Here is a 115,343-nt window from a genome sequence, read left to right as displayed (position 1 = left end):
GCCGGCAAAGGTACCCTGAAAAACGAAAAATCAGGGGTGTTTTTGCAGGCTATACATTACGATGAGCCCGTCACGTAGCGCGCAACGAAGCATCCCGCCCGCACAACGCAAGCCAATCACCGGAATTAGCGGTGGCGGGCAAGATGCTGCGCCGCGCGCTGCATGACGGGCTGGGAAATCCGGGCATGAAAAAACTTAAAGTAATTTCGGGGAGCCGGCGTCTGCTTGTTCAGAATGAAAACCATGGCACTTTCGCTCCCCTCCCCCCTTGCTCCGATGACGGCTGCCCAGCAAGACCGCCAGATTGCTGACGCCGTGCGCCAGCAGCGCCCGCGGCTCCTGCAGTTCATCCGCCGTCGCATCCCCGACGAAGCCGAGGCCGAAGACCTCCTGCAGGACGTATTCGCCGAGCTCGTGGAAAGCTACCGGCTGCTCAAGCCCGTGGAGCAGGCGGCGGCCTGGCTCTTCCGGGTGGCCCGCAACCGCATCACCGACCTTTACCGCCGCAAGCGGCCGGTGAGCCTCGAAGAAGCTTTCGGCGCGGCTGAGGCCAACGAGGATGGCGAAGGCCTGCTGCTGGCCGACCTGCTGCCGGCCGCCGACGACTCGCCCGAAAACCGCCTGCTGCGCGAAACGCTGATGGATGCCCTCAGCGACGCGCTGGCCGAACTGCCGGCCGCCCAGCGCGAGGTGTTTGTGTGGCACGAGCTAGAAGACAAAACCTTCCGCGAAATGGAAGAAGAAACCGGCGTGCCGCTCAAAACCCTCATTTCGCGCAAGCACTACGCCGTGCTGCACCTGCGCAAGCGCCTGCAAACCCTGTACACCGAATTATTCACCGATTAGGTTTTAAGTTGTTAGTTGCTCGTTGTCAGTTGTTAGGCCTAATGCCTTTCTCAACACCGGTGACTAACAACTGACAACCCGCAACTAACAACTACAATACCATGGACCGTAAATTCTGGCTGCTTCGCGGCCTTCGTTTCTTTTTCTTTGCAGCGCTGTTTGTGGCCGTCGTCACGCTCGCCACGCAGGCGCTATGGAACTGGCTGATGCCGTCGCTATTCCATTTGCCGGTCATCTCGCTGGCCCAAACCCTCGGCTTGCTGGCGCTGAGCCGCATTCTGTTTGGGTTCCGGGGCGGGCGGCCCGGCGGCTGGGCCGCCAAGCGCCGCGCCTGGAAGCAGCGCATGGCCGGCCGCATGGAACACCTTAGCCCCGACGCCCGCGAAAAATTCCGCCAGGAGATGCGCGCCCGCTGCACCATGGGCTGGATGGGCCGCTCCGAAACGGCCACCGCCGACACCGCGGCGCGGCAGCCGGCCTAACGGCCGCCCATTCCCATTTCTTCGATTAACACAGTTGGCGCGGCCTTCCACAGGGAGGCTGCGCCTTTTTTATTCGGCTCTTATTCCCGCACGTTCTGCAGCTTTCATACCAGAACTCATTGCCTGAAGCTGCGGTGACAACTGTCCGAACTTGGCTTTATCAGAGAAATATTTAAGGAATATGATGAAAATAATTTGCAGGATTACTTGAAATAGTAGTACATTTGCATTACACAATTAATACTTGTATTAATGCAACGCACTTTCTACTCCCGCTTCGCTTTTGCTGTTTTTTTCGCAATCAGCCTACTTGGGGCCACGCCGGGCCACGCTCAGTTGGCTTACACGCCCGTAGCCAGGAATACGGAAGCATCTTCTACTGCCGACCCGGAAGACGAAAAACCTGCGGCCAAGCCGACTTACAAGCTTATTCACGGCGTTATTCAAGGCGAGCAGGGCGTGCTGCCCGGGGCCACCGTGTGGCTGCAGGGCAGCAAAACCATCGCCGTGACCAATGCCGAAGGAGAATTTGAACTGCGCGTGCCCAGCGATGCCAAAGTGGTGCGGCTGGCCTGCGGCTACGGCGGCCTGCAGGAAGAAGTCGTGACGCTGGCCCCGGTCCAGGCCATGGGCTCGTTGTACTTGCTGCGCGTAAAAGGTTCTGCTAAACGATAAAAACCATCTCATTCCCTCGGCTGACGCGGGGACTGGCTGCTACTCACCTTTGCTCTGCAAACAACTGTCTCAAAATGGGAGCCCCGTCCTTTCAGGACGGGGTTTTTCATGATAGCCCCATCCATTTCTATAGCCAATTATCATCTGTTAGGGGAATCCCGACGCTCACCGGCGAATTCCCACCGTTGGACGAAGCAGGATGCTCCCCGCCCTGGTGCAAGTCTACATTTGTATCGTTCAACAATGGCAGCCCTCCGCTGTCGATTTTTAAGTACATCATGCGCCCCTCCTTTTTCCTCCTCGCCTCTTTGCTGACGTTCGCCGCAGGCCTTGTTTCTCCCCGTACCCAAGCCCAGGCTTATGCCAGCAACATGGAGCTGACCTCGGCCAAAACGGACAGCAACGACCCCACCACCGGCGCTGGTGCTGCTTCGGAGAAAGTGGTGCTGGTGGGCAAAATCACAAACCCAGCCGGCCCCCTGCCCGGCGCCGTGGTTATCCTGACCGCCAGCAAGCAGATGGCCGTGACCAATGCCGACGGCGAGTTTGAGTTTACGGTGCCTGCCAACGCTGGCGCGCTGCAGGCCGTGGTGACGTACGCCGGCTACGCCGACGAAAAAATGACCCTCAACGCCTCGGCCGAGGAGTCGACGGTGAACCTGGCCGATGCCAAGGTGATTGTGGTGTCGCGCAAGCAGCAGCTCAAAAAATACCTCAAAACCGCCCGCAAACAGATTAACCGCGACCTCAAGCAGGTTCGCGTGAAGTAGTTCGGCACCGTTTTTACAGCAAGCAAAAAGCCCCGGCCTGACGGCCGGGGCTTTTTGTTTTTTCTGAACGAACCGGGATTACAGCGCCACATCCTTGGTATTGTCCTGCACCACGCGGTCGACAAATTCGTGGTAGGGGTCGACGGCCACTTTGGCGGGTTCTTTGGCCACCACAAACCCCAGCTTGTTAGTGCCGGCGTGGAAGCGGCGCTTGGTGAGCAGCAGCGGCGGCACGGGCTGTTTGTTCTTGCCCTGGGCCGGAAAAATGGCCACGGGCAGGTAGTCGTTTTCGGGACCGGGCCGCTCGGCGCCGAGGCTGTCGGCCACCAGCTTCTTGCTTTCCACGGTCATGGTTACCTGGAATTTACCGTTGGCCAGCTTCTTCACGGAGGCGTCGGTGACGCGGTTTTCGTAGAGCGTGATGCGGTCGAATAGGTCCGTGACCATGTTCTGCAGCGAGTCGGGGGCCACTTTGCGGAACTCGGCCACCAGCGCGGGGGCGGTGGTGTAGGGCGGCGTCTCAAACTTGTGCTGGTCGAGGAAGCGGCGCAGGGCCGTGTTCACGTTGGCCTCGCCGAGGTAGTCCTGCAGGGCATACATCACCACCGAGCCCTTGCGGTAGTGGATGTAGCCCTGGTTTTCGACCTTGGCCAGCGGCACTTCTTTCTTGCGCTCGAAAGCCCGGCCGTTGAGGTAGCTGTTCAGCTCATAATCAAGAAATTTTCCCATGGTGTACGGGCCATAGTGGTGCTTCATCACCATCAGGGCCGAGTATTGGGCCATGGTTTCGATGAGCATGGTTTCGCCCTGCACGTTGCCGCCCACCACTTGGTGGCCCCACCACTGGTGCGCTATCTCGTGGGCCGTCACGTAGAACGGGTAGTCCACGTCCTCGGGGTCGTTGGGGTCGACTTTGGCAATGAAGCCGATGCCTTCTGAGAACGGAATGGTGCCCGCAAAGCTTTGGGCAAACTGCTGATACTTTGGAAACTCCAAAATGCGCACCTGCGTGTGCTGGTAGGGCCCGAAGTTCTTGGTGTAGTAAGCAAACGACTCCTTCACGGCCTGCGCCATGCGCTTGAGGTTGTACTCGTGGCCGGGCTGGTAGTAGATTTCGATGGGTACCACGCGCTGGCCGGCCGAGTCCTGCCACGCATCCTTATACACCTTGTAGCGGGCCGAGAGGAAGGTGTAGAAGTTGAGCATGGGCTGCTCCATCTTGTAGTGGAAGTAGCGGCGGTTGCCCTGGGTCCAGTCCTTGAGCAGGCGGCCGGGGGCCACGGCCAGCTGGTCGGCGCTGGTGCTGAGCACGGTTTCGAAGCGAATCCAGTCGGCGTCTGACGAAAGGCCGTTGCTGAGGCGGGCTTTCAGGTCGGTGGCCGGGGCCTGGCGGTCTTTGGGCTTGAGGCCGTGCCGCTTACGCACGTCGTCTTCGCTCAGCTCGCCATCTTCGCTGTAGCCGATGCCGGGCAGGTAGGCCTGGCTGTTCATGAAGATGCCGTTCTGCACGATGTCGGTGTTGGAACCGGAATTGGGAAAGCCGTTTTCACCGTAGTCGAGCACAGTGGTCATTTCCACCGAGTCGCCGGGGGCCAGGGGCTGCGCCAGGCGGTAGAAGCGCAGGCCCACCACCGTGTCATTCAGGACCAGCGTGGCAGGGCGGCTCAGCGCCAGCTGGCGCACCCGGGCCCGCTGCGGCACGTTGATGATGACGGTGTCCAGGGCCCGGGCGTGGCGGTTTTTCAGCCAGAAGCGGCCGTCGATGTGCACGGTGCGGGTGGCCGGGAAGAGGTCGGTTTTGAGGTTCACGGCCACCAGGCGGGGCTGCGCCAGGTCTTGGTAGCGGCGGTAGGTTTTTTCGTAGCCGGCCTGCAGGTTCTCGACTTCCTTGGGCGTGCGGTAGGTGTTTTCGATGTTGGTGTTGTAGAAGATGAAGCTGCCGGCGCCCAGCATCACGAGCAGGCCCAGGGCCAGGGCCGTCCAGGCGGGGCGGCCCCAGCGGCGGTTGGCCTCGGCGCGGCGGCGCACGGCGGCGGCTTCGGTGCCCCGCACCCAGAAAATGTTGGCCAGCAGCGCCAGCAGCAGCGCACCCGCCGCCCAATACACTTTAAACCAAGTGAAACCGGTCACGAAATGGCCGTAGCCGTTCATGTCGGAATAGGGCGTGGAGGGGTTGCCGGCGTAGTCGAGCAGGTGGTGGTTGATGCCCAACTGGCTTTGGAACAGCGTGGCCAGGTAATACAGCACCATCACGAAGTGGCCCAGGTACTTGTTGTTCACCACCACCTGCACCAGCATGGCCAGCACGCACAGCAGCAGGTAGTCAATCAGCTTGAAACCAAACAGCGTCTGGATGTAGAGGCCGGGCTCGTAGTTGAAATACCCTTTCACCGTTTGGAGCAGCATGCCGCAGGCCATTACCACGGCCAGCAGCACCACCTGCACCAGCCCCAAGGCCGTGAGCTTGCTCAGAAACGGCACCCAGTTGGGCACGGGCAGGGCGTCGGTAATCTGGGCCACGCCGGCGTCGCGCTCGCGCCACACCAGCTCGCCCGAGTAGTAGGTGATGATGATGAGGATGAACAGCGCAAACGTGCCGCTGAGCAGCTCCACCATCTCGTTGGTGACGGGGTAGGTGCTGGTGTCGAAGATTTTGCCCACCTGCCAGCCGCTCACAAACAGGAAGATGACGCCCGCCGCCACAATGGCCACGAAATACACGCTGCGCACAATGCCCCGAAACTCCAGCTTGGTGAGGCTCCAGTACTGGCGCAGGTTCATGCCGCTGGTGAAGAGCTGCGTGACGCGCGGCAGCACCAGCCGCCCGCCCATGGGCGCGGCCAGGCCGTCGGTGAGGGCCCCCGCAAGCCGGGCTTTTTTAGAAGGCGCTTTGTCGGAGGCAAAGGCCGAAAAGTGGAAGCGGGCGTAGCAGAACGCCAGCAGCCCCACGCCCACCGCCAGCCAGATGGCGCGGTTCACCAGCAGGTAGTGGCTGAAGGGCGTGAGCAGGGTGTTTTTTTCGGTGGCCGTCCAGTAGCGGGTGGTGTAGTAGGAAGCGCTGGCGCCAAAGGCGTCGAGCATGGAAGCGAGGTTGATGTTATCCAAATCGCGCAGAAACGACCGCGCAATGAGGTAAGCCACCAGCAGCAGCACCGAGCCGATGTAGGTGCTCAGGATGTTGCGCGTGAGCGTGGCTAGGGCGAAAAAGATGGCGCCCGTGAGCAGCATGTTGGGCAGCACAAACACCACGTAGGGCCACACATAATAGCTCAGGTGGCCAGGGCCGAACTTGTCGGCCTCCACGCCCGGCAGCAGGCTGCCCAGCCACGAGCCGATGCCGATGCCGCTGAACACCAGCGCGCACACCACAAACGAGCCCCAGAAACGCCCGCCCAGGTATCCGGCCTTGCTGATGGGCTTGGTGAAAAACAGAGAAAACGTGCGGTGCTCAAAATCCCGGTACACGGGGTTGCCCATGATGGCCGAGGTGATGAGCAGCCCAAAGTAGCTGAGCGACGCAATGACTCCGGCCACCGAATGGGGCGAGTTGACCTTGACCTGGCCGCCGTCGCCGCCAATGCTCACGTTGGCGCCCGAGCCGAAGATGCCGCCCGCGGCGGAGGTCAGCAGTGCGCCCATGATGAGCAGCAGGCCAAAATATATCCACGTGGCCGGCCGGCGCAGGCGGTATTTGATTTCAAAAAGAAAGATGGGGAGGAACATGATTGCAGAAGTGGTAATTGGTGAAGTAGAGACGCAACATGTTGCGTCTCGTCGTTGAATTCGCGTTGCACGATGCGGCACCAACGACACCCCAACGGCGCGGCCGATGAGACGCAAAATATTGCGTCTCTACATCGTACTGAAAGACAGCTAGGCAACCACGGCTACCTTCCGCTCCGCAATCTGCGCGAAGTACACGTCCTCCAAATCCGGATTCACTTCCTCGAAACTGCCGTCCGGCCGCGAGTCGCTCAGCACGTGCACGATGGTTTTGCCCGCAAACAGGCGCGTGCTGATGACGTGGTGCTCGGCCTGGGTGGCGGCCACCTCGTCTTTTTCCACCACTTTGCGCCATACCTGGCCGCGCAGCTGCTCCACCACAGTGAGGGGGTCGCCGGTGAGGCGCACCTGGCCCTGGCTGATGATGGCCATGCTGCGGCACAAATCGGTGACGTCGCTCACGATGTGCGTGCTCAGGATGATGATGATGTGCTCGCCAATCTCGCTCAGCAGGTTGTGGAAGCGGTTGCGCTCGGCCGGGTCGAGGCCGGCCGTGGGCTCGTCGACGATGATGAGGCGCGGGTTGCCGAGCAGGGCCTGCGCAATGCCGAAGCGCTGCTTCATGCCGCCCGAGTAGCCGCCCAGGTTCTTCTTGCGGGCGTTCCAGAGGTTGGTTTGCTGCAGCAAGGCTTCCACCGTTTCCTTGCGCTCCCGGGCGTTGCCGATGCCCTTGAGCACGGCCAGGTGGTCGAGCAGCTCCTCGGCGCTCACGCGCGGGTACACGCCAAACTCCTGGGGCAAGTAGCCCAGAATACGCCGCACGCCGTCCTTGTCCCGAAGCACGTCGAGTTCGTCGAGCATGATGGAGCCGGTGTCGGCGTCCTGCAGCGTGGCAATGGTGCGCATCAGGCTGGATTTGCCGGCGCCGTTGGGCCCGAGCAGGCCAAACATGCCCGTGGGAATGTCAAGACTGACGTTTTTGAGGGCCTGCACGCCGTTGGCGTACGTTTTGGAAAGGTTGGTAATGGTGAGGGCCATGCGGTTTTGCAGAAAGTAAAAGATGGTGCAAGGTACTGTTTGTCAGCAAATCGGCGCACACGCCTTTTCATTACAGCAGCCGCTGCCACAGATGCGCCTTGCGGCCCGCAGGTTGCCCGGGGCTTGCCCACCAAAAAGCCCGTCCTGCACTGGCCGGCAGGACGGGCAACTCTTTCGGGCGGGGCCTCCCTCCTACTGCCCGCCCTGCTTGCTGCCGCCGCCCTTCACGTCGTCGTTCGAAATGGACTTGCGCTGCTTGCCCTGCTGCTCGGTGCCGAAGCGGTAGGCAAAGCTGATGCGGAAGGAGCGCTGAAACGCCTTGTTCTCGTTCACTTCGCCGAAGGTGGGCGTGGTGGTGGTGCTGCGGTACACCCAGTAATTGTTGAAAGGCGAGCCGAAGTTCAGCACCAGGTCGGCCTTGTCGTGGAGGAACGTTTTTTTGGCGCCCAGCTGGTAGTAGAGGTTGGCCGCGCCACGGCCCTGCAGCTCCGGCGACGGCAGCGAGCTATACACAAAGCCCTGCAGCGTGTACTTTTTGGGCAGCTTGTACGAGGTATTGAAGTTCAGGCCCGCCGTGAAGCCGCTGCGCTCGATGCCCAGGGCCGGGCTGCGGCGCACGATGTACTGAAAATCGGGCCCGCCGCTGATGTCCCAGCCCTCCGCCGGCTTGGCCGAGCCGTAAAAGTTGAGCTGGTAGAACGTGTTGGCGGCCACGTTGCGGTAGGTCTGCTCCGTGACGGTGGGCCGGCTGGGGTCGGGCGTGAGGCGAATCGACTCGATGGCATTGCCCGTGCGGCGCACCGAGCCCGAAATGTTCAGCGAACCCGCCTTGCCGTTGGTGTTGTAGCTCAGCTCATAGGAATCCGTGAGCTCGGGGTCGAGGTCGGGGTTGCCGTACACGACGTTGTTCGGGTCGGAGCGGTCCACGAAGGGGTTGAGGTAGTCGATGTAGGGGCGGGTGATGCGCCGGCTGTAGGCCAGGCGCAGGCTGTTGCTTTCGCTGAGGGCGTACTGGGCGTTGCCGTTGGGCAGCAGCGTGAGGTAGCTGCGCTGGAAGTCGGTGTCGGTGGTGCGGAAGCGGGCCGACAGGGCCGTACGCTCCAGGCGGCTGCCGGCGCTGAGAGTGAGCTTCTTGCCCAGTTTGGCGGTGTAGGTGGCGTAGGCCGCCTGCACGTTCTGGTCGTAGCTGAAATCGGTGTCGCGGCCGGCCAGGGGCACGTAGTCGGGCGTGAGGCCGCGGGTGAGGCCGGTGACGCTGGCCACCGAGCCCGTGCGGCGCCAGATGCTTTTCAAGCCGGTTTCGAGGGTCTGGTTTTCGCCAAAGGGCTGCACCAGGTCGGTTTGCAGGGTGGTTTCGTTGCCGGGGTTGCGGCCGCGGCTGCGCTCGCGGTAGTCGGCCAGCCCGTGGCCGGTGTCGACGTAGGAATTCCGGAACTCATCGAAATCGTAGCCAAACGTGCCGCTGTTGTCGGCGTACTGGCCCAGCACGCTCCACTCCTTGCGGGGCAGCGCAAAGGTCTTGGTGTACGTGCCCGTCATTTCGCCGTTGAAGCCGCTGAACCGGCCGGTGGTGCTGCGGGTAAACAGGCGGTTGTTGGCCGGGTCGGCCGCCTGCTGATTGTAGAGCAGGCTGCTGTAGTCCTGCCCGCCGTAGCCGTTCAGCGAGGTGGCCAGCGACAGGCTTTGCTTCTCGCTCAAGTCGTAGTCGAGGCCCACCGAGCCGTAGTACCACCGGCCGCCGTAGTTGCCGGCGCCGGTCTGCGTCAGCCGGGAGCCGTCCTGGCCGGTGCGCTCGCGCGACGACTCGTTGGGGCCGTACCAGCCGCCCGTGCCGCCCGACGACGTGAAGCCCAGCTTCTTGGTCTTGAAATTGAGCGAGGCGTTCAGGTTAGAGTTGCGGTTGCCGCCCGAGGCGCTCACGCGGCCGTTCAGCTTTTGCGTCGAGCCCTTTTTCAGCACGATGTTGATAATGCCGGCCGTGCCTTCGCCGTCGTACTTGGCCGGCGGCGTCGTGATGATTTCCACGCTCTGAATCTGCTCGGCCGGGATGCCTTTCAGGGCTTCGGCCAGGTTGCTGGCCAGCGTGGGCGAAGGCTTGTTGTTGACGAGCACCTTGAAATTGCTGGAGCCCCGCATTTTCACGTTGCCGTCGCCGTCCACGGCCAGCAGCGGGGCCTTGCGCAGCACGTCGGAAGCGGTGCCGCCGGCGTTGGTCACGTCCTGGTCGGCGTTGTACACAATGCGGTCGGGCTTCACTTCCACCACCGGCTTCGTGCCGATGACCACGGCCTCGGCCAGCGCCGTGCCCGCCACCGGCAGCCGGAACGTGCCCGCATCGGTGGCGCCGGCCGTGATGGTCACGTCCTTGGTTTGGGTACCATAGCCCACGTAGCTCACCCGCAGGCGGGCCGGGCCGGGGGCCAGCTTGGTGAGGGCAAAGCGGCCGTTGTCGTCGGCGGCCACGCCCGTGATGGGCTTGTCGTTGGGCGCGGGCGGCAGCAGCACCACCGTGGCGTAGGGCACGGGCTCTTTCTTGAGCGAATCGAGCACGATACCGGTGAGGGAGCCGGTGCCCGTGGGCGCGGCCGGCGCCTGCGCCCGGGCCGTGGAGAACAGTGCTGAACAAGCCAGCAAGCAAAAAAGAAGGTAGCGCTGCATCAACGGGAAAGGAGCTAGGTGCGACAGCAAGGATGACGGCCGGGCCCACGAGGTTGCCTGCGGCGAGAGAAGTAACCGCGGCTTAACAGGCGGGAGTCGACGGGACATGGCGTAAACTGTGGCGGGGTGAAATAATTGCTCAAAGGTCCCGGGGGCCGGGGGCGGCGCGCTTTAACTCACGATGTGGGCCGCCCCAAATCATAAATCGGGACGGTTCCGGCGCTGGCTCGATTGGTTGGGCTTACCGTCCGGACCGCCGATTCATTACAGCGCCCCGGAAAAAATTGTCGGCCACTTCGTCTTTGCGCTCGCCCGGCGGGCTTTTTGGCCCCGTTAGGCTTGGTCGAACAAGGGCCCGCCGCAGTATCTTCGATTACAATAACCGCTTTTGCCTTCTGCCATGCAGCACCTCCACCGCACCCCGCTCGACCAACTCTTTGTCATCGACATCGAAACCGTGCCCTGCGTGGACTGCCACGACAACCTCGACGAGATGCTGCGCCACCTCTGGGAGCACAAGAGCGAGAGCCTGCGCCGCCAGCAGGGCTACACCGGCCGCCCCCAGGCCCCCGAGCCCCTGCCCGAGCACCTCACCGCCGCCAGCCTGTTTGAGCAGGCCGGCATCTACGCCGAGTTTGGCAAGGTGGTGTGCATTTCGGTGGGCTATTTCGTGCACGACAAGCAGGAGGAAATCACCCGCTTCCGCGTGAAAAGCTTCGCCGACCACGACGAGAAGCAGCTGCTGCGCGACTTCGCGGCCCTGCTGGCGCACCGGCCTAAATACACGCTCTGCGCCCACAACGGCAAGGAGTTCGACTTCCCCTACCTGGGCCGCCGCATTCTGGTGAACGGCCTGCCCCTGCCGCCCCAACTCGACCTGGCCGGCAAAAAGCCCTGGGAAGTGCCCCACCACGACACCATGGAACTGTGGAAGTTCGGCGACCGCAAGTCCTACACCTCCCTCAACCTGCTGGCCACCATTTTCGGCATTCCCACGCCCAAAGACGACATCACCGGCGCCGACGTGGCCCGCGTGTATTGGGAAGAAAACGACCTGCCGCGCATCGCCAAGTACTGCCAGAAGGACATCATCACCACGGCCCGCATCATCCAGAAATTTCGGGGCGAAGAGCCCTTCCGCGACGAGCACATCGTGTACGCCGACGAGGCCGCCGCGCCCGTGATGCGGCGCGTGGTGTAAGTAGTAGAACTAATTACGCTTCGACCATGCTTGCTCGTGCGCTATGTTGAAGCTGCTGGTCCGCCGACGGTGCCGGAATATCGCCGGAGGGCTCCTGTTGGCGCTGTTGCTCAGCGCTTGCCAATCCGGCCATCAGCGCCAAGCGGAGCAAGCCGCGCCTACGGTCCCGCCCCCGCTCGCGGCGCAGGCCGCTCCCTCCTTGGCTCGGCCTGATAGCAGCGTGGCCGCACCGGCGCGCCCCGAAAAACAAACGCTTTTTCCTGATTCGTTGCGGCCAATTGAGCTACCCGTCGATTACTGGACCGGGCCTCAGCTGGACAGCATCAGGGCGGCAGTGCTGCTGGAGGCCGATTCACTGGAGCCCGATGCAGCAATATCCGCGAGTTGGGTAGAGTTGTGGACCGACCGGTGCCGGGTGCTGAGCGCCGACGAATACAGCGGCAAGCGCCTCTTTTTCCGGCCGCTGGGCGTAGGCCGCTGGGCGGAGCTGGACCTGAATTCGTGGCTGGAAGGCTACAACTCTCTGCCCTACCTGAATGCCCGCGCCGTGGAGCTGGACCAACGCCCTCCCCAAGAGCTACTGATAGAATTGGGCGGGAGCATGGCCGGGCAAGGACAGCGTGAAATGGAAGACTACACGCTGCTCATTTCCTTCAAGGGCCCGCCGCACATCATCTGGCACAGCCTGGATGGAGCTACGGAGGAAATCTCGCCTACGCGTACCGCCGATAATGGCGAGATGGAAGGCGGCAACTACGCCGATGCCCGGCGAAAAATCACCGTGCGCCATGGCCGCGTGTACGTCGGCCGGGTGCGGCAGGAAGGGAAATTTGAGTCGGGCCCCGACTACGTGGTTACTCCCATCACGCCCGGCACCTATGCATACCGGGCGGGGCGTTTCCGGCGGGTGGCGCCATGAGCGGACCCCGTCTGCGCGCGTGGACTTAGCTTTGGCTTTGTTGCACTATTTATCCGTTTTTGGCTTTATGCGCTTTCCCTTTTTCCTGGCGGCCCTCGCGGCGGCCGCTTCTTTTTCGGCACCCGCCCAGGCCCAGGCGCCCGCCACCGGCAACGCCTTCGTGCGCGACAGCCTGGCCAGCTACGTGAAACGCGGCCTCAAGCTCTGGAACATCCCCGGCTTGGCCGTGGTGGTGGTGAAGGACGGGCAGGTGGTGGCCTCGCAGGGCTTCGGCGTGCGGGCGGTGGGCAAGCCCGAGCCCGTGGACGGCAACACGCTGTTTCTCATTGCGTCGAACTCCAAGCTCTTCACCGGCACGGCCATCTCGCAGCTGGTAGAAGAAAAGAAGCTCAAGCTCGACGACCCGGTGCGCCAGTACCTGCCCGATTTCCGGCTGTATGACTCCGCGAGCACGCGCCTCGTCACCATTCGCGACGTGCTGGGCCACCGCATGGGCACCAAGACCTTTCAGGGCGATTTCACTTTCTGGAACTCCAACCTGAGCCGGGCCGACATTCTGCAAAAAGTGCGCTACCTGAAGCCCACGGGCGTGTTTCGCCAAACCTATGGCTACAGCAACTACGGCTTCCTGACGGCCGGCGAAATCATTCCGGTGGCCACGGGCGGCACCACTTGGCAGGATTTTGTGCAGCAGCGCCTGCTCACGCCGCTGGGCATGACGAACACCTACCCCCTCTCGGCCGGTGCCGAGCAGCGGCCCAACGTGGCCCGGCCCTACACCACGGCCTTTGGCCCGCTCGCGCCGGTGCCTTTTGATGTGGTCGACAATTTTGGGCCGGCCGCCAGCCTGGTTTCCTGCACCAACGACCTGGCCCACTGGCTGCGCTTCCAGCTCGACAGCGGCAAATACAACGGCCAGCGGGTGCTGCCCTGGGCCACGCTGCGCCGCACCCGCGAGGGCAACACGCTGGTGGGCAGCAGCAAGTCGCCTATTCTCCCGATGCACTTCCGCACCTATGGCCTGGGCGTGTACTCAGCCGATTACAACGCCCGCCAGATTTACTGGCACACGGGCGGCGCCAACGGCTTCGTGACCAACGTGTGCTTCGTGCCCGAAGAAAACCTGGGCATCGCCGTGCTCACCAACCAAGATAACCAGAGCTTTTTCGAAGCCCTGCGCTACCAGCTGCTCGACGCCTACCTGGACGTGCCCTACGTGGACCGCAGCCGCCAGCTCTACGGCTTCGCCAAGCCCGGCAACGCCGAAACCGCCAAGAACGTGGCCGACCTGGCCGCCCGCGTGGCCAAGAAAAACAAGCCCGCCCGCAGCCTGAAAGACTACGCCGGCACCTACACGCACCCCGTCTACGGCAGCATCACCGTCGAGCCCAAAGGCAAACAATTGCTCGTGCGCTTCTCGCACCACCCCACTCTCACCACCACGCTGGATTACCTGGACGGCGACATTTTCCGCAGCACGTTCAACCACGCGGCTTACGGCATTTTCCCGGCTCCGTTCACGGTGGAAAACGGGAAGGTGAAGACCTTGGAAATCCGCGTGAACGACGGGCTGGAGCAGGACCCGTATGTGTTCACCAAGCAGTAGCCGCTAGCTGGCTGTCAATAAAAAAGAGGCTCTCGCTGCTAGCGGGAGCCTCTTTTTTATTGACCGAGGTAGTGACGCAATATGTTGCGTCTCGTCGTTGAACGACAACGTGAGAACGACTCCCGAACGGCGCGGGCGCCGAGACGCAACATATTGCGTCTCTACCTCGGTCAAGCCACCCTAGTTTTCCAGCGTGGCCAGGTCAATCACGAAGCGGTACTTCACGTCGCCTTTCAGCATGCGCTCGTAGGCTTCGTTGATGTCTTTGATGTTGATGAGCTCAATATCGGACATGATGTTGTGCTCGGCGCAGAAGTCCAGCATTTCCTGCGTCTCGGCAATGCCGCCGATGAGCGAACCGGCAATGCGGCGGCGCTTGGCAATGAGGTTGAAGGCGTGCACCTGCGGGGCTTCGGGCGGCACGCCCAGCAGAATCATGGTGCCGTCGCGGCGCAGCAGATTCAGGTAGGCGGCCAAGTCGAGCGGGGCCGACACGGTGTTGATGATGAAGTCGAAGTAGTTGGTTACTTCTTTTAGCTGGGCTTTGTCTTTGGTTACCACAAACTTGTGGGCGCCCAGCTCTTTGGCATCGGCTTCTTTGTTGGGCGAGGTGCTGAGCACCGTCACTTCGGCACCCATGGCGGCGGCCAGCTTCACGGCCATGTGGCCCAAGCCGCCCAGCCCCATCACGGCCACGCGGTGGCCGGGCTGCACGTTCCACTGGCGCAGGGGCGAGTAGGTGGTGATGCCGGCGCAGAGCAGCGGCGCCACGCGGGCCAGGTCCAGCTTCTCCGATACTTTGAGGGTGTACTTCTCGTCCACCACAATCTGCGAGGAGTAGCCGCCGTAGGTGGGGGCGCCGGTGCCGATTTCGCGGCCGTTGTAGGTGCCCACCATGCCGGTGGTTTCGCAGTATTGCTCCAGGCCTTCCTGGCAGCTGGGGCAGGTGCGGCAGGAATCGACCATGCAGCCCACGCCGGCCAGGTCGCCCACCTTGAAGTTCTTCACGTGGTCGCCCACCTGCGTGATGCGGCCCACGATTTCGTGGCCCGGCACCATGGGGAAGATGGAGCCGCCCCACTCGTCGCGCACCTGGTGCAGGTCGGAGTGGCACACGCCACAAAACTGAATGTCGATGAGCACGTCGTGCGGGCCCACTTCGCGGCGCTCGAAGTTGAAGGGTTCTAAAGGAATGTTGGCGGCGGGGGCCGCGTAGGCTTTCGTAGGAAGCATTAGGGGGAAGCTATTTGGTAAAAAGAGTAACAGAACGTCATGCTCATCTGGCGGCCGCGCGGCCGGAGCATGACGCGCAAAACACAAGACTTACCTAACCCGCCGGCGCGGGCAAGGTTTGGCGGGCCGGCGCCTTTTCCAGCTCAGCGGCCACCAGTTCCTTCATTCGCCGCAACGACTCGCGGGCAAACTTGCGCTGCAGCCCGCGCCCGAACAGCTTGAAACCCACCCAATAGAACGGGTTACGGATGCGGCCGGGCTGCGACACAGCGTGGATGCGAAACTGCACCGCGCCCGACGTCAGGTTTTTGTGGATGGTGAAGTCAATCTGGCCGCGCTCGAAGTGGCCCTCCAGGGTGCGGTAGCCGTAGCCCCACACCCGCTCGGGGCCGTGGGGCGTGGCGCGCTCTTCGTCGGTCACGCCGCTCACCCGCACGCCGAAGTAGAACTTGAAGAACAGAAACTGCGCCCGCAGCAGCATGATGCGGTTTTCCAAAGGCCCATCGGGGCGGAAGATGCCGGTGATGAGGTCGGGCGGCGGGAAGGCGTAGCGGCGCAGCACATCCTGCGCGGCGGCGAAGGAGCCGCGGGCCTCCGGTGGGCCGGGCGCTTCGGCGGGCAGGTCGGTTTCGTAGTCGTCGAGGCGCCAGCCGGTTTCGGTGGTGTACTCGCTTTGGCGCGAGAAGTCGTAATTGACTTTGGCGTTGGCGTAGGCTTCGAGGCGGGCGCGGTACTGCTCCCAGGGCGCGGGGCCAGCGGCGGCGGGCTTAGGTGTGGCGCTCGTGCTCATTGGGCTGGTCGTCTGCGGTTTGGGTGAGGGTTTCGACCACCACGTCGGCCAGGGCCTGGCCGCCGCTGGCGGCCGCGGCGCGCCGGCAAAACTCGACCCAGGTAGCCTCCTGCACGCGCTTGCCGATGCCCGTGGTGTTGTAGGCAAACGCCACGAGGCCGTCGCGGGAGCGGGCCCGCGAGCGGATTTCAAACCGCAGCACATCGGGCCGTTCGTCCAGGTAGTGGGTTTCGAAGCGAATGCGGCCGGCTTCGGGGTGGCCTTCGAGGGTGATGAACTCAAAGTGCGTGGCGCTGACTTCGGTCACGCGCACGCAGCCATTCCAGGGGCCCAGGATGCTGATTTCGAATTCGGAACCGACCCGCAGGCCGGCTTCGGGCTCGCCCTTTTTCTTGAAATCGGCCAGCAGCTCGGGCGCAAACCGGGGCACGTCGGCCTGCACCTGGGCCATGAGTTGGGCGGGCGACAGGCGCGGCCGGGCCACGTCGATGCTGTAGCGGCGCTCCAGCCACGGGCCGGAGCCGGTGGCCGCCGGCTGTTCAGACTGCGCCATGCTGGTTGAATGAGGAATTAAAAGTTAGAAGTTGAGAGTTGGGCACCAACTGCACAGCTCGCGTATACGCCATTTGTGGATTTCAAGGCGAATACGAAACCGAGCCCCAACTTTTAACTCTTCACTCCTACCTCAAAAAATGGCCTATTACCGCCCACCCGGCCCGCCGCCCGACCCCGTTCTCGTGCAAAGCCTCACCCAACAGCAGCACGAAATGCGCCAGCGCGTGCGCGCCGAGCCGCTGGCGCAGGAGCCGCGCCTCATCGCCGGCTGCGACTCCTCTTTCCCCACCCCCGACACCATCCTGTCGGTGTTCGTGGTGCTGAAATTTCCGTCGTTGGAGCTGGTGGAAAAGGTGTACAACTACGGCCCGGTCGACATGCCTTACGTGCCGGGCTTCCTGTCCTTTCGCGAGGCGCCCAACGTCATTCACACCTTCGCCAAGCTCGAAAACAAGCCCGACGTCATCATGGTCGACGGCCACGGCATTGCGCACCCGCGCCGGATGGGCATTGCCGCCCACCTGGGCGTGCTGCTCGATATGCCCACTTTCGGCGTGGCCAAGCAGAAGCTGACCGGCACGTTCCAAGAGCCCGGTCTGGAGCGCGGCAATATTTCCCCGCTTATCGACGCCAAAAGCGGCGACCTGATTGGCGAGGTCATTCGCAGCAAAGACAAGGTGCTGCCGCTGTTCGTAAGCCCCGGCCACCGCTGCGACCAGGCCACGGCCACCCGCCTCACGCTGGCGTGCCTGCGCGGCTACAAGCTGCCGGAGCCCACCCGCTTGGCCGACCATTGGGCCGAGGAGTTCAAGAAAGAGGTGCGGTAGCGCTACCCGTTTGCAAAGGCCTGCTGCAACATTGCCAATGTTTCGCTGGCGCTAGCTGGCAGGTAGAGCAGTTCGGCCACGGCTCGGAACACCGCCTGCTTTCCTCCTTTTTGGTCCAGCACACCTGCATCCAGAGGCCGCTGCTGCGACTTAGAGAGCTTCTGGCCAGCCTCGTCGGTCAGCAATTTGTGGTGATAAAACGCAATGCGCTGGGCATTAAAAGAAGGTGTCTCTGAAAGTTGCGAAGCCAACCACAACTGCGCGGTCGTGCTGGGCTGCAAGTCCAGCCCGCGCACAATCAAGTTGGTGCCAAGGCGCAAATCATCCACCACCGAAGCCACTTGGTACGCCGCTACGCCGTCTTTTTTGCGGACGACAAAATCCGGCATCAGCGCGCCGAGCGGGACGATGGTTTCGCCCTGCCAGGCGTCGTGAAACTTAACTTCTGTGCCGTTGGGCACGTGCACCCGCCAGGCCGCGCCGGGCGTGTCGAGCGGCACGGCAGCATCGGGGCCGCCGGTGCGGGTGCGCTGGCTGGCATGCACCAAGCCCGGCTGCTGCGCCAGGCGGCGGAGCACGCGGTTGTACTCGGGCAGGTGCAGGAGTTGCGAATGGTGGCGCAGGAAATCGTCGGGGCCGCTGGGGCCGTGGTCGTAATCAATGCCTAGCCAGTCGATGACGCGGAAGATATTGTCCAGATACGCCGGGCGCAGGCGGGCGCGGTCCAGGTCGTCGATGCGCAGGTGCAGCGTGCCGCCGGCTTGGCGCGTGAGCAGCCAGGTCAGCACAAAGTTCACGGCGTTGCCGAGGTGCAGGTAGCCGCTGGGCGTGGGCGCCAGGCGGGAAACCACGGGCGAAGTAGCAGACGCAGGGGCCAGCATCAGGCGAGGAGCAGCTCCATTTGCACATCGGCCCGGGCGTAGGGCGACGCCAGCGGCTGCGCCAGGTCGCGAAAGCCGAGCTTGCGGTACAGCGCCAGGGCCGGCGCCAGTTTCGCGTTGCTTTCGAGGTACACGCGGGCCCCGCCGAGGTCGCGCACCCGCTGAATGGCGGCCTGGCCCAGCAGGAAACCAATCTGCTGGCCCTGGGCGGCGGGCGCTACGGCCATCTTGGCCAGCTCGTAGCTGCGGCCGTCGGCCATTTTAATCAGGGCGCAGGTGCCCACCACGTTTTCTGCCAGCTCCGCAAACAGAATGGCGCCGCCCGACGCCAGGACGTATGCTTCGGGGTGGTCGAGCGCCTTCAAATCGGCGGGCTCGAGGGTGAAGTATTTCGAAATCCACTCCTCGTTGAGCTGCCGGAAAACGGGTTGGTCGCCCGGCCGGAAATCGCGCAAAACAACAACGGGCATGAGCAGTAGCGGCGAAATCGATGATTTACTGAAAGCGCCGCAAAGGTAAATCAGCCGCTGCGGCTGGCAGGATTAAACCGAAACCGCAGCACTAAGTCTAGCTACTTATTCAGCTGTTCAGACCTTTGCTCTGATGAAAAAACGTTTACCACTGCTCGGGTTTCTGTTCGCCCTCATGCTCTGCGTGAGCCCAGCCAGGGCCCAAACCACGCCCCTGTACTTTCCGCCCCTCACGGGCAGCACCTGGGCCAGCACCACGCCCGCCAGCCTGGGCTGGTGCCAAACGCCGCTCGACTCGCTCATCGCCTTTGCCGGACGCAAGGGCAGCAAGTCCTTGCTCATTCTGAAAGACGGGCGCCTGGTGGTAGAGCATTACTACGGCACCTACACTGCCGACTCGGCCTGGTACTGGGCCTCGGCGGGCAAGTCGCTCACGGCTACGCTCGTGGGCCTGGCCCAGCAGGACGGCCTCCTGAGCCTGAGCGACAGCACTTCCAAATACCTCGGCCGCTGGACCAGCGCCACGCGCCCGCAGCAGCGCCAAATCACCATCCGGCACCAGCTCACGATGACGACTGGGCTCGACGATACCCCGCCCGCGCCCTGCGACAACGAAAGCACCACGCCCGGCTGCCTGCTCTACCTGGCGCCGCCGGCCACCCGCTGGGCCTACCACACCGGCGCCTACCGCACCCTGCAAGACGTGCTGGTGCAGGCCAGCGGCGCCGCCACCATCACTCAATACACCAACCAGCGCCTCGCCACCCGCCTCGGCATGACGGGCCTGTGGGCCAACGACGTGTATTACAGCCGCGCCCGCAGCATGGCGCGCTTCGGCCTGTTCATCCTCGCCCGCGGCGCCTGGAACGGCACCCAGATTCTCGACACGGCTTATTTCCGGCGCATGACCACGCCCAGCCAGACGCTCAACCGCAGCTACGGCTACCTCTGGTGGCTCAACGGCCAGCCCAGCTACCGCCTGCCCGGCTCGCAACTCAATTTTCCGGGCCAGCTCACGCCGGCCGCGCCGCCCGACCTGATTGCCGCCCTGGGCAAAAACGACCAGAAAATCTACGTGGTGCCCAGCCTGGGCCTCGTGGTGGTGCGGCAGGGCAACTCGGCGGGCCCGCGCACGCTGGCCGTGTCGTCGTTTGACAACGAATTGTGGACGAGAATCATGGCCGTGTTCTGCCGCCCTACCGCCACAGCGGCCACGGCCGACGCCGCCGGCTTCCTGGCTTTCCCCAATCCGGCTACCGAAGTGCTTACCCTGCGCCAGCCCGCCCACGCCGCCGCCACCGTGCGGCTAACCGATGCCCTGGGCCGCGAAGTACTGCGCCAATCCGCTACTGCCGCCGAAACCTCTGTTTCCGTCGCGGGGCTGGCGCCGGGGCTGTATGCCGCGCAGTGGCTGGACGCCAGCGGGCGCGTGCTGATGAGCCGCAAAGTAGCCCGGCAGTAGAAGTTGCACGAAAACTGCGGAGCCTTGCGGGGCAATGCGTAAGTTTGCGGTCAATTTGCGGCCCGGTTTCCCGGCTCCGCTGCTGCCCTCCCGCTATTGCCGATGCTGACTGCTGTCCTGCTTTTCCTCCCTTTGGCCGCCGCGCTGCTGCTGCTGCTCACCAAGGGAGCCACCGCCCGTGCCCTCGCGCTGGGCGCCTCGCTCATCGAATTTGCGCTCGCGGCCTACGCCGCTTTCGCCTTCAAAACCACCGGTTCGGGCAGCTTCAACCTCGACTACGCCTGGATTCCGTCGGCCGGCATCAACTTCCACGTCGGCATGGACGGCCTGAGCTTGCTGCTGGTGCTGCTCACCACTTTCCTGGTGCCGCTCATTCTGCTGAGCGCGTTCAAGCACAAATACGACAACCCGGCCACCTTCTACGCCCTCGTGCTGTTCATGCAAACGGGCCTGATTGGGGTATTCACGTCGCTCGATGCCTTCCTCTTCTACTTCTTCTGGGAGGTGGCGCTGATTCCGATTTACTTCCTGGCCGGCGCCTGGGGCGGCGAGCGCCGCGTGGCCGTCACTCTCAAGTTTTTCCTCTACACGGTGGTGGGCTCGCTGCTGATGCTGGCCGGCTTCGTGTACCTGTACCTGCAAACCGGCCCCGCGGCCGGCTCGCTGGCCGCCCACTCATCGGAGCTGTCGGCCTTTTATAGCCTGAAGCTGAGCGCCTCGGAGCAGTCGTGGCTGTTCTGGCTGATTTTCGCGGCCTTCGCCGTGAAGATGCCCATCTTCCCCTTCCACACCTGGCAGCCCGATACTTACACTGAGTCACCGGCCCCGGCCACCATGCTGCTGTCGGGCATCATGCTGAAAATGGGCATCTACGGCACCATGCGCTGGCTGCTGCCGGTAGTGCCGCTGGGCGTGAGCCAGTGGCAGAAGCCGGTCATCATCCTCTCGGTCATCGGCATCATCTATGGCGCCATCATTGCCATCCGGCAGCGCGACGTTAAGCGCCTCATTGCCTATTCGTCCCTTAGCCACGTGGGCCTGATGGCAGCGGGCGTGTTCTCCCTCACCCAAATCGGCCTGCAAGGCGCTACCATCCAGATGCTGGCCCACGGCGTGAACGTGGTGGGCATGTTCTTCATCGCCGACGCCATTGAGCGCCGCACCGGCACCCGCCACATCCCGGATTTGGGCGGCCTCACGCGCCGCACGCCCATCTTGTCGGTGTGCTTCCTGGTGATGCTGCTCAGCACCGTGGCCCTCCCCCTCACGGGCGGCTTCGTGGGCGAGTTCCTCCTGCTGGCTGGCGTGTATCAGTACAACGCCTGGGTAGGCGCCATTGCCGGCCTCACCATCATTTTCTCGGCCGTGTACCTGCTGCGCATGTTCCAGCGCGTGATGCTGGGCCCCGATTCGTCTTTCTCCGAAACCATCACCGACCTCACCGGCGGCGAGTTGCTGATTCTGGTGCCGCTCATCGCGCTGGTGTTCTGGCTGGGCTTATTCCCGGGCTCGTTCCTGCACATTTCGGAGCCGGCCGTGACGGGTTTGCTCACGCAGGTCGGGCGATAGGCCCGTACCGCCAAGCTGTGCTTGGTATCAACCTTAGTCCCGGTGCTTCTTTAACTTATACTCGCCAAGCACAGCTTGGCGGTACAGCCCATGACCTCCATCATTCTCCTCTCCGTCTTCGGCATCCTCAACCTGTTCCTGGGCTTCCTGCGCTCGAACAAGGTGCTGCTGCCCGGCGCCATGCTGCTGCTGCTGGCCGTGTTCGGGGCCAATTACGCCGACTGGAACGCCGGGCACGCCCCCTACTTCAACAACATGCTGGTGGTCGACAACTACACGGTGGCCTTCACGGGCATCGTGCTGCTCACCACCATTGTGCTGCTGCCCTTTTCGCGCAGCTACGTGCTGGAGGGCGATGCCAATCTGGCCGAGTACTACGCCCTGCTGCTCTTTTCGCTGGTGGGCGCCATCATGATGGTGGGCTACGACCACCTGCTGATGCTGTTCGTGGGCATTGAAATCCTGAGCGTGTGCATGTACGTGCTGGCCGGCTCGCGCAAGCGCGACTCGCGCAGCAACGAGGCGGCCTTGAAGTACTTCCTGATGGGCGCGTTTGCTACCGGCATTCTGCTCTTCGGCATTGCGCTGCTCTACGGCGCTACCGGCACCTTCGCGCTTTCGCAATTGGGCACCGCCATTGCCACGCCGGCCAACGCCAGCCTGCAGCCCATGCTCTACATCGGCATCCTGATGATGATTATTGGCATCGGCTTCAAGGTATCGGCCGCGCCCTTCCACTTCTGGACGCCCGACGTGTACGAGGGCACCCCCACTTTCTTCACGGCCTTCATGAGCACCGTGGTGAAGACGGCCGGCTTCGGCGCCTTCCTCAAGCTGCTGGCCGTGGCCCTGCCCGCCGCCCAGGGCTTCTGGATGCCCACCATTCAGGCCATGTGCGCCCTCACGTTGCTGCTCGGCAACGTGGGAGCCGCCGCCCAAACCAGCACCAAGCGCATGCTGGCCTATTCCAGCGTGAGCCACGCCGGCTACCTGCTCATCGGCCTCGTGGCCAGCAAGGGCAACCTGACCGGCGATGCCGCCAACGGCATCTTCTTCTACTCGCTGGCTTACTCCATCGCCACCATCGCCGCCTTCGGCGTGGTGAAGCTGGTGGTCGACCATCGTCAGCGCGACGACTACGCCGGCCTCAACGGCCTGGGCAAAACCAACCCGCTGCTGGCTTTTGTGATGACGGTTTCGATGCTGTCGCTGGCGGGCATTCCGCTGACGGGCGGCTTCTTCGGCAAGTTTTTCCTGCTGGCTGCGGCCGCGGGCCAGGGCTACATCGGCCTGGTCGTATTCGCCGTCATCATGAGCATGGTGGGCCTGTACTACTACCTGCGCCCGCTCATCGCCATGTACCTGCGCCCGGCCGAAGCTGACGCCACGCCCGTGCCGGTTGACGGCATTCAGACCGCTACGCTGGCCTTTCTGGCCTTGCTCACCATCGTGCTGGGTGTGGCGCCGGGCTTGTTGAGCGGCATTCTATAAATGACGTTATTAGTTGTAAAAAAGCCTCTTCGGAGGCTTTTTCGTTTAGGCGCGGAGTAGAGACGCACTATGTTGCGTCTCGTCGTTGCTGATGTTGTTTAGCCTGAGCTAGACGGCGTGGTACCGGTCGTTCAACGACGAGACGCAACATAGTGCGTCTCTACTCCGCGCCTAAACGCGTTCAGGTAGTTCTCCCATGGAACTTGCTAAATAAAAAAGGTGGCCTCTCGCGAAGCCACCTTTTTATTTATCATCACAGCAACCGGAGCTGCTCAGCTGATATCAGTTTACGCCAGGTCGAAGCGGCCGAGGTTCATCACCTTGGTCCACACGGCCACGAAGTTGTTCACGAACTTCTCCTGAGCGTCAGAGCACGCGTACACTTCGGCCAGCGCGCGCAGCTCGGAGTTCGAGCCAAAAATCAGGTCGACGCGGGTGCCGGTCCACTTCACGGCGCCGGTCTTGCGGTCGCGGCCGTTGAAGGTGCTCTGGGCATCCGAAGTGGCGCTCCAGGTCGTGTTCAGGTCGAGCAGATTCACGAAGTAATCGTTGGTGAGCGCCCCCGGGCGGGTGGTGAACACGCCGTGCTGCGACTGGTCGAAGTTGATGTTGATGGCCCGCAGGCCGCCAAACAGCACCGTCAGCTCGGGCGCGGTCAGGGTCAGGAGCTGGGCTTTGTCGACCAGCAGTTCCTCGGCCGCCGCTTTGTGGTGGGGCTTCAGGTAGTTGCGGAAACCATCGGCGGCCGGCTCTAGGGCAGCGAAGGACAGCACGTCGGTTTGCTCCTGCGAAGCATCGGCGCGGCCCGGCGTGAACGGCACCGTGACCGAGTGGCCCGCATTCTGCGCGGCCTGCTCGATGCCGACGACGCCGGCCAGCACGATGAGGTCGGCCATCGAAACCTGCTTGCCGCCGGTCTGGGCCGTGTTGAACTCCTGCTGAATGCCGCCGAGCTTGTTCAGCACCGTCGACAGTTGCGACGGGTTGTTTACTTCCCAATAGCGCTGCGGGGCCAAGCGCAGACGGCCGCCGTTGGTGCCGCCGCGCTTGTCGGAGCCGCGGTAAGTAGAGGCGGCAGCCCAGGCCGTGGACACCAGTTGCTGCACCGTGAAACCGGCCTCGGCAATCTTGCCTTTCAGGGCGGCGACGTCCTCGCTGTCAATTACCTGGTAGGTGACGGCGGGAATGGGGTCTTGCCAGAGCAGCTCTTCGGTGGGCACTTCGGGGCCGAGGTACCGCTCTTTGGGGCCCATGTCGCGGTGCGTCAGCTTAAACCAGGCGCGGGCAAAAGCATCGGCAAACTCATCGGGGTTCTCGTGAAAGCGGCGCGAAATGGCTTCATACACCGGGTCGGCCCGCAGGGCGATGTCGGTGGTGAGCATGAAGGGCGCGTGCTTCTTCGAAGGGTCGTGGGCATCGGGCACGGTGCCGGCCCCGCCGCCGTTCACCGGGCGCCACTGGTGGGCACCGGCGGGGCTCTTGGTCAGCTCCCACTCGTAGCCAAACAGGTTGTTGAAGTAGCCGTTGCTCCACTGGGCGGGCGTGCTGGTCCAGGCGCCTTCCAAGCCGCTGGTGATGGTGTCGGCGCCGTGGCCTTTGCCGAAGCTGTTGCGCCAGCCCGTGCCCAGCTCTTCGAGGGTGGCGCCGGCGGGCTCCTTGCCCACGTACTGGCCGGGGTCGGCGGCGCCGTGGGTTTTGCCGAAGGTGTGGCCGCCGGCAATCAGGGCCACGGTTTCTTCGTCGTTCATGGCCATGCGGCCGAAGGTTTCGCGGATGTCGCGGGCCGAGCGAATGGGGTCGGGCTCGCCGTTGGGGCCCTCGGGGTTCACGTAGATGAGGCCCATCTGCACGGCGGCGAGGGGGTTGTCCAGCTCCCGGTCGCCGGTGTAGCGCTTGTCGCCCAGCCACTCGGTTTCGGGGCCCCAGTAGATGTCCTGCTCGGGCTCCCACACGTCTTCGCGCCCGCCGCCGAAGCCGAAGGTCTTGAAGTTCATCGATTCCAGGGCGCAGTTGCCGGCCAGAATCATCAAGTCGGCCCAGGAGATTTTCTGGCCGTACTTCTGCTTGATGGGCCACAGCAGCAGGCGGGCCTTGTCGAGATTGGCGTTGTCGGGCCAGCTGTTGAGGGGCGCGAAGCGCTGGGCGCCCGAGCCGGAGCCGCCGCGGCCGTCGCCGATGCGGTAGGTGCCGGCGCTGTGCCAGGCCATGCGAATGAAGAACGGGCCGTAGTGGCCGTAGTCGGCCGGCCACCAGTCCTGCGAATTGGTCATCAGCTCGAACAGGTCCTGCTTCACGGCGTTCAGGTCGAGCTTCTTAAACTCCTCGGCGTAATTGAAGCCGGGCTCCAAGGGGTTCGATTTGTTGTCGTGCTGGCGCAGAATACTCAGCCTGAGCATGTTGGGCCACCACTCGCGGTTGGTGCGGCCGCCACCGGCGCTTTGCTTCACGGCACCGCTGCTGAACGGGCATTGGGCCGCGGGCTCGTTCAGTTCGTACAGAATGGAATTTTCCGGGGGAAGGTTGTGCGGGTTTTGCATCTTAAACAGGTGTTTTTACTTAGTCTTTCTATAATGCGTAAAGCGCCCGAAAGTTTGCGCTTTTATTTGGAAAGCAAGTGGGTAATTCGGCCGATGGTTGGGGCAAGCGGGCAGAAGCTCGGCTTGCGTCGCTCAGTGCCGCGGCCGCGCGTGCGAAAGGCCGCCGCCACCGGCCGTTTCGCCGTAGCTGAGTGGCCGAATCCGCATTTCCCGACGGCTTCGCTTACCTTCAGGCCATGCCGCTTTTCCGCCACCACGTCTTCTCATTTCGCCGCCTGTGGGCGCCTCTGGCAGTGTTGCTCATCAGCAGCTGCGCGGCCCGGCCACCGCACGAACCCGGCACGTTCCGCGCCCCGGAGTTGGTGGAACTGCAGAAGCTCGACCCCACCATTCAATTAGACATTCGCTACGCCACCGCCCGCAATTTCGTGGGCCGGCCAGTGTACGCGCAGGCCCGCGCCTTCCTGCAACGCCCCGCCGCCGAAGCCCTCGTGCAGGTGAACCAGGAACTTGCGCCGCTGGGCTACCGCCTGTTGGTGTTCGACGGCTACCGCCCCTGGCGCGTCACCAAGCTGTTCTGGGACCTCACCCCGCCCGACAAAAAGGAATTTGTGGCCGACCCCAGTAAAGGCTCCCGCCACAACCGCGGCTGCGCCGTCGACCTCAGCCTCTGGGACGTGGCCGCCGGCCGCGAGGTGCCCATGACCGGCGAATACGACGAAATGAGCCCCCGCTCCTACGTGGCCTACGCCGGTGGCACGCCCGAGCAACGCGCCGCCCGCGACCTGCTGCGCCGCCACATGGAAGCGCACGGCTTCACGGTACTGCCAGCCGAGTGGTGGCATTTTGACTATAAAGAGTGGAAGGCGTATCCGATTCAGGATATGCCGTTTGAGAAGCTATGATGCAAAAAGCCCTCGCTGTTTCCACAACGAGGGCCTTTTCCTTCGGCAACAATGATTATGGATTGGTCGACCACATCCCCGCTTCCTTAATGAAAATGCGGCGGTTCAGTTTCAGCTGCGACACGATGAATTCGGCTAGGTCTTCGGGCTGCATCACCTTGTCGGGGTTGCCGTCGGTGAGGTTGTTGCCGATGGCCAGGGGCGTGGCCACGGTGCTGGGCGTGAGCGCCGACACGCGGATGTTGTGCTTGCGCACTTCCTGCATCAGCGCCTCAGTGAGGCCCATGACGGCAAACTTGGAGGCGCTGTAGGCGCTGCTGCCGGCCGCGGCCCGCAGGCCCGAGGTGGAGGAAATATTGATAATATCGCCGGTTTGGCGCGCTATCATGTCGGGCAGCACGGCGCGGGTCACGTAGTAGGTGCCAAACACGTTGACCTGGATGATGTGCTCCCACTGCTCGGGCTCCATCTCCAGAAACTTAGCGAAGCTGCCGATGCCGGCGTTGTTGATGAGGATGTCAATCGGGCCCAGTTCCTGGTGAATCTTGGCCACGGCCACGTTCACGGCGGTGCGGTCGGCCACGTCGGCCACGGCGGTGGCGCAGCTGCCGCCGCTGGCCAGGATTTCGGCGGCGAGTTCCTGCAGGTCGCTATCGGTGCGGGCCAGCAGGCCCACCTGCACGCCTTCGGCGGCCAGGGCGAGGGCCACGGCGCGGCCAATGCCTTTGCCGGCGCCCGTAACGAGGGCAATTTTTCCTTGTAGGGATTCCATGGGGTGTTCGGAGGTTGGTTTGGGAGGTGCTACAACCGGTCAGAACGGAGGATTGTTGGTATTGTTCTGCCGGGCGCCTCACCCCCCGGCCCCCTCTCCTTGGGAGAGGGGGAGCCAGACGATTACGCATTGCCGGTGCCCTCTCTCCTTGGGGGAGGGGTTCAGGGGGTGAGGCGCCCGGCAGAACAATACCCTGCCGGCTAGTGTAGGTGCTTGGTGAAGTCGCCGTACATCACCCAGTCTTCCCAGCGCTTGCGGTAGGGCGCCACTTTGCCCCGCAGGTATTTCTCTATCATGAGGCCGGCGGCGGGGGCGGCGCTGGTGCCGCCAAAACCGCTGTTTTCGATGAACACAGCGATGGCGATTTTAGGGTCATTCACCGGCGCGAAGGCGGCAAAGGTGGCGTGGTCGAAGCCGTGGGGGTTTTGCACGGTGCCGGTTTTGCCGGCCACCGAAATGCCGAATTCGGCCAGCGAGGCCAGGTTGCCGGTGCCGCCGTTGCCATCCACCACCTGCTGCATGCCGGGAATGATGTACTTGAACAGCGTGGTATCGACGGCCGTGAAGTGTTTCTGGCGGAACTGCGGCAGCGGGCCGCCGTTGCCCACGCTGCGCACGAAATGCGGCGTGTAGTACCAGCCGCGGTTGGCAATGGTGGCCAGCACGTTGGCCATCTGCACGCCCGTGATGCCGATTTCGCCCTGCCCGATGCTGAGCGAATACACGTTGCGGTAGCTCCAGCGGTGCTGCTTGTTGTGCTTTTTGTCGAAGAATTTCTTGTCGTAGAACTCAGGCGACGGAATCAGGCCGCGCTTCTCCTGCAGCATGTCCACGCCCAGCTTTTCGCCCAGCCCAAAGGTTTTCACCATTTTTTGCCACTGGCCCAGGCCGATGTGCGTGTCGTCGTACTTGTTGGGGGCCTGGCCGCGCAGCACGGCCGCCTGCAACACCTGGTAGAAGTAGGGGTTGCAGCTGTTTTTGATGGCAATGCTCACGTTGGAAGGCCGCTCGTGGCGGTGGGTGCAGCGCACCAGCCGCTGGTTGCACTCGAAACCGGTGCCGGGCTGCACCACGCCGAGCTGCAGGGCCACCAGTTCGTTCACGAGCTTAAACACCGAGCCCGGCGGGTAGGTTGCCATCAGCGGGCGGTCGAACAGGGGCCGGTCGGGGTTGTTGAGCAGGTCCATGTAGCGGTTGCCGGAGCCCTTGCCCGTGAGCAGGTTGGGGTCGTAGTGCGGGGCCGACACGAAGGCCAGAATCTCGCCCGTCTTCGGGTCGATGGCCACGATGGAGCCCCGCCGGCCGGCCAGCAGCTTTTCGCCGTAGGCCTGCAGCTCGGCATCAATGCTCAGGTGCAGGTCCTGCCCGGCTACCGACAGCGTGTCGAACTCGCCGTCGCGGAACTTGCCTTTCTCGATGCCGCGCACGTTCACCATCTTGTATTGCACGCCGCGGCGGCCCATCAAAATGGACTCGTAATAAGATTCCAGGCCCGAAATGCCGATGTTTTCGCCGGGCTGGTACTTGGCGTATTTGGGCTTTTCGAGCAGCGCCGGCGTGATGGAGCCCACGTAGCCCAGGGCGTGGGCCAGGTTGGGCGTGCGGTAGGCCCGCGCCATGCGCGCCTGAATGCGGAAGCCGGGGAAGTCCATCAGGTTGTCCTGAATGGCGGCCAGGTCGCGCGTGGTCAGGTTCTGCACCACCGGCGAAGGCTTGTTGCGCGAGTACTTTTTGGCCGATTTCAGGCTGGCGCGCAGGCCTTCGAGCGGAATCTGCAGCAGCTGGCAGAAGCGGGCCGAATCGAGCCGTTTCACTTCGCGGGGCACCACCATCAGGTCGTACACGGGCGCGTTTTGCACCAGCAGCTGGTCTTTGCGGTCGTAAATCAGGCCGCGGTAGGGTATCTGCACTAAGCGCTGCAGCGTGTTTTTGTCGGCGGCCAGCTTGTAGGTGCCGTCCAGCACCTGCATAAAAAACAACCGCGTAAGAAACACGAGCACCACCACCAGGAAGATGCCCTGCACGACGTATTTGCGGCCTTCTAAGTATTGCATATCTATATCAAATACGCCCAAGCGTCATGCCGAGCACAGCAAAGCCTCTCGCCCGGGTAACTTATTACTTATCACAAGCAAGATGCTGCGTTCGGCACGACGTGTTTTTTAAACAAACAACCACTAATTCCGCCCCCGGCGCACCGGGAAAAACAGCAGCTGCACTATCAACAACGACAGCCCGGTGAATAGTGCGCTCACCAAGAGCTTGCCCAGCGTGAGGCCAAAGTGCCGGAAGCTGCCCAGCTCCAGCACAAAAAACGCCGTGTGGTGCAGCAGCACCAGCAGCGTGAGGTACACGCCAAACCATTGCCAGCCCATCTGGTGCACGTTCACGGCGTCGGTGGAGTCGTAGCCGTCGCGCGGGGTGAGCAGGTGCAGCACCCACGGTCGCAGGAAGCCCAGCAGCACCGCCGCCGCCGCGTGCAGCCCGCCGGTGTCGTAGAAGATGTCCATCGTCAGGCCCATCGCAAACGACAGCAGCAGCTGCACCACAATGGGCGTGCGCAAAGGCAGAAACAGCAGAAAGCCCAGGTAGAAAAAGCACCAGCCCAGGTCGAACAGCACCAGCCGGCTGATGAGCATCACGTGCAGGCCCGCATACAGCGCAAAGCGCAGCACCTGAACCAGTAAGAACCGCAGGCCACTCATTTGCGCTTCCCTCCTTCCGGCAGCATGCCCGCGCGGGCCTCCACGGTGTCGCGCTCGGCTTTGGGCCGGCTCGTCACCACGTACACGTATTGCAGGTTCGCAAAATTGACGCCCAGCCGCACCCGAATGGTCCAGAAATTCTTGTCGGGCTCCTTCACAAACGAGTCGATGGTGCCGATGAAGATGCCTTCCGGAAACACCGCGTTGTAGCCCGACGTTACCACCGTGTCGCCGCGCACCAGCTTGGTTTCGCGCAGCACGTTGTCGAGCAAGGCGTGGGTGGGGTCGTCGCCCTGCCACTTGATGGTGCCAAACGTGCCGTCGCGCTTGATTTTGGAGGCAATGGTGGTTTTGGAGTGCAGCAGGCTGGCCACGGTGGCGTAGTGCTCCGTCACGGCCTGCACCCGGCCGGCCACGCCGTTGGCGGCCACCACGCCCAGGCCGCGCTGCACGCCGTTAGCCGTGCCCACGTTCAGGGTGAAAAAGTTGTCCACATTGCTGAGCCGGTTGTTGATAACCCGGGCCGGAATAAGTGGATAACTCGGGTCGCGGGCCGGCAGGCGCTGCAGGCCGATGAGCAGGGTATCGGGCTTGGCCGCTGGCCGCTGGTAGCGCACCCGCCGCAGCGAGTCGGTGCGGGCTGGGGGCACGGCCACCGAGTCGGCTTCGCGCCGCATCGTGTCGGGCGGGTACAGCTGCTGGCGCAGGGCCGCGTTTTCGGCGGCCAGCTGCTTGTTCAAATCCGCTAAATGGAAGTAGTCCGTTATCTGGGTGCGGCGCTCCAGCACCACGCCCGCGTAGGAATTGGCCGAGTTGAAGAAAGCCGCCCGCTGGTACGAGTTATTGGTGACAAACAAATACAGGCTGGCAACCTCCAACAAGCTAAACACCAGCACCCCGCGGAAGCGAAACAGAAAAAGAAATAGATTCCGCACGGGGATTTAATTAAAAATTAAGAATTAAGAATTGAGAATTAAAACCGAACTAAGATTGGGCACTACCCATCCAAGCTCATTTTTAATGCTGAATTCTTAATTCTTAATTAATCTTTAATTACGTCAGCAGCACGCCCTTAAAGGCCTGAATGTCCTTGATGGCCTTGCCGGTGCCGCGCACCACGGCGCGCAGCGGGTCTTCGGCAATGTGAATGGGCAGCTTGGTTTTGGCGGCCAAGCGCTTGTCGAGGCCGCGCAGCAGCGCGCCGCCGCCGGTGAGGTGAATGCCGTTTTCGTAAATGTCGGCCGAGAGTTCGGGCGGCGAGATTTCGAGGGCTTTCAGCACGGCTTCTTCGATTTTGGCCACCGATTTGTCGAGGGCAATGGCAATTTCGGAGAAGGTCACTTTGATAACTTTCGGAATACCCGTCATCAGGTCGCGGCCGCGCACTTCGTGGTCGGGCGGCGGCACGTCGAGCTCGGTAAGGGCGGCGCCCACTTCGATTTTGATGCGCTCGGCCGAACGCTCGCCGATGAGCAGGTTGTGCTGCCGGCGCATGTAGTCGAGAATGTCCTGGTTGAAGACGTCGCCGGCCGTCTTAATCGACTGGTCGCACACGATGCCCGACAGGGCGATAACGGCAATTTCCGTGGTGCCACCCCCGATGTCGATAATCATCGAGCCCACGGGCTGCTCCACGTCGATGCCGATGCCGATGGCGGCGGCCATGGGCTCCTGAATCATCCAGACCTCCTTGGCCCCGGCGTGCTCGGCGGAGTCGCGCACGGCGCGTTTCTCCACTTCCGTAATGCCCGACGGGATGCAGATGACCATGCGGTGCGAGGGCTGAAACAGCCGCGTGCGCGTGTCAATCATCTTAATCATGCCCTTAATCATTTCCTCGGCGGCGTGGAAATCGGCAATTACCCCGTCCTTGAGCGGGCGGATGGTGCGGATGTTGTCGTGCGTTTTCTCGTGCATCTGCTGGGCCTGGCGGCCCACGGCGATGACTTTGTTGGTGGTGCGGTCTTTGGCGATGATGCTCGGCTCGTCCACCACGATTTTGTCGTTGTGGATGATGAGCGTATTGGCCGTGCCCAGGTCGATGGCGATGTCGCTGGTCAGGAAATTAAAGAAACCCATTGAATTATATGCAATAAGGCGAAGCGTGGGTGGGGGCCAACGCAAAATAATGGGCAAAGGTACGGAAGGTTTGGGCGGGCATGATGAACGGAGTTATGGCATTTTGGAAAGACAGCCCCCTGTTGTTGGAAGCGGAGCGCAGCGCAACGCGCAACTCATCCTCTCATTGTAGCCGGCTTCGAAAGGTCATACCTTTTCTTCCCAGGTGCAAAAAGCCCCGGCTCTGGGTAGAGCCGGGGCTTTTCATGCAGTTGAGGCGATGCCCCCCTTTGTCACAGGTTGGGCAGAGTCTGCGCTTAGTGCTTGAAGTGGCGCACGCCAGTCAGCACCATGGCCATGCCCAGCTCGTCGGCGGCCCGGATGCTGTCGGCGTCCTTGATGGAGCCGCCGGGCTGGATCACAGCGCGGATACCCGCGGCGCCGGCAATTTCCACGCAGTCGGGGAAGGGGAAGAAGGCGTCGGAGGCCATCACGGCGCCGTGCAGGTCGAAGCCGAAGGCGCGGGCCTTTTCAATGGCCTGGCGCAGGGCATCAACGCGGCTGGTCTGGCCCACGCCCGAGGCCAGCAGCTGGCCGGCGCGGGCCAGCACGATGGTGTTGCTCTTGGTGTGCTTACAGATTTTAGCGGCGAAAACCAGCGCCTCCGTTTCCTCGGCCGTGGGGGCCGACTGCGTGACGGTGCGGAAGTCGGCGGCAGTTTCGGTCTGCCGGTCAGCGTCCTGCTCGATGATGCCGTTGAGCAGGGTCTTCACCTGCTTCTTCGGGAACTCAACCGGCTTTTGCCGCAGCAGAATCCGGTTTTTCTTGCTCTGGAGCACGGGCAGGGCCTCGGCGGCGTAGCCGGGCGCAATCAGCACCTCGAAGAACAACTGGTTGAGCTCGGCGGCGGTGGCCGCGTCAACTTCTTTGTTCACGATGATGACGCCGCCGAAAGCCGAAGTCGGGTCGCAGCTTAGCGCGTTCACGTAGGCCTCGCGCAGGGTGGCGGCCTGGGCCACGCCGCAGGCGTTGGTGTGCTTGAGGATGGCGCAGGCTGGCTCGCCGTCGGCAAACTCGGCCATCAGGGCCACGGCAGCGTCCACGTCTACCAGGTTGTTGTAGCTCAGCTGCTTGCCGTGCAGCTGGTCGAACAGCGCCGACAGGTCGCCGTAGAACGTACCGGCCTGGTGGGGATTTTCGCCGTAGCGCAGCGGCGTGGCAGGCTGGGCGCTCTGGCGCAGGGCGGTGCCGGCCACGGCCGTGCCCTGGCTCACGTATTTGAAAATCTCGGTGTCGTAGTGCGAGGTGGTGGCGAAGGCGGCGGCGGCGTAGTGGCGGCGGTCTTCGAGGTCGGTGGCGCCGTTTTTCTGGGTCAGCAGCTCGGTCACGGCCTCGTATTGGTCGCGGCTGCTCACCACCAGCACGTCGCGGAAGTTTTTGGCGGCGGCGCGCAGCAGCGAAATGCCGCCGATGTCGATTTTCTCGACGACGTCTTGCTCATCAGCCCCGCTGGCCACGGTTTCTTCAAACGGGTAGAGGTCGACCACCACCAAATCGATGGGCGGGATGCCGTGCTGCTCGGCCTGGGCCAGGTCGCCGGCCTCGTGGCGGCGGTGCAGGATGCCGCCAAACACCTTGGGGTGCAGCGTCTTCACGCGGCCGCCGAATACTTCGGGGAAGCCGGTCAGGTCTTCCACGGCGGTTACGGCGGCGCCTTCTTCTTCCAGGAATTTCTGGGTGCCGCCGGTGGAGTACAGCGTCACGCCGTGCTGCCGCAGCACCTGCACCAGGGGCGCCAGCCGGTCTTTGTGATACACGGAAAGCAACGCGGCGCGAACGGGACGAGACGACATAAAACGAGGGAAAAAGCTGGGCACAATTGCCGCCGCGAAGGTACGGAACCCGTCCGGTGGCCTCCTAGCACCAAGGTTACCGAATTGTTAGCTCCACCGTAGGCGCGGGCCCGGCAAGGGCCAACCTGAACCACGGAGGCATTTTCACGGTATAGTTTATTCCTTCCACCACGAACTGATAACCCCATGTCGGCCGATTTTTTACCCCGCCCCAGCGCCGAGTCTGCCCCCGACGCCGTGGACGCAACCGCCTCAGGCGCGGAACCAGCCGAGCCCCGCTCCCTGGCCACTCCCGCGCAGGCCGAAGCCGCCGCGGCCGCTCTGGCGCCCCGCCTCTTTGCCCAGGCCGCGGCCACCGACGAGGTGGGCGCGTTTCCGACGCAGGAATTTGGCTGGCTGCGGGCGGCGGGGCTGCTCACGGCTGCCCTGCCGCCGGCCCTGGGCGGCGCGGGCCTGCACGAGCCGGCCGCGACCCTGCCCCTGCTCCGGACGCTTCAGCACATCGGGCGGGGCAACCTGGCCGTGGGGCGTGTGTTCGAAGGCCATGTGAATGCCCTGATGCTGATTCAGCAGCTGGGCACGCCGGCGCAGGCGGCACGCTACGCCGCCGATGCCCACGCCGGGCGCCTGTTCGGGGTGTGGAACACCGAAGTACCGGCCGACGGCGTGCGCCTCGAAGCCCTGCCCAATGGGTGCTACCGCCTGCACGGGGCCAAAACCTTTGCCTCGGGCGCGGGCCACCTGGCGCGGCCGCTCATCACCGGGGCGCTGCCTGAGGGCCAAGGCTGGCAATTGTTTGTGCTGCCGGCCGACAAGCAGGCACCGGCGCTGGACCGCTCGTTCTGGCGGCCGCTGGGCATGCGGGCCACGGCCAGCTTTCGGGCCGATTTGACGGGGCTGAAAATTGGGCCCGACGACCTCATCGGCCCGCCCGACGCGTATTACCGGCAGCCGGCGTTCAGCGGCGGGGCCATTCGGTTTGCGGCGGTGCAGCTGGGCGGGGCCGAAGCCGTGTTTGAAGAAACCCGCGCCTTTTTGCGCGGCCTGGGCCGCATCGACGACCCCTACCAGCGCCAGCGGCTGGGCGAAATGGCCATTTCCCTGGAAAGTGGCCTCCAGTGGGTGCGCGGTGCCGCCGAGCACGCCGCCCGCCCCGGAGCCACCGAAGCAGCCGAGGCCACGGTTTCGTACGCCAACATGATGCGCACGGCCATCGAAACCATTTGCCTCGACATGCTGCGGCTGGCCGAGCGCTGCGTGGGCGCCCGCGGCCTGCTGGAGCCTCAACCGTTCGAGCGCCTGCACCGCGACCTGACCCACTACCTGCGCCAGCCCGCCCCCGACGGTGCCCTGGCCGATGTGGGCCGCTTCGTACTCGAAGGCAAAAACTTCGTAAGCTAGCCGGTGCTTGAACCGCCGTTCTCTTTGGTTGACCCTATTCTCCCCTTCGACACTTACCCGATGCGGCCGCCCGGCTTCGTGGCCGCGCTGGGCCCCACCGTGGTGGTGGCCCCCCACCCCGATGACGAAGCACTGGGCTGCGGCGGGCTGCTGGCGCTGCTGCGGCAGGCCAACGTGCCCGTAGCCGCCGTGCTGGTGAGCGACGGCAGCATGTCGCACCCCAACTCCGCGCTGTTTTCGGCCACCGCCCGGCGGGCCGTGCGCGAGGCCGAGTTCCGGCACGCCCTCACCCTGCTGGGGCTGGACGATGACGCGCCGCTGCTGCTGGGCTTGCCCGATGGCCGCGTGCCCAGCTCAGTGGCCGAACCTAGGTTTGCCGAGGCCGTGGCGCAGCTGCGGGCATTTTTGGAAAAGCACGCGGCCGCCACCGTGCTGGTGCCCTGGCGCCGCGACCCCCACCCCGACCACCGCGCCACCAGCCGGCTGGTGCAGGCTGCGCTAGCCGAAATGCCCCAGCCGCCCCGCCGCCTCGAATACCTGGTGTGGGCCTGGGAACGCGCCGCTCCCGAAGACCTCCCTACAGCGCAGGACGATGTGCAAGGCTTTCGCGTCAACATCGAAGCCGGACTGCGCCAGAAAGGGCGCGCCATTGCAGCGCACCGCTCGCAAGTAGCGCCGGGCGTTTTCACCGATGATGCCGACGGCTTTTTGTTGTCGGAAGCCATGCTGGCGCATTTCGCGGTGCCGGCGGAAGTCTATTTTGAAGCCGTAGCCCCATGAATCAGAACCAGCCCAATACCCTGCCGCCGGCATATTTTGACCACGTGTACGAGGCGAACCGCGACCCGTGGAATTTTGAAACCAGCCCCTACGAGCGGGAGAAGTACGCCGCCACGCTGGCCGCCCTGCCCCGCCCGCACTACGCCGAGGCCTTTGAACTGGGCTGCTCGCTGGGCGTGCTCACGGCGCAGCTGGCGGGCCGCTGCGGCCACCTGCTGGCCGTGGACGTGAGCGAGGCCGCACTGGCCCAAGCCCGCGCCCGCTGCGCGGCCCTGCCGCAGGTAGAGCTGCGCCGCATGAACGTGCCTGCAGAATTTCCCACCCAGCAATTCGACCTGATTCTGGTGTCGGAAGTGGGCTACTATTGGTCGGCGGCCGATTTGACGCGCTCGGCTGATTTGCTAATTGGTGCCCTGCAACCCGGCGCCCACCTGCTGCTGGTGCACTGGACGCCGCCGGTGCACGACTACCCGCTGACGGGCGACGACGTGCACGAATTCTTCCTGGCCAAAACCACTGAGGCCGGCCCCCTACGCCACCTGGGCGGCCAGCGCCATGAAACCTACCGGCTCGACCTGCTGGAAAAGCGCTGAATGGCCCCGGGCCTGCGCCAGGGTCCCGGCTTCGCGGATGAGCCGGGGCAACATGCGCAGCGCCTCCGCCAGCGGCACCGGGGCCAGCACCAGCGTGGGGCTGTGCGCGGTGGCCCACTCCCAGAGGGCGCCAAAAGTGTCCGCCCGCCGCACCTGCTGCAGCAAGGCGTCCTGCGGCAAGCCCATTCGCGTGAGCAGGGCATCGGTGTCGGCGCCCAGCCGGCCCTGCCAAAGGGCGCGTAGCTGGCGCCGCAGCTGCCAACAACGCGCTAGCTGCACGGGGTTATCCACGCGGGGCTCGCGCTGCTGCCGGCTCAGGTGCAGCCACTCGCGCAGCTGCCACGAAAGCCCTACCTCTACCCGGCCCTGGCGACGCGCCGAAGTGAGCACCTGCACGGCGGGGCTGTGGCGCAGCCGCAAATCGTGGCGGCGCAGGGCTTGGCACAGGGCTTCATCTTCCAGAAAGCGAACTTCGGGCAGCCCGCCCACCTGCCGATAGGCGCGTGCCGTGAGGGCCAAGCAGGCGCCAAAGTGCTGGTGATGACGCGGCCAGGGGTCGGCGGGTGTGGGGTCGATAAGATGTTCGAGGCGGGCGCAGAGCAGGCGGTAGGCCGTATCGGCCACCTGAATGCGGCGGAGCGGCTGCAGCGCCGGGCCGGTCATTTCGGTGAAGATGCGGCCCCCCACGGCATCGGCTCCGGCCCCGATTTCGGCCTGGATGGCGGCCAGCCAGGTGGGGGCCACGCGGGTGTCGGCGTCGGTGCTGGCAATGACGCCGTGCAGGCGGCCAACCTGCTCCAGGCGGGCGCAGGCGGCGTCCATGAGCAGGCGGCGGGCCCGGCCCACGTGGGCTTTGGCGGCGGGGAGGCAGAGCTCAGCCACGTGCAGCGCCAACTGCGGAAATCGCAGGGCTTGCCGGCGCACCACAGCCGCGGTTTTATCGGTGCAGTTATTGGCCAGGATAATGACTTCGAAGCTGTCTCGGGGCAAGGCATGGCCGAGTAAATCGACCTGGGCCGCTAGCGCCGCCAGGGTGGCGGGCAGGTTGGCGGCTTCGTCTTTGGCCGGAATGATGATGCTGGCCTGCAGGCCGGGTGCCGGTGGAGGCAGTTGCTGGTGCAGCAGGGTGGCGCTGCGACCTCGGCGTGGCGGGGGCAGCAGCCAGTTGGCCAGCGGCGCGGTAGCACTGGCCTCGCCAGAGGCCAGAAAACGGGAAGGGGTAGCGTGTTCCATCAACCCTCTGCTACGGCTGCCGCTACCAAAAGGTAGTGTTCAGCTTATCCGCTTTTTTGCAACAAATTATTTATACACAACCATGAAGCGAATGCTTTGTTCTGAAAACCAACCCAATTAAACTGACCCTAGCGAGCAGGCAAAAGCCCAAAAAATACCCGGCTTTTCGCCAGCATTGCCCACTAAGCCGCAGGCCGGGCTGCAGGCAGCGGCAAAGCTCGCCAGCTCCGTTTGCGCCGGCTTGCCATAAAGCACAACAGCCCCCCTAGTGACAGGGGAGCTGTTGTGTTTAGCAAAACAAGGCCGTGCGGCCGCGTTTTAGAAGGCTTCGCCGATGGCGAAGAGGATGCCCGGCTTGCTGCCGGTGCCGCCCGCGTAGTCGAGGCGCAGGTTCACCCGGTCGCGGCGGATGAAGTTGAAGCGAATGCCGGCGCCACCGGCCACTTTGGTGTCGTTGAGCGCAAACTTGTCGATGTAGTTGTTCACGTTGCCCACACCGCCAAACACGGCCCCATCGAACCGGCTTAGCACGCTGCCGCCGTTGGGAAACAGTTTGTGCCGGATTTCGGCCTGGAACATAATCATCTGCCGGTCGCGGAAGCGTTGCTCGTAGATGCCACGCATTAGGTTGGCGTTATTGTAGAGCGTGCCGCCGAGGTTGGCGCCCAGGCCGGCCAGCTCGCGGAAAGGAACGTCGCCGGTATGAAACTGCCCGAGGAACTGCGCCGCCAGAATGGTCCGGTTGGAACCAAGGGGCTGAAAGTGACGCGCATCGAGCTGGTAGCGCACAAACCGGTAGTCGGACCCCAGCCCGGTGCCGTTGAAAGTGGCGCCGAAGTCGAGCAAATCGCCTTTGAAAGCGGCCAGGGGCACGTCGCGCGTGTCGTAGGAAATCACCGGGCCGAGGCCCGAAATGCGGGTGGCCTGGCGTTCGCGCTCGGTCACACGCGGGTCGGTGTAAAACGAGCTGGGGCGGTTGTTGTCGGTGTTCGTGCCCGGCGACTCTACCTTGCCGATGTTGGTGAAGCGGTACTGCGCGCCGAAAAACAGCTTGGGCGCAATCTGCTTCTGCACGCGCTGGTTGATGATGAACAGCTTATAGGCCGTTTCCGACTCATCGATGCTGGCCGAAGCGGGGCCCTTGCCGTAGTAATAAAGCAGGATGTCATAAGCGCTGATTTCGCCATTCAGGTAAAATTTCTCGCCCGGCGTGTACACCGAGTGCACCAGCTGGATGAGCGACTGGCCCTCGGTGGTGGTCCAGTATTGCAGGCGGGCGTTGGAGGGGCGCGTGAGGGTGTCCTCCGAAAAACGGCCGCTGAGCAACGCACCCAGGCCATAGCCAAGGCCCGTTTCGGCCTGATAAAACAGCACCGGAATGGGCAGCAGCGTGAGGCGTTTGTTTTTGCCCAACTGCCCGAACGAGCTGGGCCCTTTTACCTGGCTGGCCAGCGGAGCCAGGCCGCTGCCGGGCGTGGTGTAAACGGAATCGGGGGGAGCGGCCGGTTGAGCGGCGGCGGTGAAGGCCAGCCCGGTTAGAAGCAGGGCTGCGAGAGAAAAGCGCATGGGAGCGGCGGATAAGAACAGATGATTTGCCCTATCAACGGATTACATCGCGCTACGGTTGGACCTTTCCCCGCGGCCGCCATCTCCACCGTCAAATTATTCGTCCCAGCGCAAGCGCTTTAGCACCTTGCCACGGCCGAGGTGCTCGGCCACGAGTTCGGCGGCGTCGGCGGGCCGCACGTTGCCGTATACCGTGCCCTCGGGGTACACGATGAGGGCCGCGCCAGGCCCTTTTTTGCAGCCTTTGCACAGGTCGAGGCAGTCGCAGGTTTGCACCTGGGTGCGCACTTTGTGGCCGTCAATCACCTGTTTTTTGAGGCCTTGGTGCTTGAGCTCCTTTTTCAGGGCTTTGGCTACGTCCTCCCCTACCCCAGATTTTTGGTTGGTGCACACAAACAGGCGGCGGTTTTCGCTCATGGGAAAGGAAAGCGGAGAAGAGTTAACAGAACGTCATGCTTCGGCTGCTCTCAGCATGACGTTCTTACCTAAAATGTACGCACAATTTAAGTCTACGCCGGGCCGTGCCAGTGCCGGTTCTGGAGCTTATACGCGGCTAGTTCGCGGTTCGACCACAGGGTTTGGTATATCTGCTGGTCGCGCACCAGTTGGGGGTCTTTTTCCATGAAGCCGAGCAACTCCTGGAGCAGTTCCACCGCCTCTTCCTTGAGGAAATAGTACATCCAGTTGTCGAGGCGGCGCACATTCACCAAACCTGCATTTTTCAAGTACGATAATTGCCGGCTGGTTTTGGTCTGCGTAAAGTCCAGCACCTGCTCCAAATCGGCCACCACCATTTCCTGGTTGCGCCACAGCAGGTGCAGGATGCGCACGCGGCTTTCGTCGCCCAACGATTTAAAAAGTTGCTGCCCAAAAGCAACCGTGAAATGTTTCAAGCGCATCTGCTGTCTGTGTGAAGGGGCGGGCGCCCTTGGTTCTTCCGCCCAAAGGTACCATGGGCCCCGCCCCGGGTGCCGTATATTTGTCTACTTGACTGCTGAACATGCCTGACTTCTTGCGCTTTCGTCGCTTCTCTTTGTTTTTCGCCCTCGTGCTGGTGGGCGGGCTGCTGCTGGCGGCGCCCTCGGCCCACGCCCAGGGCAAGCGCAAAATTATTCAGTTTACCGGCATCGTGGCCACCGGCGACAGCCTGCTCGGCGTGCCCGGCGCCACCATCTACGTGCCTAAAGCCGGCCGCGGCACCTCATCCAATGCCTACGGCTACTTCTCGTTGGCCGTGCTGGCCGGCGACAGCATCATCATCCGTTCACTGGGCTACGCCAACTACACCGTGGTGATTCCGCGCGACTACCAGCGCCAGAGCTACTCCGTGGTGGTGCAACTCACCGAAGACGCCACCGTGCTGCCCGAGGTGCGCGTGTTTCCCTACACCACCGAGCGCGATTTCAAGAAGGCCTTCCTAGCCCTGCGCCTGCCCACCGAGAAAGGCAGCGCCGCCGCCGACAACCTCAATCAGGAGCTCATGGACCGCATTTTCCGGACCCAGCCCATGGGCGCGGTGGCCAACTTCCGCCAAACCATGCAGAACCAGCAGTACAACCAGGACGTGCGCGCCGGCTTCGGGCCCAGCACCTACGCCAACAACCCACTGCTCAACCCCTTCAGCTGGCTGAAGCTGGTGCAGCAGGTGAAAAACGGCGAGTTCAAGAAGAAATACAACGACGACTAATACCTCGTCGGTAGCGCGCCCGCGGGTGCGTTCGGGCAACTTCCGGCCAACATTTGGGGTAAAGCACAGGTTTCTACTTCGCTTTATTTCAAGTTCATGGATACGAACCTTCCCGTTTCGGGCAATCCGCGCGTGGTCATCATCGGCTGCGGCTTTGGCGGCCTGCGCCTGGCCAAGGCCCTGCGCAAGGCGCCGGTGCAAGTGGTGGTGATTGACCGCAATAATTACCACAATTTCCAGCCGCTGCTGTACCAGGTGGCCACCGGCGCACTGGAGGCCGACAGCATTGCCTACCCCATCCGGAAGATTTTTGCGGGCCAGAAAAACTTCTTCTACCGCATGGCCGACGTGCACCGCGTGGAGCCCACCACCAACACGGTGGTGACCAGCGTGGGCGACATTCGCTACGACTACCTGGTGCTGGCCACGGGCTCGCTCACCAACTTCTTCGGGCTGGAAAGCATCGAGCGCAACGCCATGCAAATCAAGAGCATCCCGAATGCGTTGAACCTGCGCAGCTTCATCTTCCAGAATTTCGAGAAAGCCCTGCTCACCGAAAACCCCGAAGAAAAGCAGGCCCTGCTCAACATCGTGGTGGTGGGCGGCGGGCCCACGGGCGTCGAAATCAGCGGCTCCTTGGCCGAGATGCGCAAGCACGTGCTGCCCAAGGACTATCCGGAGCTGGACCTGCGCGCCATGCAGATTTTCCTGGTCGAGGCCGGCCCGGCCTTGCTGGGGCCCATGTCGCCGGCTTCGCAGGCCGACGCCAAGCGCTACTTGGATGAGCTGGGTGTAAAAATTATGCTGAACACGTCCATCAAGAATTTTGAGAACTGCCGGGCGTATTATTCTGATACCGAATACATCCCGACCGAAAACCTGGTGTGGGCCGCCGGCGTGAACGGCGCCGAGGTGCCCGGCTTGCCCGCCGAGGCGGTGGCCCGCAACAAGCGCATCAGCGTAAACCGCTGGAACCAAGTGCCGGGCCTGGCCAATGTCTTCGCCATCGGCGACGTGGCCAACATGGTGACCGACGACATGCCCCGCGGCTTGCCCATGCTGGCCCCCGTGGCCCAGCAGCAAGCCGACCACTTGGCCGACAACCTCCAGCGCCTGCTGCGTGGCGAAACCCCCAAAGATTTCGTGTACAACAACAAGGGCGCCATGGCCATTGTGAGCCGCAACAAGGCCGTGGTCGACCTACCCAAAAACATCCACTTCAACGGCTTTTTCGGCTGGTTTACGTGGCTGTTTGTGCACCTGATGACGCTGGTGGGCTTCCGCAACAAGGTGGTGGCCTTTGTGGACTGGGCCTTCAGCTACTTCAGCTCCGACCAGGCGCTGCGCCTCATCATTCGCCCCTTCAGCCGCCGCGACGTGAAGGACGACAAGGGCAAGAAAAGCGCCGAGCACCGCACGGCCACGGCCGAGTACAACCCCACGCCGCCTGCCATCCAGACGCCGGTAGGCAGCTAAGCATTTTTCATCCCTCCTTTGCCGAAGGCCTTCGGCACCCAAAAGTTTCGACTGATTGGGTGCCGAAGGCCTTTTTCATACTAAAACTCATCTATTCTTAATAAAAGGATAAAAATTTAATATAATCTTAATAAATAATTAAAATTAAATTTTTTATATAGAAAATTTAATTTATGTTTGTAACTGTAATTTTAAATAGATTTTGTTGTCCGTAAACATGCTCACAGACGTGAGCCTGGGATGCTTATGCCTTTTCAGTCTATTTTCTTCTAAACTTTTTTCAAACCCCATCGCATGGACAAGATTTACCTTTTTACAACGCGGGTAAAGCATTTGAGGGCCTGCGGGGCCTTATGGGTGCTACTCATGAGCCTTTTAGGCGCACTGAATGCTCATGCACAAGCCACCATTGCCACAGATAAGGCCGACTATCCTCCTGGGTCCACGGTCTACATTACCGGCAGCGGCTTTCAGGCAAATGAAAGCATTACCATGCAGGTGTTGGTCATTTATCCGGCTGACCCAGATAATGATAACCAAACGTCGCCTGCCCACCAACCTTACACTGCCACGGCAGATGCGAATGGCAATTTGGCTACCACCTGGCAGGTGCCACTCCATGCAGACGAATTAGATGCCACGTTGAAAGCCACGGCCGATGGGCTGTCCTCGCTGCGGCACGCGGAGGTAGTGTTTACAGATGCGGCTGCGTCACCGGACCTTCGCGCAGTTATATCACCAGGTCAGGTTTGTTCTAACACACCAACAAACTATACCGTTACTTTCACCAACGTATCATCAAATAACAGTTTAAAGCTTAGTGCCATTAAACTGACTATACCTGCAATTTTTGGTACACCTACATCCATAGGCACCAACAATCCCAATTGGACTGTTCTGCCTACTAGCGCGACTAGTAGTCCACCCCCCCCGGGTACCATTATTTCGTTTAACGCAAATAACAACGGGCAAAGTACAGCAAATTCTATTACTAATAGCACAACCAATAATAGTAATACAATTACCCTAAGCTTTACAGCAACCAAAGGCATAAGCGGTGCATCTTCTTGGAGCGTGCAAGGTTACTCAGACCAATATGTAACCCCCCTGGTCATTGACTTAGCATCCCAGCTAACTGTTACCGAGTCCGCCTACGCTGGCTTAGACCAGTTGGACGTAGTTGGTACTTCCACAAACCTGGCTGCAAATTCCCCAGGGACAGCAGGCTCGGGTGCATGGTCAATCATGTCTGGTACGGGAGGTTCCATTATCACTCCATCGAGCAGCGCATCTGTTTTTAATGGTTTAAGCGGCAATTCCTATACGCTTCGCTGGACGACTACAGCCTGCAATACCACTACTTTTGATGATGTCGTCATCAGTTTCAAGCAACCGACTACCACTGCCACTGCCACTAGCCTTGCAGTGACTTCTGCTACGGGCCCCTACGGAGGAACAGCTAACCTTAGCGCGACGTTAACCAGTGGGACGTCAAGTACAGGAGTTGCTGGCAAAACTATCAGCTTTGTCCTTAACGGGGCAGTTGTGCCTCTGACGGCAACAACTAATGCTTCCGGTGTTGCCACGTTATCTAACGTAAGTTTAGGGAGCATCTCGGCAGCGACTTACGCTTCCGGCGTATCGGCTACTTTCAGCGGAGATGCCTCTTTCATAACCAGCACCGGCACCGGTATTTTGACCGTTAATAAAGCAGTGCTGACCGTTACTGCCGACGACAAGAGCAAAACTTATGGCGACTCCAACCCGGCCTTTACTGCCACCATTACTGGTTTTGTAAATAGCCAAGACCTCGCCAGTAGCGGCGTAACCGGTACCCCGGCGCTGAGCACAGCCGCCACGACAACTTCTAACGTGGGTCCTTACCCCATCAGCGCCGGCATTGGCACGCTAGCTTCTGCCAATTATAGCTTTACTCCGGTTGCTGGCACCTTGACCATCACCAAGGCAACGCCGGTGCTGACGTGGAACAACCCGGCCGATATCACCTACGGCACGGCCCTGGGTGCTACCCAACTCAACGCCACGGCTAGTGTTGCCGGCGTGTTCACCTATACGCCCGCCGCGGGCACCAAGCTTGCGGCCGGCATCGGGCAGTCTCTATCGGTGAGCTTCGCGCCCACGAACCAGACCAATTACACCGTTCCCTCGCCTGCTTCGGCTTCCATCAACGTCAACAAAGCGACGCTCGCGGTCACGGCCGACAATAAAACCAAGGCTTACGACGGCCAGGTATACACGGGCTTTACCTACACCCCATCGGGGTTTGTCAACGGCGACAACAGCAGCGTGATTGGCGGTTCGGTTTCGTATTCGGGTCTGGCCACCACCGCTGTCAACGCCAGCACAACTCCCTATACACTCACACCGGTGGTAACCGGCCTGACGGCTGCCAACTATTCCTTCGCTCCGGCCAACGGTTCTCTCACCATCGACAAGGCCACGGCTAGCATCGCGCTTAATAACTTGAGCCAGACGTACAATGGCGCGGCGCATTCAGCCACTGCTTCGACCAGCGTGGCAGGTACCCCCACGAGCATGACCGGGGTAAACGTAACATACACCGGCACCGCTCCCACCACCTACGCCACCAGCACCACGGCTCCAACCAATGCGGGGAGCTACACGGTGGTGGCCTCGCTCACCAACGACAACTATCAAGCTACGAATACCACGGGCACATTGGTAATTGCCAAGGCAAATGCCGCGGTGAATGTTACTCCTTACTCCGGCACCTACGACGGCGCGAGCCATGGCCTATCGGGCACGGCTAGCGGCGTAGTGCTTTCAGGCGGAGGCAACGAAAACCTGAACAGTGGCCTTTCGCTAGGGGCTGTGTACACCAACGCAACTGGCGCCAACGGCACTTCGGTCGGTTGGTCCTTCAATGGTGGAACGAACTATAACGACCAGACTGGTACCAGCACGGTAACCATCCTTGCTAAAGCCGCTTCGGTGACGCCGCAGGCGAATGGTAAAATATATGGTGGCAGCGAGCCCGTCCTTTCTGGTACGTTGTCAGGCTTCTTGATGGGGGATAACATCAGCGCCAGCTACAGCCGGGCAACGGGCGAAACCGTGGCTGGTGGCCCTTACGCCATCAGCGGCACCTTAAGCCCATTAGCTGCTCTGGCTAACTACAGCATCGCCTATAACACCGCCCCGTTCACCATTTCGGCACGGGCAGTGACCATTACGGCCGATGCTCAGAGCAAGACATATGGCGCTGCGGACCCAGCACTGACCTATGCCGTCACGGCGGGCAGCCTGGCGACTGGCGACGCCTTCACTGGCAGTTTGACGCGTGCCAGCGGCGAGAATGTGGGCAGCTACGCTATCAGCCAAGGCACCGTAGCCCTCAACAGCAACTACGCCCTGAGCTACACCGGCGCTGACTTAAGCATCACACAAAAATCGTTGACTGTAACAGCCACAAGTCAGACCAAGACCTATGGTAACAGCGACCCGGCCCTGACCTTTACCTATAGTGAACCATTGCCCTTGTCTGCTTTCGCGGGTGCGCTAACCCGGGCCGCTGGCGAGAGCGTTGGCAGCTATGCCATCAACAAAGGCACTCTCTCGGCCGGTGGTAACTACAGCCTTACTTATGTGCCGGCCAACTTGAACGTCACCGCTCGTCCGATTGCCATCACGGCGGACGCCAAAAGCAAGACGTATGGCGCTGCCGACCCGGGCCTCACTTACCAGATTACCTCCGGTTCCTTGGCTTTCGCCGATGCCTTTGCCGGCGACCTAATTCGTGTAAGTGGTGAAAATGTGGGCAACCATGCTATTAACCAGGGTTCGGTGAGCTTGGGCACCAACTACGCTCTAACGTACCATAGCGCCAACTTAGCTATTACAGCACGTGCGGTGGCTATTACTGCCGAAGCTCAGAACAAAACGTACGGCGACGCCGACCCTGCTCTGACCTATCAGATTACTTCCGGCAACCTGGTGAACGGCGACCTGTTCACGGGCTCCTTAGCGCGCGCCGCAGGCGAAGCCGCTGGGCCTTATGCCATCAATCAAGGCACCCTTGTTCTCAATGACAACTATGCCCTGAACTACACGGGCAATAACTTCCTCATTGGCCAACGCGCCGTAACGGTTGCCGCCGATGCCGGGCAGAACAAAATATATGGCAATACGGACCCGACGCTGACGTATCACATCAGCTCCGGCAGTCTGGCTTTTGCGGATGCCTTCACCGGCACCCTAAGACGTGCCGCTGGCGAGAGCGTCGGTAACTATGCCATTCAGCAAGGCTCGTTAGCCTTGAATAGCAACTATGCTCTGCAGTTCACTTCGGGCAGCACTTTTGCCATCGGTACTCGCGCTGTCACGGTAACGGCCGATGCGCAAAGCAAGATTTACGGCGATGCCACCCCGCCGCTTACCTACCAAGTGACCAGCGGCAGCCTGGCCACCGGTGATTCATTTACTGGCGCTTTGGCCCGTGCCGCGGGCGAAAACGTAGGCGGCTACGCTATTGCGCAAGGCACCCTTACCGCCGGCACCAACTACAACTTGACTTACGCTCCGGCTAACCTGACCATCACCCCGCGTGGAGTGACTGTGGCGGCTGATGCGAAGAGCAAGACGTACGGCGACACCGACCCGAGCTTCACTTACCACATTACCGGTGGCTCGCTGGCTTTCACCGACGGCTTCACCGGCGGCCTGAGCCGCCAAGCCGGCGAGAGCGTTGGCACCTATGGCATCACCCAAGGCACGCTGTCGGCAGGCACCAACTACAACCTGACCTACAATGGCAACAACCTGACCATCGCTCCGCTCGGCCTCACCATCACGGCTGCGCCAAAAAGCAAGGTATACGGCAGCCTTGACCCTGCCCTGACCTACGCCCTGACCAATACAGCCACCGGCACCCCCGCCATGCTGGTAACGGGTGATTCGTTTTCCGGCGTTCTAACCCGCACCACTGGTGAGAACGTGGGCGCATATGCCATCAGTTCGACGTTGGCCAACTCCAACTACGTCCTGACTTATAGAGGCGCTGACCTGAGCATCACGCCAAAAACGTTGACCGTGACCGCCACGGCGCAGGCTAAAACCTACGGCGATGCCGACCCCACCTTCACGTACACCAACAGCGAGTCGCTGGCGGCCGCGGCCTTCTCTGGCCAGTTGGTGCGCACCAACCTCAGCGAGAATGTGGGTTCCTACGCCATCAGCCAAGGCACCCTCTCGGCTGGCGACAACTACTTCGTGAACTTTGTGCCGGCCAACCTGACCATTGGCACCCGCGCCATCACCATCACGGCCGATGCAAAGAGCAAGACGTACGGCAACGCTGACCCGGCCCTGACTTATCAGGTAACCACGGGAAGCTTGGTGAGCGGCGATGCTTTTGCGGGCAACCTTGTCCGCACCAGCGGTGAAAGCGTGGGCAATTATGACATTACCCAAGGCAGCGTGGCGCTCTCGAACAACTATGCCCTTTCATTCGTCAGCCATGACCTGAGCATTGGCACGCGTGCGGTAACCATTACGGCCGCTCCGCAAACGAAAGTCTACGGCGCTAACGACCCAGACCTGACGTATAGCATCACTACCGGCAGCCTGGCAACGGGCGATGCCTTCAGCGGCAACCTGACTCGGGCTGACGCAGCCACGGCTGCTGGCGAGAACGTGGGCGGCTACGCCATCACCCAAGGCACGGTAGCTTTGAATACGAACTATGTACTGTCGTATGCAGGCGCAAACTTGAGCATTACCGCTCGTCCGATTGCCATCACGGCCGACGCCAAGAGCAAGACGTATGGCGACTCGGACCCGGGCTTGACCTACCAGATTACCTCGGGCACGCTGGCCTTCGCCGACGCCTTCACCGGGAACCTGACCCGGGCTGGAGCGGCCACAGTTGCTGGCGAGAACGTGGGGACTTATGCCATCAATAAAGGCACCGTGGCACTCACCGGCAACTATGCCCTCACTTACCACGGCGCCGACCTTGTTATTGGCCAACGTGCACTGGCGGTGAAAGCCGACGCCAAAACGAAAGTATACGGCGATGCTGCCCCGTCGCTTACGTACCAGGTGACCAGTGGCAACTTGGTAACCGGTGACTCATTCAGCGGTGCTTTGACCCGTGCCGCAGGCGAGAACGTGGGCAGCTACGCCATCACCCAAGGCACGCTCACCGCCGGCACCAATTACAACCTGACGTATTCCGGCGACAATCTGAACATCACCCCGCGCCCAGTCACCATTACGGCTGCTGCCAAAACGAAGGTTTACGGCGCCAGCGACCCGACTTTGACCTACCAGATTACCTCGGGCACGCTGGCCTTCGCCGACGCCTTCACCGGCTCTTTGACCCGCGCTACGGGCGAGAATGTGGGTACCTACGCCATTGGCAAAGGCAGCGTGGCCCTCTCAAGCAACTATGCTCTCTCTTACGTAGGTGATAACCTGTCGATAACGCCAAAATCGCTGACCATTACGGCCGATGCAAAGACGAAGGTTTATGGTGCAGCATTACCCACCTTCACAGCTTCTTACACGGGCCTGGCTAACGGCGACTCAGCCCCTGCCACGGTTCCTGTGTTCGCTACTACTGCTTTTATAACCAGTCCGGTTGGGCCATACACCATCACGGCCAGCAGTGCTGCCGATGCCAACTACACCATCTCATATGTGGCTGGCACACTCACCATCACGCCCAAAGCGCTGACGGTAACCGCTAGTGCGCTTGACAAGGTATACGATGGCTCGACAACGGCTACGGTTACACTACTGGACAACCGGTTGCCTGGCGATAAACTTACCGCGGCCTATACCAGCGCTACTTTCAGCGATGCAAATGCGGGCAACAACAAAACCGTAACGGTTAGCGGCATTAGCATCAGCGGCAGCGAAGCGGGTAACTACACAGTTAATTCAACCGCTATCACGACGGCTAACATTACGCCGCAGAACGCCTTCCCAGTAGCTGATACTTACTACACGGGCTCGAGCTTCTATTGGACGACCAGCGCTACGAGCAATACGGCTACGCTGACTTTGGTGGCAACGCTCAAGAACAACCCAAACTTGGGCAGTGGCAACAACGGTAATATTCGAACGGCGCGCGTTACGTTCGCTGTGCGCAACAGCACCGGTGGCTTTACGCCCATCAGCAGCGCTCAAAACCTGCCGGTTGGTTTGGTTAACCCTGGTGACCTGACCACGGGCACCGCTTCGGCCACTGCCCAATACACCATCAACGGCTCTACGGCCACCTTGGAAATTGCAGTTATTGTATCCGGCAACTATAGCGCTAATGACCCGACCAAGGACAAAATCGTTGTCATCTCTGTACCGACTCCCGGTGGTTTGATTACTGGCGGTGGTACGCTTAACCCAGACGGTGCGGCCGGATTTATCAAACCAGCTTCGCTGGCCGATAACGCAGCTGCTACCAACACCACACCGGCCATCACCGGCGCCGAAGAACTGCCCACGCAATTTGGCTTCGGCGTTCAGTACAGCAAGAGCCTGAGGAACCCGCAAGGCAACGTTGAAATCACGGTGAAAAGCTACCGTGACCGCACCGGCGCTTTGGATGTTCGCAACGGCGTACTCTACCCGCACACCTATCGCCTGAAGAGCAACGCCATTTCGGTGCTAGCCATCACGGCTGCTACTTCCACCGCCCAGTTCAGTGGCAAGGCCAACATTGCCGAGATTGTGAACGGTGTTGAGCAAAGCATCGAGGGTAACTGCACCATACAGTTGGACATGACCCAACATCCGACTAACCCTCTTCTGAGCGTGCTAGCCGTTACCATCAACCGCAACGCAGGCGGCGTGTGGTACTCCAGCAAGTGGGACGGCACGAAAACGGTGACCAAGTGCATTACAAGTGGCTATCTCTCGGTGACGGGCAGTGGCACCAACTCAGTTGCTCGCATGGCTCTGTCGAGCGATAGCGCCGCAGCTACTACGACTGCCAGCACGGCTGCCACCAAGCGCGAAACAGCCGGGCCCAACGCTTCCGACCTCGGCAAAGGCACCCTGCTGGAACTCTACCCGAACCCGATGGCGGCGCAGGGCACCGTGCACTTCCACACCGAAAAAGGTGGCAAAGCGCAGGTGTACCTCTACAACCAACTCGGGGCTCTGGTGGCCACGCTCTACAACGCCGAGGTGCAAAGCGGCCAGGAGTACTACGTGCCGCTGAAAGCCGACGAGTTGGCAGCCGGTGTGTATACCTGCCGCCTCATCTCCAACGGCAAGGTAGAAAACCGGCGCATCAACGTGGTGCGGTAACGGATGGACCGTTTCGGTAGTAGCCCTTACTACCAACGAAAAGAGCCGGGAAATATCCCGGCTCTTTTTTATGCCCGTCGTAGCGGATGGGACTAGTACCAAGCTTTTTAGGCCGGAGGCCCGGCTACCACCGTCTGCATGGCTTGCGGCGACAGATACTCTTGCGCCAGCCGGCGCAGAGTTTCGGCGTCGGTGGCTTCAGTCTGCTGCACGAACTCGGTGTAATAGTCGGCCGGCAAATCGAGAAACACCAAGGTTTTGTATTTGTCGCACTGCTCAAACACCGTCGACAACTCGTTGGCAAACTTGCCTAGCAGGTAGTTTTTCACCGTTTCCAGCTCTTCGGCCGGAATCAGCTCTTCCTGCAGGCGCCGCAGCTCCATCTCGATTTCGCTCACGGCAAAGTCGGCGCTTTCGCCCTTCACATCGGTGCCAATGACCAGCGACGTGCCCGACTCTCGTGGGGCCACGCTGGCGTAAATGCCGTACGTCAGCCCCTTGTCTTCCCGAATGTTGCGCATCAGGCGCGAGCCGAAATAGCCGCCCAGCACGTTGGCCAGCAGCTTTAGGCGGTGGGTGTCGGGGTGGGTGGGGCTGGGCCACAGGCGCCCCATGCGAATGGACGCCTGCAGGCTGCCCGGCACGGGCACGCGGCTGGGGGCTGCGGGGGCAAACGCCCCGTCAGCGGCCACGGCCGGCGCCAGCACCTGCCCCACTGGCCCGGCGCCGAAGGCATCGGCCACCAGCCCGCGCTCGGCCGCCACATCACCGCACAAAAACAGCTCGGCATTGGCCAACGAGTAGGCCGTTTGGTGAAAAGCGCGGGCCTCCTCGGCCGTGAGCGCCTGAAAGGCGTCGGCGTCGAAAGCGCGGCCGTAGGCAGTATCGGCGCCAAAGAGCAGCTCGTTGAACCGCTCCGAAGCCAGGAAGCTGGTTTTCTGGCGCTCGACGCGCACGTTCTGAATGGTGCGGGTTTTGAGCTGGTCCAGTTCGCTGGTCGGGAATGCCGGGTTCTGCAGCACATCGAGCACCAGCGGCAGCAAGGCCGGCAGGTGGCGGGTGAGGCAGTAGAGCGTGAGCGTGGAGCGGTCGAAGCCGGCGTCGCACTCCAATGAAGCGCCGTAGAAGGCCACTTCGTCGGCAATCTGGCGGGCGGTGCGGGTGGTGGTGCCTTCCAGCAGCATGCGCGCGGTGAGGGTGGCCAGGCCGGGGCGCGGCTCCACGGTTTTGCCGGCCCGGAACACGGCCTGCAGGCGCACCACGGGCTGGGCGTCGTTGGCCAGCACGTGCAGGCGGGCGCCGCTGGGCAGAGAAAGCACGTCGGCCGCGGGCAGCGTTACGCGGGCCAGCGGCTGAACGGGAGGGGCGACGGTACGGTCGAGCATTATTCGAAGAGCATAAGAAGGTGGGGAATACCAGAACGTCATGCTGAGCGAAGCCGAAGCATCTCTACCGCGCAACAAGCTAATTACTTGCGCGGTAGAGATGCTTCGGCTTCGCTCAGCATGACGTTCTGGTCATGGCTGCAGTGGCCGCAGCCTAGTTGCCGGGCGTGCCGCTGGTGCCGCCGGCGCCGTTTTCGTCAAACGCGTCGGACAGTTTGTTCAGGTTGAAGTGCAACGACACCCGAATGGTTTGGGCCAGGGGGTTGTTTTGCGAATTGCTGCCGGTCGGAATCAGGTACGTGCCGTCGATGCCGAACACCTGGTAGCGCACGCCCAGGCCCAGGCTGGCGTATTGGCGGTCGCCTTTATCGGGCGCTTCGTAGAAATAGCCGCCGCGGGCGTACAGCAGGTCGTTATAGTTGTATTCGAGGCCGCTGGCGATGTTGATTTCACGCAACTCTTCCTTGAAGCCGCCCGGCGCGTCGCTAAACGAGGAGAACATAGCGCCCACAATGCCTTGTTGGTTGCGCTCGTCGTTGCGGTCTTTGATGCGCTGCAACTGCACCGCGTTGGCCGGGGTAATCAGGTCTTCGTAGTACGGCGAGGGCACCAGCAGCTTGCTGGCGTCCACGGTGATGGTGATTTTATTGTACTGGTCGATTTCGCGGGTGATGGCCGTGCCGAGCTTCAGCGTGGTGGGCAGGAAGCTGGGGTTGGTGGGGTCGTTGTAGGTCATCTTGTTGCCGATGTTCGAAATCGCACCGCCAAAAGCCAGATTGTAGAGCCCCGTGCCAATGGTCACGTCCTTGGAATAGTATGCGCCCAGGTCCACGGCCGCCGAGTTGCCGGGGTCGGAGCTGTTGTTGTTCACGGCCCCAATCAGGTTGGAGTGGATGTAGCGGGCCGAAATACCCACGCCGAAATTATCGGTCAGCTGCAGGCCGTACGATACCGACACCGCGTACTCTTTGGGGTTGAAAGAGCCGTTGGGCAGGTTGTTGCCGGTGCGGTAGTCGATGGTGCCGAGGTCAAAATACATCAGCGAAGCACCGAAGGCCGAACGCTGCCCCACCTTGCCGTAGCCCGACAAGTACGACAGGCTCATGTCGTCGGTGATGTTGCGCAGCCAAGGCGAGTACGACGCCGACACGGCGTACTTATAGGGCACGAACCCCAGCTTGCCGGGATTGAAGTAGGTAGCGTTGGCATCGGGCGAGGTGGCCACGCCGGCTTCGCCCATGCCCGAAGCGCGCGCGTCGGGGCTGAGGGTGAGAATGGGCACGGCCGTGGTGATGGTGTGTTGGGCCTGCACCGAGCCAGCCGAGGCCAGCAAACCGACTGCCAGCGCCAGGCGCGAACGGAAAGCGAATGATTGCATAGAGGTGGGTGAGAAGGCCATTAGCGGCCCGGGAGCAAAGAAAAGCGGATTAATTGAGGATGACGAGTTTTTCGTATTTCGACGCCACCGTGCCCTTGCGCTGCGAGCGCACGCTCAGGCGGTACACGTATACGCCGCGGGCCAGCTGGTCGTCGTATTCGTCGCGGCCGTTCCAGACGATGCCGTTGTCGTGGGGCTTGTTGTGCGGGTCGGTGCTGGAAACGGTGGCCGTGAGCGTGCGCACCAAGCGACCCGCCACCGTGAAGATTTGCACCTGCACGTCAAGCTCATCGGGCTCGCCGCCGGCCAGGTTGTGGTCGAAGAGGAACGTAGTCCGGGTAGCAAACGGATTGGGGTAGTTCAGCACGTGGTCGAGGGCCAGCTTTTCGTCGGTGGCCACCACAAACTCAATGTCCTTCTCGGCCGAGTTGTTGTACGTGTCCCAGGCCTTGAGCGTGAGCGAGTGCGGCCCATTGGCCAAGTCCTTGAACAGATTGGTCACGCGCCCCTCGCGGAAGTTGCCCACGCTCGACACAAAGCTCTCGTTGAGCACCAGCAGCTTGCTAGCGTCGTGGTCGATGATGGCCGTGATGTCGTGCCCAATGCCCGCGCCCGTGGTGTTGATGCCGCTCGAATCCTTAAGTTGGGCCAGCAGCGTAGTATTGGGCGCCGTCAGGCCCCCAAACACGAACCGCTCGTTGTCCATAAACAGCGTAATGTCCGGCGGAATGGTATCCTTCGGAGCATTCAGAGTGGCGCCGCCCACCTGCTTCAGCTGGTAGCCGTTCGCGTCCACGCGGTTGGTGGGGTCGGAGGCGTACAGGCTGACTTTGCCCAGCCCCAGATTGTAGTTGATGTCTTTGGGCACCACAAACATGAGGCTGAACTCGCCGTTCACCACGTTGGCCTGCCCGGCATACACCACGCTTTCCTGCACTTGTACGTCGCGCGGGGCATCGGCGGGGTTGGCCCCCATCTCATCGCCCAGGGTTTTCACCGTGGTTGGCTTGTCGAAGATGGTGACCTGCGCGCGGCCGGTGAAGCCCGTGTTCGGAGCGCCGCCGTTGAGCACGCGGCCGTGCACCCGCACCCGGGCCAGGGCCTGCAGCACCGGCGCGGGCTGCCAGCGGCCCGCCACTCGCTCGTTCACGCTGTCGAGCACCACCGTCTGCCGGGGGTAGGCCAGGGTCATGCTGGGGTCAGCCAGCAGCGTGTAGTTGCGGTTGTTGAGGTCGGCCACCAGGCCGGGGCCGTGAAAATCGTTCTTGCTCAGCATCACCACGGTGCCAATGGCGGGCATTTTGCCGTTGAGGGGCTGCAGCACGCGCCGGAAGTAAGCATCGTTCAGGCCGGCGTTCTGGCCGGCGTCCACCACGCGGGTGGTCGTGAACAGGCCAATGGCGCCCCCCCTGTCGTTATCGGTGAGGGCTTGCTCGCCGGCCGAAGTAAAATCCGGGTTGTCGAAGGCGCTGAAGTCGCAGGTGCCCGTGGTGAAAAAGGTCAGGTTGTTGGTATTGCGCAGGGCCATCACCGACGCGTTGGTCAGAACCTGCTCGTCGGCCCAGCCTTTGGGGCCGCCGTGGCCCAGGTAGTTCACAATGAGCGAGCCCTGCTCCATCGACTGGTCGATGGCGAGGTTGGCAGCCGACGAGCGTTGGCCGGCCGCCACGGCCTGTTGCGGATACAGGTCGAGGTATACCTTGTGCACGTTGTAAACCGGGGCCGTGGTTTGCACAATGTTGGCAATGTTGTCGGAGCCCTGCGTGTTGTTGATGAACAGATTGCCTTCGCCGTCGTCCGACACCAGCGTGATGCGGTTGCGCCACTTACCATACGCGGGCACCGCGTCGTAGCTGATGATTTTATCCACCATTTTCTCGGCCTGGCTGATGATGTTCGATTTGCCGGGAGGCATGCGTACCGGCAGGCGGCCCACGCCAATGTCGAGCAGCTCGGCGCTGGCCGACTCGGCCCATTCGCCCTCGTTGTCGTCGAGCAGGGCGAAATAATCGTCCGACGCGTAGCTGACCCCACCGAAATAGGGCGCCAGCGACTCGCGCGACTGATAGGTGGGCACGTAGTTCTGGTTGAAGGCGTCGAAATCGGCACTGGCGCGGAACGGCACGCGGTTTTTCCACCAGCCCGGCTCAAAGTTGGGGTCGTTGTAGGGGTCCGATTTGTAGTCGTACGAGGCGTCGCCAAACAGCAGCAGCTGAATTTGCTTGCCCGCCGGCGACCGGTCGTAGAGCTGCTTCACAAAGTCGCGAATGGCCGTCACGTCCTGTCCACCCGAGCCGTACTCGTTGTATACCTGCGTGGTGGTCACCACGGCCGTGCGCAGCTGGTCGTGGCTGGCGCGGTGGTTGGCCAGACGGGTGGCCGGGCCCATAAAGGCCGGGTGCGTCACAATCACCAGGTCGACCAGAGCCGCCGGGTTGGCGTTGAGGGCGTGCAGGTTCTGGTTGCTGACGGGGCCAAATTTTCGCACCTTTTTATCAAATGCGCCATTTTCGCGGAAAGCCACAAACTCGCGCAGGGTGTCGGAGGGAGCCACGAACCGGTTGTTGGCGTCGAGGGCTCGCAGCACGGGGCGCCGGGGGTTAGTCACGTCCCACACGGTGGCGCCTGCGCCGTTGTCCAGCACGTACTGGTTCAGGCGGCCCGCCCCGACGTTGCTGAGCGAGCGAAACTCCAGCAGGTTGTCGGCCGGCAGCTTAATCTGGCGCAGGGCATTGACTTCGAGATAGTCGAGGTAGCCGTTGGCGCTGGGGTCGGCGCTTGAGAAGGTCAGCTCCACATCCAGCGACGTGCCGGGGTTGGCCAGGTACAGCTGCCGGGTAGCGGTAGCCTCGGTGGCCACCGGCCAGAACGCCTGCGCCACCAGCGGCGCCAGGGGCTGGTTGCCCAGGCTGCTGCCGTTGAGCGTGAGCTGGAAGTTGCTGGCGGCCGAGCCGCTGGCCAGCAATGACGACGTGACCTGCACCGGCGAATTGGGCAACAAATCCGGAATGGGAACGGTGCTGAACGTGAACTTCTGCACGCTGCCCGTGCGGAAGCCCTCGCCCACCCAGTTGCGCCCCGAGTGCAGCAGGTTCACCAGGTCGTGCTCGTAGAAGGCCCGGTACATAAACGACGTGACGACGGTGGGCGTGGTGCCGGCCGTAGGGGCCGGAGCAGTGGGCACGCGCAAGCCGGGCCGGTTGTCGACCGTCACGAAGTAGTAGGCCGTATCGGTGTAAATGTTGTTGCGGTGGCGAAACACGCCGCCATCGGCGGCCCAGGTGTGCGGGCCGGGCGAGTAGAACAGGAAGTACTCGTTGGCATCGAGCGTCGCGTCGTTGTTGCCCACGAAGCGGATGTTGTTTTCCGCCAGGTCGTCGGGGCGCGGCACGGCACTGGCCTGCGGCAGAATGCCCATGGCATTGCCGTAGAGGTGCAGGTTGTTGGGGTTGATGTTGCCCGAAATGCCCAAATCAGCCAGGGCGGCTTTGTCGAGCTTGTACACGCCGCTTTCGGCCACGCCCAGCTTGTACCAGTCGCCGCTACGCAGCACCGATTGGGGGGCGTATACGTGGGCAGGCGAGGCTGTGCCGCGGGCGGCCACGGCGCTGCCCGGCGAGTAGCGGTAGTCGAAGGATACCAGTCGCTCGGGCTGGCCGGTCTGGGGGTTGCGGCGGGCGGGACGCAGGCTGAGGAAGGTCACCGTGCGCTTCATTTCGGTGCCGGAGCGCAGCTGCGGGTCGGGCCCGGTGGGCAGCTTGCTGGCGTCGAAGAGCTTGGCGTCGGCGTCGGCAAAGGGCTCATACACCAGGTTTATCAATTCCCCCTGGCTCACGGCGCCCCCGCTCAGGCGCATGCTGTACCAGCCCACCTGCTCATTCGGCACAGGTTGGGCTTCGCTGAAGGTGGGCACCTTGCGTTTGCGGGCGCCAGTGCCGGGCACCTCCGCGTAGCCGCCCCACCTAATGTTGCCATGGGCGGTGAGTTGACCGCCCGATTGAGCGCGCGCCGGCATGGCCGCCTCCCACATACACCCAACAAACGCAACGAAGAGGAAAAAAGGACGCATACACGCTATGTTTTTTAACACCTGCTTTGCCGTAGGTGGCTCACCGTCTGGTGGCCTCGCAACAGCACGGCCGGGCCTCAGGTTCACCCGGCAATGCCATCATAACAATCAATTACTCTAATTATTGCAGTAGACTGGTCGGCAATGTTCCGATTTGTGGAGGGCCGTACTAGCGCGCGGCCGTTTTGGGCACCGAAAGCAACACGTACAGCAACACCACCAGCGGCACGGCCGCCGCCCGCAGCGCTAGCAATAATCCTGCCGCCAGCAGTAAAAACAGAAACCGGCGCCGGTTGTCGGCCCAACGCAGGTTCTTAAACTTGAGGGCAAACAGCGGCAGCTCGGCCACCAGCAACCCCGAGAGCAGCACCGCGAGCCCCAGCAGCACCAGCGGGTTCAGCACCACCTCGCGCAGCCCAAACTGGTCGTAGGCCAGAATGAGGGGCAGCGAAGCCACCACCAGCGTGCACGCCGGCGTGGGCAGGCCAATAAAGGAAGTCGTCTGGCGCGTGTCGTTGTTGAACTTAGCCAGACGCAGAGCCGAGAAAATGCTAACCAGAAAGCCCACGTAGGGCACGTAAGCCCAAAATCCGACGGACGCGGCCCCGTCTGTAACGCCGTTATCAGCTAGCTGAGCAGCTTGCCCCAGCAGCGTAAACAAAATAGCCCCCGGCACCACCCCAAACGACACCATGTCGGCCAGCGAGTCTAGGTCTTTGCCAATGGCCGACGACACGCGCAGGGCCCGGGCCACCAGCCCATCGGCAAAATCGGCGGCGGCGGCGGCGGCCACAAACCAGGCGCCCGTTTCCAGCCGTCCGGCAAAAATGTTGGTGAGCGCCAGGCAGCCGCAAAGTAGGTTGAGGCAGGTGATGGCGTTGGGCAGATGTCTTTTCAAAATCAGTGAAGAATGAGAGATGAGGAATGCAGGATGGCAACGGACAGGACTTGTTCCTTCCTCATCCTTCATTGCTCAATAAAAACGGATTAGCGCGGCGCTCTTCGCCGATGGTAGTGGCCGGGCCGTGGCCGGGGTACACCACCGTGTCGTCGGGCAGGGTCATGAGCTCGGTGGCGATGCTGTGCAGCAGTTCGGCATGGTTGCCGCCGGGCAAATCGGTGCGTCCGATGCTGCGCTGAAACAGGACGTCGCCCCCGATGACCGTGGCCGTGGGCTGGTGGTAGAACACCACGTGGCCCGGCGCGTGGCCCGGCGCAAAGCGCACTTCCAGCTCGGTCTCGCCGAAACGCACCGGCTGGCCCGCCACCAGCTCGCCGGTGGGCTCGGCCGGCTGGTACTGCGGAAAGCCGTAGTTGGCGGCATAAGTAGGCACGGCCCGCAGCGTAGGCACGTCGAGGCGGTGCAGCAGGAAGGGCGTGCCCGGCCAGGTGCTGAGCACAAACTGGTTGCCGAGCACGTGGTCGATGTGGGCGTGGGTGTTCAGCAACAGGGCCACGTGCAGGTTGTTAGCGTCGAGGTAGTCGCGCAGGGCCTGCTGCTCGGCGGGGGCGTAGCAGCCGGGGTCCACGATGGCCACCTGGCGCGTGGCCTCGTCGATGAGCAGGTAGGTATTTTCGGCGAATGCGTTGAACGTGAAACCGGCGACCGTCATACAAAACAGGGTATCTGAGCAAGGCGAAAGGTACGGCGCTTCGCTTTATGCCGCTTTGCTTGCGGCGGAAGGAGGGTGAGAAACGAAGAATTGCGGCCGTCGGTCATCCTGAGCATGCTTCGTTCTTCCGTAAGCAGCGCGTCATTTCTCATTAAGCGCAGCGTCATTACCTTGCCGGCCATGACGGACTGTGATTTTCTGGTAGTAGGCCACGGCATTGCCGGGGCTACGCTGGCGTACGTGCTGCGCCAGCGGGGGCACCGCGTGCGGGTGTACGACCCCGGCCAGGCCAATTCCGCCTCCAACGTAGCCGCCGGCCTCATGAACCCCGTGGCCGGCAAGCGCTTCGCCCTCTCGTGGCGCGCCGCCGAGTTGCTGCCCTTTGCCGGCGCATTCTACCGCGAGCTGGAGCAGCGCTACGGGCAGGTGTTTTTTCACGAGGTGCCCATTTTCAAGCTTTTCAACTCCGTTGAAGAGCAAAACGCCGTGCTGGCCCGCAGCGCCGACCAGCCCTGGGACGGCTTCGTGGCCGAGCTCACCACCGCCGACCCGCACTTGCCCGGCGTGCACGCGCCCTTTGGCGGGGCCTGGCTGCGCGGCGGAGGCCACGTGGCCGTGCGCGAGCTGCTGGCCGCGCTGGCCGCCGAAGGCGCCCGCGACGGCTGGCTGGTGCCCGAAGCTTTCGACTGGAGCCAACTGACCTGCGACGCAGCCGGCGCTACCTACGCGGGCCGGGTGCGGGCCCGCCACGTGGTGTGCTGCGAGGGCGCGGCGGCCGTGCGCAATCCTTACTTTGGTTGGCTGCCGCTCACGCCCAACCAAGGCGACGTGCTAGATGTGGAATGTGCCGGCCTGAGTTCGGCCCAGGTGCTCAACCGCGGGGCCTACGTGGTGCCGCTGGGCGAGAGTCGCTTCCGGGTGGGCGCTACTTACCGCTGGCCGCCGTTTGCCGACGGGCCCACGGCCGTGGGGCGCGAAGAGCTGGCCGCCCGGCTCAGCGTCATCACCGACCTGCCGTTTGCGGTGGTGGGCCAGCGGGCGGGGGTGCGGCCCGCCGTGCGCGACCGCCGGCCGCTGCTGGGCCCCCACCCTACCGTGCCGGCGCTAAGCTTTTGCGGCGGCTACGGGTCCAAGGGCGTGATGCTGGCCCCGCGGCTGGCCGTGCTGCTGGCCGACTGCCTGGAAGGCCACGCCAAAATATGGCCCGATGCCAGCCTGCAGCGCTACAACGCCCTGCGGCCGGTTGGCGTAATTTGACTACTATTGGGGCCGGGCCCGATGCGGGGCAGGCAGGCCGAAATTCCGATGCGCAGAGTTGGAACATTTTTGCGCTAAATGCCTTTACTTCAATTCACCCGGTTGGGCCGTGGGCCGGGCGGAACCTTTCCCGGCTCCTGCGTACTTTTTAGCGTTACCGCGGACGAAAACCCGCTTTTGCTCGTTGCCTCTGTTATGACCATTCCCCTATTTGCGAAGCGCGCGCTCGGAGCCCTGGCGCTGCTGCTGCCGTTGCTCAGCCCCCTCGGCGCCCGGGCCCAAACGGCGCAGGAGCCCTTTGGGCGGGTGCGCGTGCAATACAAGCAGTTCAACTGGCAGCAGCTGAGCACTCAGAATTTTAACGTGATGTACTACGAAGGCGGCCAGGCCAGTGCCCGCCGGGCCGCCGAGTACGCCGAAAAAGAGCTGCAGCGCATCACCTCGCTCATCGGCTATTACCCCTACTCCAAAACCACGCTGCTGTTTTACAACTCGGTGGGCGACCTGCGCCAGAGCAACATCGGCCTCACGGCCACGCTGCAGCAGGTGAACGGCGGCGAAACCCCGCTGGCCCGCATGAGCAAGGTGCAAATCGCCTTCACCGGCCAAGAGACCGAGTTTAAGCGCGAGCTCAGCACCCAGATAACGCAGGTGCTGCTGAACGACATGATGTACGGCGGCTCGCTGAAGGAAGTGCTGCAAAGCAGCTACCTGCTGCAGCTGCCCGACTGGTTTATCGGCGGCGCGTCGGCGTACGCGGCCGAGGGCTGGAGCGTGGACATGGACGGCTACATGCGCGACATGACCAAGCAGTACCCCACCGGCACCCGCACGGCCCCGTTTTTCCTGCGCAACTCCACGCTGGCCGGCCAAAGCATCTGGAACTACGTGGCCGAGCGCTACGGCTATACCACCATCCAGAACATTCTGAACCTCACGCGCATCACGCGCGACATTGAAGTGGGCATCAGTTCTTCGCTGAACGTGCCCTTTAAGGTGTTTTTGAAAGACTGGCTGGCCTACTACCGCGACCTGAACGGCCAGCCCGTGGCCACGCTGGTGGAGCCGGACAAGAAATTCCGCCAGGGCGGCCGCAACCGCCACGCCGACGTGTTTTCGCAGCCCATCGTGAGCCCCAACGGGAAATTTGTGGCCTACGCGCAGAACGAAGGCGGCCGCTACCGCGTGATGGTGGTGGACCGCGACGGCCGCCACCGCCGTATCCTGAGCCGCGGCGGCTACAAAACGCCCGACCAGCAGATTGAAACCCGCCTGCCCGCGCTGGCCTGGCGCGGCAACTCGCAGGTGGCCGTGGCCGAAATGAGCCGCGGCGAAATGACCCTGCGCCTGCGCGACGCCGACGGCCGCGGGCTGGTGCGCCGCGTGCGCGAGGCCATTCGGTTTTCGCGGCCGGCGTCGCTGTTTGCGCCCTACGACCAGATTCTGAGCATGAGCTACTCGCCCGATGGCAAGGCCTTGGTGTTTAGCGCCGTGCGCAACGGGCAGAACGACATCTACCTGCTACGGGCCGGCAGCCGGAAAGCCGAGCAGCTCACCGACGACTTGTTCGACGACGTGCAGCCCGTGTTTTTGCCCGGCGGCCAGGGCCTCGTGTTCAGTTCCAACCGCTACCTCGACTCGGCGGGCCGCGCCCGGCCGGCCACGTTCCAGAACGTGGTGAACAACTACGACCTGTTTGAATACCACCTCGACGGCCGGCCCATTCCGGTGGAAACGCTGGTGAGCACCATCTCGAACGAGACGCGGCCCCGGGCCATTTCCGACGAAGAAATCATGTACCTGGGCGAAGAAAGCGGCGTGCGGGCCCTCTACCGCTACTCGCTCAAAACCAAGCAGCGCACCATCCTGACCAACTGGCTGCCCAACACGCAGGACTTCGACTACAGCCCGCAGACGTCGGCGCTGGTGTTTGTGGCGCCGGCCCAGGCCCGCGACATCCTTTACCTCTACCCCGAATACCCGCTCACGACGTCGTATCCGCTCACCAAAACCGCCCGCCAACAAACGCTGGAGGACCGGTCGGCGCCGCCGCGTGCGGCCGCCGCGCCCAAGCCGGCTCCGGCCCCCGCCCCTGCTCCGGTAGCCGGGGCTGGCGTGGCCGACACCACGGCCGCCGCGCCGGGTGGCCCCACCCGCAAGGCCGCCAGCGGCACCGTGAACACCAGCGACTACCAGTTTGAGGAAGACGAACCGGCGCAGCCCTCGCAAACCCGGCGGCGGCGCCTGACGCCTACGGCCGCCTCCACGGCCGCCGCGGCCGCCTCGCAGGCACTGGCGACTACGCCCATTAGCGGCCCGTTCCGCTACGACACCCGCTTCATGGCCGACAACGTCTCGACGGCTCTGTACATGGACCCGCTGCTGGGCCTGGGCCTGCAATTCAAGGCGGCGCTCACCGACGTGCTGGAAAATCAGCGCATTGATGCCAGCCTGTTTGGCTTGTTTGATTTGCGCACCAGCAACATCCGGGCGCAATACACCAACCTCACGCACCGCTACGACTGGAGCGTGGCTTACCAGAAACAAGCCTACTTTTTTGACCTGAGCGCGGGCCGCTTCCGTTACGGCCGGCACGAGGTGGCGCCCAACATTGCCTACCCGCTCACCCACAACCTGAGCGTGCGCGGCGGCCCGCGCTTCGTGAACATCTCCAGCACCCAACTCGGCGATGCCTCGACCGAAAACGACGTGAGCACCAATTACGTGGGCTACAACGGCGAAATCGTGTTCGACAACAGCATCAACACCGGGGTGAACATGGTGGTGGGCACGCGCCTGAAAGCCGGCGTGCTGAACCTGACCAACATCAACGACAAGAGCCTGAGCTTTGGCAAGTTTGTGGTTGACCTGCGGCATTACCAGAAAATCAGCCGCGCCATCGTGTGGGCCAACCGGGCCAGCTACGGCCAGTTTTTCGGTCCCCGCGCCCAGGTGTTCCGCATCGGCGGCATGGACGACTGGTTGATTAACGCCGAGTACACCCAGAGCCGCTTCCTGCCCACCTACTCGGCCGCCGACCAGGTGATGAACCAGGAGTTCGTGACCAACCTGCGCGGCTTCAACTACAGCGCCCGGAGCGGCCCGCGCTACGTGCTGTTCAACAGCGAGCTGCGCATTCCCATTGTGCAGTATTTCGCGCGCCGGCCCATCTATTCGGGCTTCTTCCGCAACCTGCAGCTCACCGGCTTTGCCGACGCGGGCACGGCCTACTCCGGCACCAACCCCTTCGGCCTCGACAACTCGGCCAACACCGTGAAAGTGGTGCCCTCGGGCAACTACTTCTCGGCCACGGTCATCAACTTCCGCAACCCCTTCCTCGTGGGCTACGGCGTGGGTGCCCGTACTTCCCTGCTGGGCTTCTACGGCAAGATGGACGTGGCCTGGGGCCAGGAAGATTACGTGACCAAAGGCCCGAAATTCTACTTCACGCTGGGCTACGATTTTTAACAGGCATTGCTTAGCAGCCAGCGTGTAGCCGCCGGTTGTTTCAGGAAGGCTCCTGGCTTGATTGCCGGGGGCCTTTTTTGCGTTTGCGGCTGCTCACGGCTTAAATTCCGTTATTTGCATATCTCCACCCCCATCCTTTTTGCTATGAAAAACCTGCTACTTTCCGGCTTGGTGCTGGCTCTTTCGGCGTCCAGCGCATGCGCGCAATACCAAACGCCCGGCACCGGCGTGCGCTGGACGCTGGCCCAGCTGGCCGCCGCCACCGGCTCCAACGTGGTGCTGACCAGCCCCGGCGTGTACGCCGTGAACGGCAACCTGCGCCTGAGCCCCACCGATACGCTGACCATCACGACCAACGCCACGCTGCGCCTGGCCGCCGCCGCTCAGGTGAACGTGGACGGCGTGCTGCTGGTGAACCCGCGCGACTCGGTCAAAATCACGGCCCAGGCGAGCACAGCGCCGTTTCATAGCTTCTGGTTTTCGGCCACCAGCCAGGGCTCGCGGCTGCGCAAAACCATTGTGGAGTACGGCGGCGGCATCAAGACCGTGGACTGCGACCTGCTGCTCGACAGCTGCGTGGTGCGCTACCAGGTGTCGCGCATTGGCACCGTCAATACCAACAGCGGGGCCATTAGCCCCTCGGGCGGCGCACCGCGCATCCTCAACTGCCGCATCTACGACAATGCCCGCTCCGGCGTGCTGAGCCCGGCCAACCGCAACACCTCGCCCGTCATCCGCAACTGCGTGTTTCGCAACAACGACACCGAAAACGGCAACTACCCACAGATTAACCTGGGCATTGGCGGCGCCACGCCCATCGTGATTGAGGGCTGCCGCGTGCTGGGCGGGCCGTACAACATGGCCGGCGGGGTATCGGTCTCGAACCTGCTGGGGGCCGCGGGCACCACGCAGGTTATCATTCGCCAGAACCGCATTGCCAACAACCGCTACGGCGTGGCCATGCTGGGCTCGGGCATTCAGGCCGTCATCACCCGCAACGTCATCGAAAACAACAACATCAACCCCAACGCCCAGACCGGCGGCAGCGGCATCAACCTGCAGGGCAACGCCACCCTCACCGGCGTGGCCAGCCGCAACGTGCTGCGCGGCAACCTCTGGGGCGTGACGGTGCTGCGCACCTCCAGCACCTCTGCCAACCCCGGTCCCAGCATGAGCTTTGGCGATGCCAGCAGCACCGACAGCCTGAACGTGGGCCGCAACCTGCTCTACAACAACGGCAACGGCGGCCAGGTGTACGACTTCTACCTGAACATGCCCGACAACATGATGGCCCAAAACAACGACTGGGGCACCAATTCGGCCGCCGTGGCCGAAAGCCACATCGTGCATCAGGTAGACCAGCCGGCGCTGGGCCTGCTCAATTTCATGCCGATGCGCGCCACCATCGTGCTGGCGGCCCGGGCCGCGGCGCAGCCCCTGAACGTGTCCGCTTACCCCTCCCCCGCGCAGGGCACGCTGCACCTGCAGCTGCCGGGCAATGCGCCGGCCACGCTGCGCCTGCGCAACCTGCTGGGCCAAACGGTGTGCACCACCCTGGCCTTGCCCAGCAATGGCCAGTGCGCTTTGCCGTTGCGGGGCGTAGCCGCCGGTCTCTACGTGCTGGAAGTGACGCAGCAGGGCCAGTCGGCCAGCGCAAAAGTGGTGGTGGGGGAATAATCCAGGGCGGGTCGGGCGTATCTTTGCGGCCTGAAATACCCCCTGCTGCCGTGCCCCTGCTCCGCGAAATCACCACCCTGCTAGCCAAAGACTTCCGCCTCGAATGGCGGCAGCGTGCGGCCTTGGGCGGGCTGTTGCTGTACGTGGGCAGCACGGTGTTTGTGTCCTTCCTGAGCTTCAGCCTGCGCGGCGGCACGCCTCCGCCCCCGGCCTGGAACGCGCTGCTGTGGGTCATTCTGCTGTTTGCCGCCATCAATGCGGTGGCCAAGGGCTTTATGCAGGAGAGCGCAGGGCAGCGGCTGTACTACTACACGCTGGTGCGGCCCCAGGCCGTCATTCTGGCCAAGATGCTCTACAACACGCTGTTGCTTACGGCAGTGGCGTTGCTGGGACTCTTTTTGTACACGGTTTTTCTCGGCAATCCCATTCAGAGCCCGGGCCTGTTTGTGGCCAACCTGCTGCTGGGCGCCGTGGGCTTTGCCACCACGCTCACGCTGGTGTCGGGCATTGCGGCCAAGGCCGGCGGCAACGGCGCAACCCTGATGGCCGTGCTCGGTTTCCCTATTATGGTGCCCATGCTGCTGCTGCTCATCAAGGTGAGTAAGAATGCCTTGGACGGGCTGGACTGGAGCGTCAGCCAGAGTTCGGTGCTCACGCTGGTGGCCCTGAACATGATAGTGGGCGCCACGTCCTATCTGCTGTTTCCCTTTTTGTGGCGCGGCTAATTTATTGATTTACTTATGAGTACAGCGGCAATAGTTGGTAGTGTATCCGGCGTGGTAATGACGGTAGCCGGCGTGTGGGGTGGCCAGTTCCTCATCGAGCAGCGCACGTCCGGCGTGGTGTGGAAGTCCCTCACGGTGCTGCTCCTGCTGGGTGCTTCGGCGGTGGGCATTCTGATTGCGGTGCCGCGGCTGCCCATCGTGAACGAGAGCATCCGAAACCTGTTTTTCCACGTGCCCATGTGGTTTTCGATGATTATGGTGCTGCTGGTGTCGGTGTGGTATTCCATCCGCTACCTGCGCAATCCGAGCGAACGGCTCGATGTGCTGGCCCACGAGTCGGCCAAAACCGGCATTGTGCTGGGCCTGCTGGGCCTGGCCACGGGCAGCCTGTGGGCGCGCTTCACCTGGGGCGCTTGGTGGACGCCCGACCCGCGCCTGAACGGCGCGGCCGTGGCCATGCTCATCTACGGCGCTTACTTGGTGCTGCGCGGCTCGTTTCGCGACGAGCAGCAGCGGGCCCGCGTGTCGGCCATCTACAACATTTTTGCGTTTGCGGCGGCCATTCCGCTGCTGTTTGTGCTGCCGCGCCTGAGCGGCCCCTCGCTGCACCCCGGCCAGACCGGCAACCCCGGCTTCAACCAATACGACCTCGACAACACCATGCGGCAGGTGTTTTACCCCGCCGTCATCGGCTGGATTTTGTTTGCCTTCTGGCTCACCCAGGTCAGCAGCCGTTTTGCTTTCCTGAAATTGAAACACGATGAAAATTAAGCTCTCGCCGCGCCCCGCGGTCCTGTTTCTGCTGCTGCTGACGCTGCTCTTCAACGCCGCCAACGCTTTCGCCCAAGCCACCGCCGCCGAGCCCGAAATGGCCGACAGCCTGCGCGCCAACGGCAAAATCTATGTGGTGGTGGCCGTGGTGGTCGTCATCGTAGCCGGCCTGCTGCTCTACCTCATTTCGCTCGACCGCAAGGTGAGCCGCCTGGAGGAACAAATAAAAAAATAGTAGGGCACCCGCCGCCCGCTTGCGCTGTTGCACAGGCGCACCCGGCCAGCCCCCCGGCAAGTCTTTTCACTCATTATCACTCTCACCATCTGCGGTCTATGAAGAAGTCGCACATTTTCATCATGGCCATCATTGCGGTGGCCGCCGCCATCATCCTCAGCACCACCGCCGATGCCAGCGTGTACGTTGGCTTTGGCGAGGCTCGCCAGCGGGCCGCCGAGGGCAACACCACCAAGGTGCACGTGGTAGGCAAGCTGCCGCGCGATGCCGCGAAGCAGCCCATGGGCCTGGAATATGACCCCATGACGGATCCCAACTACTTTGCTTTCACGCTGGTAGATACGCTGCACGTGGCCCAGCGCGTGGTGTACAACAACCCCAAGCCGCAGGACTTCGACGCCTCGGAGCAGGTGGTCATCACCGGCTGCATGAAGGGCAACGTCTTCATGGCCGACAACATCCTGCTGAAGTGCCCCAGCAAGTACGTGAAGAAGGATTTGAACCAAGGCGCCACGGCTTCGGTGAAGTAGTCCCGGGCTGTTGATTTATTCCCGGAACGTCATGCTGAGCCTGTCGAAGCATCTCTGCCGCACGAGTAATGCATTTACTACTGCGGCAGAGATGCTTCGACAGGCTCAGCATGACGTTCTTTTTTCTGCGGTTCGCTTGACGCTGTTGTTCCTTCTCGCCGCCTCCTTTGCCTCCACTGCGGCGGCCCAGGTGCCGAACGACAACATTGAAAACCGCCGCAGACTGCAAGTCGAGGAAGTCGTCACATCAAATACCACCGGCTGCACTGTGCAGCGCAGTTGCGTGGACGAGCGCCTGACCGGCAAGTGCATCGAGTACCACAACGACCAATGGTTTGAGTTTACGCCGAAAGCCTCGGGCCGCTACTTCATCAACATCGGTGGCCAAAAATGCCGCGACGTGCGCGGGGTGCAGCTCGTGGTGCTCACGGGCATGCCCTGCCAGCCGGCCACCTACCGCATCTTGAGCTGCACTTCGCTCGGCACGCAGGACGACGTGTTCGTAACGCTGGACTCGCTTCGTTCGGGCAAGCCTTACCTGCTGGACGTGGACGGCTACCTGAAGGACTTCTGCCAATTCTCCCTGCAGGTGAGCCGGCAGCCGGTGGGCATGCCCGTGAGCTATTTCCCGCCCAACCCAACCCGCGTGCTGCCCACCGCCAGCCACGTCGTGGAACTGACCTGGACCGTGCCCGACTCGCTGGCCGCCGCGCCCGCCTGCCGGGTGCTGCGCCGCGAGGTGCACCAGTACCGCAGCCGCGAAGTGCGGCTGGTGCCCGTGCAACGCGACACTTACGGGCAGCCCACCCTGACGTACACGATAACGGATACGCTGCCCGGCCCCGGCACCTACGACTATCAAGTGGTGACCACCCACGCCCCGGGCAGTCCGCCGCCGGCGCGGCTGCGGCAGTGGTGGTACGGCTACGGCGAAGCGCCCGCCGTGCCCGGCACCAGCCCCGCCCGCGCCGTGGTGGAGCTGCCGCTGCGCAAATACCCAAACAAAGCACGGCTGTCGGTGGTCGTTACCAACCCGGCCAGCGGGCAGGTGCTGCTTTCGCGCCAGCTCGTCAACCAGCCCGCCGACCGGCGGCAGGCCGAGCTGCCCGTGCGCAAGTGGCAGGAAGCCGGATTGGAAAAAATTGCCGTCGAAATCACGTGTCATCCGCCGCGGGGCGCCTTTTTCACCGATAAGTTGTTATTAGCCCTGCCAGCTCCGGCGGCGCAGCGGTAAATTTGCCTTTTCCATGACAACGCTCGACTCTTCTCTGCTCACTCGCTGCACCCTGGCCCTCGACCGGGCAGTGGTGCTCTTGCAGCAGAGCGCGCCCGATTCGGTGGAGTACGAGTTGTATCGTTCGGCCTGCGTGAAGGAGTTTGAAATCATCATCGAGCAAACCGAAAAACTGCTGAAAAAGGCCCTGCGGCCGTATTTCGCTTCGCCCCGGCAGGCCGATGCGCTGGTCTACAAAGACCTGTTTCGGGCCGCGGCGCAGCACGGAGTGCTGTCCCTCGACGCAACCGAGCGGTGGCTGGTGTATCGCGACAACCGCAACACCACGGCCCACGACTACGGCGTCGGGTTTGCCGAAGGCACGCTGAAACTCCTGCCGCAGTTCGTGGCCGATGCCACGGCCCTGGCGCAACTTCTTCACGGCAAACCACTTTCCTGACCATGCTCGACCTTCGCCCGAAAGACCTGGCCCTGGTGCAGGCACTCGTTGCCCGGCACGTGCCGCCCGAAGTGGCCGTGTGGGCCTACGGCAGCCGCGTGAATGGCAACGCCCACGAAGGCAGCGACCTGGACTTGGTGTTGCGTGGCCACAACCTGACGGCTCTTCCGGTGCGCCTGCTCAACGAATTTCGCGAAGCACTCACGTACAGCAACTTACCTATTTTCGTGAACGTGCACGACTGGGCGCAGCTGCCGCCCGCTTTTCATCCCCGCATTTTAGCCCGCTACGAAGTGTTGCGCTCCGGCGCGGCGGTGGCGGTATCCGCCTGATTTATCTTTTGCTTATGAACTTATTAATTGGACAAATCGGCCACTTGAGCGTCATTTTGGCGTTTGCGGCGGCGCTGGTGGCGGCTTACGGCTACTTCCAGGCCTCGCGGGGCCGCGCCCTCGGCGACGAAGACCAGAGCTGGCTGCGGCTGGCGCGGGTTGCCTTTTTCGTGCACGGCGCGGCGGTGCTCTCGGTAATCGCATGCTTGTTCAACATCATTCACGCGCACCGCTACGAGTACTACTACGCCTGGAGCCACAGCTCCAACCACCTGCCGGTGGAGTACATGATTTCCTGCTTCTGGGAAGGCCAGGAAGGCTCGTTCCTGCTCTGGATTTTCTGGCAAGTGGTGCTGGGCCTGTGCATTATGCGCTTCAACCGCAAGTGGGAAGCGCCGGTGATGGCCGTGTTCAGCAGCGTGCAGCTGTTTCTGGTGAGCATGATTCTGGGCGTGGTGCTGGGCGGCGTGAAGGTGGGCTCGTCCCCGTTCATTCTGCTGCGCGAGTTCCTCACCGACCTGCCGGTGTGGAAAATGAACCCCGACTTCGTGCCCAAAGACGGCACCGGCCTCAACGCCCTGCTGCAGAACTACTGGATGGTGATTCACCCGCCCACGCTGTTTCTGGGCTTCGCGCTCACGCTGGTGCCCTTCGCTTTCGCCATTGCCGGCCTCTGGAAGCGTGAGCTCACCGCTTGGGTGAAGCCCGCCCTGCCCTGGACGCTCATTGGCGGCGGCGTGCTGGGCGTGGGCGTGGTGATGGGCGCCTATTGGGCCTATGAAACGCTGAACTTCGGCGGCTACTGGAACTGGGACCCGGTGGAAAACGCCGTGTACATTCCGTGGCTGGTGCTGGTGGCCTCGCTGCACGGCATGGTGCTGTGGCAGAAGCGCCGCATTGGCCTGCGCACCTCGTTCGCGCTGGTGGTGGCCACGTTCGTGCTCATTCTCTACGCCACGTTCCTCACCCGCAGCGGCGTGCTGGGCAACGCCTCGGTGCACTCGTTCACGGACCTGGGCCTGTCGGGCCAGTTGCTGATTTACCTCGGCGCCTTCACAGTGCTGGCCATTGCGCTGCTGGTGTCGCGCTGGAAAGAGATTCCGGTATCGCCCAAAGAGCTGGACGGCTACAGCCCCGAGCTGTGGGTGTTTGTGGGTGCCACGGTGCTGTGCCTGGGCGCGTTCCAGGTGCTCTACACCACCAGCATTCCGGTGTATAATGCGCTGATGGGCCTGATTGGCATCAAAACCAACGTGGCCCTACCCGCCGACCAGATTGCCCACTATTCCAAGTTCCAGCTCTGGATGGGCGTGGTGGTGGCCCTGCTCTCGGGCGTGGCCCAGATTATGTGGTGGCAGCGCAACAACCGCGAAACCGTCGTCAATTCCCTTACGGCGCCCACGCTGCTGGCCTTGCTGGGCACGGCCCTCACGGTGCTGCTGGTGCGCTACAACGGCCTCACCATTTCGCCCGCCTACATCGTGCTCACGTTGGCGGGTTTGTTTGGGGTGTTGGCTAATTTCGGCACCATCTTCAACCTGCTGCGGCGCGGGGTGCGCCTCTCGGGCGGCGCGGTGGCCCACCTGGGCATTGCGCTGATGCTGCTGGGCATCCTGGCCTCGGCGGGGTACTCGAATATCATTTCACGCAACGTGTCGGGCCTGCTCTATTCGCGGGAGTTCGACGAGGACCTGAACCGCGACAACGTGCTGCTGTGGCGCAACGAAACCACGCCCATGCACGGCTACCAGCTCACCTACACGGGCCAGTTTTTTGAGGTGCCCGGCGTGCCCGGCTACGTCGACAAGCAATTCCTCTTCCGCACCGACGACGACTACAAGGCCCTGGCCCGCGCGCCCATCGTCGTGGACGGCAAGACTTACTACAAGACGGGCGACACGGTGAACATCCTGCCCGAAAACACCTACTACCGCATCAATTATAAGGACGTGAAGTCGGGCGAGCAGTTTGCGCTCTACCCCCGCGCCCAGGTGAACGACGAGATGGGCGGGGGCGGCCTGCTGGCCTCGCCGGCCATCAAGAAGTTCTGGGGCCACGACATCTACACGCACGTGAGCTCGGTGCTCGACCCGCGCAAGGAAAAGCCCTGGAGCGAAGCCAAAGAAAGCGTGCTGAGCGTGGGCGACACCATTTTTCTAAATGACTACTTCGCCGTGTTCCGGGCCATTGAGCCGGCCCACGAAACCGCCGGCCTCAACCTGCAAAAAGGCGACCTCGCCCTGCAGGCCGACATGATTGTGACCGGCGAAAAGCGCCAGTACCACGCCCACCCGGTGTTCGTCATCCGCAACCGCATGATTGGGCGCGTGCCCGACGAGGTGGAAGACCTCGGCGTGCGCCTCACCCTCAACGCCATCGACCCCGAGAAGGGCAAATTCACCTTCGGCGTGAGCACCACCCAGAAAGACTACGTCATTCTGAAAGCCATGGAAAAGCCCTTCATCAACCTGCTCTGGAGCGGCACGCTGCTCATGGCCCTGGGCTTTGGCCTGAGCGTGCGCCAGCGCGGCGGCAAAGGCGCCGTGGCCCCGGAAGCCGCCGAAACCGAAGCCTCGGCGGAAACGGGCAGCCGCACGGCGCGGCCCCAGCCGGTGGGCTAACTAATTTTCTGAATACAAAAAAGCCGCTTCTATTGCAGAAGCGGCCTTTTTATTCCCTTCCGGCAGGACCTGAGCCGCCTCCTTTTCCATGTTAACTCGCCCTTTTACCCCTCTACGAATCGGTTTGCTTGGGGCCGGCCGCGTGGCCAGCCAACTGGGGCCCGCGCTAGTGGCGGCGGGGCATTCGGTGGCATTCGTCTGGAACCGCAACCACGACCGCGCGTCTGCATTAGCAGCGGAGTTGCCCGGCGCGCAGGTACTCGGTGACGTAGCTTCTCCCCTGCCGCCCGCCGACGTGTACCTGCTGGCCGTGCCCGATGCCGCCGTGGCCCCGCTGCTGGCCGCCACCAGTTGGCCCGAAGGCGCCTTGGTCGCACACCTGGCGGGTGCCCTGCCGCTCTCGGTTTTCGACGCGCAGCCGGCCGTTCGCGGGGGCGTGTTCTACCCGCTCCAAACCTTCAGCCCCGGCCGGGCCATCGACTGGCCCGCGGTGCCGCTGTGCATCGAAGCCAGCGGCATTGCGGCCGAAACCACGTTGCTGGATTTGGCCGGCAGCCTTAGCCAACGGGTGCTGCGCCTCGACTCGGCCCAGCGGCTGAAGCTGCACGTGGCCGCCGTGTTTGCCAACAATTTCACCAACCACCTGTTGGGCATTGCCGATGCTTTGCTGGCCGAGGCCCGGCTCCCGGCCGAATTGTTGGCCCCGCTGGTGCGCGAAACGGTGGACAAAGCCCTGGCCAACCCGCCCTTTGCGGTGCAAACCGGGCCGGCCGTGCGCCGCGACGCCCCCACGCTGGCCGCGCACGCGGCGGCACTGGCGGCGCACCCGGCCTGGCAGGCGCTCTATGCGCAGCTCACGGCCAGCATTCAGGCGCAGCTTTGATGCCGGGGCGGGAGGGAGTACCTTTGCGGCTTCAAACGCTGTGTTTTTTCGACTTATAAGTTTCTCGTTTTGTCTGTTCCCGCCACCACCATCACCTTCCAGTTCAGCGACGGCCAGCCGGCCCAAACCCACGTGGCGGCCCCCGGCGAGTCGGTGCTCGACGTGGCCCTGAACAACGGCATTCAGCTGCAGCACAACTGCGGCGGCGTGTGCGGCTGCAGCACCTGCCACGTGTACATCAACTCCGGCGGCGACGACCTTCCCGAAATTTCGGACAAGGAAGAAGACTTCATCGACCGCGCCGAGAACCCGCGCATCAACTCCCGCCTGGCCTGCCAGTGCGTGGTCGACAAGGACATGCAGCTCGTCGTCACCATTCCGCCCCAGCACTTCCTGGGCCACTAATTCTTGATGTGCTGATGAGGTGATTTGCTGATGTGCTTCTAAAAACATCACAAAGCAACCACCCAGCACATCAACACATCAACTCATCAGCACATCAACAGAATGACTCATTTCGAGCCGCCCATGCACTGGGCCGACCACGAGGACATTGCCATGGCGCTCTACGAGAAGTTCGGCGACGACTTCACCGAGGCCAAAATCTACCGCATTCGCTTCACCGACCTCATCGAGTGGGTGCTGAGCCTCGACAACTTCGACGGCACCCGCGAGCAGGCCACCGAAGGCCACCTGGAGCAAATCCAGGCCAAGTGGGTGTACGAGTGGCGCGACAACCAATAAACGGCCGAGCTAGCCGCCTCACGCGGCCAACCCGGCGCCGACTTCCCGCGTAAGCTGGCCTGAAGTGGGCTTTTACCCGCCGCTTCAGGCATTGCCGCAGCCTTTACCCGGGCGGTTTCCTTCCTTTCCATTATTCGTTTTTTGCATGAAAACCGGCATTATTAAATTTTTCAACGAAGCCAAAGGCTACGGCTTCGTGACCGACGACCAAACGAAAGAAGACTTTTTCGTACACGTAACGGGCCTCAACGGAGTCACGGTGCAGCAAAATGACCGGGTGGAATTCGAAACGCAGGAAGGCCGCAAGGGCATCAACGCCGTCAACGTTCGCAAAATCTGAGTCGCCGGCCACCGCAGTGGCTGGTGCCCCCAGCAAAAGCTTCTCCTTCCCGGAGAAGCTTTTTTTATGGCCCGGCCGGCCGGCCCGCCGCTGTGCCCGACCTTTGCACCTTGCCTGCCCGCTCCGCCATGCCCCCGCTTCCGCCCAAGCCGCCCACCGCCGCCGTGCCCTCGCTTCCGGCCGAGCGGCTGCGCACGGCCCTGCCCACGCTGGTGCGCTGGCCCAACCTGCTGATAATGCTGCTGTGCATGGTGCTGGTGCGGGCCGGGCTGCTGCTGCCGCAGGCGCCGCTGCGGGAGTCGTTGCTGGCGCCGCGCTTCGGGGCGCTGGTGCTGGCGGCGCTGCTGGTGGCGGCGGCCGGCTACATCATCAACGACTACTACGACGTGAAGATTGACGCCATCAACCGGCCCGACCGGCTGGTGGTGGGCCGCGTGGTGAACCGGCGCAAGGCCATGCTGGCCCACATGCTGCTGAGCGGCGCGGGCGTGCTGCTGGCCGGCTGGCTGCACCCGGTGCTGGGGCTGGTCACGCTGGGCACGGCGCTGCTGCTGTGGGGCTATTCGGCGCGGTTCAAGCGCGTGGCCTTGGTGGGCAACGCCAGCATTGCCACGCTCACGGCGGCGCTGGTGCTGCTGCCCGAGCTGCAATGGCAGCTGGCTCGCCACGACAGCCACAGCGTGGTGTGGCCCTACGCGCTGGCCGCCTTCTTGCTCACTATGGTGCGCGAGATTGTGAAAGACGTGGAAGACATGAAGGGCGACGCCCAGCACGGCTGCCGCACGCTGCCGCTGGTGTGGGGCGTGGCCCGCACCAAATGGGTCACGGGCTTTTTCCTGGGCTGCCTGGCGCTGCTAACCTTGGGGGCCACGGCCCGGTTGTTTGCGGGCGGCCACTGGCCGCTGGGCACCTGGCTGGTGGTGCTGGTGTTGCTGCCCATGGCCCAGCTGGTGCGCCTGCTCATTCGCGCCGACCGGCGCCGGCATTTTCATTACCTCAGCGCGTGGTGCAAAGGCATCATGCTGGCGGGCGTGCTCAGCATGGCGCTGGCCGGCTCGATTTAGATTGGTTGTCAGTTGCTGGTTATTAGTTGTCAGATTCTCTGAAACGGTAACCAACAACTGACAACCAGCAACTGACAACTACTTATGAAATACCGCCACCTGTTCTTCGACCTCGACCACACGCTGTGGGACTTCGAGAAAAACGCCAACGAAACGCTGCGCACGCTCTACGCGCGGCACGATTTTGCGCGGTTTGGCACGTTCACGGTGGAGGAATTCATTCGGGTGTACAGCGACATCAACCACGCGCTGTGGCGCATGTACCAGAGTGGCAAAATTTCGCAAACGCAGCTGCGCGACGTGCGTTTCTCGCGCACGCTCAGCAAGTTGGGCGTGCCGGACGCCGACGTGCCCGCCACCATCTCGGCCGAGTTTACGGACATTCTGCCGCTGAAGTCGGCGGTGTTTCCCTACACCCACGAGGTGCTCGACTACCTGAAGCCCAAGTACCGGATGCACCTCATCACCAACGGCTTCAACGATATTCAGGCCACCAAGCTGGCCTCCTCGAACCTGACGCACTACTTCGAGTCGGTCATCACCTCCGAGCACAGCGGCCACCTCAAGCCCGACCCGCGCATGTTTCAGCACGCCCTGCAGCACACCGGCGCCACGGCCGCCGAAAGCCTGATGATAGGCGACAACCTGGAATGCGACGTGCTGGGCGCGTTCAATGCCGGCATCGACCAGGTCTATTTCAACCCCGACAAGCGCCGCCACTTCGCCCAAACCACGCACGAAATCAGCTGCCTGAGCGAGTTGAAAGGGTTTTTGTAATAAGAGATTTGAGACATTTAGACACGAGAAGCGGGAGGCAAACGAAGTACTGCTTACATTCTCATGTCCCGTGTCTCAATGTTGCAAGTCTCAGTATTGTTTTATGATTCACCTCATTGGCCTCTCCGGCCGCCGGGGCAGCGGCAAAGACACCGTGGCCCGGCTCATTCAGCAGCTGCAGCCCGAACGCCTCTGGCAGGTCCGCTCGTTCGGCGACTCCATCAAATCGGTCTGCGCCGCCCTCACGGGCGAGGACGTGGCCCCCTATTACTCGCAAAAAGGCAAGGCTGAGCTGGTGCCCACGTTCCGGCGCACCCGGGGCGAAATGCTGCAGCAGGTGGGCGAAGCCCTGCGCCAGTGGGAGCCGTTGGTGTGGGTCGATGCCTTCTTTGCCGCGCTGCCGCACGATGCCTGCGTGCTGGTGCCTGACGTGCGCTACGCCAACGAGGCCGACCCCATCCGGGCGCGCGGCGGCATCATGCTGCGCGTGGAAGGCGACCCGCTGCAGCAGCGCGGCGACGGCACCCGCGACGACAACCACCCCAGCGAAGTATCAATGGATACTTACCCCAATTTTGACTACGTGCTGCACAACACGGGCTCGTATCAGGACTTGGAGCGGCAGGTGCGCGAGCTGCTGAAGCGGCTGTAGCATCTCAAAGATGAAAACTATTCCAGTCAAAGTTTGGAATCGAATTGATATGCTGCAAAAACCAATTGCAGCAATAGCCCGGGCATCAGCAAGCAATCAGAAACGCTGGGTCATGATTGATGTTAAGAGATGGAGCGTCGTAGCGCAGCCACCACACCTTTATCACGTTTCTGATATTGAGTTTGATATGGCACTACTGAATAAGTATGCTGAAGATGGAGACGAAGATTTGGCAATTGTAGCCCAAACTAGCTATTACGTTGCTGATGTTGCTGAGCTATATGCTTTGTTGTTACAACTTGAAGTCGGCCCTGAATCATTTAATGCTCCTTGGCATGTGGGCTATCCACTATAGCTGTTATAGTATCATCCTACCTTTGCCCCATCCCACCCTAAACCTTCCCAAACCTAACCCGAACCCTTATGGCCAACGCCTTTTTTAACGTCCCCTACCCGATTAACGAACCCGTGAAGGGCTACGCGCCCGGCTCGAAAGAGCGGCTGGAGCTGCAGCAGCAGCTCAAGAGCCTGCGCGGGCTGGAGCTGGACATTCCGATGTACATCGGCGGCAAGCAGGTGCGGACGGGCAAGCTGGAGCGCATTGCCCCGCCCCATGACCACCAGCGCACCATCGCCCACTTCCACGCCGGCGACGCCAGCCACGTGCAGCTGGCCATCGACGCCGCGCTGGCTGCCCGCACCGCCTGGGCCGAGCTGCCCTGGGAGCACCGCGCCGCCGTGTTCCTCAAGGCCGCCGATTTGCTGGCCGGCCCCTACCGCGCCCGCATCAACGCGGCCACCATGCTGGGCCAGAGTAAGAACGCCTTCCAGGCCGAAATCGACGCCGCCTGTGAACTGATTGACTTCTTCCGCTTCAACGTGTACTACATGCAGGAAATCTACAAGCAGCAGCCCGAGAGCCTGCCCGGCATGTGGAACCGCGTGGAGCACCGCGCCCTGGAAGGCTTCGTGTTCGCCCTCACGCCGTTCAACTTTACGTCCATCGCCGGCAACCTGCCTTCGTCGGCGGCCATGATGGGCAACGTCATCGTCTGGAAGCCCGCCAACACCCAGATTTATTCGGCCCAGGTGCTGATGGAGCTATTCAAGGAAGCCGGCGTGCCCGATGGCGTCATCAACTTGGTGTATGTGGACGGCCCCACGGCCGGCGACGTCATTTTCTCGCACCGCGACTTTGCTGGCATCCACTTCACCGGCTCCACCGGCGTGTTCCAGAACATCTGGAAGACCATCGGTCAGAACATTCACCTCTACAAGTCCTACCCGCGCATCGTGGGCGAAACCGGCGGCAAAGACTTCATCCTCGCCCACCACTCGGCTCACCCCAAAGCCGTGGCCGTGGCCATGAGCCGGGGCGCTTTCGAGTACCAGGGCCAGAAGTGCTCGGCCGCTTCGCGCGTCTACCTGCCATCCAACACGGCCCAGGAAATCCTCGGCTACGTGAAGGAAGACCTCGCCTCCTTCAAGATGGGCGACGTGGAAGACTTCGGCAATTTCATCAACGCCGTTATCAGCGAGGTGTCCTTCGATAAGCTGGCCAAGTACCTCGACAACGCCAAGGCCGACCCGAACGTGGAAATCATTGCCGGCGGCAATTATGACAAGTCGAAGGGCTATTTCATCGAGCCCACCGTCATCGTGGCCAAAGACCCCAAGTACGTGACCATGTGCGAGGAGCTGTTCGGCCCCGTGCTCACGGTGCACATTTACGACGAGAACCAGTTCGAAGAAACGCTGGAGTTGGTGGACACCACCTCGCCCTACGCCCTCACCGGCGCCGTGTTTGCCCAGGACCGGTACGCCATCGACCTGGCCAGCAAGAGCCTGCAAAACTCGGCCGGCAACTTCTACATCAACGACAAGCCTACTGGCGCCGTGGTGGGCCAGCAGCCCTTCGGCGGGGCCCGCGCTTCCGGCACCAACGACAAAGCCGGCTCGCAACTCAACCTCATCCGTTGGGTGTCGCCCCGCGCCATCAAGGAGACCTTTGTACCCGTCACGGACTACCGCTACCCCTTCCTGGGCTCGGAGCCGGCCGAGGATTTGAACCGCGACAAAGGGTTGTAAGGGCCTTGTCAGTTAGCCACAAAAAAGCCGTCTCTTTCACCGGAGGCGGCTTTTTCATGTCAATAGTGAATCTGGCTGAGAGTCATTCAGCGTCCGCGTCGCCTCCTAATTTCGACTGGATGGCCCGGATTTCGCCGCTGTCCAGCGGCTTGTGAATCAGGCCCGCCACCAAGTCGTATTCCTTCGATTTTTCGAGGTCGGCCAGGGCCAGCGACGACGTGAGGATGTAGATGGCGCAGTGCCCCCGCAATTCTTCTTCGTAGGGTGCGAGGGCATCCAGAAACTGCCAGCCGTCCATTTCGGGCATGTTCAAGTCCAGAAAAACCACTTGGGGCATCAGATTTTCCTTCGCCCGCATCAGCAGCTTGTCCAGCGCTTTTTGGGCCGATTGGAACGTGCAGATGGTGTTGGAAAATCCTTCGGCCCGCAGGAGCTGCTCGGTGAGGTAGGTGGCAAGGTTGTCGTCGTCAATGAGGTAGGTTTTCATCCGCACGGGGCCTGAAATGAAGGGTAAATTCGGTGCCTTCGTCGAGGCGGCTCCGAACGGAAATAGCCCCGCCCATGGCTTCTGCGTGGGCCTTCACCAGGAAAAGGCCGATGCCGCGCCCGGCAGTACCCGTGCCGCCGTGAAAGCGACGGTACAGCTGAAAAATATTATCGCTCGCCTTCTCCTGGTCGAACCCGGAGCCGTTGTCGCGCACCGTGAGGATGGTGCCCAGGCGCGGGTCCTGGGCCGCCGCTATGTCAATCTGCAATGGCCGCGCGTCGGAGCGGTACTTGATGGCGTTGGAAATCAGATTGTGGAAAATGCTGTGGAAATAGGCCCGGCTGCCCGCCACGTGCAGCGTTGCCGGGATGGCGTTGTGCAGCTGGCCGCCGCAGTCCCGCAATGCCTCCTGCAGGCTGAGCAGCGCCTGCTGGCACACGGCGGCCACGGGCACGGGTTCGGGCCGGTAGCCGTCCTGCGAGTCGCGCAGCGACAGAATGTTGTTCACGTCCATCATCACCTGGTCGAGCTGTTGAATGCTGGTGCGCAGGTGCTGCAACGACACGTCAAACGTATCGGAGCGTTTGTCTAGCCGCGACAGCAAATCGGTAAAGCCCAAGGCATTGGCCAGCGGGGCCCGCAGGTTGTGCGACACGATGTACGTGAACTGCTGCAGGTCGGAATTTTGCTGCACGAGTTGTTCCGTGAGCAGGAGCTGGCGCTCTTCGGCCTGCTTTTCCTTGGTGAGGTCGTGCACCACGCCCACCAGCTGGTAGCAGCGGCCGGCTTCGTCGTGCACCGGCGTCACGCTCACTTCGCCCGTCACGCGGCCGGTGGGATAGTCAGAGGTTTCCAGCCAGCTCACCCGCTGCGAGGTGCGGATGGCTTCTTCGTATTTGGTGAGCACCAGGCTCAGCGAAGGCTCCGGAATAACGTCACTCACGTAGCTGCCGGCCACTTTTTCTACCGGCACTCCCGTGGCTTTCTCAAAAGCGCTGTTGGCGAAAATGAAGCGGTAGCGGCCGTCATCTTCCACGCTCAACACAAACGTGACGTCGGCAATGGTGTTAAAAATCACCGAAAGCTGGTGTTCGCGCTTCGCCAGGTCGGCATACGACAACGTCGGTTCGGACAAGGGCACTTCGCGCTCTGACATGGGTAGAAATGGTACTGCGCATCAGGCCCAACAGCCCCGAAACGATGTATAATAAGTTAAATTACTACCAAAAAGCGTATTTATCCTTAGCAAATTACATCAACCCAACTTTTAAATCACGCAACGCCGTCAATGTTGAGCTTACGCATTCGGCCCAATTTGCTCGTATGCCCTACAGTCGGATGCCCGGTTTGTCGCAGCAATTGGGTTGTTGCTTACCAAACACCTGCCGCCGCTTCTGCCTTAACATTGCGCCCCTAACCCGTAGGCGCTACCTTTGCCCTTCAGCGCCCACGGGTGCTGCTACCTTCTAAATTTTCCGCTATGTTCTTGATTCAATCGGCTGCCAATTATCAGCCTTCTGATTACCTGCCCATTCTTATTCAATTCGGTCTGGCGCTGGCGTTTGTGGCGTTCGCCATGATTGTGTCGCACTTGGTGGGCCCTAAGCGCACCAGCAAGGTAAAAAACGAAGCCTTCGAGTGCGGCATCGAGTCGGTAGGCAACGCCCGCACGCCGATTTCGGTGAAATACTTCCTCACGGCCATCGTGTTCGTGTTGTTTGACGTCGAGGTCATCTTCATGTACCCGTGGGCGGTGAACTTCCGCGCCTTGGGCAACGATGGCTTCATTGCCATGGTCCTGTTCATGTTCTTCCTGCTGGCGGGCTTTCTCTACATCATCAAAAAGGGCATCCTGCGCTGGAACGAAGCCTAATTCGCCCAAACTTTTGCCGCGCTGCTGGTGTTGGCAACTAGGCCATTAGGCCGTCCAATCTGACTCATCTCCCCTATGGATACCCGCGTTCCAGAAATTAAAACGGTTGAGGCCCCCGAGGGCGTTGAAGGCGCTGGCTTCTTTGCCACCTCGCTGGAGAAAGTGGTGGGCATTGCCCGCGCCAACTCGCTCTGGCCCTTGCCCTTCGCCACCTCCTGCTGCGGCATCGAGTTCATGGCCACCATGGGCTCGCACTACGACATCTCGCGCTTTGGCTCCGAGCGGCCCAGCTTCTCGCCCCGCCAGGCCGATTTGCTCATGGTGATGGGCACCATCGCCAAGAAAATGGCCCCCATCGTGAAGCAGGTGTACGAGCAGATGGCCGAGCCCCGCTGGGTGCTGGCCATGGGCGCCTGCGCCTGCTCAGGCGGCATCTTCGACTCGTACTCGGTGCTGCAAGGCATCGACCGCATCATCCCGGTCGACGTGTACGTGCCCGGCTGCCCGCCCCGCCCCGAGCAAGTGCTCGACGGCCTGATGCGCGTGCAGGACCTCGCCAAAAACGAATCTTTCCGCCGCCGCAACGCGCCCGAGTATCAGGCCCTGCTGGCGTCCTACAACATCAAGTAACTTGGTTGCTAGTTGCTCGTTGTCAGTTGTTAGGCTTCTTATAAACTGACAACTGACAACCAGCAACTGACAACTAGCAACAACCCCGAATGAATCCTCAGGAATCTGCCGCCGCTCCCGAAGCTCCAGTTGCCGAAGACCCGATTAAGGTCCAGAATGCGCGGGTGCTGGCTTTGCTGCATAAGTTGTTTGGCGAGGCCACGTTCACCGATGTGGAGGAGCCCCACGGCCTGCTCACGGTGACCACCACGCGGGAGCGCATCCACGACATCGTGGCCGGCTTGCAGCAGGACCAGGAAATCAAGTTTCATTTCCTGACCACCATGTGCGGCATCAATTACCCCGAGAACGAGGGCAAGGAGCTGGGCATGATTTACCACCTGCACAGCCTGACGCAGAACATCCGCCTGCGGATTAAAATCTTCTTCCCCATCGCCGACCCGGTGGTGCCGACGCTGACCGACCTCTACGCCACCGCCAACTGGATGGAACGCGAGGCCTACGATTTCTACGGCGTCATCTTCACCGGCCACCCCAATCTCATTCGCATCCTCAACGTGGAGGACATGGACTACCACCCCATGCGGAAGGAATACCCGCTCGAGGACGGTACCCGCGAAGACAAAACCGACCTGTTTTTCGGCCGCTAGGCCCCTGATACCCTTATCATGGCAGTAAACGACACGCTGGAAGGCACCCATAAAATCCACGAGGAGGCCGCCGCGCAGCGCCACGGCCAGCTCATGCCCCTGCTCAACGACTTCAGCCAGGAGCTGACGACGCTGAACCTGGGCCCCACGCACCCGGCCACGCACGGCATCTTCCAAAACATCCTGCAAATGGATGGCGAGCGGATTGTGTCGGGCGTGCCCACCATCGGCTACATCCACCGCGCGTTTGAGAAAATTGCGGAGCGCCGGCCGTTCTACCAAATTACGCCGCTCACCGACCGGATGAACTACTGTTCGTCGCCCATCAACAACATGGGCTGGCACATGACGGTGGAGAAGCTGCTCGGCGTGACCGTGCCCAAGCGGGCGCAGTATATGCGCGTGATTATGATGGAGTTGGCCCGCATTGCCGACCACCTCATCTGCAACTCGATTCTGGGCGTGGACACCGGTGCCTTCACCGGCTTCCTGTACGTGTTCCAGGAGCGCGAGAAGATTTACGAAATTTACGAGGAGGTGTGCGGCTCGCGCCTGACCACCAACATGGGCCGCGTGGGCGGCATGGAACGGGATTTCTCGCCGGTGGCGCTGCAGAAGCTGCGCGACTGGCTGAAAACCTTCCCAGCCGTGATGAAGGAGTTTGAGTCGATGTTCAACCGCAACCGCATTTTCATGGACCGCGTGGTGAACGTGGGCCCGATTTCGGCGGAAAAGGCGTTGAACTATGGCTTCACCGGCCCCAACCTGCGGGCCGCCGGCGTCGACTACGACGTGCGCGCCATGAACCCCTACTCTTCCTACGAGGACTTCGAGTTCGATATTCCGGTGGGCACCAACGGTGATACCTACGACCGTTTCATCGTCCGCAACGAGGAAATCTGGCAGAGCCTGCGCATCATCAAGCAAGCGCTGGAGAACCTGCCCGAAGGCCCCTACCACGCCGATGCGCCGCACTACTACCTGCCCGCCAAGCAGGAAGTGTACAAGAACATGGAGGCCCTGATTTACCATTTCAAAATCATCATGGGCGAGATTGACGCCCCGGTGGGTGAGGTATATCACTCCGTGGAAGGCGGCAACGGCGAGTTGGGCTTCTACCTGATTTCGGACGGTGGCCGCACGCCCTACCGCCTGCACTTCCGCCGGCCGTGCTTTATCTATTACCAAGCTTATCCCGAAATGGCCGTGGGCACGACGCTGTCGGACGCCATTGTCATTCTCTCGTCCATGAACGTCATCGCCGGCGAGCTGGACGCCTAGTTTTCTGTGAATCTGACTGATATGGAGCCGACCACCGCGCCCACCAAACCGCAATTTTCTCCCGCCGCGCAAGCGGAAATCAAGCGCCTGCTCACGCACTACCCGGAAGACCGGAGTAAGTCGGCCCTGTTGCCGATTCTGCACATTGCGCAAGCCGAGTTCGGCGGTTGGGTAAGCCCCGAAGTGCAAGACTTGGTTGCCGAAACGCTGAAAATCAAGCCGATTGAAGTGTACGAGGTGGCCACGTTCTACACCCAATACAACCTCAAGCCGGTGGGCAAGCACGTGCTGGAAATCTGCCGCACGGGCCCCTGCATGCTGCGCGGCTCCGACGAGCTGACTGCCCACTTGGAGCGCATCACTGGCGCTAAGGTCGGCGGCACCTCGCCCGACGGTACCTTCACCCTGAAAGAAGTGGAATGCCTGGCCGCCTGCGGCTTCGCTCCCATCGTGCAGGTACGTGAGAAATACTACGAGCAGCTCGATACGCCGGAAGCGGTGGACGCCATGCTCAGCGAATTGAAGAGCCTGGTGCACCGTCCCATTTTGCCATGGGAAGAAACGGGCCTGCCCAACTCCTTGAAGAACTACTAATCGGCTGGCCATCAGCACAACGCTTACCACTATGGGCCGCAAGCTATTAACTGAACATATCAACGTCGAAGGCATCAATACCTTCGAGGTGTACCGCAAGCACGGCGGGTACCGCTCCGTGGAGAAGGCGCTCAAAACCATGACGCCCGACGAAGTGGTGGAAGAAGTGAAGAAGTCGGGCCTGCGGGGCCGCGGCGGCGCAGGCTTCCCCACGGGCATGAAGTGGAGCTTCCTGGCCAAGCCCGAGGGCGTGCCGCGCTACCTCGTCTGCAACGCCGACGAATCGGAGCCGGGCACCTTCAAGGACCGGCAGTTGATGTCGAAACTGCCCCACCTGCTCATCGAGGGCATGATTACGGGCAGCTACGCCTTGGGCGCGCGCACCAGCTACATCTACATCCGCGGCGAGTTGTTGTACGTGCTGCGCATTCTGGAAAAGGCCATTGCTGAAGCCTATGCAGCCGGTTTCCTGGGTAAGAACATCCTCGGCTCGGGCTACTCCTTGGATTTGCACGTGCACCCCGGTGCCGGCGCCTACATCTGCGGCGAAGAAACCGCGCTACTGGAATCCTTGGAAGGCAAGCGCGGCAACCCGCGCAACAAGCCGCCGTTCCCCGCTGTGCAGGGCCTCTACGCCCGCCCCACGGTGGTAAACAACGTGGAAACCATCGCGGCTGTCGTTCCGATTGTGAACGAAGGCGGCGACGAGTACGCCAAGCTGGGCGTGGGCAAAAGCACGGGCACCAAGCTGATTTCGGCTTGCGGCCACTTGAACAAGCCCGGAATCTACGAAATCGAGCTCGGCGTGCCGGTGGAGGAATTCATCTACTCCGATGAGTATTGCGGCGGCATTTGGAAAGGCCGTGACCTGAAAGCTGTAGTGGCTGGGGGTTCGTCCGTGCCGATTTTGCCCAAAGAACTCATTCTGAAAACTGCGGCCGGCGAAAACCGCCTGATGACTTACGAGTCGCTGAGTGACGGCGGCTTCGTGACGGGCACTATGCTGGGCTCCGGCGGCTTCATTGCGATGGACGAAACGACGTGCATTGTGAAGAACACCTGGAACTTCAGCCGCTTCTACCACCATGAGTCGTGCGGGCAGTGCTCGCCCTGCCGTGAGGGCACCGGCTGGATGGAGAAAGTGCTGCACCGCTTGGAGCACGGCCACGGCTCGATGCACGACATCGACCTACTGGTGAGCGTAGCCAAGCAGATTGAAGGCAATACCATCTGCCCGCTCGGCGAAGCCGCCGCGTGGCCAGTAGCGGCTGCCGTGCGTCATTTCCGCCACGAGTTTGAGTGGCACGTGACCAATCCCAAAGAGGCGACTGCCCCTGGCGCGGCCTACCGCGGCGCCCCGGTGTTGGCGTAATTTCAACTTCTGTCATGCTGACGAAGGAAGCAACTTATCACGGCTACCTTCATCAGAACCTGATATTAACCGAGCACTGCGAACGTGATAAGATGCTTCGCAAGCTCAGCATGACAAAACCATCCAATGGCTAAAATAACCTTCGACGGCATTGAGGTAGAGGTTCCGGACGGAACCACTATCCTGAACGCGGCCCGCCAGATTGGCGGGAGCGTGGTGCCGCCCGCCATGTGCTACTACACCCCGCTAAAGGGCTCGGGCGGCAAGTGCCGCGCCTGCCTCGTAAAGGTTTCGGCCGGTTCGACGAAAGACCCGCGGCCCATGCCCAAGTTGGTGGCCTCGTGCATTACCACGGTGCAGGACGGCATGGTGGTGGAAAATACCATCAACCAGCAGGTGCTGGATGTGCGCAAAGGCATCGTGGAGATGCTGCTCATCAACCACCCGCTCGACTGCCCGGTGTGCGACCAGGCCGGCGAGTGCAGCCTGCAGGACTTTGCCTTCGAGCACGGCGTGAGCACCACCCGCTACGAGGAAGAGCGCCGCACCTTCGAGAAAATCGACATCGGCCCGCTCATCCAGCTGCACATGACGCGCTGCATCCTGTGCTACCGCTGCGTGTACACCGCCGACCAGCTTACTCCCGAGCGCGTGCACGGCGTGCTGGGCCGCGGCGATGCCTCGGAAATCGGCACGTACATCGAAAACATCATTGACAACGAGTTCAGCGGCAACGTCATCGACGTGTGCCCGGTGGGCGCGCTGACCGACAAAACTTTCCGCTTCAAACAGCGCGTGTGGTTCACGAAGCCCGTGAATGCCCACCGCAACTGCGAGAACGAGAAGTGCGGCGGCCGGGTAACCCTCTGGTACAAAGGTAAGGACGTGCTTCGCGTCACGGCCCGTAAAGACGAGTACGGTGAAGTGAAGGAGTGGATTTGCAACACCTGCCGCTTCGACAAAAAGGAAACCTCGGACTGGGTGCTCGAAGGCCCGGCGCACATCAACCGCGCCTCGGTTATCTCGGCCAACCACTACGAGTTGCCCGTGGTGAATCCGCAGGTGCTGGCCGACTTGCCGGAAAGCACTACCCGCGAGCTGGAACGCAACCCGCCCCTCCGTTTGGGCGGCATCAATGGCTAATTGATTGATGTGCTGATTGAATGATTTGCTGATGTGCTGGCCACATCACGAGTTAAGGAACCAACAGCACATTAGCACATCAAAAAATCAACACATCAACACATGACTCTTCCCGCACTGGGCTGGCAAGGCCTCGTCGTTCTGGCAACCTTCGGCATTTCGCTGCTGATTGCCACGTATTGCACCTACGCTGAGCGCGTAATTGCCGCATTCCTGCAAGACCGAGTGGGCCCGGACCGCGCCGGTCCCTTCGGCCTGCTGCAGCCGCTGGCCGATGCCGTGAAACTCTTCACCAAAGAAGAATTCTTCCCGGCCGGCGCCAACCGCGCGCTGTTTGTGTTTGGCCCCTGTTTGGCCATGGTCACGGCGTTGATGTCGTCGGCGGTAATTCCGTTTGGCAATTTTCTGCAGTTCGGCGATACCATCATCCACCTGCAGGGCATTGAAATCAACGTGGGAATGCTGTACGTGTTCGGCATTGTGTCGCTGGGCGTGTACGGCATCATGATTGGCGGCTGGGCCTCGAACAACAAGTTCTCGCTGCTGGGCGCCATCCGCGCCGCCTCGCAAAACATTAGCTACGAAATCGCCATGGGCCTCGCCCTGATTGCCGTGCTGATGATGTCGGGCACGCTGTCGCTGCGCGAAATCACGCTGCAGCAATCGGTGGCCGGCGAGTGGCACTTCTGGAACATTGCCAAGCAGCCGCTGGGCTTTATCATCTTCATTGTGTGCGCCTTCGCCGAAACCAACCGGACGCCTTTCGACTTGCCCGAGTGCGAAACCGAGTTGATTGGCGGCTACCACACGGAGTACAGCTCCATGAAAATGGGCCTGTATCTGTTTGCGGAGTACATCAATGTATTCGTGGCGTCGGCCGTGATGAGCGTGCTGTACTTCGGCGGCTTCAACTTCCCCTTCCAGTACGAATTGCGCGATTGGCTGGTGTCGAGCCGCGGCCTGGAACTGGTGACGGCCCAAAACATCATCACCATCCTCGGGCTGGTGGGCTTGTTCGCCAAAATCTTCGGCTTTATTTTCTTCTTCATGTGGGTGCGCTGGACGCTCCCGCGCTTCCGCTACGACCAGCTGATGCGCCTGGGCTGGACTATCCTCATCCCCCTGGCCATCTTCAACATCATGCTGACGGGCGGCCTGATTACGTTCGGCGTGATTAAATAACGACCATGGAATCCCTTAGCAAACGCGCCAAAGTTCTCGAAAAGAAGCCCATGACTTTCGCCGAGCGGGCTTACCTGCCGGCCATTTTCCAGGGCCTGACCATTACGATGCGGCACTTTTTCCGGGCCGCGACCAAGAAGCAAATCACCGTCCGCTACCCCGACGAGACCCGGCCCTTTTCGCCCGTGTTCCGCGGCCTGCACGTGCTCAAGCGCGATGAAGCCGGCCGGGAGCGCTGCACCGCCTGCGGCCTCTGCGCCGTGGCCTGCCCCGCCGAAGCCATCACCATGGTGGCCGGCGAGCGCAAGAAGGGCGAGGAAAACCTCTACCGCGAGGAAAAATACGCCGTAAGCTACGAAATCAACATGCTGCGCTGCATCTTCTGCGGCCTGTGCGAAGAAGCCTGCCCAAAAGCCGCCGTGTACCTGCAAGCCGACAAAATGGCCCCGCCGCGCTTCGAGCGCGACGAGTTCATTTATGGCAAAGACCGGCTGGTGGAGCCCGTGACGCCGGACAACCGCTCGAAGCGCGGCATTCAGCTCACGCCCGAGCAAGCCGACAAGCTGCGCGCGCAACTGGCATAACCGCCTGTCATGCTGGCGAAGGAAGCACCTTATCACCGCTGCCTTCGTCAGAATATGTTAACCACCGCGGCGCAAGCGTGATAAGATGCTTCGCTCCGCTCAGCATGACACCTTCATGTCCCCTCTCTTCCTCTTTCTCTCGTTTGTGGCCCTGCTGAGTGCATTGGGCGTGGTGCTGGCCAAAAACCCGGTGCATAGCGTGCTGTTCCTCATCCTCACGTTCTTCACGCTCTCCGGCCACTATTTGCTGCTGAACGCGCAGTTCCTGGCGGCCGTGAACATCATCGTGTACGCCGGCGCCATCATGGTGCTGTTCCTGTTCGTGATTATGTTTCTGAACCTAAACGAAGAGACGGAGCCCCACAAGCCCGCCTTGGCCAAGATTGCGGCCGCCATTGCCGGCGGCTCGTTACTGTTGATTCTGGTGGCGGCGCTGCGCAATGTGAGCCCCGCCGGCTACGACGCGGCCAGCTTCGATTCGCAAATCGGCATGGTGGACCGGCTGGGACTGGTGCTTTTCAAAGAATACGCGCTGCCGTTTGAGTTGGCGTCGATTCTGCTGCTGGCGGCCATGGTGGGCTCGGTGATGCTGGGCAAGCGCGAGACGGGCGAGCGCAACTTCTAACGCAGCCCTCTCTGATTAATAGGCGGCAACCGAAGGTTCGGTTGCCGCTTTTTTTGTGGCTTTATGTAATTTACGGCCGCTGGTTGGCCTCCGTAAAGCCTGCGTTACATGCTGTTCAAAAATCTACTGAAGAAAAAACCTATTGACTCACTGGCGGGCACTGAGGAGCTTGGTGGCCTGGGGGTGATGTATCTGAAACGGTACTGGTCGCAGGTGCTGGCCCGGCGCAATGGCCTGTTGGTAGCACCAACAGAGCAGAACTGGCGGTTCGACAACCTGCTGCTGAATGGCCTGGGGCTGCCGATAGAGGAAACCCTGCGGCACCTGATGCATGCCGCCCCCACTTTTGCCGAGTTCGAGGCTTGGGTGCTGGCCAAAAACGGCGGCCACCTCGACCCGATGCAGGTTGCGCGGCTCAACAGCTTATTTATGGGCAAGCCTTACCCGGCCGCTTTGCAGCAGAACCTGCGCGAAGTGGAAGCAGCACCCGATGTGCTGAGTGCCGAGGACTTAGCGTTTTGGGACGAGCACGGGTACGTGGTGGTGCGCGGCGCCGTCTCGAAAGAACAGGCGCGGGCCACCGAGCTGGCGGTGTGGGAAGCGCTTGGCATGGACCCGCTCGACCCTGCCACCTGGTACCAAAAACCCATTGGCAAGGGCATTATGATGGATTTTTACCACCATCCTACCCTGCTGGCCAACCGGCAATCGAAGCGAATTCAGAAGGCTTTTGCGCAGCTGTGGCACACCGCCGACCTGTGGAAAACCACCGACCGCACCAGCCTCAACCCGCCCGAGACCAAGCTCTACCACTTCCCGGGGCCGCACCTGCACTGGGACATGAGCCTGGAACCGCCCTTCCGCTTCGGCACGCAAGGCCTGCTGTACCTCTGCGATACGCCGGCCGAGCAAGGTGCCTTTTGCTGCGTGCCGGGCTTCCACCGCCAGCTGGAAAGCTGGCTGGCCGACTTGCCGCCCGGCACCGACCCGCGCCGGGTAAACCTGGACGACCTGGCCGTGCCCATTGCGGCCGAGGCCGGCGACTTCGTGATTTGGCACCACGCGCTGCCGCACGGCAGCAGCCCCAACCGCAGCACTTACCCGCGCATCGTGCAATACCTGAACATGTACCCGGTGGAGTTCAAAGAGACCCTGGCTTGGCGCTAGCGCCGCAGCCGTTCAGCCGTGGTGCCCAAAACGCAAAAGAGCCGCGCCTTTCGGGCACGGCTCTTTTTATATCAATAGGAAGTATAGCTGGCGGGAGATACTACGGTGCTGATTGTATGTATAGTTGGTTCCGAATTACTCGGCAGGGTGTTAGTTATAGGAAGCGGTGGTGGCCACGCCCGGTACCCGCACCACAGCCGTGGAACGAATGGGCATGGAACGGTAGGTGGGCACGCGCATTTTGTAGACGGGCGAAGAAGCCAACTGCACGCGCATCAAGGAGGCGCTCAGCGTAACCCAGAACAGAACAACAGCGGCGAAGAAGTAAAATTTGGTCATGGGTGCGAGTCGTGAGGCGTTTAAGTGATACAAACCTACTCGGCGCCTCAGGAGCAACGGTTGCCTCTTCGTTTAGTCAGGGTCGTTGCACGGTGAACCGGGCGTTTTGCGGTGTCAGCACTTCGCAACTCAGGGTAGTTCGATTATAAAAAAGCGGCGACTGAAATATCAGTCGCCGCTTTCTGTTTCTAAAGCTTCCTATCATTGCGTTGGGTATACAAAAAGCAGATACAAATCGATGGCGACAGACGGAGTAAAAATTATTGACGGCGATTTAGCGCACGATGTATATAGCACATTCATGGAAATGTATGATGCCGGCGCTTCTATTCAAGAAATTAAAGCGGCCGTTGAACAGCCCTTCGACGCAGAAGATGGTTTCGACTACGAAATCTATATTACCGTTTATGCCCTAGCCCTTTGGCAAACAGGGCAATTGACGCAAGACATCATTGCGGAAGTTGATGAAGCAATTGCGCGCGGCGCAGGCGTCAAAGTCTGGCAGGATGAAAACGGAGCAAAAGAAGGGCAAAAGCGCCAGCGCGAGTTGGAAAAACTGCGAGAGAAACTATCAACACCTAATCCCAAGCCTCGCAAGCGTAGAATATATAAACTGGTTACAAAATTTATTTTTGAGGAAAACACGGTTTTAACATTCCAACTTCCCGACGGCGCTTATCGTGCAGCTATTTTGATGGAGGTATTTCAACATCAAGGACGTAGTGAGTACCGATTTCTTGCATCAACTTATGCAGCAACAAGCAAGCCCAACATCGCAGAGATTAGCAACGTGGAAGTATTAGGAAGGAAAATTCCCTCTGGATTCGGACAGTATAAAACCGGACTCGATGTCGTTGCTATTGGCCCAAAATTGCTACGCTCGTTTGCAGACAAATTTGAATCAATCGGAAAAATAGAATTACGCTCCGAATCAAAATATGTAGGTGCTTACAGTGGCGCCCGAGACTTTGAAAGCTTTTGCTGGAACTGGTTGAATACAGCTCTTTATATCAAGAATCTTGGCGGGACTGCTATTCCGCTAAATGAATTGATATAAATAAAAAGCGGCGACTGATTCCTCAGCCGCCGCTTCTCGTTTACCACAATTCAAAATCCTACTACTTCGCCACCACGTCGGTCTTAATGCTCAGCTCCTTCAGCTGCGCGTCGGCAATCGGCGAGGGCGAGTCTATCATCACGTCGCGGCCGGAATTGTTTTTGGGGAAGGCAATGAAGTCGCGGATGGAATCCGAGCCGCCAAAGAGGCTGCAGAGGCGGTCGAAGCCGAAGGCCAGGCCGCCGTGGGGCGGGGCACCGTACTCGAAGGCGTCGAGCAGGAAGCCGAACTGGGCCTGGGCTTCTTCGGGCGTGAAGCCGAGCAGCGAGAACATGCGGGCCTGCACGGCGCGGTCGTGGATGCGGATGGAGCCGCCGCCGATTTCCACGCCGTTTATCACGAGGTCGTAGGCGTTGGCTCGCGTCTGGCCGATGGTGGCGGGGTTGTCGAGCAGGGCCAGGTCCTCGGGTTTGGGCGAGGTGAAGGGGTGGTGCATGGCGAAGTGGCGGTTTTCCTCCTCGCTGAATTCGAGCAGCGGGAAGTCAATCACCCACAGCGGCGAGAACGAGTGGGGGTCGCGCAGGCCCAGGCGGCGGCCCATTTCGAGGCGCAGTTCGCTGGCGGCTTTGCGGGTTTTGGCTTCGGGGCCGGCCAGCAGCAACAGCAGGTCGCCGGGGTTGGCATTGAAAGCCGCCTTCCACTTCTGCAATTCTTCCTGCGAATAGAACTTATCGACCGAGGATTTCACTGAGCCGTCGGCCTCCACGCGGGCGTAGACGAGGCCGGTGGCGCCGATTTGCGGGCGCTTCACCCACTCGGTCAGCTCGTCGATTTGCTTGCGGGTGTAGGCGGCGCAGGTGGCGGCGTTGATGCCCAGCACCAGCTCGGCGTTGTCGAACACGGGGAAGCCCTGGCCCTTCGTCGTTTCGGTGAGGTCGGTGAGCTTCATGGCGAAGCGGGTGTCGGGCTTGTCGTTGCCGTAGTCGCGCATGGCCTCGGCGTAGGTCATGCGGGGCACGGTGGGAAAATCGAGGTTTTTGATTTCCTTGAACAGGTAGCGCACCAGGCCTTCGAACATGTCGAGGATGTCTTCCTGCTCCACAAACGCCATTTCGCAGTCAATCTGCGTGAATTCGGGCTGGCGGTCGGCGCGCAGGTCTTCGTCGCGGAAGCACTTCACGATTTGGAAGTAGCGGTCGAAGCCCGACACCATGAGCAGCTGCTTGAACGTCTGGGGCGACTGCGGCAGGGCGTAGAACTCGCCGGGGTTCATGCGCGAGGGCACCACGAAGTCGCGGGCGCCTTCGGGCGTGCTCTTGATGAGCACCGGGGTTTCCACTTCGATGAAGTCCTGGCCGTCGAGGTAGCGGCGCACGGCCTGGGCCATGCGGTGGCGCAGCACCAGGTTGTTGCGCACGGGAGTGCGGCGCAGGTCGAGGTAGCGGTACTTCATCCGCAGGTCGTCGCCGCCGTCGGTGTCGTCTTCGATGAGGAAGGGCGGGAGCTTGGCGGGGTTGAGGATTTCCAGCGTGGTGGGGCGCACCTCGATGGCGCCGGTGGGCATTTTGTCGTTTTTGGAGTGGCGCTCCACCACGTTGCCGGTTACTTGCAGCACAAACTCGCGGCCGAGGTGGCGGGCGGTTTCGCGCACGGCGTCGGCTTCCACGCCTTCTTCCAGCGTTACCTGGGTGAGGCCGTACCGGTCGCGCAAGTCAATCCAGAGAATGGAGCCTTTGTCGCGGGTGCGCTGCACCCAGCCGCACAGGCTGACTGTTTGACCAATGTGTTCGGGGCGAAGCTCGCCGCAGGTGTGGGTACGTAACATGGACCGCAGATTTAACGAATTCTAACAAATGGAACGGATTGCCGGGGTTCCGCTTTTTTGTGCGAAGGTAGCCATTGGCCCGGCGGGGCGGAAACCCAAACTTTGGTACGGAGTATGCAAAGGCCGGCAGTAGCTGCGTTCCTTTGTCCTCTCAATCCCTTCAGCTTTTCATGAAACTCCTCCCCTCTCTCGCGCTGGCCACGGCCTTGTTGTGCGCCGGCACCGCGCAGGCCCAAACCAAAATCAAGACCAAAAGCAAGTCGGACGCCTCCGGCACCGTCGTCAAATCGAAGGGCACCGCCGACGCCGTGACGCTCGACGGCCCCATCAAGCGCATCGAAACGCTCTCGGGCATCGACGTTTTCCCCAAGCCGAACTCGACCAGCATCCTGCTCAGCTTCACGCAGCAGTTCACCAAGCCCGGCACGCTGGTGATGACCGACTACAAAAACAAGGTCATTTACCAGACCGAGCTCGACCCCGCCAACAACACCGGCGCCCCGGTTGATTTGGGCAAGATTCCGGCCGGCACCTACCTCGTCGAAGCCAAAACCGGTAACTACGTGTACTGGAAGAAAGTCCGCATCAAGTACCCGGCCGTGCGCCGCTAAGCCCCGCGCTTTCACCGTGCCCCGGCCCACAGCCGGGGCACTACTTTTATCCCCGCATCGTTGCCGTTAGCCATGAAGTTCCTGTCGTTTTTTCTGCTGATTTTCGGCCTCACGGCGTTTGCGCCGCCGGTCAAACTCACCACCACCAAGCTGGGCTCGGGCCTGAGCGTGGGCGTGCCCGTGGGCTTCGCGCCCCTGCCCGACGACGGCATTGCCGTAAAATACCCCTCGCCGCGCAAGCCGCTGGCCGTGTTTTCCAATCCCAGCGGGCGCGTCGATTACAGCGTGGCCGTGCGCCCCACCACCTTCGAAAGCTTCGATTACGGCGTGCTGATTAAGATTTATAAGTCCAGCATCCAGCGCTTGTACACGAAAGTCGATTTCCTGAAGGAAGACATTCGCACCGTGAATGGCCGCGACTTTATCTACTTTGAATTTGTATCGACCGTGACCGATGCCCGGCGCACGGGCAGCCAGTTGGCGCCCATCAAGCGCTACCAGGCGGTGCAATACGCCATTCAGGGCACGCAGCTCTACGTGTTCACCTTCGTGGCCCCGGCCGAGGAGCAGGCGCAGTGGCAGCCCACGGCCCAGGCCGTGATGAACGCCATTGTGATGAAATAAGCGCCGGACATGACCGACGACTATTTCATGCTCCAGGCCTTGGCGGAGGCCGAAAAAGCCCTGGAGGCCGACGAGATTCCCATCGGTGCGGTGGTGGTGTTTGAGAAGCAAATCATCGGGCGCGGCTACAACCAGACCGAGCAGCTGCGCGACGTGACGGCCCACGCCGAAATGCTGGCCCTGACCGCCGCCGCCAACCACCTGGGCAATAAATACCTGGCCGACTGCACGCTCTACGTCACCATCGAGCCCTGCGTGATGTGCGCCGGCGCCAGCTACTGGGCCCAGCTCAAGGCCGTGGTGTTTGGGGCCGACGAGCCCAAGGTGGGTTTCCGGCGGCACGGGCAGCTGCTGCACCCGCGCACCACGCTGCGTGGCGGCGTGCAGGGAGCCGAATGCGCCGCCCTCATGCAGGACTTTTTCAACCTAAAGCGGAAATAGTCTATTTTTGATTCTGCGCAGGTCCGCCCGCAACCTAGCGGCGGCTTCGCGGGTTAAGTACCTTCGACACTTTCATACCCTTACCACCCCCAAACCCTTTTCACTAATGGCATTCGAACTTCCGAAACTTCCTTATTCCTACGACGCCCTCGAACCCGCGTTCGACGCGCAAACCCAGGAAATTCACCACACCAAGCACCACCAGGCCTACGTGACCAACCTCAACGCCGCCATTGCCGGCACCGAGATGGAAAACCAGTCGCTGGAGGAAATCCTGCACAACATCGCCAAGGCCCCCGTGGCCGTGCGCAACAACGGCGGCGGCCACTGGAACCACTCGCTGTGGTGGACCATCCTCTCGCCCAACGGCGGCGGGCAGCCCACCGGCGCCGTGGGCGAAGCCATCACCAAGTCGTTTGGCACCTTTGACAAGTTCAAGGAAGAATTCACCAAAGCCGCCACCACGCGCTTCGGCTCGGGCTGGGCGTGGCTCTGCAAGCAGGCCGACGGCTCGGTGCAAATCTGCTCCACCCCCAACCAGGACAACCCGCTGATGCCCGACTCGGGCTGCAAAGGCATTCCGGTGCTGGGCCTCGACGTGTGGGAGCACGCCTATTACCTCAAATACCAGAACCGTCGCCCCGACTACATCGCGGCTTTCTTCAACCTGATTAACTGGGACGAAGTGAACCGTCGCTTTGCCGAAGCCACGCCCGCGTAGGTTTCTGAATTGCGCATAATATAGTTGGCGCGAAAACATGACCTGGGAAGCCCGTTTCACGCCGTGGAACGGGCTTTTCCTTTTCTCAGCTCCATTTTTTTTAACGTAACGGAATCACAACAGCCACTGCTGAAACAATTCGTGTACCTACCTGCTTTATCACCGCGTTTCAATCAACCCGGCGATTCACGCGCGCCATTGTTTCTCTAGAATTCATGTCAAGCAAAGCATTTGAGCCCGCCCAACTCGGCCCGCTTACCCTCTCCAACCGCATCGTCATGGCTCCCATGACGCGCAGCCGCGCCCTGGGCAACCTGGCCAACGAGCTCATGGCCGAGTACTACCGCCAGCGCGCCACCGCCGGCCTCATCATCTCCGAAGGCGTGTCGCCCTCGGCCGATGGCCTGGGCTACGCCCGCATTCCCGGCCTGTTTACGCCGGAGCAAGCCACCAACTGGCAGCGCGTGACGGAAACCGTGCACCACCACGGCGGCCACATCTTTATTCAGCTCATGCACGCCGGCCGCGTGTTCCACCCCCTCAACCTGCCCGAGGGTGCCGAAGGCGTCGCCCCCTCGGCCATCGCGGCCAAAGGCCAGATGTGGACCGACCAGCAGCAGATGCAGGACCAGCCCACGCCCCGCGCCCTCACCACCGAGGAAGTAGCTGAAGTGGTGCAACAGTACGCCCACAGCGCCAAGCTGGCCCTCGAAGCCGGTTTCGACGGCGTGGAAGTGCACGGCGCCAACGGCTACCTGCCCGAGCAGTTCCTGAACCCGAACAGCAACCAGCGCACCGACCAGTACGGCGGCAGCGTGGAAAACCGTGCCCGCTTCGTGCTCGACGTCACCCGCGCCATCGTGGCCGAAATCGGGGCCGACCGCACCGGCGTGCGCCTCTCGCCGGGCAGCACCTTCAACGACATGGCCGAATACCCCGAAATGGCCGAAACCTACGCCTACCTGGCCGCCGAGCTGCAAAAAATCGGCGTGGTGTACGTGCACCTCGTGGGCACGGGCCGCATTCCGGCCGAGGTGCTGGATAGCATTCACGCCGCCTACACCGGCCCCGTCATCTACAACGGCGGCTACCGCGACCTGGCCCGCACCGAAACCGACCTCGCCGGCCGCGCCGCATTCATCGCCTTCGGCACCGCCTACATCTCGAACCCCGACCTCGTGGAGCGCCTGCAAGCCGGCCAGCCCCTGGCCGAAGCCGACCAAGCCACCTTCTACGCCCCCGGCCCCAACGGCTTTGCCGACGGCTACACCGACTACCCCACGGCCGACGGCCAGCCCGCCGGAACGTTCTCGCCCACCTACGAGGCCTAGCCGTAGCGCGTCATCGTTCCAAAAAATGCCCTGGTCTGTAAGGCCAGGGCATTTTTTGTGTCTACCGGCCCGATTTAGGTGGGGGACGGCCCGATGCGCCAGGCGGGCCGGTGGCGGCGCGACTAGCGCCCGGGCCGGCTTTCTCGTCCGCTTCTGTTGGGCTGGCGTGTATCTTTAGCGACTAATTCCCACCTCGCTTTATTTAAACAGACTCCGCATGAACACGAAGTTGCGCCTGACCATCCTGAGTTTTCTCCAGTTTTTTATCTGGGGCTCGTGGCTGATAACGATTGGCGCGTATTGGTTTCAAACGAAGCAGTGGTCGGGCGCGCAGTTTGGCGCCATCTTCTCGACCATGGGCATCGCCTCCATCTTCATGCCCTCCCTCATGGGCATCGTGGCCGATAAATACATCAACGCGGAGAAGCTCTACGGCATTCTGCACATCCTGGGCGGCCTCACGCTCTGCACTATCCCAATGGTGACGGACCCCGGCACGTTTTTCTGGGTGATACTGCTGAACATGATTTTCTACATGCCCACGCTGTCGCTGTCCATCGCGGTGTCGTTTTCGGTGCTGAAAACCGAAGGGCTCGACGTGGTGAAGGACTACCCGCCTATTCGGGTGTGGGGCACCATCGGCTTCATCGTGGCCATGTGGACGGTGAGCCTGCTGGGCTTCGAGAAAACGGCCGGCCAGTTTTACGTGGCGGCCGGCGCGGCTTTCCTGCTGGGCCTCTACTCGTTCACGCTGCCCAAGTGCCCGCCGCAGTCCACCAACACGTCGAGCCAGGGCCTGATGGAAATTCTGGGCCTGAAGTCCTTCGCCATCCTGCGCGACCGCAAGATGCTCACTTTCTTCTTGTTTGCGCTGCTGCTTGGCGCCGCCCTGCAGCTCACCAACGCTTACGGCGACACATTCCTGCACGATTTCGACAAGACCCCGGCCTACCAGGACACCCTCACGGTGAAGTACCCGGCCATCATCATGTCCATCTCGCAGATTTCCGAAACGCTGTTTATCCTGGCCATTCCGTTCTTCCTGCGCCGGTTCGGCATCAAGCAGGTAATGCTGTTCAGCATGATTGCCTGGGTGCTGCGCTTCGGCCTGTTTGCCTACGGCAACCCCGGCTCGGGCCTCTGGATGATTATCCTCTCGTGCATCGTGTACGGCATGGCGTTCGACTTCTTCAACATCTCGGGCTCGCTCTTCGTCGAGACGCAGACGCAGCCCAGCATCCGGGCCAGCGCCCAGGGCTTGTTCATGATGATGACCAACGGCTTCGGTGCCGTGCTGGGCAGCTCGCTGAGCGGCATCATCATTCAAACCTACTTCACCGATGCCAACGGCGTGAAGGACTGGCACAGCATCTGGCTCACGTTTGCGGGCTATGCGCTGGCCATTGCGGTGCTGTTTGTACTCATCTTCAAGCACAAGCACGTGCCGCAGCAGCACTCTGAAGAAACCACCCACCCGGAAGGGCTGCTTTCGGTGGAGCAGGCGTAGCCCGCGGCTACAGCTCGTTTTCCAGCAGCATCACCCGGCATGGCGTCCCCGCGTTCTTCCCCCGCCCCCGACCTTTCCCTCAGCTACACGCAGCACGGGTTCCAGCCCGTGGCGTGGTTCTACGCCACGTTTGGCGAGCTGCCCCGGCGCGAGATTTACCAGCTGGCCTCTGTCGAAGCCCGGCAGGCCGTGCTGAACACGCTGGCCGAAACCCACGACGTGGACCGCGCCACCGTGGTGCATTCGGTGTACGTGGAAGAAGCCGGCAAAGCCCCCGAGCTGCAACACCACGCCCTCTCGCTGGGCCCCCACGCGCTGCTGTGGTTCTACGACCGCGGCATCTACGGCGACCAGGCGGCGCAACTCTATTACTCGCCCAAAACCGACCCGGCCCTGCTGGCCCAGCTCCGGGCGCTGCTCACCGCGCACCTCGAAACCGGCAAAATCGAGCGCAAGCGCATTCAGGTGCTGCGCCTGACCACCGGCGACCTGGAGTTCAGCCCGCTGCCCATCACCATTCCGGCCCTGGACCTGGCTACGCACTACAACGACGACCTGCTGCCGGCCCACGAAACCATTGTGGAGCGCCTGCAGAAGCCCAACGACAAGGGCATCATCATCCTCTACGGCCCGCCCGGCAACGGCAAAACCAGCTACATCCGCCACCTCTGCGGCCTCACCGACAAGCCCAAGCTCTTCATTCCGCCCAACCTGGCCGCCCGCATCGCCGACCCGGAATTCATCAACCAGCTCCACGACAACACCAACTCCATCCTGCTCATCGAAGACGCCGAAGAGCTGCTGACCAAGCGCGACGGGGTGGGCGGCAACGCCGTGAGCAACCTGCTGAACCTGTCCGACGGCTTGCTCTCCGACGGCTTCCACATCCAGATTATCTGTACCTTCAACACCGAGCTCTCGCGCATCGACAAAGCCCTGTTGCGCAAGGGCCGCCTCATTGCCGCTTACCACTTCGGCCCGCTCGCGGCTGACAAGGCGCAGGCCCTGGCCACGGCGCTTGGCCAGACGGAACCCATCACGGAGCCCACCTCGCTGGCCGAGCTCTACAACCGCGAGCCCAATACCTTTACCGAGCTGGAAACCAGCAGCAAACGTATCGGATTCAGCCGCTAAGCTACGAGGCACGGCACAAATTTGGTATAAAAAAAGTCCGCTTTTAGCACAAATGAAAAGCCCGCCCTGCAACGTGCAGGGCGGGCTTTTTGGCAAATAAAGCGCTTGGCGGGCCGCTTACTTCGAGCCGAAGAAGAATTCGCCTTCAATCTGGGCGTTTTCGTCGGAGTCGGAGCCGTGCACGGCGTTGGCTTCGATGCTCTTGGCGTACTTTTTCCGGATGGTGCCTTCCTCGGCGTTGGCCGGGTTGGTGGCGCCGATGAGGGTGCGGAAATCGGCCACGGCGTTGTCTTTCTCCAGAATGGCGGCCACGATGGGGCCGCTCGACATGTACTTCACCAGGTCGTTGTAGAAAGGACGCTCGGCGTGCACGGCGTAGAACTGGCCGGCGCGCTCGGCGGTGAGGGTAAGCTTTTGGAGCTCCACGATGCGGAAGCCGCCGGCCTCAATCATGCTCAGGATGCCACCGATGTGGTTTTCCTGGACGGCGTCGGGCTTAATCATCGTGAAAGTGCGGTTGGTGGCCATTGTTGGGCTGGGGAGGGGTTGGTTGAAAACTAATTGTGGCGCAAAAGTAGCCACAAAGCCGGTGGCTTTCCTTGGCCGAGCGCGGCCGGGCATTGGGATGGCCGAACAGAACCTTCCGGGGGGGCTACGTTGTTAAGACAAGATTTCTTCCGACTTTTGCCGCCCCAATTATTTGTAAGCCACCGGCCCTCCGTTCCTTGCCGGGCCATTCACGTTGTCGATGTCTAGTTCCATCCTCGCCCTGCAGGCGCTGCTCGCACAGCCCAAGCAGGTTGTTATCACCACCCACCACAAGCCCGACGCCGACGCGCTGGGCTCGTCGCTGGCCTGGGCCGGTTACTTGAAGCAAAAGGGCCACCACGTGACCGTGGTCACGCCTTCCGACTACCCCGCTTTCCTCAATTGGATGGAAGGCAACGACGAAGTGGTGGTGTACGACAAGCGCCAGAACGACCGCCAGGTGCGCGACCTGGTGAACCGCGCCGAAGTCATCTGCTGCCTCGATTTCAGCTGCCTCGGCCGCATCAACGAGCTCGGCGAGTACGTGCGCCAGGCCAGCGGGGTAAAAGTGCTGGTGGACCACCACCAGGAGCCCGAAAGCTTCGCCGACATTGTGTTTTCGACGCCCACGGCGGCGGCCACGGCCGAGCTGATTTTCGAAATCATCCGCGACCTCGGCGACCAGGACCTCATCACCAAAGGCATCGGCGAAGCCCTCTACGCGGGTATTATGACCGATACGGGCTCGTTTCGCCACCCCAGCACCTCGCGCAACGTGCACCTCATCATCGCCGAGCTGCTGAAGGTGAACGTGGACCTCTCGAAGGTGCACCGCCTCATCTACGACTCGCATTCCGAAATCCGCCTGCGTTTCCTCGGCTTCGTGCTGAAGGACAAGCTGGTGGTGAACCGCGAGTTCAACACGGCTTACATCGCCATCACGCAGGACGAACTGCGTGAATACCAAAGCAAAACCGGCGACACCGAAGGCCTGGTGAACTACGCGCTGAGCATTGAGGGCATCAAGTTCGCGGCCGTGTTCATCGACCGCGGCGTGGCCGTGAAAATTTCTTTCCGCTCGGTGGGCAACTTTTCGGTGAGCGACTTTTCGCGCCGCCATTTCGACGGCGGCGGGCACCACAACGCCGCCGGCGGCATCAGCTACGACACGCTGGATGCAACCGTGGAGCGCTTCCTCAGCATCCTGCCTGAGTACAAGGAACAATTAACGGGCGTGCCCGCCGCCGTAGCGCCGCCGGTGGCGTAACTTTGAACCGTTTCTGATTCTTCACTTCTTTTTAATTCATGCGTTTTTCCTCCCGCTCCGCGCGGCAGCTGGCCCTGGCGGCCGGCCTGCTGGGCTTCGCTTCCCTCACCGCTTGCAACAAGGACGGCGGTGACTTTGCCAAGACCAAGTCCGGCATTGAATATAAGATTTTCAAAAAAGTAGGCAACAGCTACGAGCGCCGCGAAATCGGCGCCGAAGGCGACCCCACCTACAAGGACCGCATCGGCAAGTTCCTGCTCGGCCACATGCGCTACACCACCGGCAAGGACTCGGTGCTGCAAAACACCCGCCGCGACGTGGGCATGCCCGTGCCCCTGCCCCTGCAGGAGCTGAAGCAAAAAGGGGCCCCCGACGAGGCGCTGTCCCTGCTCCAGCCCGGCGACAGCGGCGTGTTCCGCTTCCAGGTTGATTCGCTGATTAAGCCCAAATCGGGCCAGCCCGTGCCGCCGTTTTTGCGCCGCGGGGGCAACGTGGTGCTGATGTACGTGGCCACCACGGGCAAGCTCATCGACCAGGCCGAGGCCCAGGCCATGCAGCCCGAACTGCAGAAGCGCGCCATGGCCGCCCAGATGAAGCAGCGCATGGCGTCGCCCGAGTTCAAGAAGCAGATGGAAGAGCAGAAAGCCGCTCAGGCCAAGGCCCTCGCCACGCCCGAAGCGCAGGCCCAGTTCAAGAAGGACGACGCCGTGCTGCAGGACTACATCAAGAAAAACAACCTCACGATGCAGAAAACGGCCTCGGGCATCTACTACCAGGTGCTGAAGCCGGGCACGGGCGCCAAGCCCACCAGCGGCCAGACCGTGAGCGTAAACTACAGCGGCACGCTGCTCAGCGGCAAGGAGTTCGACTCGTCGGCCAAAGCCGGCAAGCCGATTGACTTCCCCATCGGCCAGGGTGCCGTGATTCCGGGCTGGGACGAAGGCATTGCGCTGCTCAACAAAGGCAGCCGCGCCATCCTGCTCATTCCGTCGCCGCTGGCCTACGGCACGCGCGGCGCCGGCGCCGACATTCCCGCCAACTCGCCCCTGAAATTTGAGGTGGAACTTGTTGACGTTCAATAATCCTTACATTACCTGAGTTCTAATTCCGGCCAACGGGCGACGCGGCACTGCTGCCCGGGCTCCGTTGGCCGGAATCTTTTTTGCCTCCTCCCCATGAAAAATTTTCTGCTCCGTTCGCGCTATTGGGTGCTGGCGGCTGGCCTGCTCCTGACGGCGCCGGCTTTCTGGTCGTGCAACTCCCAATCGTCGTTCCAAAAAAACCTGGCCGAACGCGAAAACACGTTGAAAATCATCGACGAGGACACCATTCAACGGTATTTGCAGCGCAACAACCTTACCAGCAAGGCCACCCGCACCAATTCGGGCCTGTATCTGGTGAGCCTGGTGGACGGCAACGGCCCGGCCGTCACGGCGGGCAAGCAGGTAACGCTCAAGTACGTGGGCCGCTTCCTGAGCAACGGCGCTTTCCCCGGCTCGACGGGCTACCCGGCCTCGGGGGGCAATTCTAATTACCCCGCCGGGGCCATTTTCGACAACTCGGCCGACAACCGCACGCCCTGCGGCTGCGTGGTGTTTACGGCCGGCGACCCGGCCATTCGGCCCGGCTTCAACGAAGGCCTGCTGCTGATGCGCAAAGGCGACCGCAAGCTGCTGTTGCTGCCCTCGCGCCTGGCCTACGGCCCCTCGGGCAGCGTGGGCATCCCGCCAGACTCGGCCCTGCTGTTTGACGTAGAGATTCTTGACGTTCAATAGACTACCCATACCCATGACGCACCGGACAACACGCCGCTGGCAGCTAGGCGCCGCGTTCGGGCTGGCGCTGGCAATGGCCACGGGCAGCGCCCGGGCGCAAGACACCGGCGCCAAGCCGGCTGTGCCCACCACGCCCTCCGCCCCTGTTTCCGGCGCTGATACCACCCGGCTCGTGGAACAACGCACGCCGAAGGGGGTGCGCTACGCCTTCCGGGAGCTTGGCACCGGCCCGCTGCCCAAGGCGGGCAGCCGCGTGGCGGTGCGCTACACCGGTTTTTTGCCCGATGGCCGCGTGTTCGACGCCACCGAGGCCTGGGGCGCGCCGCTGCGGTTCCGGGTGGGACGGCACGAAGTCATCGCCGGCTGGGACGAGCTGTTGCCGCTGCTGCCCGTGGGCTCCCGCGTGCGGGCCTGGATTCCGGCCGCGCTGGCCTACGGCGCCAAAGGCGTGCGCCACCCCGACGACGATTCCCGCTACCTGATTCCGCCGAACACCGAACTGGTGTTTGAGCTGCAAGTCTTGAGCGTGCGCTGAGCCCGGCGCCGGCGCAACCGACCACTTTTCGCATTCCCCGCTAATGACGCGTCCTTTTTTGCTTTTTCTGGCCGTTGCGCTGCTCGTAATGGGCTCGCCGGCCATGGCTCAGACCTCCGGCCCCGAGTACGCCCGCCTGCCCTCGGGCACCGAGTACCGCCTGTTTCGCAAAGACGCGGCGGGCCGCTACCAGCCCCGGGCCCTGGCGCCGTCCGATGCGCCCTACGCCAGCCGCGTGGGCCAGGTGCTGACCGTGTACATGGAGTTTCGGACTGGCCGCGACTCCGTGCTCATGAACTCGCGCCGCATGCAGCCCACGCCGCAGCCCGTGCAGTTATCCGAAAAGCCCGCCCGCGGCGGTATTGAAGAAGCCCTGGGCTTGCTGCTGCCCGGCGACAGCGCCGTGTTTCGCCTGCAAGCCGACACGGTATTTGCCAACACGTTTCATCAGGCCGTGCCGCCGTTCCTGCGCAAGAGCGGCAATACACTGGTGGTGCTGGCCAGCGCCCGAGAGCTGCTGACGGTGCCCGAAATGATGGCCCGCCAGGAAAAGCTGCAGGCCGAAATGATGAAGCAGGAACAAGCCCGGTCTGCCGGCCAAATGGCCAAGGACGTGGCCCAGATTCAGGCTTACCTCAAAAAAAACCACGCCACGGCCAAGAAAACGGCCGGCGGCACCTACTACATCATCAAGAAGCTGGGCACGGGCCTGCCGCCCCAAAAGGGCCAAACGGTGCGCGTGCTATACCGCGGCACGGTGCTGGCCACCGGCCAGGAATTCGATTCGTCGGCCAAGCACGGCAACGAGCCCATTGCCTTTGCGCTGGGCCAGGGCCAGGTCATTCCGGGCTGGGACCAGGGCATTGCCATGCTCACTAAGGGCAGCAAAGCGGTGCTGCTCATTCCTTCGCCGCTGGCCTACGGCTCGCGCGGGGCCGGGGCCGACATTCCGGCCAACGCCGTGCTGCGCTTTGAAGTGGAACTGGTCGACTTTCAGTAAAGCCTACTGGTCGCGGCGCTAGTTGAGCACCTGCGACAAAATATCGAGCGAACGAATTTCGCCCAACTGCTCCACATGCAGCTGGTAGTACCGAATGATGACGTTGAGCAGCTCGTGCCGCACGCGGCCGTTGGGAATGGTGCTGGTGGCCGGGTCGCGCAGCAGCTCGTCGAAATAGCCGTCGAACTCGTGCAAACGCAGGGTAGCCGGGCCGGTGGCCCCCTTGCTGGTGGGCGCGTGGCCGGCCATCAGTACTTGGTCGGTAAGTTCGGAGCCGGAGCTGATGCCGAAGCCGAGGTAAGCGGCCAGCTCCAGCAAAAAAACCAGGGCAAAGTTTTCGGCGCCGGTGGTCTGACGGTCGAAAGCCAGTATGGAATCGTGCAAGAATTGGAAGAGGGGTTCGTTCTGCTCTTCTTCGCGCACGGCCCGGCTCACCACTTCCGACAAAAACAGCACCACGCTGCTTTTTTGCACCTCGTAGGGCAAGGTCTGGAAGGGCTCGGCGCACCTGAACTCCGACAGGCGGGTGAGGCCGCCGCTGCCTTTGGCCACGTAGGCCACCAGTTCGAGCAGCGTGAAGGGCTGAAACAGCGCAATGCGACCCGGCGGCTTGGCCTTGCGCACGCCGTTCACCACGTAGCTCTGCACGCCCAACCGCTCGGTGTAGATGCGGGCAATGATGCTGGTTTCGCGGTATTTCAAGTAGCTGAGGACGAGGCCTCGGGTCTTTATCAGCATAAATCCATCTCGTTGACGCGCCGACCGTTGATGAGCCGTTTGCTGATGCCTGCAGATGCGGCTTTCGATTCAATGAATCTTTCCGCAATTCGGCCCGGCATCAATCACTTGGTTAGCACCCCAAACAACTATTTGCTTAGTACGGCCACTTTGCTCACGCAGCCATTTTTGCCATCGGCGTCGGTCGACAGCACCAGGTATACGCCGGAGCGGACGCGCTGGCCTTCGGGGTTGGTCAGGTTCCAGGTCACGGTGCCGCCAGCGGCTTTGGTGGCGTACACCAGATGGCCCGCCACGTCGGTAATCTTCACCACGGCGTTGTTGGCCAGGCCCGAAATGCCCAGCGTGCCGGCGAATTCGGGCCGCACGGGGTTGGGGAACACCGCGGAGCATTTCACGTCGCCCTCCGTCACGGTGGCCGTGCCTCGGAACGATACCACGCCCCCGTCGGTAGCCACCCACACCTCGCCGGTCTTGTCGTTCACCTTCACGTCGATGATGCGGTCGGACGGCAGTGGGCTGTTGGCGGTGGTGAAGTGCAGCAGCGCCTCGTCGGCGTCGGGGCTGAAGAGCCAGAGCCCCCGGTCGGTGCCGAACCACTTGCGGTCGGCCCCGTCCACAGCCAGGGCACGCACAGCCTCGCTGTAGAGCGCGTTGTAACCGGTGCCTTCGCCCCGCGTCACCAACGGCTGCGAGAAGCCGTTGGTGGTAGCAAACGGCCCCTCGGGCTCGCGGAAATACGCCACGCCCTTGATGGTGGCGGCCCAGATGTAGCCGCGCCGGTCTTTAGCCAGCTCGTAAATCTGATTGTCGGGCAAGCCCGAGGACGTGTTGAACAGCCGCGGCGCATTCGGCGACGTCGGGTTCGGGTCGACGGCGTAGAGGCCGATGGCCGGGCCGCCCACGCTGCTGGCGTCGGTCTTGCGCGACACCGACACCCACGCGTAGCCGTTGTCGTCCAAAGCAATGCGTTCGAGCGCATCGAAGCCAAACGTGTAGGGAATGACCTGCCAGGTCGTGGTGGCAGGGTCGAAGATGGACAGGCCCGAGCGTCCGTTGTTTTCCAGGTGGCGGTTCACCACCCACACCTTGCCTTCGGGCGTAGCTGCCACATCGGTGATTTCCACGCGGTTAGGGTTACTGGAAAAGGTACCCAGCAAAGGACTGCCGGCGGGCGAGTTCTCGCCGAAGCGACGGAAATCGCCGGGTCCCCGCCATTCCAACAGGCCGCCGCCGTACGTGGCCACGTAAAGGGTGCCGTCGGGGGTGCGGGTGCCGCGTACCGGGCTGGTGGGGTTGGGAAAGGCGGTCAGGCTCGGAAAAGCTTTCGCCGTGTAGTTGGTCCATTGCCCACCCGCGTATTCATAGAAGCCATTTTTGGCCCCATTTGGCTGGTAACGCTCCGAATAGCCTCCCGTGAATACGTTGACTTTGTTGGAGCGCGCATCGGCTAACAGGCCAAAAGACGTACCGGTTTCGGGGCCGTTTGCCACAAAAAACTCCGACGTCTTGCCCACCCCGGGAGCCACCCGTTGCAGGCCCAGGCTGTAGTTGGCCACGTAATAGTTGCCGTCGCGCGACCGTACTGCATCCTGAATAAAGGAGGAACCCGCGGCTGGGGGCACCACCGTGGTCACGGCTCCGCTGCGGCCGAGCAGGCGCACCCCGGCCTGGTCGTCTACGATGAGCAGGCCCACGCTGCTGCTACGCAAGCTGCGGTATTGCCCGGCCCCGGTGCCCGCTACGGGCTGCCACGTAGCCGCGGTTGGATTAGCGGCGGGCACGTACTTGTACACCGAAGAGCCGCTGCCTTCCACGGCCGCGTATACTTGGCCGGCATCGGTGGCTACGAAATGGTAGACGCGCTGCGTGGCTGTGCCCGGCAGCACCGGCTGATACAACGTCCAGTTGCGGTAGTCGAGCAGGTTTTGCGACAGCGAGCCGCGCAGCAGGCCTACCGATGTAGCGGCGTACAGGGCCCCACCGGCCACGGCCGCATCGTACACGTTTACCACCGCTCCGCCGGGCCCGATGTTGGAATAGGTGTCGCTGATTTCCAGCTTGGTCAGGTCAATGGCCAAGAGGCCGAAACTAGTGCTCACATAAGCTTTGCCCGCGCCAATCGATACTTGGTTGATATCCTTGGTGCCCTGAATGGATTTGCGCAGCACGTCGCTGATGTTGCGCACGCGGCCGTTGGCTTGCAGAATGTCGATGTTGGCGTCGCGGTAGGCCAGCACCGTTTGCTTGGATACGGAGTCGTAGGCCAGCGCGGCCACGTTCACACCGTTTAGGCCGTCGCGCTGCGAGAGCACCTGCGAGGTATTTAGCTTCTTATCGAAGAAATAGAAGGCATTTTCGGTGGCCACGTACACCCGGTCGCCGGCATCGGCCAGGCGCAGGGGGCGGTTGGAGGGCAAATGCAACTGCCAGTCGCCATAACCTACGGTCTGGGCTTGGCTGCTTCCGGCCAATAACAACAACCCGGCGAGTGCCAGCAAAGAACGGAAAAGGTGGGTCATACGCTCGTCAAAACTCAGAATGAAGAAGTAGCGGGCCACGAGGCCGTTCTTGCCAACGCTGCGCCCGTCGATTTAGTGCGCGGCAGTGGAGCCCACCTCCTGCGCGGGCCGCTCGGCTTGCATGCCGCCCAGAAAGCAGGGCCGGCAGCGGGCTTCATACGAATCGGTTTCGCCCAACAGCACCTGGTCTTCGCTGGCTGCAATGCGGTACGAATACGACGCAATTTCGCCGCAGCACACGCACACGGCGTGCACCTTGGTCACGTATTCGGCCGTGGCCAGCAGGGCCGGCATGGGGCCGAACGGGCGGCCGCGGTAGTCCATGTCGAGCCCGGCCACGATGACGCGGGTGCCGTTGTTGGCCAGCTGCTCGCACACGTCCACCAGCGAGTCGTCGAAAAACTGTGCCTCGTCGATGCCCACCACGTCGGAGCCCGCGGCTAGGAGCAGGATTTCCGACGGCACGGCCACCGGCGTGGAGCGGATGCGGGCCGCGTTGTGGCTCACCACGTCTTCGGCGTGGTAGCGGGTGTCGACGGCAGGCTTAAAGATTTCGACCTGCTGCCGCGCAATGCGGGCGCGGGTGAGGCGGCGAATGAGCTCTTCGGTCTTGCCCGAGAACATGGAGCCGCACACCACTTCTATCCAGCCCCGGCGCGGGGCGTTGTGGCGGTTGCCAACGCGGGGTTCAATAAACACAAGCGAAAAAAACAGGTGAGCAAACAGGACGACCACGCCCCAACGGAAGCTCTAAAGTACGCCCGGCGGCGGCTTGCCTCAAGCGCCAAAGTATTTCTTTTGGGACCAGTCGCACGCACTCAGGCGCTTGTATTCGGCGTAATTTTTCGCACTTCCGCTAGCAACCAAGTCAGCTGCCCCGGTGTGCGCCCCGGCTCCCGGTAGGGCTGCTTGCCATAACTCCACAATGCAGAGGGCTTGGTTTGATGCGCCGGCTATACCCCATCGGGCAGATACTGCACGTGGGGCAGCTTCGTGTCCTCCGGCACGCGGCCCGTGGCGTCGCCGGCCAGCAGGCGGGTTTGACAGGTCAGCCGCTCGGTGGGCTGCAGGCGGCCGGCGGCACGGTAGCGCAGCTCCGCATCGGTGGGTGGGCTCAGGTTTTCGAGGCCGGTGCGCACCTGCACGCGGCAGGTGGTGCAGCGGCCCTTGGCCCCGCAGGCGTGCATCCAGTCGTGGCCAGCGGCCTGAATGGCGGCCAGCAGCGTGGCGCCGGATGGCACTTCCACGGGCGCGCCGGGCAGGTTCTCAATCGTCAGGAGGGGCATTTGTGCCTAACTTGGGCCACCGAAACCGGCCTACTTATGAACGACAAATATAGCCTCGCCAAGTGCGCCCAATACGGCCGACGCCTGGCCGCCCGGCTCTGCGACCAGCATTTCGCGAACTCTTCTTCGGCCCCGCTCGATGGCCCGGCGGTGCTCAAATTCACGCCGGTGCGGCAGGTCAACCTGCTGGTCGTGCGTCAGTTGCTCGGCCAGTGGCAGGCCGAAACCGCCCGCCTGCGCAGCCCTTACTTCGATTTTGAAGCCGCCCCCGTGCAAGCTGCCCTCACGCAGTTCATGAACGTGCTGTCGCGCCACATCAGCCTGGGCCGCGAGGCCTACGAGCCGCTGCTGGCCCAGGCCACTGCCGACACGCTCGGCTTGGTGGCCGACCCCGTGGACAGCTTCCAGCGCCTCGTGTTGGGCAACGCCGAGGCCCCCACGCTCACCACGCTGCGCGAAAGCCTGCGCTACATCGACGTCGACAAGGCGTTTTACCAGGGCTTCATCGATAGCCTGCCCAACAGCAACGACCTGAGCCGCGACTTCCTCACGCACCGCTTCGAGCTGTACCACGCCGCCAATTACAAGGCGCACCAGCCCATGCAGCGCCTTGTGACGGAGCTCAGCGCCCTGCTGCCCCTCACCACCGCCGACCTGCTCGAGGACGGGCCGGTTTCGGCCACCACGGCACCGCCTGTTGCCGAACCCGTGGCGGCGGCGCCCACTGCCCCGCCCGCCATGCCTGCACCGGAACCGCCCGCAGTAGTGACTCCGCCCAGCTTCGTGGCCCCCTCGGCTCCGGTGGCCCCGCCTGCAGCCCCCGCTCCGCCGCCCGCTGCTCCACCGGCGCCTGCCCGCCCGCTCCCCAACACTGATGCGGCCAACGTGCCGTTGCACGAAAAGCTGAAAGCGGTGCAGCCCGCCGCCGCGCCCCTGGCCGAAACCTTGCGCGCAAGCGCCGCGCCTTCCCTGGCCGAGCGGAGCGGGCCCAAGGTAGAAACCCTGCGCGAAGCCATTTCCATCAACCAGCGCTTCAGCTTCATCAACGAGCTTTTTGGCGGCGAAAACATGGACTACCACGCGGCCATTCAGCACCTCGATTCATTGCCCACCGCCGAGCAGGCCCGTGCCTACGTCAGCGGCGACCTGTCGCAGCGCTACGACTGGAGCCGCAAGGAAGAGCACGTCAACAAGCTGCTGAAGCTCATTGAGCGCAAGTTTGCCTAACGTGCCTGCTACAGTGGGCAAGTCCCAGTTTGGGCCGCGGCTGCGGCGCTGGCTGCTGCCGTGGCTGGTGGCCGTGGCCGCCCTGGCCAACCTGGCGTATCCCATGTACGTGCACTACGATTTCTCGCACTCGCCCGACACCCGCAGCTACCTGCGCATGGCCGCGGGGCGGTTCGACAGCGTGCGCGTTACGCACCGCTACCGCGTGCTGGTGCCCGCCGCGGCCGCCGCGGTGGCCGCGCCCGTGGCCCGGCTCTATGCCCGCGTGTGGCCCCAGCGCCCTGCGGGGCAATGGCCGTTGCGATTTTCCTTTTACCTGGTGAACTGCCTGCTGCTGGCGGCGGCTGGAGCTTGCTGGTTCAACGCGGCCCGCCAGACCGGTGCTTCGCCCGAAGCGGCCGGCCTGGCCATGCTGGCCGTGCTCACCAGCCGCTGGGCAGTATACGGCGCCGGCCTGCCCCTTACCGACAGCCTGTACCTGCTGGCAACCGGGCTGGGCTACTACGCCATCCGGCGCGGCGCTGGGGCTGGCTGGGCCTTGGCAGTGGCATTGCTGCTCGGCCCCCTGGCCAAGGAATCTTTCGTTTTCTGGCTGCCCTGGTTGTTCTGGTTCGGCCGCCACAGTCTCACCTGGCCCAAGCAGTTGGCAGCTTTGGCGGTGGGCCTCGCCGCCTTGTTTGCGGTACATTTTTGGGTCGATGCCCACGTCGGTGCCCCCACCAGCCAGTCGGTTTCCAATGCGCTTGACCATTTTCACAACGTGGCTTACTCGTTGCACCGGGCCGCATCTCCCAAAGGCTTGGGCGAGTTGCTGAGCATATTTGGCTTCTTTACTCTCGTGCTTCCGCTCGCCTTGTGGCTAGAAAAAAACCAGGGTGCCCGCTCCACAGAAAGTTTATTCAGCTCACTCGGTTGGGCAGAGCTTGGCCTGCTTGCCGTTGTGGCCATTCACATGCTTCTTTCCGGCGACTTGGGCCGCATGGGCTATCTGGCGGCTCCGGCATTCTGCGTTGCGCTAGCGCTGGTTTTCACGCATTGGCGCCGCCTTCTCCTCCCAACCCAATAACGCGGCGCGGCAGCCCGGCCAGCGCCAGCGCCAACAACGGCGGCCACACCGGCACCAGGAAGCGGGCCGCGCCCAGCGGCCCCGTCAGCCCTGCCACGTATAGCAGTAATGCCAGCGCCACCCAGCGGCCATACCGCCACACCGGCGCCGTCCTGCCAAGCCGCCTAAATCCCTGCCACGCCAGCCATACACGCCCCGCATTCGCCAGGAAAATCAGCCCCAACCAGCTCAGCAGCCCCACTGGCAGGCCGGCTATAGCTCGCCACAACCCGCCATTCCGCACCTGAGCCAGTAGCCCGCCCCCTGCCGGCGGCGCCAGCTGCAGAAACTGGCTCAGGTCAAAACGGCCGGGGTCTACGAAAAATGTAGCCATGCCCAACGCATGTTGCCGGGCATACACCACCGGATGGGCCCACAATACCGCCTTGGCTCGCAGTTGAATAACCCGCTGCCTCGAAGCAAAATCGCGTTGTGCATTCGCTTCGCGAAGCACGCCGGCAACCCATTTTTCCTCCGCCTCGGCCCCCTGCACTTGCCGCACCACGCCGGCCGCGTTGTAATGCAACAAATTGATATCGGTAATGCTCGAGAAATGAAAAAAGCCCGTCCGCTGCTCGTTCCAGCCCATATACAGCCCCACCACCACGGCCGGGACAACGCCCAGTACCGCCAGCCCCGGCTTTCTACGTCGCCATGCCAGCACCGCGCCCACGCCACCCATGGCAAAGGCAAGCGGGTAGAAGACCGGCTTTATTAACAGCGCCACCACCAGAGCTACTACCACCCCAGCAGCATAGCTAGTCCTACTTCGTCTGATGTAAAGCAGCGCGGCCAGCAGCATGACTAGTAACGTAGTCTGCAGCAGCAATTCGCTCATCACCGCATTGGCATAAATGAGCTGCGCCGGAAATGTTAAACAAACAACCATCGCCATCGCCCATTCCTTGGCGCTCGGCCGGGCCCATCGCGCCCACCACAGCAACACAAGCCCAATATTGAGCAAGCTCAACACATTTTGCACCACTAGCAGAGTCACCGGCTCCCCTACCGCCCCTCCCGACCCCAGCACCACCAGCGGGTACCCCGGCGGGCGTATGGTAAACTCCTGCACAGCCTGCCCCGCTGGCGCCTGAGCTGGCCACGGACGGGCATAGAGCTCACCGTGAAGCCGTATATTTTGCGCTGCCTGCCGGTATCGGTCCGTATCAGGAAAATTCCAACTGCCCAAGTACAGTGCCCCCCCCAACGCCAGCGCATGCAGGCCCGCCACAACGGCCCACACCCAGCTCGGCACACGCGGCGACCTCATCAGCGCACCAAGTCCTGCTTGCGATAGGCATCAATTGCCAGCAAACTGAACAACAAGATGGTAAATGACCACAACGACGACCCCCCGTAACTGAAAAACGGCAGCGGAATGCCCACTACCGGGGCCAGCCCAATGGTCATGCCCACGTTCACCGTCACGTGAAAAAACAGAATGCTGGCCACGCAATACCCATACGTGCGCCCAAAGACCGACTTCTGCCGTTCCGCCACATAGATAATGCGCCACAGCAAGGTCAGGTACAGCCCCAGCACCGCCAAGCTGCCCAACCACCCAAACTCCTCCCCCACCGTGCAGAAAATAAAGTCGGTGCTTTGCTCGGGCACGAAATCAAACTTCGTCTGCGTGCCCTGCAAAAAACCCTTGCCCAGCATTCCCCCCGAGCCAATCGCAATTTTGCTCTGCGTCACGTTCCAGCCCTTCCCCAGCGGGTCAGCCGAAGGGTTGATGAGTACTTCAATTCGTTGCCGCTGGTGCGGCTGAAGAACCTTGTTGTAAAAGAAATCCACGCCCACCACCATGCCAATCACGGCCAGCCACACGCCTACTGCCAAAGGCAAATGATGCCGCAATACCCGGCGGCTCAGTCCCAATACCGCAATCAGTGCCAGCGTAAAAGAGCTAAATAGCCAAACTTTGGGCACCAGTAATGCCAAAAGCAGAATGGTTCCTGCTGCCGCCATCAGCAGCAGAATTAAAGGCGACATCCCTTCCCGAAAATATGCTAGTAGCAAAGCTCCGAATACCAAAGCCTGCCCCGATTCGTTCGATGCCACTATCAACAAAGGTGGGAACAAGGTAATCCCGGCCAGCACCAGTTGGTCACGCCAGTCCTGGTATCGCAAATTGATGCTCGCCATAAATCTGGACGCTGCCAAAGCCGTCGTGAATTTGGCAAATTCTGCCGGCTGCAAACGCACAGGCCCAATCTCTAACCACGAACGCGACCCTGCAATGGGCCTCGCCACAAACATGGTTACTATCAGCAGCACTATCATGCCCGCATACAAAGCATACGCAAATGTGTCGTAGGCCTTGTAATCCACCACCAACAAAATCACGATAAGTACAACAGCCGTTGCTATCCACAGCAGCTGCTTAAACCAGTTAAATGCCATAAGCTTATCGAAGCTCAGGCTCGTAAGTGGGTTGTCAGGCACATCCGGTGAATAGCTAGACGCATAAATGCAAATCCATCCGGCCCCCACCAGTCCAACATAAAGCAACACCGTCAACCAATCAATACTACGGCTATATCGAGCAGGTGAAACTTGCACAAATAATATGATAAGTTAAAAAGCATTGTCAAAAGTACTGCTCTTTAAGCATCCGTACTGTACGCTCATTTATGCTGTCAACTGAAGTTTTGGTGCGGGCATGTTCGGGGCGCCCGTTCTTAGTGGCGGGCCCCCTGGTCGCACGGGGCGGAAGGCAAGAACGGGTCTTTCGGGCCGCGGCGGGGGGGAGGGGGGTGGGGTGGGCGGAAACGCAACCGTCCCCGGGCCGCTGGGGAAAGCGGCGCGGGGACGGGCAAGGAAAAGGTTGGCGGCGACCG

Annotated in this window: 99 protein-coding genes; 64 read left to right on the top strand and 35 right to left on the bottom strand. The window is 62.0% G+C overall.

Annotation, left to right across the window (positions count from 1 at the left end):
- Window positions 1-276: 276 nt before the first annotated feature.
- The 4 genes from IC234_RS04970 (at window position 277) to IC234_RS04955 (ending at window position 2,773) form a co-directional block, all read left to right on the top strand.
- The gene (locus IC234_RS04970; protein ID WP_223827501.1) at window positions 277-846 is read left to right on the top strand and encodes an RNA polymerase sigma factor; all 570 of its coding nucleotides are present in this window, start codon (window positions 277-279) and stop codon (window positions 844-846) included.
- Between the two features lie 101 nt (window positions 847-947).
- The gene (locus tag IC234_RS04965) at window positions 948-1,328 is read left to right on the top strand and encodes a hypothetical protein (protein WP_190922753.1); all 381 of its coding nucleotides are present in this window, start codon (window positions 948-950) and stop codon (window positions 1,326-1,328) included.
- 252 nt (window positions 1,329-1,580) lie between these two features.
- Window positions 1,581-2,003, top strand: a complete 423-nt coding sequence (locus IC234_RS04960; RefSeq protein WP_190922752.1) for a carboxypeptidase-like regulatory domain-containing protein — start codon at window positions 1,581-1,583, stop codon at window positions 2,001-2,003.
- 308 nt (window positions 2,004-2,311) lie between these two features.
- Window positions 2,312-2,773: a carboxypeptidase-like regulatory domain-containing protein gene (locus tag IC234_RS04955; protein ID WP_223827500.1), complete on the top strand. Its 462-nt coding sequence runs from the start codon at window positions 2,312-2,314 to the stop codon at window positions 2,771-2,773.
- A gap of 78 nt (window positions 2,774-2,851) precedes the next feature.
- Here IC234_RS04955 and IC234_RS04950 read toward each other — a convergent pair whose 3' ends face one another.
- The 3 genes from IC234_RS04950 to IC234_RS04940 all read right to left on the bottom strand — a co-directional run bounded on the left by IC234_RS04950 (window position 2,852) and on the right by IC234_RS04940 (window position 10,192).
- Window positions 2,852-6,496: an ABC transporter permease/M1 family aminopeptidase gene (locus IC234_RS04950; protein WP_190922750.1), complete on the bottom strand. Its 3,645-nt coding sequence runs from the start codon at window positions 6,494-6,496 to the stop codon at window positions 2,852-2,854.
- A gap of 150 nt (window positions 6,497-6,646) precedes the next feature.
- On the bottom strand, window positions 6,647-7,534 hold the full coding sequence (locus IC234_RS04945; RefSeq protein WP_190922749.1) for an ABC transporter ATP-binding protein: 888 nt from the start codon (window positions 7,532-7,534) through the stop codon (window positions 6,647-6,649).
- 192 nt (window positions 7,535-7,726) lie between these two features.
- Entirely contained in the window at window positions 7,727-10,192 is a 2,466-nt protein-coding gene (locus tag IC234_RS04940) for a TonB-dependent receptor domain-containing protein (protein ID WP_190922748.1), read from the bottom strand.
- 400 nt (window positions 10,193-10,592) lie between these two features.
- Between IC234_RS04940 and IC234_RS04935 the strand changes: the two genes are divergently transcribed.
- The 3 genes from IC234_RS04935 (at window position 10,593) to IC234_RS04925 (ending at window position 13,918) form a co-directional block, all read left to right on the top strand.
- Window positions 10,593-11,393 carry a 3'-5' exonuclease gene (locus tag IC234_RS04935; protein WP_190922747.1) on the top strand — a complete coding sequence of 267 codons (801 nt, stop codon included), beginning with the start codon at window positions 10,593-10,595 and terminating at the stop codon, window positions 11,391-11,393.
- 268 nt (window positions 11,394-11,661) lie between these two features.
- Window positions 11,662-12,312 carry a hypothetical protein gene (locus IC234_RS04930; RefSeq protein ID WP_190922746.1) on the top strand — a complete coding sequence of 217 codons (651 nt, stop codon included), beginning with the start codon at window positions 11,662-11,664 and terminating at the stop codon, window positions 12,310-12,312.
- Window positions 12,313-12,379: 67 nt separating this feature from the next.
- On the top strand, window positions 12,380-13,918 hold the full coding sequence (locus tag IC234_RS04925; protein ID WP_190922745.1) for a serine hydrolase: 1,539 nt from the start codon (window positions 12,380-12,382) through the stop codon (window positions 13,916-13,918).
- A 180-nt stretch (window positions 13,919-14,098) separates the two neighbouring features.
- Here IC234_RS04925 and IC234_RS04920 read toward each other — a convergent pair whose 3' ends face one another.
- The 3 genes from IC234_RS04920 to IC234_RS04910 all read right to left on the bottom strand — a co-directional run bounded on the left by IC234_RS04920 (window position 14,099) and on the right by IC234_RS04910 (window position 16,494).
- Window positions 14,099-15,151, bottom strand: coding sequence for an NAD(P)-dependent alcohol dehydrogenase (locus tag IC234_RS04920; protein ID WP_190922744.1), 1,053 nt, complete (start codon window positions 15,149-15,151; stop codon window positions 14,099-14,101).
- A gap of 94 nt (window positions 15,152-15,245) precedes the next feature.
- Window positions 15,246-15,941, bottom strand: coding sequence for a DUF1990 domain-containing protein (locus tag IC234_RS04915; protein WP_190922743.1), 696 nt, complete (start codon window positions 15,939-15,941; stop codon window positions 15,246-15,248).
- A complete protein-coding gene (locus IC234_RS04910) occupies window positions 15,919-16,494 on the bottom strand; it encodes a DUF1990 family protein (RefSeq protein WP_190922742.1) in 576 nt (191 codons plus the stop codon). Before IC234_RS04910 ends, IC234_RS04915 begins: the two co-directional genes overlap by 23 nt.
- Window positions 16,495-16,633: 139 nt before the next feature.
- Between IC234_RS04910 and nfi the strand changes: the two genes are divergently transcribed.
- Complete coding sequence (nfi, locus tag IC234_RS04905) at window positions 16,634-17,323, top strand: deoxyribonuclease V (protein ID WP_190922741.1); 690 nt, start codon at window positions 16,634-16,636, stop codon at window positions 17,321-17,323.
- Window positions 17,324-17,325: 2 nt separating this feature from the next.
- On the opposite strand, the gene IC234_RS04900 is transcribed toward nfi, so the two are convergent.
- Together IC234_RS04900 and IC234_RS04895 are read right to left on the bottom strand one after the other, a co-directional pair.
- Window positions 17,326-18,174: a glutamate--tRNA ligase family protein gene (locus tag IC234_RS04900; protein WP_317173330.1), complete on the bottom strand. Its 849-nt coding sequence runs from the start codon at window positions 18,172-18,174 to the stop codon at window positions 17,326-17,328.
- A 29-nt stretch (window positions 18,175-18,203) separates the two neighbouring features.
- Window positions 18,204-18,674, bottom strand: coding sequence for a GNAT family N-acetyltransferase (locus tag IC234_RS04895; RefSeq protein WP_190922739.1), 471 nt, complete (start codon window positions 18,672-18,674; stop codon window positions 18,204-18,206).
- Window positions 18,675-18,807: 133 nt separating this feature from the next.
- Here IC234_RS04895 and IC234_RS04890 point away from each other — a divergent pair, with 133 nt between their 5' ends.
- The 3 genes from IC234_RS04890 (at window position 18,808) to IC234_RS04880 (ending at window position 23,196) form a co-directional block, all read left to right on the top strand.
- Window positions 18,808-20,136, top strand: a complete 1,329-nt coding sequence (locus IC234_RS04890) for a serine hydrolase (RefSeq protein ID WP_190922738.1) — start codon at window positions 18,808-18,810, stop codon at window positions 20,134-20,136.
- A gap of 102 nt (window positions 20,137-20,238) precedes the next feature.
- Window positions 20,239-21,705 (top strand): complex I subunit 4 family protein, encoded by a 1,467-nt coding sequence (locus IC234_RS04885; protein ID WP_190922737.1) that lies wholly within the window; start codon window positions 20,239-20,241, stop codon window positions 21,703-21,705.
- 90 nt (window positions 21,706-21,795) lie between these two features.
- A complete protein-coding gene (locus IC234_RS04880) occupies window positions 21,796-23,196 on the top strand; it encodes an NADH-quinone oxidoreductase subunit N (RefSeq protein WP_190922736.1) in 1,401 nt (466 codons plus the stop codon).
- Window positions 23,197-23,483: 287 nt separating this feature from the next.
- On the opposite strand, the gene katG is transcribed toward IC234_RS04880, so the two are convergent.
- Window positions 23,484-25,733 carry a catalase/peroxidase HPI gene (katG, locus tag IC234_RS04875; RefSeq protein WP_190922735.1) on the bottom strand — a complete coding sequence of 750 codons (2,250 nt, stop codon included), beginning with the start codon at window positions 25,731-25,733 and terminating at the stop codon, window positions 23,484-23,486.
- Between the two features lie 236 nt (window positions 25,734-25,969).
- Between katG and IC234_RS04870 the strand changes: the two genes are divergently transcribed.
- Window positions 25,970-26,638 (top strand): M15 family metallopeptidase, encoded by a 669-nt coding sequence (locus IC234_RS04870; RefSeq protein WP_190922734.1) that lies wholly within the window; start codon window positions 25,970-25,972, stop codon window positions 26,636-26,638.
- 55 nt (window positions 26,639-26,693) lie between these two features.
- Here the strand turns inward: IC234_RS04870 and IC234_RS04865 are convergent, their stop codons facing one another.
- From IC234_RS04865 to purH, 6 genes are all read right to left on the bottom strand, one after another.
- The gene (locus IC234_RS04865; protein WP_190922733.1) at window positions 26,694-27,410 is read right to left on the bottom strand and encodes a 3-ketoacyl-ACP reductase; all 717 of its coding nucleotides are present in this window, start codon (window positions 27,408-27,410) and stop codon (window positions 26,694-26,696) included.
- Between the two features lie 200 nt (window positions 27,411-27,610).
- Complete coding sequence (mrdA, locus tag IC234_RS04860; protein ID WP_190922732.1) at window positions 27,611-29,464, bottom strand: penicillin-binding protein 2; 1,854 nt, start codon at window positions 29,462-29,464, stop codon at window positions 27,611-27,613.
- Window positions 29,465-29,587: 123 nt separating this feature from the next.
- Entirely contained in the window at window positions 29,588-30,085 is a 498-nt protein-coding gene (locus IC234_RS04855) for a hypothetical protein (RefSeq protein ID WP_317173329.1), read from the bottom strand.
- A gap of 26 nt (window positions 30,086-30,111) precedes the next feature.
- Entirely contained in the window at window positions 30,112-31,050 is a 939-nt protein-coding gene (mreC, locus tag IC234_RS04850) for a rod shape-determining protein MreC (RefSeq protein ID WP_190922730.1), read from the bottom strand.
- A gap of 118 nt (window positions 31,051-31,168) precedes the next feature.
- A complete protein-coding gene (locus IC234_RS04845; RefSeq protein ID WP_046244199.1) occupies window positions 31,169-32,194 on the bottom strand; it encodes a rod shape-determining protein in 1,026 nt (341 codons plus the stop codon).
- Window positions 32,195-32,490: 296 nt separating this feature from the next.
- Window positions 32,491-34,026, bottom strand: a complete 1,536-nt coding sequence (purH, locus tag IC234_RS04840; protein ID WP_190922729.1) for a bifunctional phosphoribosylaminoimidazolecarboxamide formyltransferase/IMP cyclohydrolase — start codon at window positions 34,024-34,026, stop codon at window positions 32,491-32,493.
- Between the two features lie 186 nt (window positions 34,027-34,212).
- Here purH and IC234_RS04835 point away from each other — a divergent pair, with 186 nt between their 5' ends.
- The 3 genes from IC234_RS04835 to IC234_RS04825 are packed head-to-tail and all read left to right on the top strand — an operon-like array spanning window position 34,213 to window position 36,800.
- Window positions 34,213-35,427, top strand: a complete 1,215-nt coding sequence (locus IC234_RS04835; RefSeq protein WP_190922728.1) for an acyl-CoA dehydrogenase family protein — start codon at window positions 34,213-34,215, stop codon at window positions 35,425-35,427.
- Between the two features lie 24 nt (window positions 35,428-35,451).
- Window positions 35,452-36,207: a PIG-L deacetylase family protein gene (locus IC234_RS04830; protein WP_223827499.1), complete on the top strand. Its 756-nt coding sequence runs from the start codon at window positions 35,452-35,454 to the stop codon at window positions 36,205-36,207.
- Window positions 36,204-36,800, top strand: a complete 597-nt coding sequence (locus tag IC234_RS04825; RefSeq protein ID WP_190922727.1) for a class I SAM-dependent DNA methyltransferase — start codon at window positions 36,204-36,206, stop codon at window positions 36,798-36,800. Before IC234_RS04830 ends, IC234_RS04825 begins: the two co-directional genes overlap by 4 nt.
- On the opposite strand, the gene IC234_RS04820 is transcribed toward IC234_RS04825, so the two are convergent.
- The 4 genes from IC234_RS04820 to IC234_RS04805 form a co-directional block, all read right to left on the bottom strand.
- Window positions 36,738-38,033 carry a glycosyltransferase gene (locus IC234_RS04820; protein WP_190922726.1) on the bottom strand — a complete coding sequence of 432 codons (1,296 nt, stop codon included), beginning with the start codon at window positions 38,031-38,033 and terminating at the stop codon, window positions 36,738-36,740. The genes IC234_RS04825 and IC234_RS04820 overlap by 63 nt on opposite strands.
- 318 nt (window positions 38,034-38,351) lie before the next feature.
- A complete protein-coding gene (locus IC234_RS04815; RefSeq protein WP_190922725.1) occupies window positions 38,352-39,599 on the bottom strand; it encodes a BamA/TamA family outer membrane protein in 1,248 nt (415 codons plus the stop codon).
- 96 nt (window positions 39,600-39,695) lie between these two features.
- Window positions 39,696-40,016 carry a (2Fe-2S) ferredoxin domain-containing protein gene (locus tag IC234_RS04810; RefSeq protein ID WP_190922724.1) on the bottom strand — a complete coding sequence of 107 codons (321 nt, stop codon included), beginning with the start codon at window positions 40,014-40,016 and terminating at the stop codon, window positions 39,696-39,698.
- A 92-nt stretch (window positions 40,017-40,108) separates the two neighbouring features.
- Window positions 40,109-40,498, bottom strand: a complete 390-nt coding sequence (locus tag IC234_RS04805) for an ArsR/SmtB family transcription factor (protein ID WP_190922723.1) — start codon at window positions 40,496-40,498, stop codon at window positions 40,109-40,111.
- 101 nt (window positions 40,499-40,599) lie between these two features.
- On the opposite strand from IC234_RS04805, the gene IC234_RS04800 reads away from it, so the two are divergent.
- The 3 genes from IC234_RS04800 (at window position 40,600) to IC234_RS04790 (ending at window position 51,057) form a co-directional block, all read left to right on the top strand.
- Complete coding sequence (locus IC234_RS04800) at window positions 40,600-41,286, top strand: carboxypeptidase-like regulatory domain-containing protein (RefSeq protein ID WP_190922722.1); 687 nt, start codon at window positions 40,600-40,602, stop codon at window positions 41,284-41,286.
- Window positions 41,287-41,382: 96 nt separating this feature from the next.
- Entirely contained in the window at window positions 41,383-42,762 is a 1,380-nt protein-coding gene (locus IC234_RS04795; protein ID WP_190922721.1) for an NAD(P)/FAD-dependent oxidoreductase, read from the top strand.
- 1,695 nt (window positions 42,763-44,457) lie between these two features.
- Window positions 44,458-51,057, top strand: coding sequence for an MBG domain-containing protein (locus tag IC234_RS04790; protein ID WP_190922720.1), 6,600 nt, complete (start codon window positions 44,458-44,460; stop codon window positions 51,055-51,057).
- Window positions 51,058-51,164: 107 nt separating this feature from the next.
- On the opposite strand, the gene IC234_RS04785 is transcribed toward IC234_RS04790, so the two are convergent.
- The 5 genes from IC234_RS04785 to IC234_RS04765 form a co-directional block, all read right to left on the bottom strand.
- Window positions 51,165-52,442: a M16 family metallopeptidase gene (locus IC234_RS04785; protein WP_190922719.1), complete on the bottom strand. Its 1,278-nt coding sequence runs from the start codon at window positions 52,440-52,442 to the stop codon at window positions 51,165-51,167.
- A gap of 154 nt (window positions 52,443-52,596) precedes the next feature.
- Complete coding sequence (porV, locus tag IC234_RS04780; RefSeq protein ID WP_190922718.1) at window positions 52,597-53,820, bottom strand: type IX secretion system outer membrane channel protein PorV; 1,224 nt, start codon at window positions 53,818-53,820, stop codon at window positions 52,597-52,599.
- 49 nt (window positions 53,821-53,869) lie between these two features.
- A complete protein-coding gene (gene porU / locus IC234_RS04775; protein ID WP_190922717.1) occupies window positions 53,870-57,850 on the bottom strand; it encodes a type IX secretion system sortase PorU in 3,981 nt (1,326 codons plus the stop codon).
- A 208-nt stretch (window positions 57,851-58,058) separates the two neighbouring features.
- Window positions 58,059-58,787, bottom strand: coding sequence for a CDP-alcohol phosphatidyltransferase family protein (locus tag IC234_RS04770; protein WP_190922716.1), 729 nt, complete (start codon window positions 58,785-58,787; stop codon window positions 58,059-58,061).
- A gap of 61 nt (window positions 58,788-58,848) precedes the next feature.
- The gene (locus IC234_RS04765; protein ID WP_190922715.1) at window positions 58,849-59,502 is read right to left on the bottom strand and encodes an MBL fold metallo-hydrolase; all 654 of its coding nucleotides are present in this window, start codon (window positions 59,500-59,502) and stop codon (window positions 58,849-58,851) included.
- A gap of 180 nt (window positions 59,503-59,682) precedes the next feature.
- On the opposite strand from IC234_RS04765, the gene IC234_RS04760 reads away from it, so the two are divergent.
- The 20 genes from IC234_RS04760 (at window position 59,683) to pruA (ending at window position 79,339) form a co-directional block, all read left to right on the top strand.
- On the top strand, window positions 59,683-60,759 hold the full coding sequence (locus tag IC234_RS04760) for an NAD(P)/FAD-dependent oxidoreductase (protein WP_190922714.1): 1,077 nt from the start codon (window positions 59,683-59,685) through the stop codon (window positions 60,757-60,759).
- Window positions 60,760-60,954: 195 nt separating this feature from the next.
- On the top strand, window positions 60,955-64,227 hold the full coding sequence (locus IC234_RS04755; protein ID WP_190922713.1) for a PD40 domain-containing protein: 3,273 nt from the start codon (window positions 60,955-60,957) through the stop codon (window positions 64,225-64,227).
- 144 nt (window positions 64,228-64,371) lie between these two features.
- Window positions 64,372-65,904, top strand: coding sequence for a right-handed parallel beta-helix repeat-containing protein (locus IC234_RS04750; RefSeq protein WP_190922712.1), 1,533 nt, complete (start codon window positions 64,372-64,374; stop codon window positions 65,902-65,904).
- A 56-nt stretch (window positions 65,905-65,960) separates the two neighbouring features.
- Entirely contained in the window at window positions 65,961-66,629 is a 669-nt protein-coding gene (locus IC234_RS04745) for a heme exporter protein CcmB (RefSeq protein ID WP_190923414.1), read from the top strand.
- Between the two features lie 15 nt (window positions 66,630-66,644).
- Window positions 66,645-67,400 carry a cytochrome c biogenesis protein CcsA gene (gene ccsA / locus IC234_RS04740; protein ID WP_223827498.1) on the top strand — a complete coding sequence of 252 codons (756 nt, stop codon included), beginning with the start codon at window positions 66,645-66,647 and terminating at the stop codon, window positions 67,398-67,400.
- Window positions 67,390-67,635 (top strand): CcmD family protein, encoded by a 246-nt coding sequence (locus tag IC234_RS04735; RefSeq protein WP_190922711.1) that lies wholly within the window; start codon window positions 67,390-67,392, stop codon window positions 67,633-67,635. Before ccsA (IC234_RS04740) ends, IC234_RS04735 begins: the two co-directional genes overlap by 11 nt.
- Before the next feature lie 98 nt (window positions 67,636-67,733).
- Window positions 67,734-68,165 carry a cytochrome c maturation protein CcmE domain-containing protein gene (locus tag IC234_RS04730; protein WP_190922710.1) on the top strand — a complete coding sequence of 144 codons (432 nt, stop codon included), beginning with the start codon at window positions 67,734-67,736 and terminating at the stop codon, window positions 68,163-68,165.
- A 145-nt stretch (window positions 68,166-68,310) separates the two neighbouring features.
- Entirely contained in the window at window positions 68,311-69,399 is a 1,089-nt protein-coding gene (locus IC234_RS04725; protein ID WP_223827497.1) for a hypothetical protein, read from the top strand.
- A gap of 13 nt (window positions 69,400-69,412) precedes the next feature.
- A complete protein-coding gene (locus tag IC234_RS04720; protein ID WP_190922708.1) occupies window positions 69,413-69,838 on the top strand; it encodes a nucleotidyltransferase substrate binding protein in 426 nt (141 codons plus the stop codon).
- Window positions 69,839-69,840: 2 nt separating this feature from the next.
- Window positions 69,841-70,170, top strand: coding sequence for a nucleotidyltransferase family protein (locus tag IC234_RS04715; RefSeq protein WP_190922707.1), 330 nt, complete (start codon window positions 69,841-69,843; stop codon window positions 70,168-70,170).
- A 14-nt stretch (window positions 70,171-70,184) separates the two neighbouring features.
- A complete protein-coding gene (gene ccsA, locus IC234_RS04710; protein WP_190922706.1) occupies window positions 70,185-72,791 on the top strand; it encodes a cytochrome c biogenesis protein CcsA in 2,607 nt (868 codons plus the stop codon).
- An 88-nt stretch (window positions 72,792-72,879) separates the two neighbouring features.
- Window positions 72,880-73,674: a Rossmann-like and DUF2520 domain-containing protein gene (locus IC234_RS04705; protein ID WP_190922705.1), complete on the top strand. Its 795-nt coding sequence runs from the start codon at window positions 72,880-72,882 to the stop codon at window positions 73,672-73,674.
- Between the two features lie 69 nt (window positions 73,675-73,743).
- Complete coding sequence (locus IC234_RS04700) at window positions 73,744-74,079, top strand: 2Fe-2S iron-sulfur cluster-binding protein (RefSeq protein ID WP_198978578.1); 336 nt, start codon at window positions 73,744-73,746, stop codon at window positions 74,077-74,079.
- Window positions 74,080-74,181: 102 nt separating this feature from the next.
- Window positions 74,182-74,418: a Fe-S cluster assembly protein IscX gene (gene iscX, locus IC234_RS04695; protein WP_190922704.1), complete on the top strand. Its 237-nt coding sequence runs from the start codon at window positions 74,182-74,184 to the stop codon at window positions 74,416-74,418.
- A 145-nt stretch (window positions 74,419-74,563) separates the two neighbouring features.
- Window positions 74,564-74,758: a cold-shock protein gene (locus IC234_RS04690; protein WP_046244217.1), complete on the top strand. Its 195-nt coding sequence runs from the start codon at window positions 74,564-74,566 to the stop codon at window positions 74,756-74,758.
- A 128-nt stretch (window positions 74,759-74,886) separates the two neighbouring features.
- Window positions 74,887-75,822 carry a geranylgeranylglycerol-phosphate geranylgeranyltransferase gene (locus IC234_RS04685; protein ID WP_190922703.1) on the top strand — a complete coding sequence of 312 codons (936 nt, stop codon included), beginning with the start codon at window positions 74,887-74,889 and terminating at the stop codon, window positions 75,820-75,822.
- Window positions 75,823-75,906: 84 nt separating this feature from the next.
- On the top strand, window positions 75,907-76,599 hold the full coding sequence (locus IC234_RS04680) for a YjjG family noncanonical pyrimidine nucleotidase (RefSeq protein WP_190922702.1): 693 nt from the start codon (window positions 75,907-75,909) through the stop codon (window positions 76,597-76,599).
- A gap of 103 nt (window positions 76,600-76,702) precedes the next feature.
- A complete protein-coding gene (locus IC234_RS04675; protein ID WP_190922701.1) occupies window positions 76,703-77,251 on the top strand; it encodes a hypothetical protein in 549 nt (182 codons plus the stop codon).
- Between the two features lie 10 nt (window positions 77,252-77,261).
- Window positions 77,262-77,606: a hypothetical protein gene (locus IC234_RS04670; protein ID WP_190922700.1), complete on the top strand. Its 345-nt coding sequence runs from the start codon at window positions 77,262-77,264 to the stop codon at window positions 77,604-77,606.
- Window positions 77,607-77,674: 68 nt separating this feature from the next.
- Complete coding sequence (pruA, locus tag IC234_RS04665) at window positions 77,675-79,339, top strand: L-glutamate gamma-semialdehyde dehydrogenase (protein WP_190922699.1); 1,665 nt, start codon at window positions 77,675-77,677, stop codon at window positions 79,337-79,339.
- An 82-nt stretch (window positions 79,340-79,421) separates the two neighbouring features.
- Here pruA and IC234_RS04660 read toward each other — a convergent pair whose 3' ends face one another.
- Both IC234_RS04660 and IC234_RS04655 read right to left on the bottom strand, forming a co-directional pair.
- Window positions 79,422-79,826: a response regulator gene (locus tag IC234_RS04660; protein ID WP_190922698.1), complete on the bottom strand. Its 405-nt coding sequence runs from the start codon at window positions 79,824-79,826 to the stop codon at window positions 79,422-79,424.
- Window positions 79,807-80,982 (bottom strand): sensor histidine kinase, encoded by a 1,176-nt coding sequence (locus IC234_RS04655; protein ID WP_190922697.1) that lies wholly within the window; start codon window positions 80,980-80,982, stop codon window positions 79,807-79,809. Before IC234_RS04655 ends, IC234_RS04660 begins: the two co-directional genes overlap by 20 nt.
- A gap of 324 nt (window positions 80,983-81,306) precedes the next feature.
- Between IC234_RS04655 and IC234_RS04650 the strand changes: the two genes are divergently transcribed.
- From IC234_RS04650 to IC234_RS04600, 11 genes are all read left to right on the top strand, one after another.
- Complete coding sequence (locus tag IC234_RS04650) at window positions 81,307-81,699, top strand: NADH-quinone oxidoreductase subunit A (RefSeq protein ID WP_190922696.1); 393 nt, start codon at window positions 81,307-81,309, stop codon at window positions 81,697-81,699.
- Between the two features lie 75 nt (window positions 81,700-81,774).
- Window positions 81,775-82,329, top strand: a complete 555-nt coding sequence (locus tag IC234_RS04645) for an NADH-quinone oxidoreductase subunit B (protein ID WP_092674994.1) — start codon at window positions 81,775-81,777, stop codon at window positions 82,327-82,329.
- A gap of 89 nt (window positions 82,330-82,418) precedes the next feature.
- Window positions 82,419-82,979, top strand: a complete 561-nt coding sequence (locus IC234_RS04640; protein WP_190922695.1) for an NADH-quinone oxidoreductase subunit C — start codon at window positions 82,419-82,421, stop codon at window positions 82,977-82,979.
- Between the two features lie 93 nt (window positions 82,980-83,072).
- Window positions 83,073-84,260, top strand: a complete 1,188-nt coding sequence (locus IC234_RS04635; RefSeq protein ID WP_046244293.1) for an NADH dehydrogenase (quinone) subunit D — start codon at window positions 83,073-83,075, stop codon at window positions 84,258-84,260.
- 21 nt (window positions 84,261-84,281) lie between these two features.
- Window positions 84,282-84,854, top strand: coding sequence for an NADH-quinone oxidoreductase subunit NuoE family protein (locus IC234_RS04630; RefSeq protein ID WP_190922694.1), 573 nt, complete (start codon window positions 84,282-84,284; stop codon window positions 84,852-84,854).
- Between the two features lie 31 nt (window positions 84,855-84,885).
- Entirely contained in the window at window positions 84,886-86,226 is a 1,341-nt protein-coding gene (gene nuoF / locus IC234_RS04625) for an NADH-quinone oxidoreductase subunit NuoF (RefSeq protein WP_190922693.1), read from the top strand.
- A 126-nt stretch (window positions 86,227-86,352) separates the two neighbouring features.
- Window positions 86,353-87,369 carry a 2Fe-2S iron-sulfur cluster-binding protein gene (locus IC234_RS04620; RefSeq protein ID WP_190922692.1) on the top strand — a complete coding sequence of 339 codons (1,017 nt, stop codon included), beginning with the start codon at window positions 86,353-86,355 and terminating at the stop codon, window positions 87,367-87,369.
- Window positions 87,370-87,471: 102 nt separating this feature from the next.
- The gene (gene nuoH / locus IC234_RS04615) at window positions 87,472-88,551 is read left to right on the top strand and encodes an NADH-quinone oxidoreductase subunit NuoH (protein ID WP_190922691.1); all 1,080 of its coding nucleotides are present in this window, start codon (window positions 87,472-87,474) and stop codon (window positions 88,549-88,551) included.
- Between the two features lie 5 nt (window positions 88,552-88,556).
- A complete protein-coding gene (locus tag IC234_RS04610) occupies window positions 88,557-89,135 on the top strand; it encodes a NuoI/complex I 23 kDa subunit family protein (protein WP_190922690.1) in 579 nt (192 codons plus the stop codon).
- Between the two features lie 115 nt (window positions 89,136-89,250).
- Complete coding sequence (locus tag IC234_RS04605; RefSeq protein WP_190922689.1) at window positions 89,251-89,760, top strand: NADH-quinone oxidoreductase subunit J family protein; 510 nt, start codon at window positions 89,251-89,253, stop codon at window positions 89,758-89,760.
- Between the two features lie 108 nt (window positions 89,761-89,868).
- Window positions 89,869-90,927, top strand: coding sequence for a phytanoyl-CoA dioxygenase family protein (locus IC234_RS04600; protein ID WP_223827496.1), 1,059 nt, complete (start codon window positions 89,869-89,871; stop codon window positions 90,925-90,927).
- 150 nt (window positions 90,928-91,077) lie between these two features.
- On the opposite strand, the gene IC234_RS04595 is transcribed toward IC234_RS04600, so the two are convergent.
- Window positions 91,078-91,266: a hypothetical protein gene (locus IC234_RS04595; RefSeq protein WP_190922688.1), complete on the bottom strand. Its 189-nt coding sequence runs from the start codon at window positions 91,264-91,266 to the stop codon at window positions 91,078-91,080.
- A gap of 238 nt (window positions 91,267-91,504) precedes the next feature.
- Between IC234_RS04595 and IC234_RS04590 the strand changes: the two genes are divergently transcribed.
- Window positions 91,505-92,323, top strand: a complete 819-nt coding sequence (locus tag IC234_RS04590; RefSeq protein ID WP_190922687.1) for a hypothetical protein — start codon at window positions 91,505-91,507, stop codon at window positions 92,321-92,323.
- A 61-nt stretch (window positions 92,324-92,384) separates the two neighbouring features.
- Here the strand turns inward: IC234_RS04590 and aspS are convergent, their stop codons facing one another.
- Window positions 92,385-94,148, bottom strand: coding sequence for an aspartate--tRNA ligase (aspS, locus tag IC234_RS04585; protein ID WP_190922686.1), 1,764 nt, complete (start codon window positions 94,146-94,148; stop codon window positions 92,385-92,387).
- A gap of 170 nt (window positions 94,149-94,318) precedes the next feature.
- Between aspS and IC234_RS04580 the strand changes: the two genes are divergently transcribed.
- From IC234_RS04580 to IC234_RS04550, 7 genes are all read left to right on the top strand, one after another.
- Window positions 94,319-94,759, top strand: coding sequence for a T9SS type A sorting domain-containing protein (locus IC234_RS04580; protein WP_190922685.1), 441 nt, complete (start codon window positions 94,319-94,321; stop codon window positions 94,757-94,759).
- A 72-nt stretch (window positions 94,760-94,831) separates the two neighbouring features.
- On the top strand, window positions 94,832-95,383 hold the full coding sequence (locus IC234_RS04575; RefSeq protein WP_190922684.1) for a hypothetical protein: 552 nt from the start codon (window positions 94,832-94,834) through the stop codon (window positions 95,381-95,383).
- 9 nt (window positions 95,384-95,392) lie between these two features.
- Complete coding sequence (locus IC234_RS04570) at window positions 95,393-95,824, top strand: nucleoside deaminase (protein ID WP_223827495.1); 432 nt, start codon at window positions 95,393-95,395, stop codon at window positions 95,822-95,824.
- 106 nt (window positions 95,825-95,930) lie between these two features.
- The gene (locus IC234_RS04565; RefSeq protein WP_190922683.1) at window positions 95,931-96,545 is read left to right on the top strand and encodes a superoxide dismutase; all 615 of its coding nucleotides are present in this window, start codon (window positions 95,931-95,933) and stop codon (window positions 96,543-96,545) included.
- Between the two features lie 215 nt (window positions 96,546-96,760).
- Window positions 96,761-97,876, top strand: a complete 1,116-nt coding sequence (locus tag IC234_RS04560; RefSeq protein WP_190922682.1) for an alkene reductase — start codon at window positions 96,761-96,763, stop codon at window positions 97,874-97,876.
- Window positions 97,877-98,093: 217 nt separating this feature from the next.
- Complete coding sequence (locus IC234_RS04555; protein ID WP_190922681.1) at window positions 98,094-99,383, top strand: nucleoside permease; 1,290 nt, start codon at window positions 98,094-98,096, stop codon at window positions 99,381-99,383.
- A 39-nt stretch (window positions 99,384-99,422) separates the two neighbouring features.
- Window positions 99,423-100,517, top strand: coding sequence for an AAA family ATPase (locus tag IC234_RS04550; protein ID WP_190922680.1), 1,095 nt, complete (start codon window positions 99,423-99,425; stop codon window positions 100,515-100,517).
- A 117-nt stretch (window positions 100,518-100,634) separates the two neighbouring features.
- On the opposite strand, the gene IC234_RS04545 is transcribed toward IC234_RS04550, so the two are convergent.
- Window positions 100,635-101,045 carry a nucleoside-diphosphate kinase gene (locus IC234_RS04545; protein WP_190922679.1) on the bottom strand — a complete coding sequence of 137 codons (411 nt, stop codon included), beginning with the start codon at window positions 101,043-101,045 and terminating at the stop codon, window positions 100,635-100,637.
- 220 nt (window positions 101,046-101,265) lie between these two features.
- Between IC234_RS04545 and IC234_RS04540 the strand changes: the two genes are divergently transcribed.
- The 5 genes from IC234_RS04540 (at window position 101,266) to IC234_RS04520 (ending at window position 105,622) form a co-directional block, all read left to right on the top strand.
- Window positions 101,266-102,312 carry a DHH family phosphoesterase gene (locus IC234_RS04540; RefSeq protein WP_190922678.1) on the top strand — a complete coding sequence of 349 codons (1,047 nt, stop codon included), beginning with the start codon at window positions 101,266-101,268 and terminating at the stop codon, window positions 102,310-102,312.
- A 38-nt stretch (window positions 102,313-102,350) separates the two neighbouring features.
- Window positions 102,351-103,394, top strand: a complete 1,044-nt coding sequence (locus IC234_RS04535; protein WP_223827494.1) for an FKBP-type peptidyl-prolyl cis-trans isomerase — start codon at window positions 102,351-102,353, stop codon at window positions 103,392-103,394.
- Window positions 103,395-103,487: 93 nt separating this feature from the next.
- Window positions 103,488-104,087, top strand: coding sequence for an FKBP-type peptidyl-prolyl cis-trans isomerase (locus IC234_RS04530; protein ID WP_190922677.1), 600 nt, complete (start codon window positions 103,488-103,490; stop codon window positions 104,085-104,087).
- Between the two features lie 13 nt (window positions 104,088-104,100).
- Entirely contained in the window at window positions 104,101-104,622 is a 522-nt protein-coding gene (locus IC234_RS04525) for an FKBP-type peptidyl-prolyl cis-trans isomerase (protein WP_190922676.1), read from the top strand.
- Between the two features lie 43 nt (window positions 104,623-104,665).
- Window positions 104,666-105,622 carry an FKBP-type peptidyl-prolyl cis-trans isomerase gene (locus tag IC234_RS04520; protein WP_190922675.1) on the top strand — a complete coding sequence of 319 codons (957 nt, stop codon included), beginning with the start codon at window positions 104,666-104,668 and terminating at the stop codon, window positions 105,620-105,622.
- An 18-nt stretch (window positions 105,623-105,640) separates the two neighbouring features.
- Here IC234_RS04520 and recO read toward each other — a convergent pair whose 3' ends face one another.
- The 4 genes from recO to IC234_RS04500 form a co-directional block, all read right to left on the bottom strand.
- Complete coding sequence (gene recO / locus IC234_RS04515) at window positions 105,641-106,360, bottom strand: DNA repair protein RecO (protein WP_190922674.1); 720 nt, start codon at window positions 106,358-106,360, stop codon at window positions 105,641-105,643.
- Window positions 106,361-106,488: 128 nt separating this feature from the next.
- Complete coding sequence (gene porZ, locus IC234_RS04510; protein WP_190922673.1) at window positions 106,489-108,861, bottom strand: type IX secretion system anionic LPS delivery protein PorZ; 2,373 nt, start codon at window positions 108,859-108,861, stop codon at window positions 106,489-106,491.
- A gap of 93 nt (window positions 108,862-108,954) precedes the next feature.
- Window positions 108,955-109,581, bottom strand: a complete 627-nt coding sequence (locus IC234_RS04505; protein WP_190922672.1) for a thymidine kinase — start codon at window positions 109,579-109,581, stop codon at window positions 108,955-108,957.
- A gap of 254 nt (window positions 109,582-109,835) precedes the next feature.
- A complete protein-coding gene (locus IC234_RS04500) occupies window positions 109,836-110,168 on the bottom strand; it encodes a 2Fe-2S iron-sulfur cluster-binding protein (RefSeq protein ID WP_190922671.1) in 333 nt (110 codons plus the stop codon).
- A gap of 36 nt (window positions 110,169-110,204) precedes the next feature.
- Between IC234_RS04500 and IC234_RS04495 the strand changes: the two genes are divergently transcribed.
- Together IC234_RS04495 and IC234_RS04490 are read left to right on the top strand one after the other, a co-directional pair.
- Window positions 110,205-111,395, top strand: coding sequence for a hypothetical protein (locus IC234_RS04495; protein ID WP_190922670.1), 1,191 nt, complete (start codon window positions 110,205-110,207; stop codon window positions 111,393-111,395).
- A 13-nt stretch (window positions 111,396-111,408) separates the two neighbouring features.
- Window positions 111,409-112,461 (top strand): hypothetical protein, encoded by a 1,053-nt coding sequence (locus tag IC234_RS04490; RefSeq protein ID WP_190922669.1) that lies wholly within the window; start codon window positions 111,409-111,411, stop codon window positions 112,459-112,461.
- Here IC234_RS04490 and IC234_RS04485 read toward each other — a convergent pair.
- The gene (locus IC234_RS04485; RefSeq protein ID WP_190922668.1) at window positions 112,424-113,473 is read right to left on the bottom strand and encodes a hypothetical protein; all 1,050 of its coding nucleotides are present in this window, start codon (window positions 113,471-113,473) and stop codon (window positions 112,424-112,426) included. The genes IC234_RS04490 and IC234_RS04485 overlap by 38 nt on opposite strands.
- 296 nt (window positions 113,474-113,769) lie before the next feature.
- Window positions 113,770-115,065 (bottom strand): rod shape-determining protein RodA, encoded by a 1,296-nt coding sequence (rodA, locus tag IC234_RS04480; RefSeq protein WP_190922667.1) that lies wholly within the window; start codon window positions 115,063-115,065, stop codon window positions 113,770-113,772.
- Window positions 115,066-115,343: the final 278 nt, after the last annotated feature.

The sequence above is a fragment of the Hymenobacter armeniacus genome (assembly GCF_014699055.1).
GTDB lineage: Bacteria > Bacteroidota > Bacteroidia > Cytophagales > Hymenobacteraceae > Hymenobacter > Hymenobacter armeniacus.
Note: the sequence above shows the minus strand (reverse complement) of the source record. Positions and strands in the feature narration are given on the sequence as shown.

Excerpts from the sequence above, each read along its gene's own strand:
- IC234_RS04950 (WP_190922750.1), bottom strand. The coding sequence starts at position 6,496 with ATGTTCCTCCCCATCTTTCTTTTTGAAATCAAATACCGCCTGCGCCGG.
- IC234_RS04565 (WP_190922683.1), top strand. The coding sequence starts at position 95,931 with ATGGCATTCGAACTTCCGAAACTTCCTTATTCCTACGACGCCCTCGAA.
- IC234_RS04555 (WP_190922681.1), top strand. The coding sequence starts at position 98,094 with ATGAACACGAAGTTGCGCCTGACCATCCTGAGTTTTCTCCAGTTTTTT.
- IC234_RS04495 (WP_190922670.1), top strand. The coding sequence starts at position 110,205 with ATGAACGACAAATATAGCCTCGCCAAGTGCGCCCAATACGGCCGACGC.
- IC234_RS04600 (WP_223827496.1), top strand. The coding sequence starts at position 89,869 with ATGCTGTTCAAAAATCTACTGAAGAAAAAACCTATTGACTCACTGGCG.
- IC234_RS04655 (WP_190922697.1), bottom strand. The coding sequence starts at position 80,982 with ATGTCAGAGCGCGAAGTGCCCTTGTCCGAACCGACGTTGTCGTATGCC.
- nuoH (WP_190922691.1), top strand. The coding sequence starts at position 87,472 with ATGACTCTTCCCGCACTGGGCTGGCAAGGCCTCGTCGTTCTGGCAACC.
- IC234_RS04715 (WP_190922707.1), top strand. The coding sequence starts at position 69,841 with ATGCTCGACCTTCGCCCGAAAGACCTGGCCCTGGTGCAGGCACTCGTT.
- purH (WP_190922729.1), bottom strand. The coding sequence starts at position 34,026 with ATGTCGTCTCGTCCCGTTCGCGCCGCGTTGCTTTCCGTGTATCACAAA.
- IC234_RS04630 (WP_190922694.1), top strand. The coding sequence starts at position 84,282 with ATGGAGCCGACCACCGCGCCCACCAAACCGCAATTTTCTCCCGCCGCG.
- IC234_RS04825 (WP_190922727.1), top strand. The coding sequence starts at position 36,204 with ATGAATCAGAACCAGCCCAATACCCTGCCGCCGGCATATTTTGACCAC.
- IC234_RS04645 (WP_092674994.1), top strand. The coding sequence starts at position 81,775 with ATGGATACCCGCGTTCCAGAAATTAAAACGGTTGAGGCCCCCGAGGGC.
- IC234_RS04590 (WP_190922687.1), top strand. The coding sequence starts at position 91,505 with ATGGCGACAGACGGAGTAAAAATTATTGACGGCGATTTAGCGCACGAT.
- katG (WP_190922735.1), bottom strand. The coding sequence starts at position 25,733 with ATGCAAAACCCGCACAACCTTCCCCCGGAAAATTCCATTCTGTACGAA.
- IC234_RS04755 (WP_190922713.1), top strand. The coding sequence starts at position 60,955 with ATGACCATTCCCCTATTTGCGAAGCGCGCGCTCGGAGCCCTGGCGCTG.
- IC234_RS04660 (WP_190922698.1), bottom strand. The coding sequence starts at position 79,826 with ATGAAAACCTACCTCATTGACGACGACAACCTTGCCACCTACCTCACC.
- recO (WP_190922674.1), bottom strand. The coding sequence starts at position 106,360 with ATGCTGATAAAGACCCGAGGCCTCGTCCTCAGCTACTTGAAATACCGC.
- IC234_RS04685 (WP_190922703.1), top strand. The coding sequence starts at position 74,887 with ATGCCCCCGCTTCCGCCCAAGCCGCCCACCGCCGCCGTGCCCTCGCTT.
- IC234_RS04640 (WP_190922695.1), top strand. The coding sequence starts at position 82,419 with ATGAATCCTCAGGAATCTGCCGCCGCTCCCGAAGCTCCAGTTGCCGAA.
- IC234_RS04550 (WP_190922680.1), top strand. The coding sequence starts at position 99,423 with ATGGCGTCCCCGCGTTCTTCCCCCGCCCCCGACCTTTCCCTCAGCTAC.
- IC234_RS04925 (WP_190922745.1), top strand. The coding sequence starts at position 12,380 with ATGCGCTTTCCCTTTTTCCTGGCGGCCCTCGCGGCGGCCGCTTCTTTT.
- IC234_RS04820 (WP_190922726.1), bottom strand. The coding sequence starts at position 38,033 with ATGGAACACGCTACCCCTTCCCGTTTTCTGGCCTCTGGCGAGGCCAGT.
- IC234_RS04670 (WP_190922700.1), top strand. The coding sequence starts at position 77,262 with ATGAAAACTATTCCAGTCAAAGTTTGGAATCGAATTGATATGCTGCAA.
- IC234_RS04835 (WP_190922728.1), top strand. The coding sequence starts at position 34,213 with ATGTCGGCCGATTTTTTACCCCGCCCCAGCGCCGAGTCTGCCCCCGAC.
- IC234_RS04920 (WP_190922744.1), bottom strand. The coding sequence starts at position 15,151 with ATGCTTCCTACGAAAGCCTACGCGGCCCCCGCCGCCAACATTCCTTTA.
- IC234_RS04785 (WP_190922719.1), bottom strand. The coding sequence starts at position 52,442 with ATGCTCGACCGTACCGTCGCCCCTCCCGTTCAGCCGCTGGCCCGCGTA.
- nuoF (WP_190922693.1), top strand. The coding sequence starts at position 84,886 with ATGGGCCGCAAGCTATTAACTGAACATATCAACGTCGAAGGCATCAAT.
- IC234_RS04890 (WP_190922738.1), top strand. The coding sequence starts at position 18,808 with ATGAAAAAACGTTTACCACTGCTCGGGTTTCTGTTCGCCCTCATGCTC.
- IC234_RS04620 (WP_190922692.1), top strand. The coding sequence starts at position 86,353 with ATGGCTAAAATAACCTTCGACGGCATTGAGGTAGAGGTTCCGGACGGA.
- IC234_RS04580 (WP_190922685.1), top strand. The coding sequence starts at position 94,319 with ATGAAACTCCTCCCCTCTCTCGCGCTGGCCACGGCCTTGTTGTGCGCC.
- pruA (WP_190922699.1), top strand. The coding sequence starts at position 77,675 with ATGGCCAACGCCTTTTTTAACGTCCCCTACCCGATTAACGAACCCGTG.
- IC234_RS04815 (WP_190922725.1), bottom strand. The coding sequence starts at position 39,599 with ATGCGCTTTTCTCTCGCAGCCCTGCTTCTAACCGGGCTGGCCTTCACC.
- IC234_RS04720 (WP_190922708.1), top strand. The coding sequence starts at position 69,413 with ATGACAACGCTCGACTCTTCTCTGCTCACTCGCTGCACCCTGGCCCTC.
- IC234_RS04910 (WP_190922742.1), bottom strand. The coding sequence starts at position 16,494 with ATGGCGCAGTCTGAACAGCCGGCGGCCACCGGCTCCGGCCCGTGGCTG.
- mrdA (WP_190922732.1), bottom strand. The coding sequence starts at position 29,464 with ATGCAATACTTAGAAGGCCGCAAATACGTCGTGCAGGGCATCTTCCTG.
- IC234_RS04880 (WP_190922736.1), top strand. The coding sequence starts at position 21,796 with ATGACCTCCATCATTCTCCTCTCCGTCTTCGGCATCCTCAACCTGTTC.
- IC234_RS04635 (WP_046244293.1), top strand. The coding sequence starts at position 83,073 with ATGCCCCTGCTCAACGACTTCAGCCAGGAGCTGACGACGCTGAACCTG.
- IC234_RS04560 (WP_190922682.1), top strand. The coding sequence starts at position 96,761 with ATGTCAAGCAAAGCATTTGAGCCCGCCCAACTCGGCCCGCTTACCCTC.
- IC234_RS04805 (WP_190922723.1), bottom strand. The coding sequence starts at position 40,498 with ATGCGCTTGAAACATTTCACGGTTGCTTTTGGGCAGCAACTTTTTAAA.
- IC234_RS04570 (WP_223827495.1), top strand. The coding sequence starts at position 95,393 with ATGACCGACGACTATTTCATGCTCCAGGCCTTGGCGGAGGCCGAAAAA.
- IC234_RS04895 (WP_190922739.1), bottom strand. The coding sequence starts at position 18,674 with ATGCCCGTTGTTGTTTTGCGCGATTTCCGGCCGGGCGACCAACCCGTT.
- IC234_RS04945 (WP_190922749.1), bottom strand. The coding sequence starts at position 7,534 with ATGGCCCTCACCATTACCAACCTTTCCAAAACGTACGCCAACGGCGTG.
- porU (WP_190922717.1), bottom strand. The coding sequence starts at position 57,850 with ATGTGGGAGGCGGCCATGCCGGCGCGCGCTCAATCGGGCGGTCAACTC.
- IC234_RS04520 (WP_190922675.1), top strand. The coding sequence starts at position 104,666 with ATGACGCGTCCTTTTTTGCTTTTTCTGGCCGTTGCGCTGCTCGTAATG.
- IC234_RS04690 (WP_046244217.1), top strand. The coding sequence starts at position 74,564 with ATGAAAACCGGCATTATTAAATTTTTCAACGAAGCCAAAGGCTACGGC.
- porV (WP_190922718.1), bottom strand. The coding sequence starts at position 53,820 with ATGCAATCATTCGCTTTCCGTTCGCGCCTGGCGCTGGCAGTCGGTTTG.
- IC234_RS04845 (WP_046244199.1), bottom strand. The coding sequence starts at position 32,194 with ATGGGTTTCTTTAATTTCCTGACCAGCGACATCGCCATCGACCTGGGC.
- IC234_RS04525 (WP_190922676.1), top strand. The coding sequence starts at position 104,101 with ATGACGCACCGGACAACACGCCGCTGGCAGCTAGGCGCCGCGTTCGGG.
- IC234_RS04500 (WP_190922671.1), bottom strand. The coding sequence starts at position 110,168 with ATGCCCCTCCTGACGATTGAGAACCTGCCCGGCGCGCCCGTGGAAGTG.
- IC234_RS04795 (WP_190922721.1), top strand. The coding sequence starts at position 41,383 with ATGGATACGAACCTTCCCGTTTCGGGCAATCCGCGCGTGGTCATCATC.
- nfi (WP_190922741.1), top strand. The coding sequence starts at position 16,634 with ATGGCCTATTACCGCCCACCCGGCCCGCCGCCCGACCCCGTTCTCGTG.
- IC234_RS04530 (WP_190922677.1), top strand. The coding sequence starts at position 103,488 with ATGAAAAATTTTCTGCTCCGTTCGCGCTATTGGGTGCTGGCGGCTGGC.
- IC234_RS04705 (WP_190922705.1), top strand. The coding sequence starts at position 72,880 with ATGTTAACTCGCCCTTTTACCCCTCTACGAATCGGTTTGCTTGGGGCC.
- IC234_RS04575 (WP_190922684.1), top strand. The coding sequence starts at position 94,832 with ATGAAGTTCCTGTCGTTTTTTCTGCTGATTTTCGGCCTCACGGCGTTT.
- IC234_RS04750 (WP_190922712.1), top strand. The coding sequence starts at position 64,372 with ATGAAAAACCTGCTACTTTCCGGCTTGGTGCTGGCTCTTTCGGCGTCC.
- ccsA (WP_190922706.1), top strand. The coding sequence starts at position 70,185 with ATGAACTTATTAATTGGACAAATCGGCCACTTGAGCGTCATTTTGGCG.
- IC234_RS04865 (WP_190922733.1), bottom strand. The coding sequence starts at position 27,410 with ATGGAATCCCTACAAGGAAAAATTGCCCTCGTTACGGGCGCCGGCAAA.
- IC234_RS04935 (WP_190922747.1), top strand. The coding sequence starts at position 10,593 with ATGCAGCACCTCCACCGCACCCCGCTCGACCAACTCTTTGTCATCGAC.
- iscX (WP_190922704.1), top strand. The coding sequence starts at position 74,182 with ATGACTCATTTCGAGCCGCCCATGCACTGGGCCGACCACGAGGACATT.
- IC234_RS04540 (WP_190922678.1), top strand. The coding sequence starts at position 101,266 with ATGTCTAGTTCCATCCTCGCCCTGCAGGCGCTGCTCGCACAGCCCAAG.
- IC234_RS04915 (WP_190922743.1), bottom strand. The coding sequence starts at position 15,941 with ATGAGCACGAGCGCCACACCTAAGCCCGCCGCCGCTGGCCCCGCGCCC.
- IC234_RS04870 (WP_190922734.1), top strand. The coding sequence starts at position 25,970 with ATGCCGCTTTTCCGCCACCACGTCTTCTCATTTCGCCGCCTGTGGGCG.
- ccsA (WP_223827498.1), top strand. The coding sequence starts at position 66,645 with ATGAGTACAGCGGCAATAGTTGGTAGTGTATCCGGCGTGGTAATGACG.
- IC234_RS04800 (WP_190922722.1), top strand. The coding sequence starts at position 40,600 with ATGCCTGACTTCTTGCGCTTTCGTCGCTTCTCTTTGTTTTTCGCCCTC.
- IC234_RS04810 (WP_190922724.1), bottom strand. The coding sequence starts at position 40,016 with ATGAGCGAAAACCGCCGCCTGTTTGTGTGCACCAACCAAAAATCTGGG.
- IC234_RS04595 (WP_190922688.1), bottom strand. The coding sequence starts at position 91,266 with ATGACCAAATTTTACTTCTTCGCCGCTGTTGTTCTGTTCTGGGTTACG.
- IC234_RS04735 (WP_190922711.1), top strand. The coding sequence starts at position 67,390 with ATGAAAATTAAGCTCTCGCCGCGCCCCGCGGTCCTGTTTCTGCTGCTG.
- IC234_RS04680 (WP_190922702.1), top strand. The coding sequence starts at position 75,907 with ATGAAATACCGCCACCTGTTCTTCGACCTCGACCACACGCTGTGGGAC.
- IC234_RS04960 (WP_190922752.1), top strand. The coding sequence starts at position 1,581 with ATGCAACGCACTTTCTACTCCCGCTTCGCTTTTGCTGTTTTTTTCGCA.
- aspS (WP_190922686.1), bottom strand. The coding sequence starts at position 94,148 with ATGTTACGTACCCACACCTGCGGCGAGCTTCGCCCCGAACACATTGGT.
- IC234_RS04610 (WP_190922690.1), top strand. The coding sequence starts at position 88,557 with ATGGAATCCCTTAGCAAACGCGCCAAAGTTCTCGAAAAGAAGCCCATG.
- IC234_RS04730 (WP_190922710.1), top strand. The coding sequence starts at position 67,734 with ATGAAGAAGTCGCACATTTTCATCATGGCCATCATTGCGGTGGCCGCC.
- IC234_RS04965 (WP_190922753.1), top strand. The coding sequence starts at position 948 with ATGGACCGTAAATTCTGGCTGCTTCGCGGCCTTCGTTTCTTTTTCTTT.
- IC234_RS04765 (WP_190922715.1), bottom strand. The coding sequence starts at position 59,502 with ATGACGGTCGCCGGTTTCACGTTCAACGCATTCGCCGAAAATACCTAC.
- IC234_RS04545 (WP_190922679.1), bottom strand. The coding sequence starts at position 101,045 with ATGGCCACCAACCGCACTTTCACGATGATTAAGCCCGACGCCGTCCAG.
- IC234_RS04885 (WP_190922737.1), top strand. The coding sequence starts at position 20,239 with ATGCTGACTGCTGTCCTGCTTTTCCTCCCTTTGGCCGCCGCGCTGCTG.
- IC234_RS04940 (WP_190922748.1), bottom strand. The coding sequence starts at position 10,192 with ATGCAGCGCTACCTTCTTTTTTGCTTGCTGGCTTGTTCAGCACTGTTC.
- IC234_RS04970 (WP_223827501.1), top strand. The coding sequence starts at position 277 with ATGACGGCTGCCCAGCAAGACCGCCAGATTGCTGACGCCGTGCGCCAG.
- IC234_RS04650 (WP_190922696.1), top strand. The coding sequence starts at position 81,307 with ATGTTCTTGATTCAATCGGCTGCCAATTATCAGCCTTCTGATTACCTG.
- IC234_RS04675 (WP_190922701.1), top strand. The coding sequence starts at position 76,703 with ATGATTCACCTCATTGGCCTCTCCGGCCGCCGGGGCAGCGGCAAAGAC.
- IC234_RS04605 (WP_190922689.1), top strand. The coding sequence starts at position 89,251 with ATGTCCCCTCTCTTCCTCTTTCTCTCGTTTGTGGCCCTGCTGAGTGCA.
- IC234_RS04535 (WP_223827494.1), top strand. The coding sequence starts at position 102,351 with ATGCGTTTTTCCTCCCGCTCCGCGCGGCAGCTGGCCCTGGCGGCCGGC.
- IC234_RS04760 (WP_190922714.1), top strand. The coding sequence starts at position 59,683 with ATGACGGACTGTGATTTTCTGGTAGTAGGCCACGGCATTGCCGGGGCT.